This window comes from Thalassoglobus neptunius (assembly GCF_007859735.1).
GTDB lineage: Bacteria > Planctomycetota > Planctomycetia > Planctomycetales > Planctomycetaceae > Thalassoglobus > Thalassoglobus neptunius.
The window spans coordinates 267,861-383,203 of the sequence record NZ_SIHI01000001.1; the positions used below are offsets into that span (position 1 = coordinate 267,861).

At 52.6% G+C, this 115,343-nt stretch carries 88 protein-coding genes, 1 tRNA gene and 1 other RNA gene (1 of these 90 only partly in view); 34 read left to right on the forward strand and 56 right to left on the reverse strand.

All coding sequences use genetic code 11. The features are described 5' to 3' along the window. Positions 1-31: 31 nt before the first annotated feature. From mutL to KOR42_RS01105, 10 genes are all read right to left on the reverse strand, one after another. Complete coding sequence (mutL, locus tag KOR42_RS01060) at positions 32-1,969, reverse strand: DNA mismatch repair endonuclease MutL (RefSeq protein ID WP_146506777.1); 1,938 nt, start codon at positions 1,967-1,969, stop codon at positions 32-34. 518 nt (positions 1,970-2,487) lie between these two features. Then, positions 2,488-3,405: a hydroxypyruvate isomerase family protein gene (locus tag KOR42_RS01065; RefSeq protein WP_146506778.1), complete on the reverse strand. Its 918-nt coding sequence runs from the start codon at positions 3,403-3,405 to the stop codon at positions 2,488-2,490. Positions 3,406-3,551: 146 nt separating this feature from the next. Next, complete coding sequence (gene gcvPB, locus KOR42_RS01070) at positions 3,552-5,024, reverse strand: aminomethyl-transferring glycine dehydrogenase subunit GcvPB (protein ID WP_146506779.1); 1,473 nt, start codon at positions 5,022-5,024, stop codon at positions 3,552-3,554. A 148-nt stretch (positions 5,025-5,172) separates the two neighbouring features. Then, positions 5,173-6,513, reverse strand: coding sequence for an aminomethyl-transferring glycine dehydrogenase subunit GcvPA (gene gcvPA / locus KOR42_RS01075; protein ID WP_146506780.1), 1,341 nt, complete (start codon positions 6,511-6,513; stop codon positions 5,173-5,175). Between the two features lie 645 nt (positions 6,514-7,158). Next, on the reverse strand, positions 7,159-7,539 hold the full coding sequence (gene gcvH / locus KOR42_RS01080; RefSeq protein WP_146506781.1) for a glycine cleavage system protein GcvH: 381 nt from the start codon (positions 7,537-7,539) through the stop codon (positions 7,159-7,161). Positions 7,540-7,649: 110 nt separating this feature from the next. After that, positions 7,650-8,135: a ribose 5-phosphate isomerase B gene (gene rpiB / locus KOR42_RS01085; protein WP_146506782.1), complete on the reverse strand. Its 486-nt coding sequence runs from the start codon at positions 8,133-8,135 to the stop codon at positions 7,650-7,652. 328 nt (positions 8,136-8,463) lie between these two features. Next, positions 8,464-9,552 carry an arsenate reductase/protein-tyrosine-phosphatase family protein gene (locus KOR42_RS01090; protein ID WP_146506783.1) on the reverse strand — a complete coding sequence of 363 codons (1,089 nt, stop codon included), beginning with the start codon at positions 9,550-9,552 and terminating at the stop codon, positions 8,464-8,466. A gap of 238 nt (positions 9,553-9,790) precedes the next feature. Further along, positions 9,791-12,166, reverse strand: coding sequence for a CehA/McbA family metallohydrolase (locus KOR42_RS01095; RefSeq protein WP_197440754.1), 2,376 nt, complete (start codon positions 12,164-12,166; stop codon positions 9,791-9,793). 35 nt (positions 12,167-12,201) lie between these two features. Further along, complete coding sequence (locus KOR42_RS01100) at positions 12,202-13,620, reverse strand: DUF1501 domain-containing protein (RefSeq protein WP_146506784.1); 1,419 nt, start codon at positions 13,618-13,620, stop codon at positions 12,202-12,204. Between the two features lie 8 nt (positions 13,621-13,628). Beyond that, entirely contained in the window at positions 13,629-17,846 is a 4,218-nt protein-coding gene (locus KOR42_RS01105) for a DUF1553 domain-containing protein (RefSeq protein ID WP_146506785.1), read from the reverse strand. A gap of 337 nt (positions 17,847-18,183) precedes the next feature. Here KOR42_RS01105 and KOR42_RS01110 point away from each other — a divergent pair, with 337 nt between their 5' ends. Further along, the gene (locus KOR42_RS01110) at positions 18,184-18,951 is read left to right on the forward strand and encodes a 3-ketoacyl-ACP reductase (protein WP_146506786.1); all 768 of its coding nucleotides are present in this window, start codon (positions 18,184-18,186) and stop codon (positions 18,949-18,951) included. Between the two features lie 82 nt (positions 18,952-19,033). On the opposite strand, the gene KOR42_RS01115 is transcribed toward KOR42_RS01110, so the two are convergent. The 7 genes from KOR42_RS01115 to KOR42_RS01145 form a co-directional block, all read right to left on the reverse strand. Continuing rightward, entirely contained in the window at positions 19,034-19,987 is a 954-nt protein-coding gene (locus KOR42_RS01115; RefSeq protein WP_146506787.1) for a type II secretion system F family protein, read from the reverse strand. A 158-nt stretch (positions 19,988-20,145) separates the two neighbouring features. Next, entirely contained in the window at positions 20,146-21,069 is a 924-nt protein-coding gene (locus KOR42_RS01120; RefSeq protein ID WP_146506788.1) for a type II secretion system F family protein, read from the reverse strand. A gap of 12 nt (positions 21,070-21,081) precedes the next feature. Continuing rightward, positions 21,082-22,458 (reverse strand): CpaF family protein, encoded by a 1,377-nt coding sequence (locus tag KOR42_RS01125; RefSeq protein WP_146506789.1) that lies wholly within the window; start codon positions 22,456-22,458, stop codon positions 21,082-21,084. 92 nt (positions 22,459-22,550) lie between these two features. After that, complete coding sequence (gene cpaB, locus KOR42_RS01130; protein WP_146506790.1) at positions 22,551-23,585, reverse strand: Flp pilus assembly protein CpaB; 1,035 nt, start codon at positions 23,583-23,585, stop codon at positions 22,551-22,553. Between the two features lie 327 nt (positions 23,586-23,912). Next, the gene (locus KOR42_RS01135; RefSeq protein ID WP_146506791.1) at positions 23,913-24,329 is read right to left on the reverse strand and encodes a hypothetical protein; all 417 of its coding nucleotides are present in this window, start codon (positions 24,327-24,329) and stop codon (positions 23,913-23,915) included. Between the two features lie 500 nt (positions 24,330-24,829). Further along, a complete protein-coding gene (locus KOR42_RS01140) occupies positions 24,830-25,210 on the reverse strand; it encodes a hypothetical protein (RefSeq protein WP_231740568.1) in 381 nt (126 codons plus the stop codon). 319 nt (positions 25,211-25,529) lie between these two features. Further along, complete coding sequence (locus KOR42_RS01145; RefSeq protein WP_197440756.1) at positions 25,530-25,901, reverse strand: hypothetical protein; 372 nt, start codon at positions 25,899-25,901, stop codon at positions 25,530-25,532. Positions 25,902-26,663: 762 nt separating this feature from the next. On the opposite strand from KOR42_RS01145, the gene KOR42_RS01150 reads away from it, so the two are divergent. The 4 genes from KOR42_RS01150 to KOR42_RS01165 all read left to right on the forward strand — a co-directional run bounded on the left by KOR42_RS01150 (position 26,664) and on the right by KOR42_RS01165 (position 31,971). After that, complete coding sequence (locus KOR42_RS01150; protein ID WP_197440757.1) at positions 26,664-28,025, forward strand: tripartite tricarboxylate transporter substrate binding protein; 1,362 nt, start codon at positions 26,664-26,666, stop codon at positions 28,023-28,025. Positions 28,026-28,033: 8 nt separating this feature from the next. Further along, complete coding sequence (locus tag KOR42_RS01155; RefSeq protein WP_146506793.1) at positions 28,034-29,524, forward strand: tripartite tricarboxylate transporter permease; 1,491 nt, start codon at positions 28,034-28,036, stop codon at positions 29,522-29,524. Next, positions 29,517-30,917, forward strand: a complete 1,401-nt coding sequence (locus tag KOR42_RS01160) for a sulfatase family protein (RefSeq protein WP_146506794.1) — start codon at positions 29,517-29,519, stop codon at positions 30,915-30,917. The genes KOR42_RS01155 and KOR42_RS01160 overlap by 8 nt, the downstream gene beginning before the upstream one ends. Positions 30,918-31,029: 112 nt before the next feature. Beyond that, on the forward strand, positions 31,030-31,971 hold the full coding sequence (locus KOR42_RS01165) for an alkaline phosphatase family protein (RefSeq protein ID WP_146506795.1): 942 nt from the start codon (positions 31,030-31,032) through the stop codon (positions 31,969-31,971). A gap of 56 nt (positions 31,972-32,027) precedes the next feature. Here KOR42_RS01165 and KOR42_RS01170 read toward each other — a convergent pair whose 3' ends face one another. The 9 genes from KOR42_RS01170 to KOR42_RS01210 form a co-directional block, all read right to left on the reverse strand. Further along, positions 32,028-32,690: a lipoate--protein ligase family protein gene (locus KOR42_RS01170; protein WP_146506796.1), complete on the reverse strand. Its 663-nt coding sequence runs from the start codon at positions 32,688-32,690 to the stop codon at positions 32,028-32,030. Continuing rightward, positions 32,690-33,400 (reverse strand): dTMP kinase, encoded by a 711-nt coding sequence (gene tmk / locus KOR42_RS01175; protein ID WP_146506797.1) that lies wholly within the window; start codon positions 33,398-33,400, stop codon positions 32,690-32,692. The genes KOR42_RS01170 and tmk overlap by 1 nt, the downstream gene beginning before the upstream one ends. A gap of 6 nt (positions 33,401-33,406) precedes the next feature. Beyond that, complete coding sequence (locus KOR42_RS01180; protein WP_146506798.1) at positions 33,407-33,769, reverse strand: STAS domain-containing protein; 363 nt, start codon at positions 33,767-33,769, stop codon at positions 33,407-33,409. Then, on the reverse strand, positions 33,766-35,064 hold the full coding sequence (gene mtaB / locus KOR42_RS01185) for a tRNA (N(6)-L-threonylcarbamoyladenosine(37)-C(2))-methylthiotransferase MtaB (protein WP_231740569.1): 1,299 nt from the start codon (positions 35,062-35,064) through the stop codon (positions 33,766-33,768). Before mtaB ends, KOR42_RS01180 begins: the two co-directional genes overlap by 4 nt. Before the next feature lie 22 nt (positions 35,065-35,086). After that, positions 35,087-36,370: a leucine-rich repeat domain-containing protein gene (locus KOR42_RS01190; protein WP_146506800.1), complete on the reverse strand. Its 1,284-nt coding sequence runs from the start codon at positions 36,368-36,370 to the stop codon at positions 35,087-35,089. A gap of 576 nt (positions 36,371-36,946) precedes the next feature. Further along, a complete protein-coding gene (locus KOR42_RS01195) occupies positions 36,947-37,231 on the reverse strand; it encodes a hypothetical protein (RefSeq protein WP_146506801.1) in 285 nt (94 codons plus the stop codon). Then, positions 37,228-37,668, reverse strand: coding sequence for a hypothetical protein (locus KOR42_RS01200; protein WP_146506802.1), 441 nt, complete (start codon positions 37,666-37,668; stop codon positions 37,228-37,230). Before KOR42_RS01200 ends, KOR42_RS01195 begins: the two co-directional genes overlap by 4 nt. Before the next feature lie 204 nt (positions 37,669-37,872). Then, complete coding sequence (locus tag KOR42_RS01205) at positions 37,873-41,355, reverse strand: hypothetical protein (protein WP_146506803.1); 3,483 nt, start codon at positions 41,353-41,355, stop codon at positions 37,873-37,875. A gap of 209 nt (positions 41,356-41,564) precedes the next feature. Further along, the gene (locus KOR42_RS01210; protein ID WP_146506804.1) at positions 41,565-42,101 is read right to left on the reverse strand and encodes a hypothetical protein; all 537 of its coding nucleotides are present in this window, start codon (positions 42,099-42,101) and stop codon (positions 41,565-41,567) included. Between the two features lie 507 nt (positions 42,102-42,608). Between KOR42_RS01210 and KOR42_RS01215 the strand changes: the two genes are divergently transcribed. Further along, a complete protein-coding gene (locus tag KOR42_RS01215; RefSeq protein WP_146506805.1) occupies positions 42,609-43,034 on the forward strand; it encodes a hypothetical protein in 426 nt (141 codons plus the stop codon). 78 nt (positions 43,035-43,112) lie between these two features. On the opposite strand, the gene KOR42_RS01220 is transcribed toward KOR42_RS01215, so the two are convergent. Beyond that, complete coding sequence (locus KOR42_RS01220) at positions 43,113-46,583, reverse strand: efflux RND transporter permease subunit (RefSeq protein ID WP_146506806.1); 3,471 nt, start codon at positions 46,581-46,583, stop codon at positions 43,113-43,115. After that, positions 46,584-48,677, reverse strand: coding sequence for an efflux RND transporter periplasmic adaptor subunit (locus KOR42_RS01225; RefSeq protein WP_146506807.1), 2,094 nt, complete (start codon positions 48,675-48,677; stop codon positions 46,584-46,586). Between the two features lie 114 nt (positions 48,678-48,791). On the opposite strand from KOR42_RS01225, the gene KOR42_RS27265 reads away from it, so the two are divergent. Next, a complete protein-coding gene (locus tag KOR42_RS27265) occupies positions 48,792-49,139 on the forward strand; it encodes a hypothetical protein (protein WP_231740571.1) in 348 nt (115 codons plus the stop codon). A 167-nt stretch (positions 49,140-49,306) separates the two neighbouring features. Here the strand turns inward: KOR42_RS27265 and KOR42_RS01235 are convergent, their stop codons facing one another. Continuing rightward, positions 49,307-49,783, reverse strand: a complete 477-nt coding sequence (locus KOR42_RS01235) for a hypothetical protein (RefSeq protein WP_146506809.1) — start codon at positions 49,781-49,783, stop codon at positions 49,307-49,309. Positions 49,784-49,996: 213 nt separating this feature from the next. After that, a complete protein-coding gene (locus KOR42_RS01240; RefSeq protein WP_146506810.1) occupies positions 49,997-51,523 on the reverse strand; it encodes a TolC family protein in 1,527 nt (508 codons plus the stop codon). 559 nt (positions 51,524-52,082) lie between these two features. Here KOR42_RS01240 and KOR42_RS01245 point away from each other — a divergent pair. Continuing rightward, positions 52,083-52,520 (forward strand): hypothetical protein, encoded by a 438-nt coding sequence (locus KOR42_RS01245; RefSeq protein ID WP_146506811.1) that lies wholly within the window; start codon positions 52,083-52,085, stop codon positions 52,518-52,520. 435 nt (positions 52,521-52,955) lie between these two features. Here KOR42_RS01245 and KOR42_RS01250 read toward each other — a convergent pair. Continuing rightward, positions 52,956-53,029 (reverse strand) — tRNA-Met (locus KOR42_RS01250). A 414-nt stretch (positions 53,030-53,443) separates the two neighbouring features. Here KOR42_RS01250 and KOR42_RS01255 point away from each other — a divergent pair. Further along, positions 53,444-53,920: a hypothetical protein gene (locus KOR42_RS01255; protein WP_146506812.1), complete on the forward strand. Its 477-nt coding sequence runs from the start codon at positions 53,444-53,446 to the stop codon at positions 53,918-53,920. 819 nt (positions 53,921-54,739) lie between these two features. Beyond that, the gene (locus KOR42_RS01260) at positions 54,740-55,627 is read left to right on the forward strand and encodes a sugar phosphate isomerase/epimerase family protein (RefSeq protein ID WP_146509950.1); all 888 of its coding nucleotides are present in this window, start codon (positions 54,740-54,742) and stop codon (positions 55,625-55,627) included. 45 nt (positions 55,628-55,672) lie between these two features. Here the strand turns inward: KOR42_RS01260 and KOR42_RS01265 are convergent, their stop codons facing one another. The 6 genes from KOR42_RS01265 to KOR42_RS01290 form a co-directional block, all read right to left on the reverse strand. Beyond that, complete coding sequence (locus KOR42_RS01265; RefSeq protein WP_146506813.1) at positions 55,673-56,221, reverse strand: flavoprotein; 549 nt, start codon at positions 56,219-56,221, stop codon at positions 55,673-55,675. A gap of 82 nt (positions 56,222-56,303) precedes the next feature. After that, on the reverse strand, positions 56,304-57,089 hold the full coding sequence (locus KOR42_RS01270; protein WP_146506814.1) for a ferritin-like domain-containing protein: 786 nt from the start codon (positions 57,087-57,089) through the stop codon (positions 56,304-56,306). Positions 57,090-57,183: 94 nt separating this feature from the next. Further along, positions 57,184-58,506 (reverse strand): BBP7 family outer membrane beta-barrel protein, encoded by a 1,323-nt coding sequence (locus KOR42_RS01275; protein ID WP_146506815.1) that lies wholly within the window; start codon positions 58,504-58,506, stop codon positions 57,184-57,186. Between the two features lie 650 nt (positions 58,507-59,156). Then, the gene (locus tag KOR42_RS01280) at positions 59,157-59,891 is read right to left on the reverse strand and encodes a hypothetical protein (protein ID WP_146506816.1); all 735 of its coding nucleotides are present in this window, start codon (positions 59,889-59,891) and stop codon (positions 59,157-59,159) included. Between the two features lie 79 nt (positions 59,892-59,970). Further along, positions 59,971-60,987 carry a flotillin-like protein FloA gene (gene floA / locus KOR42_RS01285; RefSeq protein ID WP_146506817.1) on the reverse strand — a complete coding sequence of 339 codons (1,017 nt, stop codon included), beginning with the start codon at positions 60,985-60,987 and terminating at the stop codon, positions 59,971-59,973. A gap of 85 nt (positions 60,988-61,072) precedes the next feature. Next, on the reverse strand, positions 61,073-62,326 hold the full coding sequence (locus KOR42_RS01290; RefSeq protein WP_197440759.1) for a GspE/PulE family protein: 1,254 nt from the start codon (positions 62,324-62,326) through the stop codon (positions 61,073-61,075). Between the two features lie 95 nt (positions 62,327-62,421). On the opposite strand from KOR42_RS01290, the gene KOR42_RS01295 reads away from it, so the two are divergent. Further along, positions 62,422-63,807 (forward strand): family 16 glycoside hydrolase, encoded by a 1,386-nt coding sequence (locus KOR42_RS01295; protein ID WP_231740572.1) that lies wholly within the window; start codon positions 62,422-62,424, stop codon positions 63,805-63,807. Positions 63,808-64,109: 302 nt separating this feature from the next. Then, complete coding sequence (locus KOR42_RS01300) at positions 64,110-65,528, forward strand: hypothetical protein (RefSeq protein ID WP_231740573.1); 1,419 nt, start codon at positions 64,110-64,112, stop codon at positions 65,526-65,528. 182 nt (positions 65,529-65,710) lie between these two features. On the opposite strand, the gene KOR42_RS01305 is transcribed toward KOR42_RS01300, so the two are convergent. Next, positions 65,711-67,186: a dicarboxylate/amino acid:cation symporter gene (locus KOR42_RS01305; protein WP_146506821.1), complete on the reverse strand. Its 1,476-nt coding sequence runs from the start codon at positions 67,184-67,186 to the stop codon at positions 65,711-65,713. Between the two features lie 228 nt (positions 67,187-67,414). On the opposite strand from KOR42_RS01305, the gene KOR42_RS01310 reads away from it, so the two are divergent. Continuing rightward, positions 67,415-68,722 (forward strand): glucose-1-phosphate adenylyltransferase, encoded by a 1,308-nt coding sequence (locus tag KOR42_RS01310; RefSeq protein WP_146506822.1) that lies wholly within the window; start codon positions 67,415-67,417, stop codon positions 68,720-68,722. A gap of 162 nt (positions 68,723-68,884) precedes the next feature. On the opposite strand, the gene KOR42_RS01315 is transcribed toward KOR42_RS01310, so the two are convergent. The 5 genes from KOR42_RS01315 to KOR42_RS01335 all read right to left on the reverse strand — a co-directional run bounded on the left by KOR42_RS01315 (position 68,885) and on the right by KOR42_RS01335 (position 74,090). Next, positions 68,885-70,354 (reverse strand): tripartite tricarboxylate transporter permease, encoded by a 1,470-nt coding sequence (locus KOR42_RS01315; protein WP_146506823.1) that lies wholly within the window; start codon positions 70,352-70,354, stop codon positions 68,885-68,887. Positions 70,355-70,390: 36 nt separating this feature from the next. After that, the gene (locus tag KOR42_RS01320; RefSeq protein WP_146506824.1) at positions 70,391-70,975 is read right to left on the reverse strand and encodes a tripartite tricarboxylate transporter TctB family protein; all 585 of its coding nucleotides are present in this window, start codon (positions 70,973-70,975) and stop codon (positions 70,391-70,393) included. Next, positions 70,972-71,940, reverse strand: coding sequence for a tripartite tricarboxylate transporter substrate binding protein (locus KOR42_RS01325; RefSeq protein ID WP_231740575.1), 969 nt, complete (start codon positions 71,938-71,940; stop codon positions 70,972-70,974). The genes KOR42_RS01320 and KOR42_RS01325 overlap by 4 nt, the downstream gene beginning before the upstream one ends. A gap of 200 nt (positions 71,941-72,140) precedes the next feature. Next, a complete protein-coding gene (locus KOR42_RS01330; protein WP_197440763.1) occupies positions 72,141-73,460 on the reverse strand; it encodes a glycosyltransferase in 1,320 nt (439 codons plus the stop codon). 147 nt (positions 73,461-73,607) lie between these two features. Beyond that, positions 73,608-74,090, reverse strand: a complete 483-nt coding sequence (locus tag KOR42_RS01335) for a DinB family protein (RefSeq protein ID WP_146506826.1) — start codon at positions 74,088-74,090, stop codon at positions 73,608-73,610. Positions 74,091-74,430: 340 nt separating this feature from the next. On the opposite strand from KOR42_RS01335, the gene KOR42_RS01340 reads away from it, so the two are divergent. The 4 genes from KOR42_RS01340 to KOR42_RS01355 all read left to right on the forward strand — a co-directional run bounded on the left by KOR42_RS01340 (position 74,431) and on the right by KOR42_RS01355 (position 78,446). Further along, positions 74,431-75,621 (forward strand): pyridoxal-phosphate-dependent aminotransferase family protein, encoded by a 1,191-nt coding sequence (locus KOR42_RS01340; RefSeq protein WP_197440764.1) that lies wholly within the window; start codon positions 74,431-74,433, stop codon positions 75,619-75,621. 525 nt (positions 75,622-76,146) lie between these two features. Then, on the forward strand, positions 76,147-76,890 hold the full coding sequence (locus tag KOR42_RS01345) for a CbrC family protein (RefSeq protein WP_146506827.1): 744 nt from the start codon (positions 76,147-76,149) through the stop codon (positions 76,888-76,890). 469 nt (positions 76,891-77,359) lie between these two features. Then, on the forward strand, positions 77,360-77,926 hold the full coding sequence (locus tag KOR42_RS01350; RefSeq protein ID WP_146506828.1) for a DinB family protein: 567 nt from the start codon (positions 77,360-77,362) through the stop codon (positions 77,924-77,926). A gap of 313 nt (positions 77,927-78,239) precedes the next feature. After that, positions 78,240-78,446 (forward strand): hypothetical protein, encoded by a 207-nt coding sequence (locus tag KOR42_RS01355; protein ID WP_146506829.1) that lies wholly within the window; start codon positions 78,240-78,242, stop codon positions 78,444-78,446. Between the two features lie 94 nt (positions 78,447-78,540). Here the strand turns inward: KOR42_RS01355 and KOR42_RS26390 are convergent, their stop codons facing one another. The 4 genes from KOR42_RS26390 to KOR42_RS01370 all read right to left on the reverse strand — a co-directional run bounded on the left by KOR42_RS26390 (position 78,541) and on the right by KOR42_RS01370 (position 80,870). After that, positions 78,541-78,696 carry a hypothetical protein gene (locus KOR42_RS26390; RefSeq protein WP_197440765.1) on the reverse strand — a complete coding sequence of 52 codons (156 nt, stop codon included), beginning with the start codon at positions 78,694-78,696 and terminating at the stop codon, positions 78,541-78,543. A 143-nt stretch (positions 78,697-78,839) separates the two neighbouring features. Further along, positions 78,840-79,199: a transfer-messenger RNA gene (ssrA, locus tag KOR42_RS01360) on the reverse strand. 318 nt (positions 79,200-79,517) lie between these two features. Further along, on the reverse strand, positions 79,518-80,087 hold the full coding sequence (locus KOR42_RS01365) for a Uma2 family endonuclease (protein ID WP_146506830.1): 570 nt from the start codon (positions 80,085-80,087) through the stop codon (positions 79,518-79,520). 174 nt (positions 80,088-80,261) lie between these two features. Further along, positions 80,262-80,870 (reverse strand): superoxide dismutase, encoded by a 609-nt coding sequence (locus tag KOR42_RS01370; protein WP_146506831.1) that lies wholly within the window; start codon positions 80,868-80,870, stop codon positions 80,262-80,264. A gap of 279 nt (positions 80,871-81,149) precedes the next feature. Between KOR42_RS01370 and KOR42_RS01375 the strand changes: the two genes are divergently transcribed. Continuing rightward, positions 81,150-82,610 carry a sulfatase family protein gene (locus tag KOR42_RS01375; protein ID WP_146506832.1) on the forward strand — a complete coding sequence of 487 codons (1,461 nt, stop codon included), beginning with the start codon at positions 81,150-81,152 and terminating at the stop codon, positions 82,608-82,610. 72 nt (positions 82,611-82,682) lie between these two features. On the opposite strand, the gene KOR42_RS01380 is transcribed toward KOR42_RS01375, so the two are convergent. Then, positions 82,683-83,123: a (deoxy)nucleoside triphosphate pyrophosphohydrolase gene (locus KOR42_RS01380; RefSeq protein ID WP_197440766.1), complete on the reverse strand. Its 441-nt coding sequence runs from the start codon at positions 83,121-83,123 to the stop codon at positions 82,683-82,685. Positions 83,124-83,227: 104 nt separating this feature from the next. Here KOR42_RS01380 and KOR42_RS01385 point away from each other — a divergent pair, with 104 nt between their 5' ends. Then, positions 83,228-84,013, forward strand: coding sequence for a phytanoyl-CoA dioxygenase family protein (locus KOR42_RS01385; protein WP_146506834.1), 786 nt, complete (start codon positions 83,228-83,230; stop codon positions 84,011-84,013). 252 nt (positions 84,014-84,265) lie between these two features. Then, a complete protein-coding gene (gene mazG, locus KOR42_RS01390) occupies positions 84,266-85,159 on the forward strand; it encodes a nucleoside triphosphate pyrophosphohydrolase (protein WP_146506835.1) in 894 nt (297 codons plus the stop codon). Between the two features lie 63 nt (positions 85,160-85,222). On the opposite strand, the gene KOR42_RS01395 is transcribed toward mazG, so the two are convergent. After that, complete coding sequence (locus KOR42_RS01395; RefSeq protein ID WP_231740579.1) at positions 85,223-86,863, reverse strand: sulfatase family protein; 1,641 nt, start codon at positions 86,861-86,863, stop codon at positions 85,223-85,225. A gap of 29 nt (positions 86,864-86,892) precedes the next feature. Between KOR42_RS01395 and KOR42_RS01400 the strand changes: the two genes are divergently transcribed. From KOR42_RS01400 to KOR42_RS01410, 3 genes are all read left to right on the forward strand, one after another. Next, a complete protein-coding gene (locus tag KOR42_RS01400) occupies positions 86,893-88,014 on the forward strand; it encodes a GDP-mannose 4,6-dehydratase (RefSeq protein ID WP_146506837.1) in 1,122 nt (373 codons plus the stop codon). A 151-nt stretch (positions 88,015-88,165) separates the two neighbouring features. After that, positions 88,166-89,509 carry a hypothetical protein gene (locus KOR42_RS01405; protein ID WP_197440767.1) on the forward strand — a complete coding sequence of 448 codons (1,344 nt, stop codon included), beginning with the start codon at positions 88,166-88,168 and terminating at the stop codon, positions 89,507-89,509. Between the two features lie 92 nt (positions 89,510-89,601). Next, positions 89,602-89,784, forward strand: a complete 183-nt coding sequence (locus KOR42_RS01410; RefSeq protein WP_146506838.1) for a hypothetical protein — start codon at positions 89,602-89,604, stop codon at positions 89,782-89,784. A 91-nt stretch (positions 89,785-89,875) separates the two neighbouring features. Here KOR42_RS01410 and pdxR read toward each other — a convergent pair whose 3' ends face one another. Further along, complete coding sequence (gene pdxR, locus KOR42_RS01415) at positions 89,876-91,381, reverse strand: MocR-like pyridoxine biosynthesis transcription factor PdxR (RefSeq protein ID WP_146506839.1); 1,506 nt, start codon at positions 91,379-91,381, stop codon at positions 89,876-89,878. 192 nt (positions 91,382-91,573) lie between these two features. On the opposite strand from pdxR, the gene KOR42_RS01420 reads away from it, so the two are divergent. Continuing rightward, positions 91,574-92,764 carry a cupin domain-containing protein gene (locus KOR42_RS01420; RefSeq protein WP_197440768.1) on the forward strand — a complete coding sequence of 397 codons (1,191 nt, stop codon included), beginning with the start codon at positions 91,574-91,576 and terminating at the stop codon, positions 92,762-92,764. A gap of 96 nt (positions 92,765-92,860) precedes the next feature. On the opposite strand, the gene KOR42_RS01425 is transcribed toward KOR42_RS01420, so the two are convergent. The 3 genes from KOR42_RS01425 to KOR42_RS01435 all read right to left on the reverse strand — a co-directional run bounded on the left by KOR42_RS01425 (position 92,861) and on the right by KOR42_RS01435 (position 98,065). Further along, entirely contained in the window at positions 92,861-94,960 is a 2,100-nt protein-coding gene (locus KOR42_RS01425) for an MFS transporter (RefSeq protein WP_231740580.1), read from the reverse strand. Between the two features lie 303 nt (positions 94,961-95,263). Then, positions 95,264-97,129, reverse strand: a complete 1,866-nt coding sequence (locus KOR42_RS01430) for an AI-2E family transporter (RefSeq protein WP_197440769.1) — start codon at positions 97,127-97,129, stop codon at positions 95,264-95,266. 384 nt (positions 97,130-97,513) lie between these two features. Further along, on the reverse strand, positions 97,514-98,065 hold the full coding sequence (locus KOR42_RS01435) for a hypothetical protein (RefSeq protein ID WP_146506842.1): 552 nt from the start codon (positions 98,063-98,065) through the stop codon (positions 97,514-97,516). 505 nt (positions 98,066-98,570) lie between these two features. On the opposite strand from KOR42_RS01435, the gene KOR42_RS01440 reads away from it, so the two are divergent. After that, positions 98,571-99,392: a linear amide C-N hydrolase gene (locus KOR42_RS01440; protein ID WP_146506843.1), complete on the forward strand. Its 822-nt coding sequence runs from the start codon at positions 98,571-98,573 to the stop codon at positions 99,390-99,392. Between the two features lie 40 nt (positions 99,393-99,432). On the opposite strand, the gene KOR42_RS01445 is transcribed toward KOR42_RS01440, so the two are convergent. After that, on the reverse strand, positions 99,433-99,636 hold the full coding sequence (locus KOR42_RS01445) for an integrase core domain-containing protein (protein ID WP_390620829.1): 204 nt from the start codon (positions 99,634-99,636) through the stop codon (positions 99,433-99,435). Here KOR42_RS01445 and KOR42_RS01450 point away from each other — a divergent pair. Together KOR42_RS01450 and KOR42_RS01455 are read left to right on the forward strand one after the other, a co-directional pair. Further along, on the forward strand, positions 99,565-99,756 hold the full coding sequence (locus KOR42_RS01450) for an integrase core domain-containing protein (RefSeq protein ID WP_390620830.1): 192 nt from the start codon (positions 99,565-99,567) through the stop codon (positions 99,754-99,756). The two genes, KOR42_RS01445 and KOR42_RS01450, sit on opposite strands and share 72 nt — an antisense overlap. 126 nt (positions 99,757-99,882) lie before the next feature. After that, positions 99,883-100,260 (forward strand): hypothetical protein, encoded by a 378-nt coding sequence (locus tag KOR42_RS01455; protein ID WP_146506845.1) that lies wholly within the window; start codon positions 99,883-99,885, stop codon positions 100,258-100,260. A gap of 645 nt (positions 100,261-100,905) precedes the next feature. Here the strand turns inward: KOR42_RS01455 and KOR42_RS01460 are convergent. Further along, a complete protein-coding gene (locus KOR42_RS01460) occupies positions 100,906-102,705 on the reverse strand; it encodes a S1 RNA-binding domain-containing protein (protein ID WP_146506846.1) in 1,800 nt (599 codons plus the stop codon). A 481-nt stretch (positions 102,706-103,186) separates the two neighbouring features. Between KOR42_RS01460 and KOR42_RS01465 the strand changes: the two genes are divergently transcribed. Then, the gene (locus tag KOR42_RS01465; protein ID WP_146506847.1) at positions 103,187-104,179 is read left to right on the forward strand and encodes an SDR family oxidoreductase; all 993 of its coding nucleotides are present in this window, start codon (positions 103,187-103,189) and stop codon (positions 104,177-104,179) included. Between the two features lie 43 nt (positions 104,180-104,222). Here the strand turns inward: KOR42_RS01465 and KOR42_RS01470 are convergent, their stop codons facing one another. Beyond that, positions 104,223-104,735 carry a MarR family winged helix-turn-helix transcriptional regulator gene (locus tag KOR42_RS01470; RefSeq protein ID WP_146506848.1) on the reverse strand — a complete coding sequence of 171 codons (513 nt, stop codon included), beginning with the start codon at positions 104,733-104,735 and terminating at the stop codon, positions 104,223-104,225. 390 nt (positions 104,736-105,125) lie between these two features. Between KOR42_RS01470 and KOR42_RS01475 the strand changes: the two genes are divergently transcribed. From KOR42_RS01475 to KOR42_RS01500, 6 genes are all read left to right on the forward strand, one after another. Beyond that, complete coding sequence (locus KOR42_RS01475; RefSeq protein ID WP_146506849.1) at positions 105,126-107,231, forward strand: thioredoxin domain-containing protein; 2,106 nt, start codon at positions 105,126-105,128, stop codon at positions 107,229-107,231. Between the two features lie 289 nt (positions 107,232-107,520). Next, complete coding sequence (locus tag KOR42_RS01480; protein WP_197440770.1) at positions 107,521-107,892, forward strand: STAS domain-containing protein; 372 nt, start codon at positions 107,521-107,523, stop codon at positions 107,890-107,892. A gap of 275 nt (positions 107,893-108,167) precedes the next feature. Next, positions 108,168-108,851 carry a hypothetical protein gene (locus tag KOR42_RS01485; protein WP_146506851.1) on the forward strand — a complete coding sequence of 228 codons (684 nt, stop codon included), beginning with the start codon at positions 108,168-108,170 and terminating at the stop codon, positions 108,849-108,851. Beyond that, positions 108,844-110,745 carry a DEAD/DEAH box helicase gene (locus tag KOR42_RS01490; protein WP_231740581.1) on the forward strand — a complete coding sequence of 634 codons (1,902 nt, stop codon included), beginning with the start codon at positions 108,844-108,846 and terminating at the stop codon, positions 110,743-110,745. Before KOR42_RS01485 ends, KOR42_RS01490 begins: the two co-directional genes overlap by 8 nt. Before the next feature lie 550 nt (positions 110,746-111,295). After that, complete coding sequence (locus KOR42_RS01495; RefSeq protein WP_146506852.1) at positions 111,296-114,772, forward strand: hypothetical protein; 3,477 nt, start codon at positions 111,296-111,298, stop codon at positions 114,770-114,772. A gap of 48 nt (positions 114,773-114,820) precedes the next feature. Beyond that, positions 114,821-115,343: the 5' portion of a hypothetical protein gene (locus KOR42_RS01500; protein ID WP_146506853.1), read on the forward strand. It continues 7,544 nt past the right edge of the window; 523 of the gene's 8,067 nt are visible here — the first part of the coding sequence; the start codon lies at positions 114,821-114,823; the stop codon falls past the right edge of the window.

Here is a 115,343-nt window from a genome sequence, read left to right on the forward strand (position 1 = left end):
CATACGCAGGAAACGAACCCAGCGAATGAACTCAGGAACCGAGCCGGCCGAACTGACGGTCCAGTTCTTCGCGAGTCAGCTTCAAAGCGGTCGGTCGACCATGCGGGCAGTGATGGTGATCGTCACACAAGTGCCGCTGAGCGAGGAGGGACTCGATTTCCTCAAACGAAAGCCTTTGCCCCGCCTTAATCGCAGCTTTACAGGACATCATATGCAGGAGGGCGTCAATCAAATCACGCCGTTCGACTTTCCGCCCTTGTGATTCGATCTGGTCGGCAAGATCTCGCAGCAGTGACTGAGGATCGGCACGCGACATCAACGTCGGATACCCGGTGAGCGCGATCGTACTGCCCCCGAATCCTTCAATAATGAGGCCCAGTTCTGCCAGCACTTCCTGTTGATCAAGAAGCGTTTGTGATTCACGACTCGAAAGCTCCACCATGACCGGCATGAGCATCTTCTGAACTTCGACTTTTCCGGAAAGGACCCGTCGTCGAAGCTGTTCATACATGATACGTTCGTGCAGTGCGTGCTGATCGATCACGGTCAACCCTTCACGAGTTTCGACCACGAGGTAACAATCGTGCACCTGCATTGCCCGCACATCGTCTGCAATCGCCGATGATTCCTCATCCTGATCAGCAGTTGCAGAAGGCTGATCAGTTGAGAATTCCTCGGAATGATCCTGAAGCCCCGCTGAAACGCCCTGCCCCTCGAGAGATGGATTCGCTGCCAGCATCTCATCAGAGGAACGGTTCTCGAGTGCTCCGGCCTTCTGATCTGCGGCGGGATTGAGATTGTCTGCAGAGAAGAGAACTCTCCCCGGCGGCGGTTGCAACTCTTTCTGCACCCAACTGGAAAGTTCGTTCCTGAGTTCTTCGGCCGGAACAGGAGACTGCGAAGCTTGAGCCCCCGCTTTGCCTGACTGATTCGGCAGGTCGAGACGCGAGTCCAGATCCATAGAAAGAAACTGGTTTCGCAGCGTCGACAAGAGGAGCCGGTACAGAATCTGGCTGTTCTGGAATCGAACTTCGGACTTCGTCGGATGTACATTGACATCCACCTGATTCGGATCGACTTCCAGAAACAAGAACGAAATGGGATGACGACCGACCATGACCAACCCTCGATAAGCTTCGCTCAATGCGTGCTGCAAGGATCGATCCTGAATCCAGCGACCGTTCAAAAACAGATACTGCCCTTTCCGGGTTGCTTTGCTTTGCGACGGGTGAGCCACATATCCGCGAATATGTGCCCCCTCATGTTCCGATTCGACCCAGATCAACTGTTCCGTCAGCTTGGAACCGTAGAAAAGCTCCAGTCGCTCGATGAGTCGATGCGTCGCAGGGAGTTCGTAAACGATCTTATCGTTGTGCCGAAGCACGAGATGAAGATTGGGATTGGCGAGCGCGATGCGTGTAAACTGCTCGGAGATATGACCGAATTCCGTCGCTGGAGTTTTCAGAAACTTGCGTCGGACCGGTGTATTGAAGAAGAGTTGTCGAACTTCGATTCGCGTCCCTTCTGGACATCCACAGACATGCGGCTCTTTCAGAATCCCGCCGTGAACGTTGAGTTCCATTCCGATATCCGCCCCACGTCTGCGGCTGCGAAGCTGGAACTGCGAAACTTCTGCAATGGAAGCGAGAGCTTCGCCGCGAAAGCCCATAGTCTGCACGCGGAACAGGTCGTCTGCATCGACGATTTTGCTCGTCGCGTGGCTTGCGACTGACAGTTCGAAGTCATCAGGGTGAATTCCTTCCCCATCGTCCACAATCCGGATGCAGTCCACTCCGCCATTCTCGATCTCAACTTCGATGCGTGATGAGAGCGCATCGACAGAGTTCTCCAGCAATTCTTTAACAACACTGGCGGGACGTTCAATCACTTCTCCCGCCGCAATTTTATTGATTACGCTGGGAGTCAGTTGACGAATCCGTGTATCGACATCCGTGTGAGTGGGGGACATTCCTGAAATCAGATCAGTAGAGTGGATTGATTGAGATCACCGTGAATTCGATTCACTGTGTCTTTGAATGAGTGTGAAATCGAATCAGTGTGCAAGGCTTCGAAAATCACGGGCCGGGTCACTTCGAGCATAAAGAGACCGGACCGACAAATCTTCGGAACTTCTGTGACTTCAGACCGGAAACGATCTGGGCGAATTTGAGAAGGGACACCGAAATCTGCGAATCGAATGGTTTCTCGAACCGCTCATGATGTGAAGAACAGACTTAAGCCCCGTTCTGACGAAGTGATGATACTCAAATGGACCGGAAATTGTCACATCTCAAGGAAGTTTTCCTTCGCTGCGATCGGTCGATTCCGTTGCTGTGAGGAAGTTGAATCCTCGCACGTTTCCGCATCGAAGATCTCTTCAAACCTTCGATCGCGACAACGAATCGAGACGAAACAGCCCCCGTAATTGGCTGTTCTTAGCCAACTTACGTCCGCAGCCTGTCGTTGAAATCGATCAGTTGAAATCAATCAAACATCACAAACAGCGACTGCCTCGGCCAGTCCGTCCCATGGGTCACGCGTCGGAATGAATTCCTGCCCGACATATCCGGTGTAGCCGACCTCAAGAAGCGCCCTCATGATCGGCGGATAATTGATTTCCTGGGTGTCATCCAATTCTCCGCGGCCGGGGTTTCCAGCGGTGTGAATGTGACCGATCCAGTCCTTATGCTCGCGAATTCGACGAATGACGTCGCCGTCCATGATCTGCACGTGATAGATATCAAACAAAAGTTTGACGTGAGAAGAGTTCACCTCTTTGAGGATGTTGATGCAATAGTCGCAATGATCTCCCTGATACCCCGGGTGACCGGTCATGGGCTGTGAATCATCGCGCGTATTGAGCATTTCGAGACAGACGGTGACGTTGTTCTTCTCTACATCCGGAGCAATCTCCTTGAGTCCGGCGACACAGTTCTCGAAACCCTCCTCTTTTGACAGGCCGTTCGCCATCCCGGTGAAAGTGATGACTCGTTCGACTCCGAACTCTCGACACTGCTGGATTCGTTCCCGCAACACGGCGAGGCACTCATCCCACTCGTTCCGATTATTGAACCCGGTACGAAATCCGTGGCTTCCCGCGATCGCGCAGGTCAGTCCGAATTTCTTTAGTGTGGGCCAATGTTGCGGGTCGATCAACTCGATGCTCTGGCACCCGAGTTTTGCGGCAACCTTGCAGTATTCCTCAACGTCAGGCCATGTTTTGTTGTAACACCAGTTGACCAACGACTGCTTGATTCGCTGGTTTGATGCGACTGGCTCATTCGCTTCCGCTGCCTTGAGAGATGATGTCGATGCCCCGAGCACTGACGCTGCGGCCAAACTTCCGGCCGAAATCTGCATCCACTGTCGGCGAGAGAATTCCGATGAGCGCGTAACATCTGACATTTTGTGACCTCGTTCTGCTTGTTCATCCACAGATGAACGATCTATCGATGAATCGTCCAGTCTTCCTGGTTCACGATCAGTGTATCGTATTCGCAGTCGCTGATCGATTCATCGATGCCATCGTCAAACAAGAAATGCCCGCAGCTTTAGTCTTTGACGCACGCTGTCCAGCTGAGCACAGGGTTTCGTGCTGCGGAAACTTCATCCGGTCGGCGAATTGATGTCGACTCGGGAGCTTCGTGCAGACGCTCTGATTCCTCGGAGATGATCTGCTTGAACGTCTCGAAAAAGGCATCGAGAGTTTCTTTGGACTCGGTTTCGGTCGGCTCGATCATCATCGCTTCCGGAACGACGAGCGGGAAGTAAACCGTTGGAGCATGGAAGCCGTAATCGAGGAGTCGCTTCGCGATATCCATCGCGGTGATTCCCTTCTCATCTTTCAACTTCTTCGCCGAAGCCACGAATTCGTGCATGCATCGATCTGCGTTTGGCACGGGCATCAACTCTTCCAGTCGCGTCCGCAGATAATTCGCATTGAGAATTGCGTGCTCGGAGACTTTTCGCAGACCATCTGATCCGAGGGTCCGGAGGTAGAAATACCCTCGCAGAAGAATCCCGACGTTGCCGAAAAACGATCTCATGCGCCCGATGCTTTTCGGGGGCACAGACAATTCGAAATATGGTTGGCCGTCTTTTTCCGTCTTCGTCACGATCGGTCCGGGAAGATAATCGGCCAGAAATGATCGGACGGCAATCGGACCAGCTCCCGGTCCTCCCGCTCCATGAGGTCCGGTGAACGTTTTATGCACGTTGTAGTGCATCATGTCGCCACCGAAATCTCCCGGCCGGGTGATTCCGAGGATCGCATTCATGTTCGCACCATCGATATACACAAGCCCGCCGACATCATGCAGGATCGATGAAATCTTCGCGATGTCCTTTTCGAACAAGCCAAGCGTGTTCGGATTCGTGACCATGAACACCGCTGTTTGTTCATCGACAGCGTTTTTCAACGCTTCGACGTCAACGAGACCGTTCGATGATGGCGGAAGTTGAATGCATTCGAACCCGGCTAAAGCAGCACTGGCGGGATTGGTTCCGTGCGCGCTGCTTGGGAAGACAACCTTCGTTCGCGACTCTTTTCGATCCGCAAAATACGCAGAAGCAACATGAAGCGCGGCCAATTCCCCTTGAGCACCCGCAGCGGGTTGGAGAGAAACCGCTGGCAATCCGGCAATCTCTCCGAGCATTTCCTGAAGCTCATAGAGAATCTGCAGCATCCCCTGAGAGTCTTCGACACGCGAATACGGATGAAGATCCCCGATCCCGTGAAGTCGAGCCAGTCGCTCATGCCGCTTCGGGTTGTACTTCATCGTACAACTTCCGAGCGGATAAAAATGCGTATCGACACACATGTTCAGAGTGGACAGATTCACAAAGTGTCGGACAACATCGCCTTCCGAAAGCTCTGGGAGCGGTGGCGGAGATGTGGCCAGAACGTCTTCCAGGAGCAAATCTGAAAGCTCGACGGTCGGAACGTCACACTTCGGAAGAGTCGCGGCACGGCGTCCCTTTTTGGAGAGTTCGAAAATAGGGGCTGTCGCTAAGTTATTCCGCATAGTACACCGTGGGAATCTTTGAGTTCAATTTGATGCCGATGTCTGGGGCGGCGTGAAACATGCTCGCCTGCCCTGATCGTCGAAAGCCATTCGTCGGATTGATTGCTTTGAAAACAGGATCGTGACGACCGCTGAAGCTTGGGCGGAATCATTCCTTCAAGGCAGACACGAGTGCGTCAATCTGATCTTTCGATCGGGTCTCAGTCACTGCGATCAAAACAGAATCGTGGGACGACTCTGGGGCTCCTGGGAAGTGCTTCAGTGATGGCCCGATATCGAAGCCCGCATCCGCAGCTCGTTTCACAAGCTCGTCAGCATCTCCTGAGTAGCTGAGCGTAAACTCTTTGAAGAATGGACCATCGAACGCCAGCTTGAGTCCGTCGACTTCCTGAAGTCGATCGGCAGCGTAGTGAGCTTTCTGGCAACTCAGCGTCGCAGCTTCGCGAAGTCCTTCAGGCCCCATCAAGGAGAGATAGACAGTTGCCCGTAATGCCAGCAGTCCTTGATTTGTGCAAATGTTGCTTGTCGCTTTGTCTCGTCGAATGTGTTGTTCTCGTGTTTGCAATCCGAGCACGTAACACTGTTTGCCGTCCCGATCCTTCGCGAGTGAAATCAATCGGCCCGGCATCTTCCGGACAAATTCGTCCCGGCAGGCAAGAATCCCCAAGTAAGGACCACCGAATTGCAGCGGAATCCCCAGCGACTGTCCTTCGGCCACTCCGATATCCGCACCGTAATCGGCCGGGCGTTTCAGGACTCCCAAGCTGAGAGGATCAAACGAAACGACCGACAGCGCTCCATGTTTTCGAGCGATTTCGCAGATTTCTTCTCCCGGTTCAATGCAACCAAAGAAGTTGGGTTGCTGAAAGACAACGCACGCCACTTGATCGTCGATAACTTCTTTTAGCCGACTCAGATCCGTGACACCGTTCACAGCCGGAATCGTGATGACTTCGGTATCCAGTTCTCTGGTGTAAGTCTCAACCACCTGACGGAACTCAGGATGCACGCCTTCCGACAGCAGGATCTTGCCGTCTCGACGTGTCACTCGCATCGCCATGAAGGCTGCTTCGCTGACAGCTGTTCCGCCTTCGTAGAGGCTGGCATTCGAGACATCAAAACCCGTCAATGCACAGATGAGAGACTGATACTCGAAGAAGGCCTGAAGCGATCCCTGACTCGCTTCGGGCTGATAGGGTGTGTAGGCGGTGTAGAATTCGCCGCGGCCTGCGATTTCGTCCACAACAGCCGGAACGAAGTGGTCGTAAGCACCTCCTCCCCGGAAGCAAACTCGATCACAATGATTGCGAGCCGCCAGACGGGTGAGGTGGTCTTGCAACTCCAGCTCTGTCATCGGTTCGGGCAAATCGAGCTTGCCCTTTAATTGGAGGTCGGACGGAACCTGGTCGAGCAATTGCTCAATGTTGTCGCAACCGATGACATCCAGCATTTCCCGTTCTTGTTCGGGAGTGTTGTAAAGGTATCCCACTGATTTCTTTCCCAGTCAGCATGTTTCAAATGGGGGCACAACTCAAACGCGCAGCTGTCCCAACTTGTATCCAAAAACACACAGAACGCGTCCGTTCTCAGTCCTGTGCTTCGTTGATTTCCAATTTTCCATCGAAGAGCGTGGCTCTTCGTGCTCACTCACAAACAGACTTCCGAGATGTTTCGTGCGTCTGACTTCAGACGCAACATGAGCACGCGACCAACTGATCTTCAGTCTTAACCGCAGGAGTTGGCCGATGAAAACAGCTCTCTGCAAATAAGTCGATCCATTCCGTGAAAAAGTTCGTTTCACTCAGAGGAATCGTTGAGTTCTCGCTTCGATCTCGTTCCCGATTGTCTCGAATCGACGGACAACTCGCGAACGAGCAACTCGCCCAAAAGCATTCGTATTGTTCGATCACACTCTGTTTGTTCGATCACACACTGTGGGGGCCAATGCTCCGGGCATCCTGCCCCCTGATCTCGTCCGTTTCAATCAATCGCTGAACCGTGCTTGAGTGTGTCCGTCTCGTTCTTGCGAAACGCTGCAATCGAGAGAAGAAGATCTTCCCGAAGTGATCCAAAAAACGCTCAGCGAGGGATTCTTCAGGAGCTTCATCCATCTGAACGCAGAATTGAGTCCACTCTAATGACTTTCACACGAAGCTTGATAAGCCGCGTAGTCCATCAGGGAATCCAATTCATCAGCGTTTTCGACTTTCAGTTTCACAATCCAGCCATCCCCGAACGGATCATCGGAAAGCGGCGCCGGATCGCCTTCGAGAACTGAATTGACTTCAACAATTTCCCCGCCGATCGGAGCGTAAAGATCACTGACAGCTTTGACACTCTCAACTTCGCCAAAGACTTCACCCGCAGAGAATGACTTTCCGGAGTTGGGCAATTCGACATGAACAACGTCACTCAATTCTTTCACTGCAAATTCGCTGATCCCAATCGTCGCGATCTCGCCGTCGACGGAAACCCACTCATGAGTCTTTGCAAATTTCAGGGATGATGGATCCACTCGATTCTCCTGGACAATTACGAAGAGGTATGCTGACGAAGAGGTGTGCTCGTCTGGCAGTTTTTAGTCGTGTTGAGTCAACGCGGCAACAGATGTGAGGTCTGTTTTCTTCAGCAGGACGGTTCGTGCGTCTGATCACCGGTCGTCTGGCAGCCAGTACGAAGTTCGATGGCAGAGATTTTCTCAATCCTTCGCTGATGTCGGCCCCCTTCGAATTCTGTCTTCAACCAGATTTCGACGATTCTGCCCAACAGCCGATCTCCTAACATATCAGCCGAGAGGCACATGATATTGGTGTCGTTGTGACGTCGGCTGTATTCCGCAGTGACATCGTCATGACACGTAGCAGCCCGCACTCCTCGAAATTTGTTCGCAGCAATACACATCCCGACACCAGTTCCACAGATCAAGATCCCTCGATCGACCTGGCCCGTTGCCACTGCTTCAGCCACCTTCGCTGCAAAGTCAGGATAGTCAACGCTCTCATCTTCAAAAGGTCCGAAATCGATGGCTTCGTAACCGATCTCTTCCAATTGAGAAAGAATCTGTCCTTTCACCCGGACGCCGCGATGGTCGCTGGCCAGTGCTACTTTCATTCCAACATCCCTCCGAAAATCGGCCGAAACCGAATCAAATCTGATCACTGTTCTCCAGTTCGATCACTGCTCGTTGAAAGTTGTCAACAACTTAACACCAGCGAGCAATTCACTCAGCACGAGTCTCAAGCAAGTTTGCTCTCTCGACACTCACCAGAGCGGTTGAATTCGACACCGCAGCCTGACGACTCTTGCAAGTCCTGGAAAACCAGTTCGAAAAACATTCTAAACCATTTTCATGGTATTTCCGCACGCGTCTGAACTCGTCTCATTCCATGAATGTTGCGTGTACACATGCGAATCGCAGCAAACCTGAGATGAAGTTCCTCTAACTTTGCTTCGAGAGTAATTCCTGCAAACAACTTTCGATCTCGGATCGACACCGAGAATACTCTTCGGGGCCCCCACCAATCGGATCGGGGACATCCCGCATTTCATGTGACAACAATCGTGCCTTTCCTTCCAATTCTGGAAAAGCACTCACAATGGCTTCGAGGTGATGTCGCGTCATGGCGAGAATATGGTCGCTATGGAACAATAGCTCTTCAGTGACAGGCTGGCTCTCGTGCGAACTCAAATCGACCCCGACTTCTTTCAATAACTCAATCGCTTCCGGGGCCGCCGGAGCTCCAGGATACGCGGATAACCCGGCTGAAACGACGGTATAACCGCGATCCAGGAGTTCATCTTCCTGACACTTCAACTGCTCTGCAAGCATCTTGCGAAACAGCCCCTCTGCCATTGGGCTGCGACAGGTATTTCCAGTACAGATGAAAAGATATACTTCACCGTTCATGCGGTCTAACACTCGCTGACTGACTGCTCCAGAGCGGACGATTTCGAACTGACCGTCTTTGACGGCGGCGACTGTCGGTCCTTCTGGATATCTCGGCTCTGACGACTCGACTGCGACACTGACGCCGTGTACGTCTTCAGGAAGTTTGTCGCTCCCCGGAATTAACAACCCGAGTGCGGGACTCGTCCCATTCTCGAGCAACACCCGGCAGAACGAATTCCCCGGAACGCTTAAGGCCCGACCATGTTTGCTCAAACCCCAGGCAACATACGTTTCGTGCCAGTTTTTCGTCAGGCGTTCGGGTTCTTCGCCTCCCACCTGAAGAATGACCGGACCGGGCCAGCATCTCCGTGAAAGCTTTTCAAATGTTGTGGAGGATGCCTCGACGCAGTCATCTGCGGAACTCGCATCAGCCAACGCAACAAAAGGGATGCCAATGGGAATCTGCGACATCAACTGCCCCATCAATTCCCCAGCTGCGGATTGCTCCGGCTTCCCAAGAACAAGGACTCCGACTTCATCCGGGACTGCAATCAGTCGCCCCGCATCGAGTTCAGCGACCACAGCGCGCACGACATCGTCGTACGAGGTGATTCGGTCGAGATCGATTCGTTGCGGCATCCGGAACACATCAATGTATTGTGATAAGACTGACAGCTTGCCAGCAACCAATCGTATCTCAGCCCGAACGCATGTTCAACTGGCGACGTTTATCGCCTCAATCTCAGAGAGTCCTCGAACAGGGCGCGTCGCCGCCATGAGTACGAAACGTTCTCCCGATCGATCGAGTCGACAGACGATTGGGCTGCCTGACTTGCTTCGGATCCCTACAGATCGGGGTGAATTCTCGACGCCGGTTTCAATCAACAACCGCTTCAGACAGAACCTGAGAGTAGTAATCACGAGCCTGTTGATAGGCTTTCTCAGCTTCTTCCCGCTCAGATTCACGGATCATTGGCGACTTTGATTTCCAGCAGACGTCAACACTGTCGCGACACCATTCGGCACTCCGTCGACTTCCTCGGATCGGCTTTCCATCGATCTCGACGAAAACGGGATTGGTATGACAAGACGGAAGAATCCGGATCGCGATCCAGCTAGAGTGATCGAGTTGAGTCTCAAACTTGAGATCATTGATCTCTCCATCGGCCTCAATTTCGACTCGTTCGGCAACTTGTCCATTCACGATCAGTTCCACAGGAACCTTTCGGGTATCGCCGATGCGACATCGTTCGATGTGCCAATAGGGCTGCTGATCCAATCGACGCTGGCGGATCATTTGCGTTTTCGTTGACGGTTCTGGCTCAAGAAGAGCTGCCACCTCGCATTGAACCGTCACGAGACCCGGCTCTTCCAGATCCAGTTGACTGATCTCGCCAGAGGTTCCCGGCTCCCCGACAGCCACGTCATTGACGCGAAAATCCATCAAGTGGCTCAGACCATCTCCGCAGTAACTTCGCCCGTTCTTGACCCCCTGAATCCACGTGTCAAAGTTGACGGGTCCGTCGCCATCCTGTTTGACATAGACTCTGCCTAAACCAACGCGGTCCCCGTAAATGCAGGGGAAGTCGGTTTCTCCACTGATGCGAGAACGCAATCCGCAATTTAACGTGTGGTACCAGATATTGAGTTCCCAAATCGCAGGCGTATCAACAGCAGAGATGAAGTCGCACACCCCATGCGCAGCAGTGACGACGTATTCATTCGCCCCGATTCCATCAAACGGAGGAATTTCGTAGTCGGGGAGCGTATCGACAGCTTTTCCCTGACCCCTCAAACGTTGTGGGGTCTCCCCCGGTCTCAGGCGTTGACCATTGGGCCCCACGTCCGGCAGTGCAAGTCCCCAACCGGAATGACTATATCCGACGACTCCTCCCTGTTCTTTTCCCCATTTCAGAACCGGAAGCGTCCAGCTGGGCCACTCTTCGATCAGAGTTGTGCCGGGGTAATCATCTTCGATCAAACGGAGAAGGCATAAGTGGCCAGCATGCGAGGATGGAAAGCCACTGACTTCCACATCGTACCGCATCAAATAGTTCTCAGTGGAAAGTTCGTGAGTGGCCCCTTCAAAGTATTCTTTCTGGGTGTACCAGCATGGCCCCCAACTGAGAACGCACCCGACATTCAAATCTTCTCCCAGAATATGCCGCATCATGTCTTCCGGTCCGACTCCCTCTGTCGGGCTGTCATAGTGGGCACACCCGGCAGCATGGACGTGATGGTCACCTGAAATCCATCCTTTCTTCGCGGGATGAATCCAACGCGTCAGCTGAAAGGGAACTCTCTGATTGGGAGATGCGGAGACAGTAAAACTGGTCCGTTCGACTTCGTATTCCGGGCCGCGCGAAATGGTGACTGTGTAGTCACCCGGCGGGAGACGGACAGTTTCCCCATCTTTCCGGTAAACCTGTTCATGAAAGAAGAAGTCCGGAGCGAGCCGTTTCGAAGGGTTGGGATAGACTCGTCCCAACCGGTCCCGGATGACAAGCGCTGCCATCGTGGGAGTGCCATCGTGGTCGAGGATTCCAAGAGTCACATCAACCGCTGGCTGACATTCAAACAGAATCGGAACCGAGTTGCGAAATCCGATATCCTGAGTCCCCTGTCCGACATGAAACGAAATCTGTGCTTCCCGCTTCCCGACGTCTCGGGAGTAAAGCTGCGCAATTCGATATTCGAGTCCCAATCCGGAGAGCCCTCCACGCATCGGTTGCGAATCGTACATCGACACGTCAAGGAATCTTCGTTCGACTTCGGGGCGATCAATCAAGTCGTCATCGGTTTTCGGACGCTGACGCGCTCCGTTCCCGCGTTCGTAGACTGCGTGTGCGTTGGGACTCTCAATCTCCAGTTTCGGATTGATGCCTGCCTCGTTGTGAACTTTGACCAGAAACGACCGCCAGCCTTGCTCCATCAGTTCTTTCGGGCAAGGGCCTTCGGAAACCTTGACGCGGCTTTCTGCATTGATATGTACTCCGGCGAGACAGTGCGGGTCCAGCACATCCTGAATTGCCTCTGTCACTTCTCGATCGGTTTCGAGTTGAAACGCTGCGTCGAGTGCCTGTTTGTCTTCGTCGGAGAAAGGCTGGCCAATGAAGTCCATTGCTTCGACGAGTCGCTTCGTCGCTTCAATCAGCGGTTGGCGTTCAACTCGAACAACTTCCGGGAAGCCCTGACCGAGCGCCACCGAAACCGTTCCCAAAAGACCGCACGCAATGAACAAGACACGGAACATATTTCTTCTCCCGACTGGTTCTGATTCAGAATTCGTCAACTGATCACGCTTTGAATGACGTTTCCATGCACGTCTGTCAGCCGCATATCTCTTCCACTATAACGAAATGTCAGCTGCTCATGGTCGACCCCAAGTTGGTGCAGCACCGTCGCCCACAAATCATAAAATGTTTGCTTGTTCTCGATGACGTGATAGCCGTATTCATCCGTGGCTCCGTGAACCACACCTCCACGAATGCCTCCGCCAGCCATCCAGACACTAAACCCGAACGGGTTGTGATCTCGTCCATTGCTTCCCTGCGAAAACGGCGTTCTTCCGAACTCGCCCGCCCAGATCACAAGTGTGGAATCCAACAACCCTCGAGACTTCAGATCTTTCAACAACCCGCCGATCGGCTGGTCGACCTGCTGTGCCATCCTTCGATGTCCTTCCTCAAGTCCTCCATGCTGATCCCATGGATTCGGCGCTTGACTTCCTCCGGGAACTTGAGGCAGACATGTCAGTTCCACAAAGCGGACGCCGCGCTCAACAAGTCGTCTCGCCAACAGACATTGTCGGGCATAACCTGCAGTTTGCGTGTTCGAAGAACGCGTGCCATACAGATCATGAATAGACTCAGACTCTTGTGACAGATCACAGAGTTCAGGAACTGCCGACTGCATTCGATAAGCCGTTTCATAGTTTCGAATGGCGGCCTCAACTTGTGCGTTGTGCTGAACGCGTCCGGAAAACTTTCCGTCGAACTCAGCGATGAGCGCCATGCGTCGACGTTGAACGTCGTCAAGTTCTCGAGGCTGAATATTGGGAACGGGTTCTTCCGAGTCGAGATCAACGATCGAAGCTTGATGTTCGGCGGGCAAGTACCCGCTGCTCCACTGACCGACGCCACCATGGGGAACGCCGGACTGGCCACTTTTCAAAACAACGTATCCGGGGACGTTTTCGTTTTCGGTTCCGAGTCCGTAATTGATCCACGCCCCCGAGCTCGGATGACCGATGAACGGGAAACCGGTATGAAACGCGAAGTTCCCTTGAGCGTGCTCATTCACAGTCGTTGTCATCGATCGAATGACTGCAAGCTCATCCGCTGACTCTGCGATGTGCGGAAACATTGAACTGATGGGAATTCCACTCTCACCCCACTGCTTGAATGAGAACGGACAGGGAAAGATGTTTCCGTTATTGTTGAACTGGGTCCGTTCAACTTTCATGGGCATCGGCTTGCCCGCTTCCCGTTCGAGTCGGGGTTTGGGGTCGAAGGAGTCGACGTGTGAGACCCCTCCGGACATGTAACAAAGAATGACGTTCTTCGCCCGGGCGGGAAGACGAAACGAAGCGTCATCGGCCTGTGACTCCGCCGAGACTGACTGTGCCAGATGCGACAGCGCCAACCATCCGAAACCGCACGATGCCGTTTGCAGCGCTCGTCGTCTTGAGAAGTATTGATTGATCATTCCACTGACTACCGTATGTAAATAAATTCTTTGAGGTTCAAGAGTCCATGAACGAAGTCCGCCCAGGCATCCTGTTCTGATTTCTCCGCACCGAGTTCTGAGAGACTTTGTTTGAGATTGCTGATCGTCTGCCGAATTTCGTTGGCCTGGAGGCTTTCTTCGGAACTCATCGCAGCGGAAAGTTCTTCCGAGGAAACAAACGTTGAGTCTTCGTTCGCAAGCGCTTGTAATTCCTCAGCAGTCAGCGCTGAGTCGTAAAGTCGCGCTCGCTCGATTCGACCGGTCAGAAATCGATTTTCCACTGGTGGGCTATGTCGCAAACCGAACAGAATCTGGCTGCCGCCCCCTTTGAACGGACGCAAATTCGCCTTGCGATAAGGGGTTCCATACAGACGCCCATTGCGATAACAGCTGATCGTTCCATCGTCATCATACGTCATCACAAGGTGGACAGGAGACTTCACAGCTTCATGTTCTGCCGGTCCTTGCAAGCTGCTGGTTCTCTGAAAGGAATTCGACCCCGCCAGCCAGTGTTGCGGTTCTTGTTCCCCGTAGACAATTGCATCGAAGTCTGCACCCGACAGAGTTTGTACCGACATCACTCCGCCGCCACGCTGTTCAAGATTCGATAACTGAACGATCACTTCCAAAGATTTCGTTCGCAGGTTGTCCTCGAGCGGTCCAGTCGAAACATAACCGCTTCCGCCGAGAACGAGTGCCCCGTCCTCAATTCGGCAGTCCCCGTGAGCCGTTCCCTGAAATCGCCCTGTTGTATCGTTGAGGTCGTGGTCAAAGTTCCATTCAGCAACCAATGACGGGAAATGGAGATCGACGTCATCGCCGTTTCCACGAGCGTTTAAGATTCTGTATCGAACACGACTTTCCAAGACCGCCAGATGATTCTCATGTTCATCCAACTGAGTGACCAAACGTTGACGCACAGCGGATTGCTGCTGATAGAAGGTTCGCAGCTCAGCGACGAAATCACTGGCTGCACTGAGTTCTCGAGAGTCAGCGGGACGCCCGAGAACCGAATTCATCAGGTGTTGGATGCGGTTTTCGTCATTGAGATTCTGTGAGGTTGCCCCCAACTGTTGCGATGCGTGTAACACGAATGGATCATTCAAAAGCGTCAGCGATTGTGCGGGGACGTTCGTGACATCGCGTCGTCCTTGTGTTGCAAAGGGAACCGGCATATTAAAGGTCGCCAGGAACGGATCCATATCGTTGCGGATGACTGCGAGGTAAACACTTCGCCGTTTCGATTTCTCTCCGTTTCGATCCGGAGGGCCAAACAGAGTCCGATCAAGTTGCCCCGAAGCGACGAGGATCGAATCTCGGAGCATTTCACCCGTCATCCTTCGAATTGAAGCGTGCGACAGAAGTCGATTCTCTGGATCGAATTCTTGTGCTTCTTTCGAGGCGACGCTGGACTGCTGCCAGGTTTCAGTCAGCAGGAGTTCGCGAATCAGTTGTTTGATCGACCATCCCTGTTCCGCAAATCGGTACGCGAGATAGTCCAGCAACTCGGGGTGCGAAGGCTCTTCGCCGAGTAATCCGAAATTATCCACAGTTCGAACAAGTCCCGCACCGAACACATAATGCCAGATCCGATTGACAATGACTCGCTTGGTCAACGGGTTGTCGTCTCGAATCAGATCTTCCGCAAGCTGTCGTCGTCCACTTGTCCCAGTGGTGTCTGTGAACTGATAAGGAGTCGCATCGATCGACTCGAGAAACCGCCGCGCGACCACATTTCCCGGATGTCGGTGCTGTCCTCGAATGAAGAGTGCCTGATCCGCCGATTCGGCATCGAGCTGTCCCGGAACCCGATTCGGCAACGGAACCTCTTCCTCAAGCGAACGGTACTGAGCGACCATTTCCTGCAATCTGTCCGAACCGCTCCCCAGCTTCGGAAGATACCCAACCGAAACAAGTTCGTTCAGAAGATCGACTTGCTGGTCAGTGCAAGTCCCTCGCTTCCAGTCTTCGATCGCTTTTCGGATCACCGCTTGAGTTTGTTTCCTCAGTGCCGAGGATTCATGGCTGATATCGGAACCGATCAGTGATACCAGAATCGACGACGCTGACGATTCTTGTGGTGGAGTAAAGCTTCCGACGGGTGCGACGACAACTTCCCGGACTCCGAACCATGATCGGTCCACAGGTTTCGCCAGTACCGGAGAATCGGCAGCTGTTGTCAGTTCAATGTGAATATCATCGCCGTCCCAGTAGCTCGCATCGTATCGAATCCATTGGGGCTTCCCATTCTTCAAGGAAGTGACTGAGTAAACCGTTCCGTGACGTGGATAGTTTTGCACGGAGTACCGCACCATGGCGTCGCCCGAACCTTGCACACGAACCCAGATTTCGTATTTCCCATCGAGGTGCAGGTTCCGCGACATGAATGCCGCTCGATGTTTCGTCGAGAGTCCATGCGAATAGATTCCGGATTTGAGAAGTGGGGCGTCGCTGGCAAGTCCTTCGAGAAGTGAAAAGTCCCCTGCGGGAGTGATCGAATCGACCGTCCCGTTTCCAAAGGAATACCACTCCGAAGCCGACTCGGGATCTCGGAGATTCCAATGAGCATAGATGTTCGCATCGTCGCCGGAATCGGAAGCGTGATCGCCCGTAGCGGAAGCAGCCTGCAAAAGTTTCTGCCGGGCGTCACTCTTTGACTCTACGTCCGACGACGAAAGCTTGAGTGGATAGAAGAGATCCGCTTCACTCATCGATCGTTCAACGAACTCATTGACCGTTTCATCGAAGGACTCGACTCGACTCAACCAGACGTTTGCCTGTTCTGACCGTAAGCTCTCTTTGATTTCGGTCAACTCGTCGCGATTGCGGTATTGCTTCTCTTCGGAATTCGCATCCAGAATGCCCGGCCGTGGAGATCCAATCACCCCGAATAGTGCGTAATAGTCTTCCTGGCTAATGGGATCAAATTTGTGATTGTGGCAGCGAGCACACGAAACCGTCAGCGCCATGAATGCTTTGGAGAAAACATTGATCTGATCATCGACGAATTTCACCTTCTCATCGAGGGCATCCGTCGGAGCGAATCCGTGGAAACACATCCGCCAGTGAGCGGTTGCGATTACCGACTGATTGACTTGCGTCTCTGGGTCAATTCGAGGGTTTTCAAGCAAGTCGCCCGCCACATGTTCGCGGACAAGTTGATCATACGGAACATCGTCATTGAGCGCATGAATGAGATAGTCGCGGTACTTCCAGGCATAGGGAATTGCGGGATCGCCCTCGCTCCCGTGTGACTCCGCATATCTGATGACATCCATCCAGCAACGCGCCCAGTGTTCTCCGAACTCACGTGAATTCAGCCAGCGATCAACGAGTCTCTCGTAGGCATCAGGACGCTCATCCGAAAGAAACGATTCCGTCTCCTCGACCGTCGGCACGATCCCTCGAACAACGAGACTCAACCGGCGCACCAGATCTCGGCGAGACGCACGCGGTACGGGAGTCAATCCAGTTTCATTTAAACGTGCTGCAATAAATCGATCGACGGGATGTTGTGCGTCATTGGAGTCAGCAGCGAGTGGAGGAGTCACGGAGCGCAGTGAACGAAAACTCCACCAGGAGACCCGTTCCTGCAACTGGCTTTCCCAAGTCACGACGTTTGTCAGATCCGATCCGGCCGGAGGATTTTCGCGAGGATCGGGTGCTCCCATGGCAATCCACTTTTCGAAGTCCGCAATCACTGACGGATCGAGAGCATTCTCACCCAGCGGCATTTCGAAACCCTCGATTTCATGCCGCATGACACGCAGCAGAAGACTTTCGCGGGGGGCTTCCAAATTCAATGTCGTCCCCGATTGTCCTCCCTGAAGAAAGCGGGAGCGGTGATCGAGAATCAAATCGCCTTCAGCAGTATCCTGACTGTTATGACACCCGTAGCAATGTTCGACCAGCACAGGGCGGATTCGCGTTTCGAAGAACTCCAGCTGGTCGGACGGAAACTCCTGTTCTGCAGAACTCGCAACCGAACAGGACATCACAACTAACAGGGCAAATCTTCGCAGCAGAAACATCGACAATTCCTGTACCGACATGTTGATCTCAAACAGTCGCCAGTCTTCGGGGAGGGCGTCTTCAAACGGTGTCTGAATCGATGGTGGGTTCTGAAAACAGTTCGATTCACAAGGCTTGGGGTTATTTGAAGTCGCCCTGTGCAAACAGACGAAGACGAATTCGACACTGTTCACTCGCGCGACTCAACCGCTCACCGTTCGAAGAAATTCACTGTGAAGGATACTCATTTCTCAATCCATTGAGAACTGCTGATCCGAAAATCACTCGTCTTTTGAGCATGTTGCCCGCATCAGCCCGGTTGCTTGAACTTGCTTCCATGAACCTCGCATGTTGACTCATGCGAAGTCCGATAGATCGTTTCGATTCTTTGCAACTCATTCCATGGCTGCGAACTCTCCTTCACCCCAAATTGGTGCGTTCCGATTCTGTGTGATGTTGACCGGAATTGTCGAGTCGACAAGACTTGTGGACTTGAACACAACGATTTCCCGGCATGGAAAGCAATCACGAATGTCGAAAGTTGCTCTGATTACAGGTGGTGCGCGTGGGATTGGCCTTGGAATCACCAAATCACTCATCGAGGCTGGCTGGTCATTGATGCTGAATGGTGTTCGCCCGGCCAATCAGGTCCGCGACGTCATCGATCAATTGAATCTCGAACCTGAGCGGATCGACTATTGCCCGGCGAATATTGGCGTGTCTGAAGATCGTTCGCGACTGATCGACACGACCCGAGAACGATTCGGACGGCTCGACGCATTGATTAACAATGCCGGGATCACGTCTCCCGGAAGAAAAGATATTCTCGAAGCTGATGAAGAGGCTTTCGACACGGTCGTTGGAATCAACTTAAAAGGTCCGTTCTTTCTCACGAAACTCGCTGCTCCCCTGATCATTGAATCTCAAGGAGATTCGTCGGTCCGGGGAAGCGTCATTTTTGTGTCATCGATCTCTGCCGAATTCGTTTCGGTCAATCGTGGAGATTACTGCCTGACGAAAGCTGCCCTCGGCATGTGTACGAAGCTCTGGGCAACACGTCTTGCTGAGTTCGGGATCGATGTTTATGAAGTTCGCCCGGGTGTCATTAAGAGCGATATGACTTCCGGTGTGACTGAGAAATACGACAAGCTGATCGAAGAGGGCCTGACACTGGACCGACGCTGGGGAGATCCCTCCGATATCGGTCTCGCGGTCCGATCGCTTGTTGACGGACAGATCCCCTATGCAACGGGGCAAGTTCTCAAGATCGACGGAGGCATGACGATCACAAGTCTGTAACAACATCGCATGCAACGAACGAAGTGTTCATCTTCCGATTTACGTCTCAGTCTCTCAGGCGCCATCGACTCTCAGCCGATATTTACCTTCCGCCAACATCTTCGGTAAGAGAACGACTGTCGAGAAGTCCTCCGGAACGATGCGCATCGCGGAAGAACGTTCTCATCTCAAGCATCGGAGGGCCAAGAAGAAGAATCAGAATCGGTGGAGCGAGGCAAATCACCACCGGAAACAACATTTTGATGGTCGTCTGATTGGCCTTTTCCTCAGAACGCTGTCGAGAATGTCGACGAATTCCATCTGCAAATTCGGTCACCGCAATCACAACATGTGTCCCGGTTTTCTCCGATTGACTGAGTAGCGTCGCCAGCGTTTTCACATCGTCCGCATCGACACGTTTCGCAAACTCTTTCAACGCTTTCGTCATTGTTGACGCATCCGCATGTCGCCGGACGACTTCCAGTTCGACTGCAAGGTCCGGATGAAAAAACTCAATTTCGCGCGAGACCTGAGAAAGCGACTCGCGCAACCCGAGACCTCCACTCAAACACATTCGCACGATGTCCAAAGCATCGGGAAGTCCCTTCTGAATCCGGGCCAATCGCAAACTGGCTTGCCGGCTGACGATCACTCGTGGGACAACATAGGCAACGGCGATCGCAGACAGAGTGATGAAAAGGATTGTCTTCGGAAGCGGAGTCGCTGGGGGTGCGGCGATCGCTAAGACTCCCCCGACTACGAGCAGAAGAACAACGATTGTATTGCGTGCCGACAGATACTCGATCAGTGCAAAGGAACCGTAAAACCCTGCGCGTTTGAGATCGCGTTCCAGGAGATCGAACTCAGTCCCAATCCCCGGAATCGCTCCGGCCATCGACCTTCGAAAGAGATTCGGTCGAGCAACTTCCAACCGCGGTTTGACCTCGGAAATGTTTCGCACACGCGATCGAGCACGAAGGACGGTCATCCCCGCGATCAGGACAAGCAGGGTCGAACTCGCAAACCCGATTAATATTGAAAGGTCTTGTGAAGACATTGTTCAACTCACACTCTTGGCTTTTTGACTCGTCCTGTTTGCTCGTCAACACTTTGCGATGAACAATTTCAATGAATGCTTGATTGAAGGGCGCTTCAACAAATGACACGAACTCAACTTCCGGGTTGAGACTGAAACCGCACTTCACTTTTCGGACGCTAAGCGTCTTCGCGGATCAACATGATGATCCACAGGATCCCAATCACCTCGAGGGCAATCGCTGCTGCAAGAAGAGTTTTTCCGAGAGGATCATCGAAAAAGACTCGAATGTGCGCGGGATTCAGGACCATCACAGCACATAAGGCGATGGGTGCCATCGCAGCGATGATCATTGACGACATGCGACCAGCACTTGTCGTAACGCGAACCTGATTTTGGGCTGCCGTTCGTTCTCGAATCACTGTCGCCAATCGCTCGAGAGTACTGGAGAGATACCCCCCTGACCGACGTTGAACAATGAGCGTCGTCGTGAAGATTCTCGCTTCGATGACTGGAAGCCGAACAGCCATGCGTTTAAGCGTTCGATCGAGTGCGGCTCCTACTTCCAACTGCTGAACGACTCGTTCAATCTCCTTGGACAGGATCCCATCGGCCTCTTCGGCAACGAGGGCAAGTGCCTGTTCAACACTTCTGCCAGAGCGAGTCGACCGGGCGACCATATCAATCACGACCGGGAGTTCCTGCCGGATCTCAATCATTCGCTGGCGCCGCTTGAACACGAAGAAACCGATTGGAATGACCATTCCGATCATCCCCGTCCCACAGCTGAACAAGCCATTGTCGGTGGCGACCCAAGTTCCTCCGCCCAGAATCAACCCGCTGGCAACCACAATTAGAAATCCCGTCCAGGGACTGATTTCCAGTCCACTCTCCAGAACGAGACGATCGAAACCGTGGTCAAGCTTGCCCGACAGGGAAGCATCGACAGCACGTTCGTATCCGGTTCTTCTGCGTCTCAACGAGCGTTTCGACTCCCGCAGAGTCTCGCTGCCAAAGATCAAATCCTTCATCAACAGCCCGACCGCAGTCACGACCATTGACAATGAACCGAATGCTACAAATGTCAGTTCTGCACTTCCCATTCGATTCTCTTCTCATCTTCCAGTATCTGAATGATTGACAGGCTTGGAAGCCATTCGACGTTGTTTAAAGAGATCATCAGACAACTGGACTCCAGCTGCTTCCAGTCTTGCAAGGCACTTCGGGCGGTAACCGGTAAAGTAGTATTCCCCTCGCGCAACTCCGATTTCGTCAACGCCGGTTTGAGTGAATCCAAAGACGTCTTCGAGAACGAATTCCCCATTCTTCAGACCAGTGATTTCAGAGACTTGCATCACTCGCCTCGCACCTCCTTTAAGACGTGCAAGATGAACAACAAGCGTCAGCCCCAACTTGATGTATTGTCGAATCACCGGAATGGAAAGATCGTAGCCACTCATCGCGACCATCATTTCGAGGCGGCTCAGTGAATCTCGAGAATCATTCGCATGGATCGTCGTCAGGGACCCTTCATGACCGGTATTCATCGCCTGCAGCATGTCCAAAGCTTCCGGTCCGCGAACCTCACCGACGATGATTCGATCCGGTCGCATTCTGAGGCTGTTGCGAACAAGCATTCGCTGGCTGATTTCCCCGACACCTTCATTGTTCTCCGGACGAGTTTCCAATCGGACAACGTGTCGATGCTGCAACCGGAGTTCCGCGGAATCTTCAATGGTGACGATTCGCTCATCACTCGGAATGTATTTAGTCAGTGCATTCAGAAAGGTCGTCTTGCCAGCACCTGTCCCTCCGGAAATGAGAAAGCTGATGCGTGCATCAATCGCCGCGGCCAGAAATTCGACGATTTCTGCAACAACAGTTTGATTCTCGACGAGATCGGCCACTTGAAGTGGGTTTCTTCCGAATCGGCGAATTGACAGTGTCGGCCCATTCAGCGACATTGGCGGGATGACAGCATTGATTCGGGAACCATCCGGCAGCCTTGCATCGACCATCGGATTCACTTCATCGATGCGGCGTCCCACTCGGGAAACAATCCGTTGAATGATCCGAATTAAATGCTTCTCATCGGCGAAGACGACATCTGTCAACTCCATCCGCCCTCGACGTTCTACATAAACTTCATGTTGATGATTGACCAAAATGTCATTGACAGCGTCATCGCGCATTAAATGCTCAAGCGGACCGAGGCCAAAGACTTCGTCGAACAGCTCTTGTAACATCCGCTCGTCATCAGCCTCGGAGAGCTGCGCCCCGTCTTCACGCAACAACTCTCGAGAAATCGCACGAACCTGATCCGCAAGATCTTCTTGAGAAACATGAGCGAGCACCGACAGATCTAACTCATCGATGAGACGTTCATGGATGCGGATCTTCAGCTGTTGAAAAGCAAGTTCCGATTCATCGACTGGTCCGAAGCCGTCGTTCTCGCATTGAAATGTCTGTTCCGTTGATGTTGTCAGCAACATTCCACAATCCCTTTGAAGTCTTGACTTCGACGCTTACGTACTCGCAACTGAAGAGTTGTCCGCTGCGAGTCACTCATTCGCCTCGTAACCGGTCAACGAACCAGATTCTGCTCAATTCCGCCTTGCACTTGCGGTGCACGAAGCCCACCCGCGACAGGAGTCGAAACACGCCCCGGCTGTTGTGTGATCACAGGTTTGGGAGACGACGGCTGTTGAAATTCAACAACTTCTCTCGCACCCGCCATGTAAATCTGCATTTGCTTTCGAACAGGTTTCGTCGGGACACCGATTAAGTCGTCCAAAGTGATTCGTTCCCCAGCGTCATGGAGAACGCCATTCACAGAGATCAACATCGACGAATCCGCCGCTGCGAATCCCGAGTTCGTCTGACCAACTCGGGCAATGGTCTGTCCTTGCGAATCGAGCAAGTCACCGGGGTTTCGCAACGTCAGCGTCAACTCTCCCCGGCCTTCGACAACCTTGAGCACTTTCGCCTGTGGAGGAGTCACGGAAAGTGTGACCGTCCCTTGCATGTCGACGTCAACGCGTTGTCCAGCGAGAACATTTTTGTTCAACGCCAGAACTTCGACTCCTTCAAGCAGAGTCATCGTCACCTCGGGACGTTCCCCTTCAGGCTCAGAGCGAAACAGAACATCGACGACCGAACCTGGAGCAGCGAAGCCATGAACTGCCCCGACATTTTCGATCGGAACTGTTACCGCTCGGAAACCGGGCTGTAAACGATCGGCAACACCCGGACCAAACCCCTCTGGATAAAAGTTATCGGGAAGGAACAGGCTCCCTTTTGGAAGATCTGCGTTGAGCGTTCTCCCGAAGAGTTGCCGCGTATCCCGCATGAACTGGCTGCCAGCAAATTTCGACTTGGCATATTGTTCGGGAGTGAGGCTGTGAACCACAATGTCGTGGAGAGTCAGGGCTCTCCCCTTTTTAAGATCAATCCCTGCAACCGGAACAATGATTCGTTCCTCAGGAGGATTGGTTTTCAACTCCGTCAATGGAGGGAGTTCCGGCTGTTTCAGTTGCTGGCGAACCAGGAATGCCCCTCCCAATCCGACGAGGATTGCGAAGACGACAACCGTCATCGTTCCCGAACTTACACGATTCATCCGACACTCCGATTATGTAATGAGACCACAGTTGCACATCTCAAAATGACACACGACATCTCACCATAACTGGCGAGATTCAGGTTCGTCCGTCCTGACTCAAAGGGATATCAACGCGTCTCCGTGATCACGTTTTCCGAAACAAATCCGCAATGATTTGTTTAAATCCACCAACTCGTGCTCCCAGTCAGTCCAAACAACTCCATAATTTAAGGCACTCTTCTCCAAAGCCCTTTTTGAATTCGTTTACACTCACTCGAACGAGCAAACTCCGCCTTTTATCTAGCGAAGCAGCACATGCGAGTGCACAGGAAAGAGCAACTTGCTCTAACGACTGTCCGACTTTGGTTTCGTTTTTAACACCGTCTTCGCCTCTGCAAAATTCGCCAATCGCTCCAACGATTGAAATCGCAATTGATTTCGATCGATCGCATTCTGATTGGCTGGAATGTCGCTCGTATTCACATAAGCAGACACGTTGTAGCCGTGCGGGTTATTTGGATCGAAGGGGACATCAGGATCGTAGCCTTCACCTGGAACGACATACACGAACGACTGATCGAGAAAATCGATCGCCGTTCCGACATCAGCTGCTTCCTGAGAAAGCTGATCACGAAACGCAACAATCCCCACCACTCCGCCAATGGCGACGATACACGTCAGAAAGAGATAGTCGACAGAATGAATCATTCCGCGCTGATCAGTGAGCAACTGGCGAAGCATCAATGAATCCACTCGAGCCATGATTGAACAAAGTTCCTGCGACGCACCGATCGGAATTCCTCCGATCAATCCTGCGAATCGATCACCGAAGAAAAGTCGGTGAGGCCACAATCAACGGATTGCGACGAAACCTCAACGGTTTGCCTAATGCGACCATCGAATGCAACTGCGTCGGTGAGAGCAACAAACTCTCACGACAAGGAACCCCTGCAAGAGATACAAATGCCGTGCCAGAGAAAGGGAATGTCAGAGTTGTAATCTCTGCAACACTGCCTTGAAAACACATAATGGATTCAAGCGGACCCACTTTTATAAAGTGTCTCACAGCTTTAAAAGAAAACCGGGAGTGCCCGCTCCCGGAAACAGGTGAGTCTGTAGACGATCAGCGCCCGAATGCTCGCAAACGGGACAAGTCCGATTGGTTACGAACGATGCAAGTTCGATGCGATCAAATGTGGACTAAGAAAATGCAGACGCCCGAGCCACGACAGAATTTCGCTTCGAAACCAAATTCACGCTCGTTACGGTTTCCCAACAGAGTCGCTGCGAATGACGGGAGAAATCAGTCCTGCCGAATCATCGCCTCGGTCAATCAGAATACATGTCCCGCCGACCGTTTGCCCGACACTCTGTGCGCCGCTGTCGGAGACATCGCAAAAGTCGGCAGTATCGTCAAAATTCGTCCCGGCGGTTTGTGAAGAATGACCGGTGACGCTGCTGGTCCCATAACTCTGATCGAGTGCCGAGACGGAGTCGGCAACATCAGCCAGCTCGGTCACCACCTGATCACGCAACGTGGTTTGTCCGACAATCAGGCCGATGACGAGAATTGTTGCGACAAGGACAAGTTCTGTTGAAACAACAAATCCTGCTTCATCATCAATTAGGGAAATAAACATCATTTTACCTCTGAAGACTTAAGACACTGCTTGTACTCAGCCCGAACCCTGTTTCAAACATAAGTCAGTATCAACCAGCGAAAGTTGCGCCTCGAAATTCGGATTTTCATCGTTACGAGACTAAAACACCAACGGAATCAACTTTCGCGGCCAGCCCTCACACGGAATCATCGCTTTGCTCGCGTTGACTCACTCTCCACGAGAATCTCCACGAAAATGGATTCAGCGATGACGAGTTTTCACTCGTCATCGCTTTCCGTAATTGTGTACGGATCCATTTGCTCTGCGGAGCTTCGTCTTTTCAGGTTCACGTCAACAGTCACTATGGACCTGTTGAATCTCCGCCCCCTGGTGGAATTGTTTGAACTCCAGCAGCATCAATACCGCCGTCGATCAAAACACATGTTCCGCTGTCTGCAAGTCCCTGTTGTCCGTTGTCCGACTGGTCGCAGAAGTCAGCGTTGTCGTCAAAGTTTGTTCCAGCAGTGAAAGAAGCATGGCCAGTGACGTCACTGAACGCATAGCTCTGGTCGAGGGCTGAAACGGCGTCTGCGACGTCAGCAAGTTCGGTCACAACTTGATCGCGAAGAGTCGTCTGTCCGACGATCATTCCGATCACGAGGATTGTCGCAACCAAAACAAGTTCGGTTGAAACGACGAATCCAGCTTCGTCATTCATCAGGGTGCGTAGCATTTTTTTGTCCTTTTACGATTTACAAGAATGAGTTGGGGACGATTCCCCGAGCGTTGCTCATTGACTGCAGCAGAAGAGACTCATCTCGCTGGAGGAGGATCTCATGCACGCCTTATGCCAAACGTCCAAGAGTCCAGCTTCTTGAGGATTTCTTCCGGCAATATGATCTAAGTCTGAAAATCAACACGTGTCGTTGTAATCGCGTGGAAACATGCAAATCCGAGACTGACAACCATTGGAACAGAGTTGTATTCCGCGCGTCGTGAAGATTCCGAATGCTGCATCCAGTTGTCTTAACTACAGCATCCTGCATGTTCTGAACATTCGACGTTAAACTATGACGATTAACACGATGAAGAGGCGAAAGGCTGTCCGTAGATTTCAAGAGTGACTGGCTGAGTTCAAGCTGATGAGTGCAACAATTGCATCGACGGGCGGATGCGAGAGCGGATTGAGAAATGACTGGCCGATAGTGGAGTCACATCACTCGCCAGTTTTCCGCCGCTTCCGAGAATGGATCAAACATGACCGATGTAAGATTGTGACTTCGCCGACAGGTTGTCACAATGCCTTCGACAGAGCGTCATTCGAGAAGGTCTTCCCAAGGCTGTACGAGCAGACTCACATCATAACAGGAGGAACGATTTGGAGGGATTGAATCGATTCTGGCAGGCATCACACTCGACGATGTCACCGACAGTCAATTCCAGCAGATTCCATTCAACAGATCGACGACCGAACCGGAATTCGGGAAGAGATCTGTTGAAAACAACAGTTGTCGTGGGGCTCCCGTTCTTTCTTGTGATCCATGTCCTTCTCTTGTCTGGATGTTCCGAGAACGCGCTCTCGTCTGCGGCTGATGGTCGTGAGTTTCCTCAAAAGGCGATCAAGGTCATTGTTCCCTTCTCTGCAGGGGGAGGCAGCGACACGTTCGCTCGAATCATTCAGCAGGCAATCGACGAGCAAGAGTTGCTTCCGAACCCGATCGTCGTCATCAATGTCCCCGGTGCTGGGGGAACAATTGGTTCGCGTCGAACGAAGAACGCCCGTCCCGATGGTTACACCATCATGCAGCTTCATGACGGAATTCTGACATCGAAGTATTCCGGAATTGTCCATTACGGCCCCGAAGCGTTTACACCGATCGCCGCGACTGGCGAGTCGATCATGATCATCGGAGTCGGTGAGAACTCTCCCTATCAGTCTCTCCAGGAACTCATGAAAGATGTCGCCGACCGACCCGATGAAGTTGTCTTCGCATCGAACATCGGAGCCCCGAGCCAATACGCCGGTCTGATGCTTGAGAAAACGACTCCGGGCGCCCGATTTCGTTACTCACAAACTGGTGACGGAGCGAAACGGTTTGCCGGGTTGCACGGTGGTCATACTGATGTCTCGGCGTTTTCGCTGGCCGAATACATTCAATTTCGTCCCTCCGGGCTGAAGGCACTGGCGCTTCTTGGAAAGTCTCGACACCCGGAAGCAAGAGATGTCCCCACTGCTCTTGAGCAGGGCTTTGATGTCGTCAGCACGAATATGATTTTCTGGTGGGCGCCGATTGGAACTCCCCCTGAACGCATTGCTGTCATTTCTGAAGCTCTCGAGAGAGCAATGCAAAGTGATCAAGTCCGAGAACGACTGGCCCAACTGAAAACCGATCCGGTGTTCCTCTCGGGAAGCGAACTCGAAGAAGAGTTGAAGACGAGAAGTGAACTGATTGCGTCTGTCTCCGTCCGCCCGACTCTTGAACTTCCCGACTTTCCCCGATGGATTGCCGGAGCCGTTGCCGTCTTTGCTGTTCTCGCCCTGACCTTCAACACGGTCGGATTCGGGCGGAGTGGCGATCAGTCACTCCCGGAACCTTCGAACGATTCCACTCGCACCGATTTCGTTTCCTGGAGAAACGCAACGTTGACGCTACTGACCACAGTGGTCTATGTGATTGTGCTCAGCATGAACGCGATCGGTTACATCCCCTGCACTCTCGCATTTATGATTTTCGTCGGCCTGTGTCTGAGTCCGACCACCAGGAGAATGCTGGTGATGAATGGAGTGCTCGCATTGATCCTCAGCGTCAGTCTCCATTTGGTCTTCACTCGAATATTCGTCATCGACTTACCATAGAAGACGACATGCTGGATTCGCTCTCCAACCTCTTTACCCTTGAGGCACTCTTCTTGATGTTCCTGGGAACGTCTTTGGGAGTCGTCGTGGGAGCCATCCCCGGCCTGACAGGGGCAATGTTGATCGCGTTGTCGCTGCCACTCACCTTCGGAATGTCTGGCGAGATGGCTCTCGTCTTGCTGATTTCGATGTATGTGGGAACGGTGTCCGGAGGGCTCGTCACCGCCACACTTCTCCGCATTCCCGGGACTCCCGCATCGATGATGACCACACTCGACGGTTATCCTATGGCGGTCGAGGGAAAATCAGGGCGTGCACTGGGGCTGGGAGTAATGGCGTCTCTTGTTGGCGGACTCGTCAGTTGGGGATTTCTCGTGATTCTCTCCGGTCCCCTGGCAACGCTATCCCTTCAATTTGGCCCCTTCGATTTTTTTGCTTTGGTCATGATGGCATTGATCCTCATCGTCTCGGTCAGTGGAGAGTCTCTGATCAATGGACTTCTTTCCGGCGCACTCGGGCTGCTTGCCGCCATGCCGGGTGCTTCTGCAGCAACGGGGCAACCGAGATGGACGCTCGGTTTTCACGAATTGAACGACGGACTGAAACTCCTGCCGGTCCTGATCGGGCTCTTCGCTGTCAATCAGGTCTTGAACGAAGCATGGAATTTGAATCGCGGACAGGAAGCATCGATTCTTCGATCGAACCGGATCTCACTCAGCATTTCCGACTGGTTCTCCAATCGCGTGAATCTGTTGCGATCATCGCTTCTTGGAACGTTCATCGGAATCCTTCCCGGAATCGGAGCGAACATCGGCTCGGTGGTGGCTTATTCGGTCGCAAAGAGTCAGTCATCGCATCCGGAGAAGTTTGGAACCGGGAGTGAAGAGGGAATCATTGCATCCGAAGCAGCGAACAATGCGACGGTCGGAGGCGCGTTAATTCCTCTCATCGCGATGGGAATTCCGGGAAGTGTGATCGATGCCATATTACTCGGAGCGCTTGTCATTCACGGGCTCCAACCGGGCCCGCTGCTCATGGAGCAGAACCCTGAGGTCGTTCACATTATCATGTGGACAATGCTGTTTTCGAATTTGCTAATGTTCGGGCTGATGGTCTTTTCGATCAGATGGCTCGCCAAGCTGGCCAGTCTTCCCAAACATCTTTTGATTCCAACAATCTTGACATTCTGCGTAATCGGGTCGTACGCACTCGCCAATCGAATGTTCGATGTCTGGGTGATGCTCGGCTTCGGTCTGATCGGATTTTTTATGGAGCGCTGGAGAATCCCGCTTGCCCCGTTCGTCATTGGATTCGTCCTCGCTCCGATTGGGGAAGAACATCTCAGCGAAGGTTTGATGCAAACCAACGGAGACTGGTCTCCGCTTCTGACACGACCAATCGCCGGAACCCTGACGGCGCTCTCCATCGCTCTCCTGTTTTTTACCGTGTTTCAACACTATCGTGGCCGCAGAGTCCAAGCGAAAGGCCAAGATGACTGAACGACCAAACATCCTGTGGTACTGCACCGACCAGCAACGTTTCGACACAATCGGCGCCTTGGGAAACAAGTTCGTCCAGACGCCGACGATTGACGCACTCGTCAATCGGGGGACCGCATTCACGCACGCATATTGTCAAAGCCCCATCTGCACTCCCAGCAGATCAAGCTTGATGACGGGCATGTACCCCTCTCGTTTGCACAACACCCGCAACGGAAACCGTTCGTTTCCGGAGTCCGTTCCGCTCATTTCCAAGCTGATTGCCGAGAATGGCTACAGCTGCGGAATGATTGGAAAGTTTCATTTACAGAGCGCAGGACACCGGACCGAACCGCGACTCGACGACGGCTTCAACTTCTGGAAATTCAGCCACGCCCCTCGCGATGACTGGCCGACGGGTCATGACTATGCCGATTGGGTCCGCGAGCAAGGTGCCGATCTCGACGAACTTCGCAACAGCCCGAGTCGCGTCCCGCCCGAGTTGCATCAAACCAAGTGGGCGAGTGACATGGCCATCGAGTTTCTGGAACAGCAAACCCCGGGAACGCCATGGCTTCTCAACATCAACGTTTACGATCCCCATCCTCCGTTCATCCCTCCCAAAGATTATGCAGATCGATTTGATCCCGAACAAATGCCGGGCCCGTACTTTCAGGACTCTGACCTCGATCAACAGCGAGTTCTGAACACGGTCGACTTTCAAGATGAAACCCGTTCGCCAGAAGAACATAACGCAAAGCAGAAACAGGCCGACTATTATGCCATGATCGCTCAGATCGACGATCAACTGGCGCGAATCCTGAGACAACTTGAGATGACCGGCCAACTCGAAAACACAATGGTCGTTTTCACAAGTGACCATGGGGAGTCGCTCGGCGATCATGGACTGATGTACAAAGGGTGTCGCTTCTATGAGGGTCTCGTTCGGGTTCCCCTCATCTTCTCGTGGCCGGGCCGAATTCAGTCGAGCCAGCAAAGTCACTCCCTCGTCGAACTCCTCGATCTGACAGCGACTCTTCTCGACTACACTCAGACACCTCCACCTTCCACACTTCAAGGAAAGTCATTACGACCAATTCTCGAGGGATCAGCAAAGAGCGATCACCATCGGGATTTTGTCCGTTGCGAATATTTCGACGCTCTTGATCCGCACTTCACACACGGCACGGGGTCAATGGCAACAATGTATCGAACGAAGCGATATAAATTGTGTGTTTACCATGACCACAACCTCGGTGAGCTTTATGATCTTGAAAGAGACCCTTGGGAATTCCGAAACCTCTGGGATTTTCCTGAATATGCAGAGATCCGGAATCAGCTGATCCTTGAAAGTTTCAATGCTCACGTTTGCCTGACAACCGATGTGGGCTCAGAGAGAATCGCCCCCATGTAGGTGAAGTGTCATTCTGGAAGCAAAATGAAATGCCGTTTCGAATCGACTTGATGCAAGCGCTGGCAGCATCAACTTCTGAATTCAAAACCAATTGATTGAAAACTCAAAAATCATGACGAAGCCCCTCCTCCGAAGTCTGACAATTGTTCTTCTAGCTGTCACGTTCGTCTTCTCCCCTTCTCTTTCCGCCGAAGAACAAGTCCCGACTCGACGGGCATTGTTAATCGGAATTGATGGCCTTCGGGCTGATGCTTTGAAAGCAGCCAAGACTCCGCACATCGATGCTCTGATTGAAAAGGGAGCATTCACCGAAAACACGCAAATTCTCGGAGAGAGATATCAGGACAACGACACGATCAGTGGTCCGGGATGGTCGAGCTTTCTGACCGGCGTCTGGGCAGACAAACACGGCGTGAACGACAACTCCTTCACCGGGAAGAATTACACTGAGTACCCTCACTTTTTCCACTACGTGAAAGCTCAGTTTCCTCAAGCGCAAACGTATTCGTTTGTCGACTGGACTCCGATCGACGAGCACATCGTTTCTGACGCGGACGTTCACAAGGTGTATCCTGCACATGGACACGAGGAATACACAAAGCAGGATCGCGAAGTTACTCGTGATACGGTCACGACCCTTAGAGAAGCCGATTGCCACGTCGTCATGGCCTACCTTGGTGCCGTCGACGAAACCGGTCATCGATACGGGTTCCATCCCTCAGTGAGTGCCTATATCACCGCAATCGAACGTGTTGACGCTCAAGTGGGTCAAATGATCCGAGCTGTCCGATCTCGTCCTGACTTCGATGCGGAAAACTGGCTGATCGTGATCTCAACAGACCACGGAGGACAAGGGCTTGGCCATGGTGGAGGCCACAGCATCGACGAAATTCGAACGACATTCCTCGTCGTCAGTGGATCATCTTCTCAACCCGGTGAAATTGAAGAACAGACGTATCTCGTTGATGTCCCCGTGACTGTGTTGACTCATCTCGGAGTCGAGATTGATCCCGACTGGAAACTCGACGGTCAACCGCGAGGACTCAAGGAGTGAGGTGAAGCCGAAACCGCTGCGTTCAACGAACCCCATTGCGGATGCCGGAGAATCCGTCAATGATCCTCCGGACTGAGGCGTAATCTCTCACAGAGAATTCCAAGGAACCGGTCTGCGAAGCGATCGACGGGTAATTCGATTCCCGTCAGTTCTGTCACTCCGGGTAATTCGGGTGCAAAATTTGATCGGGAGAGAAGTAGACTCCCGTGCTGCAAAATTGCTCCTTGCCGACGACGCTGCGCACTCCCGACGATTTTGTTGGTTCCGATCACAATGTCACGCGCATCACCCCGCAAGAAGCACAAGAACGATTCATCTTCGAACGCATCATCGCCACGCATCCGCGCCTCGATTCCCGCATCCGCGAGCAGATGAATAATCACTTCGTGGGCCACTTCATAAAGCTGCGTCGGGTGTTCGCGCAGCGAATGAGATTTCGGAAGAGCAATTGAGTAGGTCAATTCGTGATGATGGAGAATCGCTCCTCCGCCTGACAATCGGCGAACAACTGGCAGGTCTCGAAACTGATTCGGCAGAGACACAGGTTCCCGGGCTTGAAAGTGTCCCAGTGAAACAGTCGGCTCTGACCAGAAATATGTTCGAACCGTTGCGCGATCTTCTTCGACCGCAACTCTCAACATCTCCGCATCGACCGCCATGTTCTGCTTGCCGGACTGCGCAGCATCTCTGATCAGACGGCATGGAGTCATGGGCAGCATTATGTCACCTGTTGAACCGGGCGACCGAGGACGGACTGAGCGATCGAAAAAACGTCGGCGGCGATCGCCCCCAGAGATCTCAACCCGCCGTCGTCAACGACATTTATCAACGACCAACAGTCATTCTGGTCCGCCAGACTCTTATAGGCATCTCGAACTTTTTGCATGTACGCAACGTTCGATTCCTGCAGATCCTTCGCCTGATCGGTGTACGTTCGCTTCTCTTTGCGATCAATCAATTCCTGCGACACATCGACGGGTGTGTCGAGAAGGATCACACGATCGGGCCGCGGAAGACGAAAGATTTCATACTCGATATGCTCAATCCACTCGCGGAGTTCCTGCCGATTTTCCAACGCGACTTTGGCAGTTTGATGAGCGATATTCGAAGGGACGTATCGATCGAAGATGACAAGTTCTGCGGATCGACACTTTTCGAGAATGACCTCGCGCGATTCGTATCGATCGCCCGAATAGAGCAGCGAAACCAGGAAGGGATCGAGTTCTGACAACTCGCCAAACCGGCCATTCAAAAAGTCACCGACGCGTCGTCCGAAGAACGTCTCCCCATATCTCGGGAAACTCATCAGTTCAACGTTGACCCCTCCGGCCGTCATCGCTTCGGCAAGTCGCTTCGCCTGAGTTCCTTTTCCGGACCCGTCAATTCCCTCGACAGCGACGATGACCGCCGTATCTCGTTCGTCTGTCATTGGTCCCTACTTCAACTTTTTAATCGCCTGAGAAGCGTCGTCCGTGACATGAAAATACTTCAGCAAATGACTCGTTGCGAGAATGTCCTTCACTGCAGACTGGAGCCCGCACAAAATTAACTGACCATTCGTACGCATCATCTTGCGATGAAGAGAAATGAACTTCCCGATCGCCGAACTGGACACATACCGCACACTGGACAGGTCACAAACCATATGACATGGCATTGCAGACTCTACGATTGAAGCGAGTTCCTGATCGAACTGCTCGAGATTCTCTTCGTCGGTAAGCATCTCAACTCGCAGAGTCACGACATGGATTTTCCCATCCTGCTTCCAGTCGAAGAAATTGGAGCGGTTCAATGTCATGATTCTCGCACTGCTTGAAGAGAATGAGTGAGTGGCAGCTGTCCGGTGCAATTGACGAACTCTCCGACTTCCTCAGCACTGCCACGCAGAGTCACGGGGATGTAATGTTCGTCAGTGCCCTGAACCCATCCTTCCCGACCATCCACTTGTTTCTCAACAAGGACCTGAAGTGTCTTGCCAACTTGCGTCTGGTAATAGTCCATCGCAAGTTCACGTTCGATTTGACTCAGCTCCTGACATCGTGCTTTGCGCACCTCCGCCGGAACCTGATCAGGATAAGTGGCTGCCGGTGTTCCCTTGCGTTGACTGAAGGGAAAAATATGGATCTTCATGAACTTCGCACGCCGGCAAACATCGATCGTTTCCTGAAACTCGTCGTCAGTTTCTCCAGGAAATCCAATGATCAAGTCGGTGGTAAAGGCCACACCCGGCATCGCTTCCCGAAACTGATCGAGCTTGTCGAGAAATCGGCCGGTGCGGTAGCGTCTTCGCATTCTGGCCAGAACCGAATCCGATCCGCTTTGAAGCGCAGGATGGAACTGTGGACACAGGTGCTCGCAGTCGACGGATGCGCTAATGAAATCGTCGTCGATCTCGTTGGCTTCAATGGATGAGAGACGCATACGCCAGTCACCCGGAATCCCATCGAGTTTTTTGAGCAGATGCCACAGTCGAAACGGCGGCTTGCCCGATTTCTTGCGTGTGGTATCGACTCCAAAATGCCCGACATGAATACCGCTGATGACAATTTCCTTGTGGCCATTGTCAACAAGCCGTCTGACTTCATCAGCGATGGACTCCGGATCTCTGCTTCGCAACCCGGGACGAACACTCGGAATAATGCAGTAGGTACACTTCAGGAGACATCCATCCTGAACTTTTACATACGCTCTTTTTCGTCCGTCAAAGTAGGAGATGCCATCGGGAATATCGTAAATCCCCTGTCGATCGAGAACGTCCGGGAGTTCGCGTTTGTCGGTGACGACTTCGAAGACATTCGGAAGACTCGAAACAGATTCCGGATCCCGAGTGGCATAGCATCCCATCACAATCGTTCGTGTTCCGGGATTCTGACGAGAGAGTTGCCGAATGACTTTTCGAGACTTCGCATCTCCCTCAGAAGTGACCGTGCACGTGTTGACAAAGCACAAGTCGGCAGACTCATCCTCCTGAGCTTCACGATACCCGTTCTGCTCCAAAGCTTCCTTGACGAGTTGCGTCTCGTACTGGTTCACTTTGCAGCCAAGGGTCACCAGGCGACAGGTTTTCGAAGATTGAGTTTGGACAGCGTTCACGATCACATTCTCCCCAGTCTGACTATTGCTTGACCGTACAGTCCGGGAGGGCGGCTTTGAATTTCTCGACCGCACCGCTTGTCACACTACTTCGGCCGACTGAGATCGACTTCAGGTTCGACAGGTCTGTCAACTTCAAGAATCCTTCGTCATCAAAGCTCGTCTCGGCCAGATTCAGAGATTCCAGATTCTTCAACTTCAACAAGTGGTCAGCCGATGCAGAGGTCACACTCTGACAACCTTGCAGATCAAGTGTCGTCAGTTTCTCGAGACCGGTCAGATATCCGATCCCCTCATCATCCATGCTGCCATTCCACAGAATCAGCGTTTCCAGACTTGTGAATGGAGCAATCTTGGAAACTCCATCGTTGTCGATGAGAGTTTCACTGATGTCGAGGTACTTCAATGAATCGTGCGATCCTTCCAGCGATTCAAGTCCGGGTCCGGTAACAGCTGTTTCCCGGACACGGAGATCTTGCAACTTCTGATCGCCCATATGAGACAATCCGTCGTCCCCGACGACAGTTCGCATCACGTTCAACACGCGAAGATCTTTGAGACCTTCCAACGCTTTCATTCCTTCGTCACCGACACCGCAATCTTCCATCGCCAGATAGCGAAGCTTCGAAAGCTTTCCAACCGAATCCATTCCCGCGTCGGTCACGGCATACGATCTCAGCTTCAAATCGACAAGATTGTCCAATGATTCCAAGTGCTTCAGCCCTTCATCGCCGACTTCCATACACCCCCGCAGGTCCAGCACTTTCAACTGTCCGAGTTCTCCAACATGGACGAGTCCATCGTTGTTGGTTCGAGTGTAGAGAAGGTAAAGACGTTCGAGGTTCGGCAGTGCCTTCAAATGTTCGAGCCCGGCCGCATCGACATTGCTGCAGCGTCGAAGACTCAACTCTTTAAGCTGTGGAAGAGCTTCCAGCACGAGCAACCCATCACTCGTGATCTCTCCATTCTCCAGGCTCAGCTTGGCGAGGCTGGGCAATCCCTTGAAGTGGACAAGGTCTGCATCCGTAATCGCAGCGTTCTTACAATCGGCAGCGATGACGTTTCCCTCCGAATTTGTCGTCAGATTCACTTCGAGGGACTTGAGTGCTTCGACAGCCTCGGGATCGTCAGCCGGAACTTCTTCAACTGTCTCTTCCTCTTCCGTCAACGTGACTTCCGTTGGTTCCATATCGGGACGAGGGTCGAGTTTCGTCGGCTTTGCGTCGTCCTTCTTGGAACATCCAGACAAAGTCGTCAACAGGCACACTGCAGAGAGAGTCAAGACAAATGAAAACGTGCGGAGCATGATTGTGATTGGTCTTTTCAATTGGGTGAGGATGCCCAGATTCTGGACATGCAATTGTCGGAGTGTGAATAAATGAGCAAACGAGGACCTGTTTCGAGCAACTCTCGACCGAGTTGCAATCCCCTGTGCACTCTCATGAATCAATCAACGGCGTTGCACAATGCTGCAGACACAACATTGCGTAAACTGTTATGCAGTAAAAACTTGGAATTCTTCCAAACCAGTTCTCCAATCGATCAACGCTTTCGAAAGCGAATCGACTGGCACATTTCCGAAACGGTTCCAGAAAGAATGCCAAAGACTTTGGGGCAACGCCAACCAACATCTTAGAGAACTTTCTCCACCACGGAAAGAAACTCACCATCACAGTCACAGTCGAAACGACTTCCTGCCCGCAGAATCGATTCTCTTCCAAGTCAGCAAATGTTCAGATCGTGCGGATAAGTCGTCGACGCATTGCCAAGTTGGCACGAACTCGGCAGTCGATTCAGATCAGCTTCCGGTGAATGACAATCAACAGCCGCGGTTTTCATCGAAGGAGAAAAGAGTCACTCGCCGAAATGCCATGCAGACGGCTTAGACGAGCGGTTTGCGATCTGTGTTCTTCCGGTGCTGCCAGTTCAGTCGATCTGTCGTCAAAATCCCATGGCGAACAGCACAGCTGAGGCAGTATTTTTCGTCTCCGTGCTGCACAAAGATTTCGCCGCTCATCAAGAGATGGAAATAGTCCTCACCGGGATACTTCGAAAAACAGTATTCTTTATCCCAGCTTTGCTTGATGTGGGCTGCCCACCCTTCAGGAGCCGGAGCATAAAGACGCATATCTCCTGTTGCACCTGATGGTGAGTCATCTCGGTTCATGAATCCTGCTCCGAGGAAGAACGGTTTTGAGCTTGCCGCAATTGCTCAGCGACACTCTCAAGCTCCCGTTGCTGGCGTTTGATCTGGTTCAACTCGATGGAGGTATGTGCGTGAGTCGCTGCGATATCTGCGAAGGCGAGAATGATCGTCCAGAACGCGAGCGCCAGGACGATCAACCAATACACCGCAAATGTCGCAGCAGCGTTTCGCCAGTCAATCAACGAATCACCGATCGGGATCATTAACCCGATGATTCCGATCATCCCCGCAACCTGAGTTCTCCGACGAATGCGATTTCCAAGAAATTGTTTCTCAGCGCGACTCTCTTCCGACTCGCTGAGGACCCGGAAAGCCTTCCTCTGTGCCCGGAGCATGAAGATCGAGAGAACGACTAACGCTCCCCCGAAAATCAGTCCGGGAACTTCGGGATTCTTCATGACGACCTGTCTTGACTGAGGGAGTCGGACGAAAAATTCTTCTCTTCCGAATTCAACGAAACAACGGCATTTCTTCGGCATTGAGGAACGAGTTGCTCAACTTCACATCGCAACAGCAAACGTTCCCGGCAGCTTGAAAACTTCCTCGCTCATAATAGACGAAGTCCGAGAAAAAACCGACTCAGCTGATCAATTTCTCGTCCTTCACTTCTCCGAGTGAATCGGTGTCGCACCAGTCGTTCCAACGAGATCATCCAGATAAGACGGAGCCGCAACTCGCTTCAGTTGTTCTTCAGAATACTTCAGCCGTTCCCGCAGCTCATCCAGGAATGACGTATCCAAATCGGTCTCACTCGCAAGGTAAGTCTTGAGAGAGTTGACGTGCTTTGTCCACAGTGCAATTTCGCGCTGCTGCTGGGTCTTGAGGCGTTCTTTGTACCAGTCGCTTGCAAGAACCGTATCGCGGTCGAACATCTTCCGGATTTCCGGATCGCGTTCGTCTTTTCCTTCGTAGCTTCCTTCCGCCATGATTGTGAGCAACGCTCGCAACGGAGGACAGGCTTCTTCGATCGAGGAATCTTCGAAATAGCCCTTGGCCACTCGCTGATAGGCTTCCATGATGTATTTAACACCATCGATAAACGCTTCTCGATCCTGAGTTTCTGGCTGAAGCATCGATTCGTCAAAAACGGTTTCAGGATTGTCGAAGACACGCCCCAGATACTTTCGCATGAACCTCCGGGTAATTCGGAATCCAAGCCGTCGCGAAGGAACTTCTGTTCCATCTGAATCTTTGAGATCCGGAACCGGTTCGATCAACCGACTTTCCAGAAGCTTCTTCGGATCACGTTCTTCCACGGAGAGACGACACCAGATTTCAGGAACCAGCAAACTGATATCGTGGTCGAACCGGTTATTCGTTCCGATGTGTCCTGCAGCCGTCGAGAAACCCGGAGTCCCGGTGAGGATCATGCTGATCAACGCCGTATTCAGATCCGCAGTCGGTCGAAGCGCGTTGAAAGGTCCTTTCGTCAGGGCCCCTTCCGAACCTGCCCCAGTCGTCGACGGGCTCTTTCCGGTCAGAGAGCAAATGTAGTCCATGAACAGTTCAGGCAACTCCTGATAATGGATTGGTCCATACACAGCGAGTCCGCGAATCCCCTTGTCCGGCTCCGGCGGATTGTTTCGCCGTCCAGAAAGCACCGCTGACACTGGCATCGGAACGAATTGTCCCGCTGGAATTCGTCGAAACAGGCGCGTGCCCATTTCTCCAACGTACCGATGCATCGGATTGACCATGTCTGGCCGATCCTGCAAGTACCGAGGATTCTTCGTTGGCACTCCTCCGACCCGACGCGGATTGTCGGAGCAGACAACAAACTCGCCCTCGCCCTTCTCAACTGAGTTCAGTAGTCGCTTGACGGGAGCTGTATAGGCATCGAAGTCGACGACTTTCATTTTCATCTCGTTGACTTCGCTCCGATTCATCGGTTCAAAGTTGGAGATAAAGTTGACGTCTCGCCGAGAAAGATCGAACTCCGCCTGCTTGTCAAATCCTCGATGAATCGCATCATCAGGCCGCTGGAACAGTCGATACTCACAGTTCTGAGCGAATTTGTGTGCATAGGCATCGAAGTAGTCCGGAATGCCGTCCAGCAAACGACCCGGAACCACAGTTGAAGCTGTGATGTCGTCCTCTGTCTGCACCTTAAACGCAGCAGCGAAGTCTTGTCGAACCTTAAACAACCGCCATAGGTTGCCTTGTGTAAATCCGACACGTAAATAGGTCCCGACCAGTCGCCGATTAAACATCTTCAGCTCATGGCCCATCGATCCATTTACAAAATCAACAGCGAAATACTTACGCCACTCGTTCACTTTCCAGTCTGGATTATGGAATCGTTTAATTGCATAAACGAGCGCATAAACATGGTTTGGAATTTCTTTTAACCATGCGTTGTACTCGTCGGTGTAATCCTCTGAAGGAGTCAAGAGCTTAATCACACTCCCGAGCGATCTCCGCGGGCTGAGAACGGATCGACTCGGATACTCTTCATAGTTTTGCTGAGTCGCGAGTTCCGGCTTCCATCGATCCTGATATTTCTTCGTGAAGATTTCGTTGACCTTCTCCATGTCCTTTTCGAAGTCGGCAACGAAGATCGACCCATACTGCATATAGTCAACAAGAGACTTGCTGATTTCACTCTTGCCGCCTCCGGAAACGGTACACGGTTTGTGGCAGAAGACTCCTTCTCCTCCCGTTCCGATCAGTCTCCAGGAAGGTGCCGAGGGATGTTTCTCCATCCGCAATCGATATCCGGAAGGAGCCATGTAAACTTTTTCAGGCAGAAGCGGAATCGACTGCTTTTCCCCGTCTTTCGTCCAGGAAATCGCCTGTTCACGGAGGTCGGCCCTCGCGTCTTCCGGAATATAAAACAGGTTCGGGAACTTGCGATCGATTCCGTATCCTTCAGGTTGAAGGTCGAAGTACTCGCCGTACTCTTTGACAACGTCATCGAACGTCTGACCGTTATATCGACGACTGTTGAACTGGAATTCCTCCCCGACATTCCAACTTGGGAAGACGAGCGCGCCACCGGCATGCTCTTCTTCTGCATTCCCCATCAGGTTCGCGGAATAGCTGATCTGTGTTTTGACTTCTTTTTTACAGTAACCGAAATAATTATCGGCGATCATCGTAACGATGACACCTTCATCGGTCCTGCAGGTGACCTTAAAGGCCGATCCATCGTTGTAGATTTCATCCTCTTTCTCCCAGCACATGCGATCGCGTTGCTGTCGGGGAGTCGCTTCACTGATATGAGGAAGGCCAAGCTCCTTCTTAGTTAAATGAAGAAGGTGCGGGGCGAGAATGACGCATCCGGTATGCCCGGACCAGTGCTCAACATCGAGTGCGGCGTTGTTGGACGGGATCAAAGGATCTCCCGCGTTGCCGAAAATCGACTCAACAAAATCAAGGTTTGCGACGAACCCGCCGGGAACGAAGAATCGAACTTCATAGTTCTTCTCGGGTGAGAACCCCGGAACGGCTGGGCGGACCAGCGGACGCATGAACAGAGAGACCCAGTTATGGCCCGGTTCTTCGTTATCTGAAGTGAATGGCAACTGAAGGAATGATTCCGGAACCCGTTCGAAGACCGCGCGGAACATTCGTTCGAACGCTACTCGCGGAACGGCCCGTTTATCTCCCGGGATGGGCAAGCCCCCTTCGACAACGTGGAAGGTTCCTGCGGTCGTTCGACGATCGGCTGCCGGGTTGTGCAAGACGCCGTTTCGCACGCGAAACGACTGGATGTATTCGGTCTCGAAGACGTCTCCATTTGCCGGGAGGGACAACTCTCGAGCCAGACCGTGTCGATCGAGGACAAACGTCGCATTGGGGAGCCGCAGCGGCTTCTCAAGATTCAAATCGGAAAAGTGAGTATTGAGGAACGTCTCAATGCGCTGATCAATTGGAGATCGCTGGGTATTTCCCAGCTGACGTGTCTTCTCGTGAAAACTCTGGAGCAACCCCGAACCGAATTCAATCAAATCCGCTCCGCCCGCACCTTCAGCTATCGGAAGTCCGTAAGCTGCAAGCTTCAGATTGACGTACTTCCGCATCTCTCGTCGTCGCTCTGCAAACTCCGAGGGGGAATTGAAACCAAGTGCAAGTTCGTAGTCCATGGTCTGAATCGATCGCTAGAGAAAGTGAGCACATTTGGGATTGGCGCCCATATCATAGCTATCTTCGTTTCGGTTTCGACGTAAACCACCGCCTCCAGTTGGAAGAATTGCAAACAGGCCTTCACATATACGAGACCATTGATTGGTTGTGTGACTCTCATTGCAACAGTGCAGCCCGCTGATTGACTTCTCAAGTCGCTCTGAACTGGTCAATCGAGAGGAGAAGTAATTTCGAGCAAATCGACAGCTGGACGACGATTACAGAAGATCGTCGCCATTCTTCCGTAGGTCTCTGCCCCCTCTTCCATTTTCATGACTTCAGCCAGTCGCGGCCCCGCCTCGATGTGCAGAATGGCTCCTAGATCGATATGTCTCAACACGTTATGTGTAATCAACACACGACCGAGGGGAATTTGCCCAGCTTCAATTTCTTCACGAACCTGTTTGGTCACGTATTGAAAATCGAATCGAACAATTCCGAATTGAACCGGCATCCCGTTATCTGACCGCGTCAATATGATCTGCCGTGCATACACATCGCCGTGCGACACTTCATCCAGAACGGAGACATTAACCGGGCAACCGTGGTAGTTCTCCATGGTCACTGTCATATGATGCTCGTGAACCAGCATTTTTTTGTAAGGCTCAGGAGTCGTCGACGACGGAATGTGATCGCATTTCTGGAACAATCTCTCATTGTTCGGAATGAGGGAAACCATGCGTTTCAGTTCATCAATCGGATTCACTTGGCATCTCTGTCTGGAGAAGTTGCATCGGGGGCGACGGATTCGTTGAGCAGATCATCAATCAGGAATCGCTCGTTGATCACTCTCTGATTTGAGCATTTTCTGATGGACTTGCTCGAACTCATCGAGCAGGCACTCAAACGACTCGTGTCGGCACTTCAGGGACGAGTACATCGCGCTCTCGTTTCTGCCAAAGATTGAAGAAAGAAGCGTCTGCGTGCAACCCTCGCGTTGAGTCATCGTTGATGTTCATCTCAACTCTGAATTCCGTGGCCTGAAAGAGAAACGGTCGACGGGATTATTCCGATCAGGCAGAACAGGGAATTTCAGACCTTCCAATGATCGTTCGGGAATATCGATTAGGGCGGTTGAAAGAGGCAAATCCACGGAAGTCTCGCTCATCATGGGATCCGGGATCGGAAATTCGAGAACAGATGCCGATGCCTTAACTGGATCATGCACACCACGCGAAACCGGAATGCTGTGCGGACCGAGATGAAGACCTCTATGAATAACCACCTGTCCCGCTACTTTCTCTTGCTTCCCTCACTTCTTGTGGCAATTGCGATTGCCGGACGAGCGGAGGCTGGACTGCCAATTCACAGTCCACAATTCCAGCCAATTCACCTGGGACGATTCCTTCTTCCAGTCGAAGAAGTCGAAATTTCCCCTCCGGATGCCTACATGGTCAGTGTGGCGGAACGTCCGCAATCTTCGCCGGGCAAATTGAAAACTCTCGTCAACTCGATCAAATCCATGCCCTGGATTTCCATCAGCCCGAGCGAAGAAGAGACTCCACAAGTCAGAGCCATTGCCGTTGAAGCTGGCGAAAATCGCGTAACGTTGACGAAATCAACATCGCGGAATGATCAGAAGTCGTCGACATCGAGACTCGAATCTCTGCTACGAAGAATGGGCTATCAATCGGAGTGAGCCCGTTAACGTCGGAACTGAAGCGGTGCGCTTGAACTGATCTCCGCAGCTTCGAACACCGACCGTCTTCGGTTTCCGCTATCCGGTTGATTCATCGACGCCTGCCCAATGGCGGTCGACCATCCCAAGGTTCATCTTGAATTCCTTGAACCCTGCATAGAGCACCGGCACGACGAAGAGAGTCAAGAGTTCGACTGCCATCCCACCGATCACGGGCCACGCCATTGCTTTCGCAACATCCGAACCCCGCCCGGTCGAATAGATGACAGGCGTCAAGGCAATGATCGTTGTGAATGTGGTCATCAGGCAGGGGCGGATTCGTTTCATGCCTGCTTCGACGGTCGCGTTGCGAATGTCATCGATTGTCGCCAGTCGTTTGCGTGTGAAGACTTGATCGAGATACGTCGCCATGACCACTCCATCATCGACGGCGATACCGAACAAAGCGATGAATCCAACCCAGACCGCCGTGTTGATTTCGATGTTGTTAATCGCCAGAAAGATCATGCCTCCCGCAAAGGCGACCGGAATTCCTGCGAACACGGTGATTGTGATTGGCAAGTGGCGGAATTGCAGATAGATGATGAACAGATTGATAAAGATTACCAGAGGGATGACCCACATCAATCGCTGATTGGCTTCAATCTGGTTCTGGAATGATCCAACTGGCTTAAGGGCGTATCCGGTTGGCAATTCGAGAGTCCCGTTCTCTTGCGCCTCCCGAAGTGAACCCTCGACCGCTTCGACCGTCTCGAGGTCCCCAACCATTCCGGATGGCGAAAACGAGACGTGCGAGACGAGCCGGGCATCTTCACTGTTGATGACTCCCGGTCCCCATGTCGTCGTCATGTTTGCCAGAATGGAGAGAGGCACAACTTCGCCCGAGTGTGTCACGACGGGCAAGCGATCCAGTTCGTCGAGACGCTCCCGCAAGTTGCGTTCGTATCGAATTCGAATCGGGTACCGTTCCCGACCTTCGACGGTCTTGGTGACATTCGAGCCCCCCAATGCGGTTTCGATGATTTGGTTGACCATCGCTGTCGACATCCCGTATCGCGCCGCTGTTTCCCGATTGACCTGAAACTCGACATACGGTTTCCCCAGCACGATGTCCGGATTGACGGTGCCCGAGTTGATCTGTGGCAACCCTTTGAGATGATCTGCAACATTCAGAGATGCTTCAGCCAGCCCGTCGAGGCTGTCACCGTAAATCCGTATCGCCATCGACGCTTTAATTCCGCTTTGCAGCATCACAACTCGGCCTTCAATGGGCTGTAAAGGCGAAGCAGGTGTGACTCCCGGAAGAGTGGCGACTGCATTGATCTGATCCCAAATGTCTTTCGCGGTCACGCCTTCCCGCCACTCTTCTCGTGGTTTGAGCATGACGTAAGTTTCGACCATGGCAGCGGGGGCCGGATCGAGTGCGGACTCGACTCTTCCAATTTTCCCGAGGACATCTTTGACTTCCGGAATCTCCTTAATGAGAGCATCCTGCGTTTGCAGCACCTCCATCGCTTGTGAAAAACTCGCGGCCGGATAGAGAGTTGGCATGTAGAACCAACTTCCTTCGTCGAGGGCAATCCAGTCGTCCGACTCCAATCCGGTCAACGTATGCTTGGCATCAACATAGCCGGGGATTTCGTTCAGATCGGCGCCGAGAGACTTCGTGACTGTTTCTGCAGGTTTAAGAACGGTCGGCAAACCAATCCATGCACCGGCGCCCAGAACAATCAGGCTGATCGGCAGGCAGAGAAACAAGCCTTTGCGAGCAAGAAAAAATCGCAGCGTCGGAGCGTACACCCACAGGATGAATCGACTCACCGGGTTCTCATCCATTGGACGAAGCCGCTCTCCAAGAATCCAGAATCCACCGAGCCCACCGATGACAACGCCCCCACCGACCAAAAGCTCGATGGGAATTTCATAAATGGACATCACTGACGCTCTTGCCAGGAATGCCAAAACTCCCCCCGCAACAGCAAAGACAATTGCCCACACACAGCGCGGGAGCAGACGCATTCGACTTGATGAGAGAAACAATCGGCTGAGAAGCGGAACGAGAGTGATGGCCACAATCAAGGCGGCGACCAGCGAGAACGTTTTCGTCCACGCGAGCGGTGCGAAGAGTTTGTAGTCTCGACCGGTCAACATGAACACTGGGAGAAAGCTGACGACCGTTGTCAGAACCGCAGTCACGACAGCCGGTGCAACTTCGCCCGCCGCTTCGTTGATGACTTCAATCCGTCGCTGTGGACCACCCGGTCGACCTTTTTTCTCCCACTCAGCCAAGCTGTCGTAAATCGTCTCCGAGACAATGATTCCCATATCCACCATTGTCCCAATGGCGATCGCGATTCCCGCGAGAGACATAATATTGGCACCGATACCAAAAACGTGCATGGCGATGAATGCCATCAGCACAGCAATTGGGAGCGTGACAGCCACAACCAGACTTGCACGCAGATGAAGCAGGAACAACAGAATCACCACTGCAGTGATGAGAACCTCCTGCGATAAGGCTTCTCTCAGCGTGCCGATGGTCTCGTTGATGAGTCCGGTTCGATCATACACCGTTCGAATCTTGACACCGTTGAGGCTTGGCTCAATCTGCCGGATTTTAGCTTTGACTCGATCAATGACTTCCCTCGGATTCTCACCGAATCGCATCACGACCACTCCACCGACAGCCTCTGCTCCGTTCAAGTCGATCGCGCCCCGTCGAAACTCCGGCCCCAGTTGGACATGTCCGATATCCCGAATGCGAAGCGGAATGCCGTCGCGCGTTCGTACGACGGTCTGTTCGATGTCCTCGATGGCTTTGTCGATATCCTGTTCCGCACCGATGAACCCACGCCCCCGAATAATGAATTCCATTCCTCCGGACTCGACCGTCTTCGCACCGACATCAATGTTCGACTTGCGAACAGCTTCGACCAGTTGATCGAGCGGAACGTTATGAAACCGAAGTCGGTCCGGATCGATTTCGACCTGATACTGACGCACATATCCGCCGACGCTGGCGACTTCGCTGACGCCCGGAACAGCTTGTAACTCATATTTAACAACGAAGTCCTGCATGCTCCGCAATTCGGAGAGGTTCATCCCGTCTGGCGACTCAAGCGTGTAATACAACACCTGCCCCAAGCCTGTTGCATCCGGCCCCAACGTGGGAATGACGCCATTGGGAAGCGTTGCTCCTGCCGTCCCCAATTGTTCTGCCACTCGTGAGCGTGCCCAATAAAAGTCGGTGCTGTCCTTGAATGTCACCTGGACGAAACTGTATCCAAACAGACTTTTGCCACGGACCGATTCCGCATTCGGGACTGCCAGCAACGCGACCGACAGTGGATAGGTAATCTGATCTTCGACATCTTTCGGAGATCGCCCTGGCCAGGCTGTGAAGACGATGACTTGGTTCTCACCGATGTTTGGAATCGCATCGATGGGAACTTTGTGAGTGGCATACCATCCGTAGCCGATGCCAACGACCGTCAGCACCGCCATGATCAACGGTTCACGGATACAGAACGAAATCATCGCACGGAGCATCTACTCGACTCCTCCGTGTTGATCGACTGCGTCGTCCGTTTCCGGTGGCTTGTCGCTTTCTTGTGGCTCGTCGCTTTCATCTGAACTATCGTTATTCGCGTCAGGCGGAATCGTTCTGACCAACTCGCCGCAACTCAGCATTTCCCGGCCAAAATACGGATTGCGCAGCAACTCTTCCGCCTGCAACCAGTCGCCTTCGCCCTGTTTGACCATCGGGCAGAAGAAATGATTGAAGGGCGTTGTCGCCTCGACTCCACGGACTTCCGTCGCGAGCGTCACGATCGCATTGCTAATCAGTTTGAAATTAATGCGAGCTTCTTCGAGCGTCAGATGATGCAGATGCGGAATATTCTGCTCGATCACTTTCAGTTGCTCACGAACTCCTTCCGGAAGTTCCCCGGCAGCCAGCAGTTTTTCGGCCAATTGTTCGACAGTCGAGACCGGTTCCTCTTCTGGCACTCTATCGGTCGAGAGGGCACGCTGGATGTCAAAGTACGCGCGATAGAGTTTTTCAATGTGTTGGCCGGTTTCCCCTTCCAATTGAGCGATCTGAATCTCATCAAAGTCGAGCGGCGTGTTGCGGAGCTCCGGTTTCGGTTTCACTTTCGTCGGATCGATGAGGCTGGGCTTACCAGCCAGTTGCATTTGCGAATCGATGAGAAAGTTTCCGGACGTCGCAACCTTTTCTCCGACCAACAGGCCATCGAGAATCACAGCCTCGTTCATGAGAATCGGTCCGAGTGTGACGATGCGAATTTCAAAACGCCCGGGATCAGTCTCGACATACACCACGCTCCGATCACCAGCCATCAAGAGAGCCGACCGAGGCACAGTGATGGATTCCTCCCGCACAACAGGTTGATCCGTGTACCCGTAGCGTGAAGTCGGGACGAGTTTCATTCCGCAGATCGGACAGTCACCCGGTTCACTTCGGATGACCTGAGGGTGCATCGGGCTGATCCATTTGCCAGCCAGTTCCGCGTCAAAAACATCGCCCTGTGGACCAACAGGAATTTCGATCGTCGCCTGAGCATAGTCGCCCGGACGAAGCTCACCGTCCTCATTGAGGAATTCAACTCGAACCCCGACCGTGCGATTCGACTTATCCACCCGGGGATCAACAAAAGCAACACGCCCGGTCAACATTTTCCCCGGGAGCGAAGTCAGTTCCGCTTTGACAACTTGACCGAATCGAATGCGTGACGCATCCTCCGGGTAAAGTTTTAACATTAGCCAGACAGTCGAGAGGTTGGCAATGCGATAGATGGGCTCCCCGGCCGAGATATATTTCCCCTCCTCAGCAAGCTTCTCGATGACCGTTCCGCCAATGGGAGCGTAAATCGTCAGGCGAGACTTGGCCTCCCCCGACGAATCGAGTTCGGTCAGCTGCTCTTCACTCATCCCGAGTTCAACGAGTCGTTGGCGTGAGTTGGCAACGAGCTTCGTTTGCGCTTCTCGGACCGATGCCAAAGTGGAATCCCGGGTCTTGGCAAGAGTCTGTTTGGCTTCGACATACTCCACTTGAGCGGAGTAAAGCTGCGGGCTGTAAACCACGGCAAGGTGGTCCCCTGATTCAACCACCACACCGGTGTAGTCGGCGAAAAGTCGCTCGACACGACCGTCGATGTACGAAGCAATCGTCGCCTGACGACTTTCATCGATTTCAATGGAACCGATGGTCCGCAATATGGTCGTGACAGGTTGCTTCGTCACTTCGGCGGTTTTGATATTGGCAAGCCGTCGCTGCGCCGGTTCAATCGTCACGGCCAGCTCATCAAGATCGGCCCCGGTGGACGTTGCGGGAACAAGTGCCATCCCGCAAATCGGACAACGCCCCGGACCGGGTTGTCGGATTTGAGGGTGCATCGGGCAAGTGTGGACCTCCTCCGATCCTTCATCGGAAGACGCCCCTGCCGACAGGCTCCCTTTCTGGATCCAGCCAGTTCTCTGGGCAACTACCAAGAGAACGATGAGAAGCACTCCCGTTCCGAAGAAGAGACCGATATTGCCAAAGCGTGAGACCCACCACCCCAACGATCGACGAATCGGTTGAGGAGTAACACTATCCTTTGTGGGCAGAGGGTTTTGATCCATCGAGAGTCCCTTTCAGATCGAAGAAGTCGACTGGCTGAAGCGACGAAACCAGCATTGGACCGTGCCGGAAAATGCTCCAACCAGCCGCCCAAATCATCGAACGTCAATCAAGCGATGAGTGAATCACGAGTGATCGTGATCGTCGCTTTGATGACCTTCGTGGTCGGAGCCACTTTCGGAACCGGCTTCAGCGGCAGCGAGTTTCTCGGACTTCTCTTCGTCGGAGAGGGCCATGAATTTTTCATCACAACCATCGCAGCAGAAGCCAATCGTCTTTCCGTCCCACTCGACGGTTTTAGCTTCCACGGACACCTTGCCACCCATGATCGGGCAATGTTCATTGGCGATCGTGACCGAAGAGGCCGCTTGTTCACCAGCGTCACCGGAATCGGTCGAGGGAGACTGATTACAGCCCACGAAGGCGGCGGCAAGCAGAAGGGAGAGACTCAGAACAGAAAATGAGCGTACGAGTTGCATGTCTGACCTTTCGAATGTGAAATCAACATCAGTTTCGAGATGCTGATCAAAATAGATTGCGTAAACGGAATCTCAGCCCGGGCAATCAGGCGGAGAATCAAGCTTGGAAATGAGGCGACAAGACATCGCCAAAAGAGAGACGCGATCGTCGGCTAGGTCAGCCAGACGCAAAGCACAACCTGCTTGTAGTTGTGCGTCAGTTCAACATGCGAAGGAACTTGCGAGTTCCCCAAAGTGGGAGCGAAAATCAACCGAGTTCTGATGCACTCATCACCACTGACAATCGCAGCCAGCAAGTGTTTGAAGACCGATTCTGAAGCATCCGGAATGCCCTGCTCTTCAGAGCTGCGAGGAGTAAACTCTCCACAGTGACAAACGGAAACACGTTGAAACCCGTCTGCGTTCCCATCTGAGCGATGCGAATCGTCGAATTCAGAGACCGGGCTGCAGTGCGAACACGTTCCCGCATCGAAAGCTTCCTCTCCCGAGCAGCAGCAATCTTCTTCCCCAGCTTTGCATGGAGAAGGCAAAGATCCACAACCGCACCCGAAGTCCATTCCAGCGCACACCGTCTGCATGAGCAGCAATGCGAATGTCATCCAAGCGGCAATGGGTCGATACTTCGGCAACACGGTGAGATCGTTTTCGCGAAAAGACTGACGGACACGGTGCAGTGTATCGAGGAACGCAGAACAGGTCCAACAGTTTTTTATTACATTCCGTGCTCATTGCCGTGCATCATTGGAGCCTTCTGGCCAGTCGCATGGCTCTCCGGCTGACTTCGCAAAGACCGATCCAGGATATGCGAAGAGGACCGGCTTCGTCATCGCGAGCCAATCTTTTCAATCAAGTTGTTCGAGTGAGGGAAGCTTGTTAACAACGGGTGCGATCGTCAGGTCGCGGCCTGCAGCTTGTTGAAGACGGGCGTTGGCGATGGCGAGTTCACCGACCGCCTGATGGTACCCCAGCTCCAAAGTCAGCAAGTTGCGGTAGTCTCGAATGATTCTGTCAAAGTCGACATTGCCGTTGGAGTAGGATTCCTGATCAGCAGAGAGAGTCTGTCTCGCCTGCGGCAGAATCGTATCCGCGTACAGCTCTGCAGTTTCCATGGCTCTGTGAGCTTCGGTCATCAAATCGAGAATCAGGGCGTCGTAACGGTCCGCAAGATCAGTGACCGACGCATGTGCTGCCTGATGCTTCCATCCAGCTTCATTCTTTATGGCATCGTATTTCTCTCGCCAGATCGGAAGGCTGACCTGAACTCCAACAGCCCACGGGTCTTCTCCCACATTGACAACCGATGAATCAGGACGATTATCGTCTGTGAAGAAATGGCTCGCCGTCAGCATTAACTCCGGACGACGACTCAGTCGTGCGACCTCAATTCCCCACCGTGTCGCCTGCGTCCGCAATCGAGCTGCCTGAATCTCGGGTTGCGTTCCCAATGCAATTTGGTGAATTGCTTTCTCATCGAGATCGATCGTCGCGAGTTGAAGTTCCCGGTCTGAACGAATCGGGAATTCAGCAGATCGCCCAACCAACCGATTGACTTCTGCTTCCACTGCCCGTCGCTGCTTGCGATAGGTCAGCAGCCGCTCTTCAAGTTTGGAAAGCTCGAGCGTGCCCAAGAGAACATCACCCTGAGACGCCTGGCCTGTCGCGATTCGGGCATTTGCGACATCAATCAGCGATTCGAGTAACTCTTGATTCGCTTCGGTCGTCTCAATCTGTTTGTCAATAACATACAGACGATACCAGCCGACCCTCACCCCCGCGATGACTCTCAATCGTTCGGCGGCGTACTCAGCACGTACAGCGAATGCTTCAAAACATGCCTGCTGTTGTTGTGCATTCAGTTTCCCCAACCATGGAATCGTCTGACTCAAACTCATCGTGGCCCTCTGAGAGCCCGCCGCAGTCTCAATGGGATCACCGAAAATGTTGGCTCCCAACTTCGGATCGGGGAGCTTATCAATATACTGCGATCTCGCCGCCGCAACCTGATACTCATGAAACAAACGAATCAGACGCGGATTCTGATCGACCGCCGTGCTGACGAGAAAACCGAGTTCTGATTCCTCAGGCGATGGCAACGGAGAGATTGTGTCGACCGCAGGTAGCTGTTCACCGCCAGCTTCCATCAAATGCGGAGCCTCTTCGACAACTTCGTCATCGTCCTCGTGCGCAACTTGCTGTACCGCAGGACTGGCTTCTACGGAGGGTGAACCGGCTTGCGCTTCCTCGACTCCGTTGGAGTGGGAGACGAACAACGGAGTTCTCTGAGATTGACTCCGAGTCGTTGCGCATCCGCCAATTAAGCTGACGACGACCAATAGCATGAGAGAATAAGTCGGGAAATGTGCCCGCATCGTTCAACCTCGCAGACGCAAACAGACGGACCTTCCAAACAGGCGGAGTCTGGCTACGCAGGGATATCAACAGGCGGCACGGTCCTCTGCTTTCTTCGGTGAATCGGTCGTCCGAGATCGTCCGAAAGTGCGAAATCTACCGATTGTCGGCATACCCCGAGTGGAGTTGTACCGGTTCTAACGGTTCATCCGCCCTCGCCCCCAAGCCCACGTTCCTCCCCCATGCAGTACGACCCAAACGACAACCAAGTGCTCGTCCTCCAACAAACCACTCACGAACAAACACGTCGCCCAACTCAATACATCACCCAACTCCCCATATTGCCGAACAGGCTTCGATACGGGCAGCTTTTCCCCTAGCTTTCGAAAGGAGTCGCGATGCCCCCAGCACAACAACTCGAAAACAAATTCAGATCCAATTGAGTTTTTTCAACTTTGGCTTTTCGAACCGATCGAACTGCTCTTCACTTCTTGGCAGTTTCACTACTGTCGAAACGAAGAATTCCTCAACGCGGAATCATGGTACCAGTCACACGAACCACGCGAAGACGTTGACGACATGCTTGCGTTTCAAGAGGCTAAAGAAGAATACATTCGCAGCGGGGAGGCAACGCGACAGATTGAACAGAAATCTGAACATCTGTTTCACTTTGTGGTCGCAGCAATCGCGTCCATCGCCACAATTTCGCAACTCACAGAAATCCCCTTCTCCAGTTTCATTCCAGCTTTGATTGCGTTTACATTCGCGCTCATTTTCACGTTGCGTTTCCGCTCCACACAAGATGAGCCCGGAGGAATCGAACCCAAGTACATGATCGCCGAAGTTGAATATGGTGGTTCTCAGCGCCTCGCCGGAACATTGGCAAAAGCGTTTCACTGTTCCTGTATCGCTCTCGTCGAAATACGGGAATTCAAATCACGCGCATACAATTTCAGTGCACGTATGATCGTTCTAGCGATTCTCTTCACAGGGTTTGTATTCATCCGCCACGCTTAGACGGCGGTGATGGGGGAGGCGGTGGAGGCGAAGCACTCTGCTTGCGTGGTGGAGAAGCTGGAGGCGGAGGAGGCGGACTCGAAGGCCGCTGAGATTGAGAACCACTGGAATTCGTCATTCCTCACACCCCGCCAAATCGATCCACCGGCCCAAAGGAATTATCCGGCCAACATTCTCAAGAACATAGCCCTTTCACTCACCCCTTCGACAGACAGAAACTTCACGCTTTGTTTCGCTGATCGAACCACCACACAGATCGCAATTGGCCCACGAGATCAACAACGTCCCGGCCCTTTACGGACATCCAACAACTATTCCCAGAACAGCGACTCCGTCGGATCAACGAAACCCTGATCGCGGATATTCAATCCGCGATCCGCTCGATAGTGAACACGCCGACAGCAAGCACTTATGCTTGCGATAGTGAACACAGAATAGCGGTGGAGGGACTCGAACCCCCGACACGCGGATTATGATTCCGCTGCTCTAACCAACTGAGCTACACCGCCGGAAATTGGATTTTCGTTGGGGTGTCTTTGTTGGGACATCCCTGATTCTGTTGGCTAACTGTCGATGAGTGTTCGATTTGTGAACATGCGATCATCGATGGTTCAGGGTTCTGAAGGCAGCGAAGTGGGGTCACTCATGCTTCCTTAACCAACAGGGAGGCGGATTATTGCGAAGGAAGTTTGAATCTGCAAGCGCTTTCACTGTGAACACTTCGACAGTTTTTGAACCTTGTTCGAATTGGTGGCTCGGTCGACCTTTTTCATCACGGTCTTCGCACTCTTTGGGAGCATTTTGGCCGATGACTTCCGGGGCGATGGTGTGAATCACTGCAAACGAGCGAAGAAATGCTCTCGAAGTCCGGGTACAGAATTTGTTTCGAAAAATGGGGATTGTGGCTGCGGACGGAGCGACTTATGATTGTGGTCGATTCACTCATTAAAAGAACAATGAAACTCTACCTGTTGATGATCGTCAGTGTTGCTCTTGTCCTGCAGCCGCTTCTCGGCGTCGGGTTTGGAGACGTGCGTGATCATGGAGAGGTTGCTGGATCAACCTGCTGTGGTGACGATCCTTGCTGTCCGGGGCCTCAGAACATTCTGGGAACCTTAGCACCGACATGCTGCTCGACTGAGGCTTTCGATTCGTCGACGCAAGTTTGCTGTGTCCCGGACGCTTCAGAAGGTCGGCAACACGCGAGCCAGGACGGATCGGACGACTGTCCGTACCAAGAGAACAGCTGCCCATGCTGTGTTCCGTCAATCACACTCTCGGCGATTCTCACGAGTGAATTGAATTCTCCCTCTTTGATGACCGGAAAAGTCCACTCACGACTGAAGTCTTTGTCGGTCGAACGGAGCAGCCGGATTCTCCGCCTCCAAAATCGGTTGTGATCGTTTAGTTCTTTTTTGACCACGAATGTTTCTCACGCTCAGTGAAGCTGAGTGTTGGGGAACATCAAGCTTCGACTGCGTTTGCAGTCTCTTACAACCGTATCTTTGGAGTAGAAAATATGTTTCAAATTCTTAGTCTTGGGGCGACTTCGGTCGCACTCTTGTTGATGGCCAACGCCCCTGTTTCACAAGCGCGGGTTCAAACTTCCTCAAGCTTGGAATGCTGTTGCGTTGATGCGTCCAGTTGTTGTGTCGCTGGATGTGACGACTGCGACATCTGTGAAGGCCAATGTCTCACCTCAGACTGTTGCCTGAATTGCGACTGCTGTGTGAGTTGCTGCGACGACGCTGCCTGCCTGTCGGACTGCTGTGTCGATGGCGTTTGCATCACCGGTGAGTGTTGTTCTTCGGGGAATTGTTGCGCTGCGAATTCTGCGGCAAGCTGATGAATGGGATGACGTTTCTGTCGGTCTGATCTCACCGCTCACGATGCGAAATTCGTGATGGTGTGATGGCTTAGCCGCAGGAATGTCTTTCTAAAAAGAACGTTGAACGTCGCCCGCTTTCTCTGTTGAGGAAGCGGGCATTTTTGATGGATGCGGATTTGTCTGAGCACTCGCTCAAGCTGTCTGGATGAAGGGCCGTCTCGGTTCGTCGTAAGAGTTCGTGAATTCCATTTCGAAAGTTGCTCTCTTCTCTCGGCGTTGTTTTCGATGAGCTGGTTTTCCAATCTCCGGGAACGATTGATGTTCGATCTGCGATCCGTGATGATGAGTGAAGCTCGCTTGTCCTGAGTTTTGAGATTGATAGGAATTTATAATGGATCAGACTCGCCGCGACTTTGTGAAGACTGCAGCGATCGGTGTGGGTGCAACCGTGTTCGGAGGAAGCCCACTGACTCAAGCAGCTGAAGAAAAGCGTCCTCGTCGGAATCAGGGGAAAATCTTCAAAGCAGACAAAGGGGGCGGAATCGGGTCAGATGAAAAGGGGATGATTGAGAAGCTCGAACAATATCAGAGTCTCGGATTCGATGGGCTGGAAGGAGCGAGCCCGGGGATTCCCGACTTGAACGCATTGAATCGAGCGATGAAGCAGACAGGTATGCCGGTTCATGGCGTTGTCGACATGGTCCATTGGAAGCAGCGACTTTCTGACCCGGACCCAGCTGTCAGGGAAATTGGGCGAGCAGCGTTAGAGCAGGCAGTTCTTGATTCGAAAGCGATCGGCGGAACGACAGTTCTGCTTGTTCCAGGAAGAGTGGCCGGAGAGAACGAAACTCACGACGACGTTTGGAAACGATCGATTGTGGAAATCCGAAAGGTTGTACCCGTCGCCAAGCGAGAGAAGATCAAGATTCTCGTGGAGAATGTCTGGAACGGATTCTGTGAGACACCGGATGAGTTTCGAGATTACATCGACGAGATTGACAGCGAATGGGTTGGGGTGTACTTCGACATCGGGAATGTGCGGAAGTTCGGGAAGCCGGAAGACTGGATTCGGATCCTCGGCCCGCGGATTGGAAAACTCGATGTGAAAGACTGGGGCGTCGAAAACGGATTCTGTCGTCTTGGAGAAGGTGACGTTGACTGGCCTGCGGTTCGGGAAGCACTCGCCGAGATCAACTACACGGGCTGGGCAACTCGTGAAGGACGTGACAATTCGCTTGAAGATACAGCGAATCAAATGGACATTCTTCTCGATCTTTAAGAACGTCACTCCCGCATCTTCGGGGGCCTGACGCGATTTCAAACCCTATGAGAAGGCGGCTTCCAATTCCTCCCGAATTGCGGAGGGAGCCGCCATTCTTCCGGGACCGACGGACTGACAACTCAGCCAGCCGGCATCTGGTCCGATGATTCGGATGCCGTCGTCTTGCAGCTGCTGAATGTTTCTCTGAACAGCTGGCTTCGACCACATTTCGTTGTTCATCGCAGGAGCAACGTAAACTGGACAAGTGACCGCCAGAGACAAGGTGGTGAGTTGGTCGTCAGCGAATCCATGAGCGATTCGCGCAATAGCATTAGCAGTCGCGGGTGCGATCAAAAACAGTTCAGCCCGGCGAGCCAGCCCAATGTGTTCACCGATAAAGTGTTCCTGCGGGGAAAACAGTTCGGTGTAGACCGGTCGACCGGTTAGCGCTTCGAATGTTGTCTTTCCGATAAATTTCAGCGACGATTCGGTCATCACAACTGTCACTCGTGCCCCGGCTTGAACGGATTGGCTCACGAGGTCTGCGACCTTGTATGCAGCGATGCCGCCACTGACGCCGACGAGAATTTCTCGATCCTGAAGTGATGACATGTTCATTCGCTGCTGTGTTGGAAAGTCCGATGAGTGTGTCGTCTGTTTGACGGTGGAAGTGTAGGCATCGGGTCAGAGAGACTCAATCGGTGGATTGCTCAAGGCGGTCAATGAATTCTTCGGTCATCCCGGAATCAAGTCGAGCCTGCCTTTGAAACTCTTCCCCTTTGGCTTTCGAAGGACGTAGTGGCCAGTGGAGGTGTTGTTCGAATGCTTCCCAGTCGGAGAGATGATCGGGCTTGAGCTTCCGAAGCCAGTTGAGACCAAAGGCAACGTGTTCGATTTCGTCGTCATGAATCTTTCTCATGATCGTGGCGCTGCGTTGGTCGTCGACCGCAAGGAATGCTTGCTCGAGTTCGAGAGTATGATCGAGATTTCGTCCTTCGAAAACGAGAGGAAGCCCCGCGAGATAGTCGACGATCGATTCGAACTGCATCGCTTTCTTCCAGATGTAGCAGTTCACCGGAAGCTCTCCGAAGTTTATTCCCAACTTCGCTGCGCGTTCGGAGTGCATGCGAGTATGTCGCTGCTCATCTTTCATGATCTCAACGATTCCCATTCGGAAATCTGCCGGAGCTTCAGGAAAGGCAAGCAGCGTCCACGCCATGACTTCGAGAGCTTGAAGTTCATGGTTCGCCAGAATGTGATGAGTAACAGCCCGTTTCTTCGGATCGGAGAGAGCGCCCGGTGCTGGCATTTTGGGAGCGGCTCTGCGCGGAGCAAACTGAAGATTTTCCGGCCGAGTTGGCTCGGGCACTCGCAAGGAGTGGCCGGGAGCCAGATCGGTCATCGGTTCTGTGACAGGTTGCAGCTTGTTCTGAAGATCGGAACTCAGCAAAACCTCTTCAGCAAAGCGTCGAATTTCCATCGTGCCTCAGGTCGTCGTAATTGCTCTGGAAACGAATCTGTTGTTTTCGCTTCGTATCATTGACGCCTGAGGCTGGAATTGCGAGTGCATCATCTTACTGAAAGGCAAGTTCCACTCCGAGGACGAGTCCGTGGGCGTAGAAGTTGTCGACGGAATCATCAATAGTGATCGCAGGAGGATCACTCGTTCCGGCTGCTGAGTTGTAGTAGAGGCTGTCATAGGCTCGTGCATAGCCTCCCCCAACGAGGAGTTCGTATGCGATGAACATCGACAGATGCTTGGTCGCCTGGCACTTGGCCGAGACTGAGAAGTCAAAGGTGGGAGCGAATCGAGTTCGGGCGTCATCGAGATTCCGAGGAGTTTCGTCAGCGGCGAACAGTTGTCGCGTTGCGAGTTCATTCTCGATGCGATTCACCCCAAAAAGAAATTTGGCATCCGTCGCCAGAGTGAGTCGTTTGATCTGCGAGACGAAACGAACCCCGACTTGTGGTCCGAACACATGGTTCTGTGTCTGCGAATCAATTCGGTGATTGAGCACGGTCCCAGGTTCCGGAACGTCCTGCCCGGCGATCAGAAGATCTTCACTGAGGTTGATGTACTGGATACCGAGGATTGGTTGGATTTCAATCCCAACGTTCGGAGTGATGGGATTGCAGACCATGTTGAATTCAGTTCCCCAAACTCGTGTGGCCAGCGAGGCTCGATAGCTTTCGCTGAAGAGAATCATCGTGGAGTTGCTCAACTGTCCTGCTTCGAGCAAAGTCACAGCCCCGATCTGGAAATCGTTGAGGCCGGGAACAATCATGTCGTTGAAAGGCACAACTCGTTCGACTTCCTCAGCTTCTTCCAGAATCCAGATGTTGGCTTCCAGTTCCCCAATCGACATCGGAACTCCCATCGTGAGGCGGGAGCCATTGAGTCCGCTGTGTTCGGAGTCTCCGATCTTGGGGACGATGACAGTCGTAAATGGTCGCAAACCAGTGACCCGATCTTGAGCATTCAGGCGATGACTCCGATCATTTCCTGACAAGTCGAAAGGTCCGTTAATCGGATCCGGAAGAACTGGGGCTCCGAGGCGAGTATTGTCTCCGCCGATTCCCCAGTTGAGGTAGTCATAGCGAATCCAGGTATTCCGAAGAGTCGATTCGATGAGCAATCGAGAATTGGAATCTCCCCGATAGAAGTCGCATCGCTCTTTCGGGAAGAGGTCGGCATAAAGTGGTGAAGTGGGCGGACAGGCTTCTCCCCCTTCCCAGTATTCCGGTGGGGGTGACCCCATCGGATATTGCCCTGGAGGCATAGCCTCTCCGTGGCTGACTCCGTAGGCCTGCGGAGGCATCCATTGGTCTTGAGCGTAGCCCAACATCGGAATCAGTCCCGAAATGAGCAGAACTTGGGCAGTCAACCAACGAGTCATAGTGTCGATCCTGATCGCATCTCGAGCGGGTGAAGCTCTTCGAGGACTGTCAATGTCGAAAACCCGTTGGGAATCCAAATCAGACAGCCAATCGGCCTTACGGCTTTCCGTTTAGTGCTCTCTCTTCAAAGAGTGAGAATGGCAACCGACCGGTCGCGCATCAGCACTCCGTATCCTTGATATCGGTCAGCATGGGGTGAGAAGTTAGGAGAACTTTACGGAATTTACCGATCGCAACAGTCCTGACGGATTTGCATCGCTGAGATGACCATCAATTCGCTCGCCTTCAATCGCGTCTCTTTCGCATTCGTCTTCACGAACACACAACGGAAATGCTGCAATCGGTGAGAGAAACACGCTCAGGTGGGTGCCGAGAGTCCAAGGAATTGGCCTTCAGGTCACCGAGTCTTTACTGAATCAACGACTTCGCGAAGCGACGAAGTCGGAAGGCGATACCAAGAGAGACGCGGTAAACCCGCGACATTGGGCAGATCAGGTCAACGACACTGGCCGAAGAAGATTGCAGTTCGGTCTCCACGCACCTGTTCGAGGTCATATCGAAGGGGCGACGGGTCCGATTCCTGCGGCGGAATGCGTTCGGACACAAATTCGTTGACGCGGAGAAAGGCTGAATGCGCTTTCTGCCGACGTCAGATGCTGTCCCGATTTCGCAAAGCTGCTGGCGGAGAAAGAATCTCGTTCAGAAGAATGGCGTTCTTAATGCCATCCTTGGATCGGAGAAGATTGCCGATCAAATTTCCCTGCGAGCGAGCATTTCGGGTCGTCGCAGCCAGTCCGATTTGACCAGTCGAGTCACTTCGACCAGCGGAGAAAACGCTAAGATGTTCAGCGACCGATTGATCAACCGCGTGGGGCAGATTTTCCTGCTTGCGGGAGGGTTTCTTGGTTTCACTTTGTGCACGTCGTTCAGAGATGTCAGATTGAGAAGTCCGCCGTCGTGACGGAGTGTTCTGTCGAGACTGCGGTTGCTGAGCGAGCGGTTTGGTTGGCGGAGGTGTTGCCTTCTGCTGCTGTTGCTTTGTTTGTTCTTCCCAGATTTCGCGTCGGGACCGACGTCGTTTGGGGGGACGTCGCTTCGTTTGTCCAGGCTCCGCAACGACTTCGACATCGTCGGTTTGCCCCTGCTTGCGGTCGTTTCGCTGGTTTCTCGCTTGATTGAGAAACTGGTCGATCTGATTCTGGGTTTTCCGTTTGACTTGTGCCTTGGGCCGCTGACCGCGTCGGTTCGGGGGATTGGCTCCCCCTTTTCCCTGAGACTGGTTGATGAGATTGACGACCCATCCAACGAACGCGATGAGGAAAAAGACCACACCGAAGAAACTTTCGATGTCGGCCAGAATGGCAATATTTGCGGAATAGTGCATGTGTTCCCCTCAACAATGGCTCAACCGTCACCGGAGTCTTCAAGGACCAGCGACCGAAGTATGATAGCCGATCGCGTTATTATTGATCTGCAGGAGGGGCGACTTCATCTCCCATCCCGGCAATCGACGCTCTCATGGATGTATCGGCTTGAACATTCTTGAGTTCATAGTAGTCGAGGAGCCCCAGTTTTCCTTGACGGAATGCAGCTGCAATCGCTTCCGGCACGTCAGCTTCCGAAAGCACCACTTCCGCCCGATTCTCCTGAGTCTTCGCGACCATCTCCTGCTCTTGTGCAGCGGCCGCCGCTCGTCGTTGTTCGGCACGAGCTTGTGCGACTCGCATGTCTGCTTCTGCCTGATCGGCTTGAAGTCGAGCCCCGATGTTGTCACCAACGTCGATATCTGCGATGTCAATCGAAACGATTTCGAATGCTGTTTGCGCTTCCAAACCCTGATTCAACACGGTTTGAGAAATTCGATCGGGGTTTTCGAGGACCTGTGCGTACGACTCCGTTGAACCGATGGCTTGAACAATCCCCTGTCCGACACGAGCAATCACAGTCTCTTCGGTCGCTCCACCGATCAGCTGTTGGATGTTTGTGCGGACGGTCACGCGGGCACGTGCCTTCAGCTGAATTCCATCAGCAGCAACGGCATCCAGCGTTCCAGCATTCTTCCGAGGATCTGGGCAGTTAATGACTTTTGGATAAACGCTTGTCCGAACGGCGTCGAGGACATCTCGTCCAGCGAGGTCAATCGCTTGAGCCACTTGCCAGTCCATGTCGATATTTGCTCGGTGAGCCGCAATCAAGGCCCGAATCACGTTCGGAACGTTTCCGCCAGCGAGGTAGTGAGCTTCGAGCGCCCGCGTGGAAATGTCGTATTGATCCGTCAGTCCCGCCTGAACAGCCATAATCTTGCTGCGGACGATGACGCTGGGGTTCACCTTCCGAATCGACATCATGACCAGGTTCGCCAGAGAAATCTTAGCCCCGGTCATTTTGCACTGAATCCACAGGCCGAAATATCGCGCCAGGATAGCCATTATGATCAGAACGACTATCGCCCCGAAAATCAGGCCAATGATCCAACCCATCTGAAGATCCTCGTCTCTGCGTTACAGTTTCTTGCTGTGGAATCGTAACTTGTGAATTTATATGTACTTCTGCGTACATGTTTCGTCAAGGGTCGGGAGAGATTGGGGAGACATTGTCGATTAAAAAGACACGCGGACCCAAGACGCGTGCACACTCCGATAACGTCGTCTCGCCCTGTTCAACGGCAGAGCGGGCCCTTTGGACCAATGAAATCATCCCGGATTTGTCAGCGGCGGAATGAATTTCCCGAGAATCGCTGCGTTCGAGGATTTCACGGCTGATCGAAGCTGTCTGCGGCCGCAGAAATTCAGCGATCGCAAATCGTCCGGAAAATCCCAAACCATTGCACTGGGGACAAACGTCTTGCCCGTTTTGTCGACAGTCGCACACGCGACGCAACAATCGTTGGGCGAGAACTCCCATGAGGGCGCTACGAAGGACGTATGGCTCGACATCCATGTCCGTTAGTCGGCTGATGGCTTCGGACACAGATGTCGCATGAAACGTCGACAGGACGAGATGCCCGGTGAGCGCCGCCTGAAACACGATTTCGGCGGTCTCACGGTCGCGGATCTCGCCGACGAAAATGACATCGGGGTCTTGGCGCATGAGTGACCGGAGCCCGAGTTGATACGTTAACCCGGAATCGGCTTTGACCTGTGACTGAGAAATTCCCGAGATTTCTGCTTCGACCGGATCCTCCAGCGTGCAAATGTTTCGAATCCCGAACGTCGAATCCTGTAACTCTCGAAGGAGAGCGTAAGCCGTAGTGGTCTTTCCTGAGCCAGCCGGGCCACAAATCAGAAACAACCCGGAGGTCTCCCCGAGTGCCTGTTGAATTCCATTGGTGACGTCCTCGGGAAAGCCAAGGTCGCGGACGTATCGAAACTCATCGGACCCGATAAAAAATCGGACAACTGCCTTTTCACCATGCAGAGTCGGAAAAGTGCTGACTCGAATTTCGCTGAAATCACTTTGCAGTTGCGCGTTCTTCGCCTTGACACGTCCTTCTTGCGGGACATCGGTTCGATAAGTCAAAAGACCAGAAATGACCTTCAACCGTGAGATGACGTTGACTGCGAGTGGCACCTTGGGGCCGGGCTGCAAGACTCCGTTGATTCGAAACCGGCTGACGAGAACTCCGTCCTGAGACTCCGGGACGAGATGCAGATCACTTGCTCCGAGTTTTTCCGCAGAATCAATGAGCAGATTCACAGCTTCGACGGCAAATGTCTCGCGAGAATTCAGAAGTTTCTCAAGTGTTTCCTCGAGTTCTGCAAGCACAGGAGATGCTGGAGCGAGCGGCTTTTCGCCTTCAATTTCGGTTCGTTCGGACATCACAGTGCCAAAACCCATTCAAGTTTGAACATGCAAGACAAACGGACTTCGGCAAACTTCGCCGACACTGGTTTCGTCTCCGTACGCAGCACCAAATGCTCGTGCGGGAATTTTCGTTCGCTGATACAGTTCTCCTCTATCCTAATGCGGTGACTGATTCAATTCCCACTCAGAAAGCTTGTGGGTTCATCGAATCCGGCTCCGCGACTCAATTCCGACCTCTTCGCAACCAGGAACTGACCGCCGTGGTGATTAAGAAATCTGTGATCTGTTTAGGTTTCGCATTGTCAGTTGCTACGGGAAAACCAGTCCTGAGTGATGAGCCGAATTCCGCTCAGCCGACATATTCTGGAGAAAACACGAAATCCGCCGAGTTGCGTCCGGTTTCTCCTCCATCTCTCGCGCCAATCGATCAACTCGGAGAAAAATCGGAGCCCGGTCCGTCGCTGTTACGTGTTCCAGATGGGGCATTAAAACCGCCGTTGTCGCCGCCGAATACCAAACCCGGTGTGGCATCAACTGTTTCTCTCGACAGCGCCAACACAGCCCGCGAACCCGGATTCGAATCGTTGCTGCCGGGAGAGGACCTTGAAGGCTGGACCGTACAGGATGGCCGATCGGAAGTCTGGTCTCGTTCGGGGAACATGGTTTCTTGCCGTGGACTCGGAGGAGGATGGCTCAGAACAGATTCTCAGTACAGCGATTTTCATGTGAAGTTCGAATATCGCCTGTCAGCAGGAGGCAATTCGGGATTTGCATTGCGAACTCCGGAAAGCGAGAACCCATCTTTTGCCGGAATCGAGATCCAGTTGCTCGACGACTCCGCCGAAAAATACGCGGACCTTCGTCCCACACAATATACAGGGAGCGTCTACTATCAGGCTGCTCCGCAAAAACGTGCGCAGCTGAACCCCGTCGGAGAATGGAACGCCTGTGAAATCATCTGCATGGGTGATGCGTTGACCGTCATCGTCAATGGCGAGACCATCAATGACGTCAATCTCGCGACCGGACCACTCGACGAAAACGGCAAAGCCCCCGAGATCTGGCGGCTGTCTCAACGCCCTCCCCTCGGTCACTTGGCGCTGCAGAGTCATTCAACGCCGGTAGACTTTCGAAATCTCCGAATCAAGGATCTGACCGTTCCAACGGACTCTGGAGTTCGGTTTGTGGAACTTGAAGATGGCTCTGGCGATGCTGTCGATCCTGCGGAAGATTCCGTCGTTTCGGTCCATTATGCGGGCCAACTTGGCGACGGACGACGGTTTTCGGACACACGGAAGCTGGGCGAAGAAGTCACAGTCGCTTTGGATGAAGTGATTCCGGGCTGGAAACATGGCCTTTCCGGGATGAAAGTCGGAGGTCGGCGGCGTCTGATCGTGCCGCCTGAGATGGGTTATGGGAATCAGGGGGTCACGAACTTGATCCCACCTGGGGCAACTCTGGTTTTTGAGGTCGAATTGCGTGGCATCCAGCGTTAAATTAAAAACAACGACAAGTTCCGATTTGTCAATCGGAACTGAGTTGATGCATTAGTCTTTGCATTCAGGGATTTCTGTTCCTCTCATCAGAGAGGGGCTGTGTTGAGGTCAATTGTTCATCTTATCCCCTTTCGTCCTCACAATTCTTGCAATGCGGCTGATTGATTGACTCGATTGCAATTCGAATGCGACTGTCGTCGTAGAACTCAAATCATTCCGGATCGGAATCTTTCGTTGCGCCGTGAAGCGGTTCCTTCTCCGACAGGAACTCCGTGAATCCGAGCAATTCAAGGGAAGCCAGTATGACTCAGGTGAAAGAGACCCCGTGCCCCGATTGCGGGGAAATGGTCCGCGTGAATTCGTTACGCTGCTGGAACTGCGGCGCCTTCATGAACAAGGGAATCGAAGAGAAATACATCGCTCTTCAAGCGAAGCCTCAAGAGATCATCTACAGTCAGATGCCCGACAATGAAGTCGCTGCCATCGACGATGAAGATGATGACTTCGAACTCTCCGTTCCCACCGACAAAAGCGAAACAAACTCAATCGCTGATTTGGAAGACGCTTCCGCTCCTCAAGAGAACGAAGCGAAAGAGAACGCGGACGCAACGCGCCCCTCGTCTCACGATGATGAGCATGCCGGAAGTGACGATCTGCTCGACATCGCTTTGAAGGACGAACGCGAACTCCAGAAACGTCGCAAAGAACGAAGTCAGCGCGGCGGAATGAGGACTCCCGGCGGCGGAATTCTGATTTTCTGCCCGTACGGATGCCGAATCGAAGTCAAGGAAGATCATCGCGGGATGCAAGGCAAGTGCCCCAAATGCAGCGCCCCGTTCATCGTTCCCGTCGATCCTCCGAAGTACAAAACGAAAAAGTCTGCGGAATCGCAAGGTGAAGCTGTCGTGGACAGTGCCGGTGGCTTTGACGTCTGGCTGACAGACTTGCATCTGCACAAGGTGAATCCTGAAAAGCTGAAGTTGAAGGCAGACAGTCTTGCGAAAGACTTTGTCCCGGCTGACTTCGCATTCTCTTCGGAGAAGATTCTTGCGGCCGTTTTCGGAAAGAAGGCCGGAAAACTCTTCGGCGGTGGCGGCAAAGACGACCCCCGATCGATCTTGAAAATGCAATTGCAGGAAGGCAAAGCAATTGCCGATCTCGATCTCGCCGAGAAATTCGAATTCGATTCTGAATCGCTGAAGCAGCTGAAAGTCGTTCAGCCGACTGCTTCGCGGGCCGATTCAATTTTCCACGGAATTCCTGTCTTCGGTGAAGGTCGCATCGCGATCCAACTTCCCCATGTGGGCGACAGCAAAGAGATTCAATACGTCTCTTTGGGAATCACGCAGTTCTGGGAGTTTCGCAAGGCACTCGAAGAGAAATTCGGAATCGCAGACTTTGGCGGGGACGCCGGAATTCCGATGGAACGCAAGTATCTTCCTTACCGATGCCAGTTCATGGAGACCCAAATCAAGGCATTGGACAACCTCGAATTCTACAAAGCTGACGATTCCATCGAACTCGAAGTTGTCGGCTTCCAATGTGGAAAATGTCAGACAACTGTCAGCACACAAGGTCGCGATCAACATCAACTTGGTGGAAAGACTGCCAAGGGAATCGCGAAAGCGAAGTGTCCGAAATGTCAGAACAAGATGGGTGAAAACCTGCTTTATGATATCAAGGAACCAACCGCCGAAACTGCTGAGACCGCTCGTTCCTAGAGCAAGTTGCTCTTTCCTGTGCAGTCCAATGCGAACAGGGTTGCTCCTCACGGGGCAACCCTGTTTTCGTTGATGGACTTCTTTCGAACCTCTTTGGAGAATCACGCACGCGAAGATGCTCGGTCGCGAAGATGATTCATCTCAAACGCAGTCGTACCAATCAAAGCGTTATGCTCACCGCTTTATTGTGAAGCCTGCTCGGGCTCAATGGCTGGTTCCACGCTGTTTGGTTCCACAAATGCTGTCTCCACAATAGCGGCTCCGCATGCGTCTCCGAACACATTGACGGCGGTTCGAAAGCGGTCGAGGAACCAGTCGACTGAGAGAATCAACGTCATGTACTGCACTGGAAGCCCCACAGCGGTCAAAACGATGACCATCGTGACAAGTCCCGCTTCCGGAATCCCGGCGGCGCCGATCGCCGCCAGAGTTGCTGTGACCGCGACAATAATCTGCTGAGTCAACGACAGGTCAGCCCCCACGACTTGTGCAATAAAGATGGCAGCGACCGCCTCGTATAATGCTGTTCCGTCCATGTTGATTGTCGCTCCGAGCGGAAGCACAAAGTCGACGGATCGGCGAGACACACCAGCTTCATCAACTGCAGATTCCATCGTCACCGGGAGAGTGGCTGAACTGCTGGCAGTCGAAAACGCGGTGAGAATCGCTTGAGACATTTGCAGCATGAATTTGTAAGGATTCCGTCTCGTGAAGACCCACAACAGCACCGGGAGTGTCAGAAATGCGTGCACACCGAGTCCAAGGAGAACTGTGATCGTGTAGCCCCAGGTTCGTTTGAGTTCCAGAAAGAATGTTCCAGAGACATTGGCTTCCCCGAATCGGGCAGCAACAAGACAGAAAATCCCGAGCGGTGCGAACTTCATGATCAGCAAGATAAAGGCCATCAATGCCGAATTGATTTGATGAATCAGGTCCGTCACCAGTGAGACTCGGCTTCCCATCGTGGTGAGAAGCCCGGCGAAGACAAGCGAAAAGACAATCAACGGAAGTAAGTTCGTGTTGACCGCTGAATCGAAGAGGTTGTCGGTGAACATCATCAGAACGAGATTTTCGAGGATCTCGCCGATGCCCCGTTCTTCGTCCTGAAGGTATTCATTGTCGTTCAAGGCTTCCGCAACGTCGTGATCCTTGACTCCAATATCTTCCGCCAGTGTCGCGTAAAGTCGAGCTTTGACCGATTCTCCCTTGGAGTCCACCTGTGCGAGTGAGGACTGGTCCATAGAGTCGACACCCGGACTCATCACATTGACGAGAATCAAACCTGCGATCACGGCGAGAACGGTGGTCGACAAATAATAGACGACAGCAGCAAGTCCCGGACGGCCGAGCTTTCGAACATCACCAAGACCGAGAATTCCGCTCATCACGCTCGACATGACAAGCGGCACAACGAGCATTTTCAAGACGCGAAGAAAAACCTCTCCCCCCATCTCCAACGGGATGAGCCAATAGCTCGCGCGGCCCTGAATGAGGGTGAGGTACTCCGCTGAGCCGGGTTCTGCGTCTCCAGAATTGAGACCAATCGCCATCAAGCTCGGCAGCAACAACGCGAAAACAATCGCTGCGACAATCGCTAAAGCGATCCAGAGCGTCAAACGGTGGTCACCTCGTTTCAACGAATTTTCGTTGTCAGACATAGGGCACATTGCTCGCAATTGACGAAGAAGGAACTAATTGAAAATGAGAAAACTCTCTTTTCACTCATCCATGATCAGTTCGGCATCCTAAGCCGTTTTCGCGAAAGTGACAATTAGGATTACGATTTCAAAACACCAATGAATTGGACTCGCGTTTCTTTCGGGAGTTCGACAGAATGGCCATCGGAATCATCGATCAATCATCTCCTAAATGACTTGAGGTCTTACATGAACAACGTGGTCTGCTTCGTCCTCGGTGGAGGAAAGGGGACTCGGCTCCAGCCACTGACATCCGAGCGTTCGAAACCGGCCGTCCCAATTGGAGGAAAGTACCGGTTGATCGATATTCCTATCTCCAATTGCATCAACAGTGGAATTCGCCGGACGTACCTTCTCACACAGTTCAATTCTGTCAGCCTTCATCGGCATGTGCGGCAGACCTATAACTTCGATCCGTTCAACGGCGGGTTTGTCGAAATACTGGCTGCCCAGCAGACCAACGATGGGGCGGACTGGTATCAGGGAACGGCAGATGCCGTTCGCAAGCAGGTTCGGTATCTGCAACAGTCAGATATTGAGTATGTGCTGATCCTCTCCGGAGATCAGTTGTACCGGATGAATTTCCGCGAGATGCTCGATGTCCACAAGTCGAACAACGCTGACGTGACGATTGCGACCCTCCCAATCGATCAAGAGAAGGCGGCATCTTTCGGGATCACACGACTCGACGAGAACGGAAGAGTTTGCGGTTTTCTGGAGAAACCACAGTCGCAGCAAGAACTGGATCACGTCAAAACGTCCCCCGATTGGATTGACCAGCAAGGGATTGAAAGCAACGGGCGTGAGTATCTCGCGAGTATGGGGATCTACCTGTTCAATCGAGACACACTCGTTGATGCACTTCTGAAAACCGACTACGAAGACTTCGGGCGTGAAGTCTTCCCAGCTTCGATTCGTGCCAAGCACGTTCAGGCCTACCTCTTCGATGGATACTGGGAAGACATCGGAACGATCAAAGCCTTCTACGAATCCCAGTTGGAAATGGCATCTTCGACTCCGCCATTCGAGATGCACAAGGCAGAATCGCCGATCTATACGCGGCCCCGCTTCCTGCCTTCTACACGAATTGACAACGCAGAGATCAAAGAGAGTTTGATTTCCGACGGCTGCGTCATCGAGGGAACCTCAAAGATCACACACAGCCTGATTGGCTTGCGAAGCTACATCGGCAAGAACGCCACGATCACCGGTGTCGTGCTCATGGGAGCCGATTTCTATCCGAGAGATCCGAGAGGAGCGACCAAGAACGCTGCCGATCCTCCTATCGGAATCGGTGAGGGAACCATCATCGAAGGCGCAATCGTCGACAAGAACTGCCGGATTGGAAAACAGGTCGTGATCCGCAAACCAAGCGGATGCCCTGAAGATGGTCGCTGTGGGCCCGTCATCGTTCGCGACGGCGTGATCGTCGTGCCTCGCGGAACAATCCTGCCGGATGGCTGGAAGCTGGACAACGTCGAGCCCTGCAAATTCTAAAATGTTCGTTTTGAGTCCACCTGAACGGGTGGACTCTTCCTCTTTTTGGTAGAGCGTTTCGCAGGCTTCATTTGCGCAACTCGAGTCGGATTGCACGAGAACAACTCCGAGTCTGCGAACGCATCCGTCACTCTATCGAAACTTGCATTCGAGTCCGGGCTGTTAAGACTCACTCTTGCGTCGCTGAAGAAGTCGCAGTGCGGGTTTTCCAGCAAAGGCCAGCACGAGGAGTGCGATCAAGCAAACGCAGATCGGACGAGTCAAGAATGGTGTGAAGTCTCCCGAGCTGGCAATCAAACCAGCGCGGAGTTTTTCTTCAACCAACGGTCCAAGGATCAGTCCCAGAATCAGAGGGACGACCGGAACGAGACATGCTTCCAGAAAGAAGCCGACGATACCGAAGGCGACCATGACACCAACATCGAACATGCTGTTGTTGATCGCATAAGCTCCCACCGTCGAAAAGACCAGGACCGCTGCCAGGACCACTCTGCGTGGCAGCATCTGAATGAGACCGAATGCCCGGATCCCCAGCCACCCACAGGGAATCAAAAGCACTTGCGTGATCAGCGCGACAGAAAAGATGGACTGAATTTGGGCGCCTCCTTCTTCGAAGAGCATTGGACCGGGGCGAATCCCGTGAACCATCAGCACTCCCAGAACGATCGCGGTAACAGCATCGCCCGGAACTCCGAAGACGAGTGCCGGAATCCACGCCCCAGCGACTGCAGCGTTGTTGGCACTCGTCGGAGCAACAACACCGTCGACAGCTCCTGTTCCGAATTTCTCTGAATCTTTGGAGGTCGTTTTCGCCAGACCGTAAGCTCCCCAGGCAGCGACGTCAGCTCCCGCCCCCGGAAGTGCACCGATGATGGTCCCTAACAACGCGGATTTGACCACCAGCCACTTTCTCTTCCAGATCTCAGGAATCGTCGACAGGAAGGATGTTCGTTCCCCGGTTCCGGAACTTGAGCCGAGGGTTTGTTCGCCCTGCACATTTCGAAGCACTTCTGCGACGCCGAACAAACCAATCATCACAGGAATAAAATGCAACCCGGCCAGAGCATCGATGTTGTCAAAGGTATAGCGATGCGCATTGCTCACCACGTCCTGTCCGACTGTTGAGATCAACACTCCAATGACAGCTGCCATCAGTCCCTTGGACGTTTGCCCCATCGTCACCATCGCACTCATCGAAAGCCCGAAGACACCGAGCCAGAAGTACTCATAGTCACCGAATTTCAATGCGAATTTAGCGAGTTGCGGCGCAATCACAATCAGTGTCGCGACGCCAATGATCCCGCCGATCGAACTGCAGAGCAAGTCGATCATGAGCGCGAAGTTGCCCCGCCTCTTCCGTGCTAGCTGAAACCCATCCAGCGTTGCTGCGGCTGAGGCAGGAGTCCCGGGAATTCGAAGCCATGTCGCGGGGATATCCCCGGCAAAGATCGCAGTGAAGCTGACTCCGATGATCATCGCCAGCCCGGCCGTCGCACTCATGTGATAACTGATCGGAACAATCAGCGCGACAGCCATCGTCGCGGTCAATCCAGGAGTTGCGCCGACAAAAATGCCGAGCAACATCGCCAGAATCCAGGGTAACAGAACCGATAGCTGTAGCAATTCGCTCATGTTGAGAGCAACTCTTCGGAGGGCAGAAGGAGGAACTTAAAAGAACTGCAACTGTTGAATTGCTTGGGGAAGCATGACTTGAAATAGATTCACAAACAGGACATAGACCACAGCGCTGATGGATGCGGTCGCGATGACTGCTTCGCTCCACGGGCTGCCAAAGTTCTTCAGGACAAGAATCCCAAACACGATCGTTGCAACGATAAATCCAAACGTCGGCAGAAGGATCACGTACCCGATCAACAGTCCGAGAGTGACAAGCGCCCGCAGGTTTCCCCGGCGACGTTGTTTCGTTTCATCGACCGACAATTCTGAAGGGACTGGAAGTTGATCGCGGTCGGTTTGACTTTGTTGTCGTTTGCGCCATGCAACAGCAAATTGCCACAGACCACCAATGATCATGATGACTCCACAGGCGACCGGAATCGCTCGCGGGCCGGGATCGGATTGGCTCAGGGCAATTGCTCGAAAGTCTTTGGCGAAGTAAATCGCCGAGGCCCCCAGAATACAGAGAAACACGCCGTAGCTGAGCGTTCCAGTGAATTCCGAAAAGCCGACCGATTCAGGGGTGGGATCGTCAGGTGGCGGGGGGGAGTGGGCGGGGGTGTTCGTTTCAGTCACTTATGATATCCAGCCATCTCAATGACAGGTGTCCAGAGTGCTTCCTGTTCGGTCAGAAACTCTTTGAATTCTTCCGGTCCACGAACTTTCACAGCGAAACCGTTGAGCTTCATGAATTCGAGGAACTCTTCAGAGGCTGCAATTTCTTCCGCTTGAGCCAGAAGTTTTGCCGAGATCTCCGGAGGCGTTTCTTTTGGGAGTGCGAGACCGCGCCAGCCGACGGCCGACCAGTCGATGCCGAGTTCCTTCAGTGTGGGGACCTCAGGAAAGTCAACATGGCGTTCGTCATCCATCACTGCGAGCAATCGCAATTCGCCAGCATCGATTTGTGGCTTCGCTTCGGGAACGCTGACGACGACCGCATCGATATGACCGCCGAGAAGTTGCGTCCGAGCGGGAGCAGATCCCTTGGAAGGAACCCATGTCACCCGGTCCGGGTCAATTCCTGCTGCATGAAGCATTCCCACGCGAGCCAGATCCCAGATGCCTCCGCTTGCGGTCCCAGACATCTTCAACGGAGTGTCACCAGTGCGGACTTCTTCCAGGAATTCTTCGGCTGTCTTCCAGGGCGCATCAGAACGGACCACTAAAGCTGCGGAGTCAGCGTTGTATTGAAGTAAGGGATCATAGTCACGAAACGTGAGGTCACTGATCCCCATCTGCTTCATCATGCTCAGCTCAACGGTAATCGCGCCCAGCGTATAGCCATCCGGTCGAGCACGCGCGACAGCAGAGTGGCCAATCGCTCCGCTTCCTCCTTCACGGTTCATCACCACAACAGGAGTCTCCAACCGCTGGTGAAGCTGGTCGGCCCAGAACCGCGAGCACTGATCCGTCCCGCCTCCGGCCGACCAGGGGCAAACAATCGTGATTGTCTTATTGGGGTAGTTGTCGATGGCAGCTTGTGGATCGGTTGAACACCCGAGAATAGCAAGACCAGCGAGGGTACAGCAGACTGTCAACACGCGAGAAATCTGCAAACGGGGACGACAATTCCTTAAATCGGACACACGTAACTTGAGCACTGGCAGGCTTTCAGTTCATGATGAGCACAAAAAACAGACCTTGCGTCGCATCATCCCAAGCTGATGCAAATATGCAACCGTTCTGCTTCGTCGCTCATGAGAATCAAAGCATCTCGAAGCCGTTTTAGTGACGACACCGATCAGGAGTGAGAATCAGTTGCGTCCGGGGATGAATCCGGCTGCGACGTTCCCGCCATTGCTTCTCGTGCGAGAGTCGCGACCGCCCGAGACCGATTTCGCCAGCGCTTCCAGGTGGAATCCCACTTCTCTTGCATGTGCCCCCACGGAGACCCGGAGGATCTGTCGGTATGCTGATCAGAATTGACGAGAGACTCGTAAAGAGACAGCATCTTCTCAACGCATTGCTGTTGGGAAAATTCGCGCGCAGTTTCGATCGCTGCTTGTTCCAGCTTCTCGCGTTCGTCCGAATTCAGCTTGGCGAAGTGCTGAAGTTGGGCACAAAAGAGATCGAGATCTTCACTCGGGACCAGGAATCCATTCTGCTGATCACTCACGATGTCGTTCACTCCCGTCGCTGCGATCGCAACGACAGGAGTGCCGGCAGCCATCGCTTCCCCGAGGACCATTCCCTGCGTTTCTGAATGAGACGCAAACGGAAAAACATCCATCGCAGCGTAAGCATCGACCAGTTCTTGCCCCGTGAGAAATCCAGTCATCACGACACGTTCGCTCAATCCGCGGTTGGCGAAGGCTTTCTCCATTGGTTCTCGCTCAGGGCCATCTCCGACAATCAACACATCTGCGGAATCAGTCGTCTTCAGAAAATCGCAGAGGACTTCGGTCAGAAAACGACAGTTCTTCTCCACAGACAAACGTCCCACGTGGCCGACGATCAGCTTCTCAGGATCGATCTGAAACTCTTCTCGAAAACGGGCACCATCGGCAGTGTCAAACTTCCGAATGTCCACTCCTGTTGGAACGACTTCCATGTTCGTCCGAATTCCTCTCTTGCCGAGGAGTTCCTGGATTCCCGAACTCGGCACGATGATCTGATCGACAAGCTCACAGAATCCGGTGATCAGCTCGCCGATCGCTTCTTCCACCGAATGCGGCCAGTCGGTTTTCTCTTCGATGTAAACGGAGTAGCGAGTGTGATGGGTATAGACCAACGGAGTGCGGAATTCGATTGCTAACGACTGAGCCGTGCTCCCCAAAAGAAACGGATGGTGAGCGTGAATGATGTCCGGCTGAAATGGACGCAATTGCGGGATCAACAACGGCATCACTGGAATGGGGAGGGAATAGCGTCCTTCGTAGAAGTTGGGAATCGCGGGGACGCGAACGACTCCGGGATCTGGATCGGGATTTTCCTCGTAATCCGGTGCGACGATGAGAACGTCGTGTCCCTGCTGTCGATATCCCTCAGCAAATTGCTCAATGCTTCGCGTCACTCCTCCAATCTGAGGGGTGTAAACATTCGTCAGCATCAAAATATTCATTGCCGCGCTCCCAGTGTTTGCAGACGAATTCGAAGTTCGGACTCTCTGAAGGAGCCAACGTGACGCGAAACGAGCCTCTGCTTTCTCCATACTTCAACGACTGATGCAGATTGTCAAACATTTCGCTGGCAGCAGGACGCGAAGCAGCTAGATCAATGGAATGCGACCGAGTTGTCTCCTCACGACTGCCCATTGACCAGCATGCATCAACTGGTGACTTCCCAACATCGAAAACAGGGCGCCGAAATTCGGGGCATAATCGATACCAGTTTTTTGATCGAGTTCATCGTCCGTCATCCTGTCGAGAATCTGCTTCGAGGCTGTTCGCTGCGCGCGGTACACCTCCAGCAACTCAGCTTTCTTGAGGAACCTCTCAGGATCGTCGATCGAGATCGTTTCCCGGGCATACATCATTTCAAATCCGTCAGGAAGATCGGGAACGGATTCGGCGTCGATCTGCATCATGAACTTGTGTTCTGAGAGAATCAAATGTCCGAACTGCCAGTTGATGTGATTCGCTCCCGTCGCTGGCCGCAACATCATCTCGTCATCAGTCAGACCCTCGAGGTAAGTCAGAGCAACCAGTTCCCCCGTCTCCATAGAGATTCTTAACGCTTCGCGACTGTTCATGGATTTCCTCCTTTGATGTCGAAGTTACCGGGGACCACTTTGGTTGCGAAGCATTCTATTGTCTGTGCGTGAATCACTCATTTCACTTGAGTGCAATTCTGATTCCTGAACGAACTGTACCTGCGATTCATTCCTCAGATTTCAGAGAGTGAATCGCTGACAAGTTTCTTCCGATTCAATACACTGTCACGTCCGTAGTATTCAGCCAACATATTGATATTCCACGGAATCGTCTGTTCATTCAATGCGCCGGAATCGCCTTCAGATTTCGGTTCCGAGATCAGCAGTGTTGTTCAACGTTCATCGGGCGACGCTTCGCAATTTTAGTCAGGACATCATCATGGTAGAGCGACCCAATAGCCCTGTTTGCCCTCCTCGTCGTGTTCTTATGGGGCCTGGGCCAAGTGATGTCTCCCCGAGCGTTCTGGCCGCTCTCGGTGCACCGACAGTCGGGCATCTCGATCCATACTTCTTGAATCTGATGGACGAAGTTCAGCAAATGCTTCGCGAACTCTTCCAGACAGAAAACAGCCTGACGCTTGCGGTGAGCGGAACAGGCAGTGCCGGAATGGAAACCTGCATCGTGAATCTTGTCGAACCGGGAGACCGCGTGCTGATCGGGGTCAACGGCGTATTCGGCGGACGAATGGCGGACGTCGCCACACGCTACGGTGCGGAAGTTCGCACGATCGAACGTTCGTTCGGAGAAGTCTTCAGCACCGAAAAAGTGGCCGAAGCTGTCCGAGAGTTTCAACCGAAACTCGTCGGACTTGTTCACGCCGAAACATCCACCGGAGCCTGTCAGCCCATTCCGGAAATCTCGAAAGCTGTGCATGATCAAGGTGCCATGCTGTTGATCGATTGCGTCACTTCTCTCGGCGGAATCCCCGTCGAAATCGACGAGTGGAATGTCGACGCAGCCTATTCCGGAACTCAGAAGTGCCTCAGCTGCCCGCCCGGACTTGCACCTGTGACGTTCAGCAAGCGTGCGGTCGAAGCAATGGATGCGCGAAGCTCAAAAGTGGCAAGCTGGTACCTGGACATGTCGATGGTCCGCAATTACTGGAGCGGTCAATCACGTGCCTACCATCACACTGCTCCCATCAACATGAACTACGCGCTCCACACCGCTCTTCGCGAAGCACTCGACGAAAGTCTCGAGGCGCGTTTCGAAAGGCATCACCAAAACCATCTGGGACTCAGAGCCGGCCTCGAAGCACTCGGCCTGAAATACGCTGTCGACGAATCAATTCGTCTCCCAATGCTCAATGCCGTCCTCATTCCCGAAGGAGTCGACGACAAGACCGTCCGAGGTCGCTTGCTGAATGAGTTCGGAATTGAAATCGGTGGAGGTCTGGGACCGATGGCCGGCAAGACATGGCGAATCGGTCTAATGGGAGCTGCTTCGACAACAAGCAACGTCCTCCTGTTCCTGGCCGCTCTCGAAAACTGCCTTCAATCTTCCGGCTATCAATTCACCGCAGGCGCCGGAATCGCCGCTGCGAATAACTACTTTTCGAACGTCAATTAAAAGACTTCATGCGATTCACAGAAGCCAAACCTATTCGCCCCCAACTTTCAAACTCCGCCTACCAGGAGCCGGGACCCGAAATTCCAAACCAACAATTCCGCGCCCCGGCCTCCACCTTTCTGAACACTCATCTCTACCCTGAACAACCAATCAAAAAGGACACGCGGAACACCACGCTCATCGGCAACGGTTTGACGACGTTCAAGAAGCACATCCAGCTCTTCCCGTTTCGCCCCCACAAAATGGCTCATCCACCGTTGGCCAACACTCCTCTCCGCCACTCGAACAACTCCCGCCGAACCGTACCTTGCCAAGCCAGTTCATGACTTCAAAGTATTGAATGCACCTTGCCGTGCAGAAAACATCAGGTTGTTCGTACAAATGCCAGATCACTTGACCGAAGCGGCCAAGTCGGGCAACTTCTATTTGGCGCGATTGAGTAGGTGGCTAATCTACGAGAAAACAGCGACGAAATCGAAGTATAATCCAGTCCGCCCCTTTTTCGCAGTGTAACAGGAAGAAGCCATGGAAACCTTCGCTCAACTTGGCATTCCGTTTCCCCTTTATGAAGCCCCTATCAAGGAAGCCAGTGATTACGCTGGAAAAACCACCTGCGGAGTCTGCGGAAATCACGATCAGCCTTACTTCATCCTGAACATTGGATGTGCCTTGATGGTCTCTTGCCCGAAGTGCGATGTATTGAACGGACTGGACGCGAACGACCGGCAAGACACGCCCTGTCGTTCGTGCGGCAACGAGATCAAGTTCTCCACCCCTTCAAATGATGACGGCGTTCACATCTGCTATTCATGTCTGCGTGAAGGGAAGGGAGCAATCACCAAAGATACCGAGTTTGGGATGGTTTCATGGGAGCAAGCCATCGAGGGCAGGACTCATGGAGTCCCCGGTCTACAAACATCCGAGTTTGAAACCGTCACGACCGATCCAGACGGTGAATGGATCGGAGTGCTTCTTCCCCAAGAACATCTATTTGAACTTCTACGAACGCCGACTTTCGTTACGTGGCAGGGGGAGGTTTGGTTGTTTTGTTGTAAGAAGCCAATGACCTACATCGGTGAATGGAAGTCAGTTGCCGCTTCGCTGGGGAAAGCGGAGGCTAAGAACAAGTTTGACCAGATGATGACCGACGACGCAAGGTCTTATCCTTGGGTCTGGGAAGGGGTATCGAGTGAAAGCGACAGCGTTTGCCTCTATGTTTTCCAATGCAAAGATTGCGGAAACCATCGGGCGAATTTTGATATGGATTAAGATAACTGCCTTCTCGCTTTCGCCATCACAATCTTGGCTGGCTGGGCAGGCTTGTAAGGGACGAAGCGGGGCGGCTTAGCTGGTTGATACGGCTTCAAAATCAGCGTATGGAGACGCTTCCAACCCACTGGATCCCCATGAATGAACGAGAATTTGTCGGTGGGAAGACGGTAGGAGAGTTGAAACCCTTCGAGCAAAATGGAGAGTTGACGAAAACCGTTCAGCGTAGAAAGAAGTCATCGCATTGCCGCAATAAGCCACAGTGTTCGCAACATTCGCTAAGCATGCTGGCCGGTCTTCGATGAAAACGCATCGTCCACGCTGCTCTATCCTGTGCAATCGTCCCGAATTCATCGATCTGAACCGCCATGATCGAAAATTTCAGCATCTGACTGAACCGCTCCTCGCTTTGTCGTGTCGACTGGGACATTCAATAAATTTCGACAGCTTAGATTCAGGTCGGCTTGCCATGTCATCCGGTGAATTCCTTGTCCGCTTACACCGACACCGCATGTGGTCCAATCACAGAATTCTCAAATCAACGGGTTCTCTGACCAAAGACCAGCTGCACACCCCATTCCCGATCGGGCAAGGGACGGTTTGGAAAACTCTGACTCACTTGCAGGCAGGAGAGTACGTTTGGCTTGAAGCCTTGTTGGGAAACGACTCACCTGTTTTTCCTGGTGACATCTCCAACCAGCTCCCGGGAAATCAAAACGGTGTGAACCCCATCTCAACACACACAGAATTGATGAGTCGCTGGAAAGAACTCGATCAGCGGTGGAATGACTACCTCGACACAGTCACCGATGATTCGCTTAATGATCTCGTCTACAAAATCAGCACCAGTTCCGGGCAAGGGAAGAGGTTCGCAACTCGCCGCTCAGATGTGCTGCTGCACATTTGCACTCACGCCCAATACACCACAGCCCAGCTCATCAACATGCTCCGACACCTCAACTGCAGCAAACTTCCAGATGTCATGTTGATCACCATGGCACGAGAATCAACACCCCCTCAACCCGATGCACCCTGAAGCAACTCTCCCCCCACTGGTGAAGTCTTATCGAAAACGCTTTGAGAAATTGCTCCGCCGTCCAATCGAATGGATCGCATGCCTTCCAATCTACGATCGTAGCGATGAAGAAACCGGCAGCCACTCGTTCTTCGTAATCCTTGCAGATCACTTGACCGAAGCTGCGATGTCGGGCAACGTCTATTTGGCATACTGTGTGACAGATGAACTCTCTTGGAAACACATTGTTCGATGCAGCTCAGCACTCTGCGTCGCGCTTGTTATCTGATATGTCAAATGCCGGTTAAGCAAGAAATGAGGTTGGGAGAAGCCAATGAACGCTGAAATGTGGGGGCTGGTCATGGTGGTTATTGGTCTCTTCTTCGTGGTGAGTGCTTGGTTGAAGAGCGACTTCTTCATCTACCGGATGTTTGTGGCACGTTCAAAAATCCTTTGGAGGGACAAGGTGCATACGTTCCTTCTGCTTTCTGGAGTCGTCATCATCCTGGTTGGAGTGTTGATGGCGAGCGGGCTTCTCTGAATACATTCCTTGACCACCCCTTGCTGTTTCCGTTCAACACAATGGTGATTGAGAACCAGCTTGCCCTGATGTCTCCTACAATGCGCCAACCAGCTTAATCGCATTGATGACTGTCGGAAATGACTTCGACACTTGTCGCTTCCTGGAAAGAGCTTCCGCCGCTGCTGATCCCCCATCGAAGCCATTTCCAGCCGCCCCCTGCCCATCGAAGCTTGCCAGTCTCTCGCAACTGCCCATTCCATTGGCCCATTGCTATGCCTCGAATCGAACTCCGGATTCGGACGATCCCAAGTTTCGTACATTCGCCCAATCCGAATGTCTTCTACTAAGACAGCAGAATCTCCATCCAACCAAAAAAACAGCCGCTTGCGATAGAATCACAAGCGGCTATCAAAGTGGAGGCGGCGGGAATTGAACCCGCGTCCTGTGAGCCGTAAGGTGCAGCTTCTACGTGTGTAGTCGCTTGATTATATCTCACCGCCTTTGGCTCGAACGACAAAGCCTCTGGCTGGCCAGGTTGCAACGAATCTTACTTCAAGCGTAGCGACCGATGACTTGAAGCCAGCCTGATTTTTTGACCGGTTTTTGACCTCCTCAGGCAAGGATGTCGCAACCGGGGAAGCCTAATTAGGCAACCATTGCAAATCGATTAGGAGTTGCAGTTATTGTTTGATCAGCTTTTTACGTGGCCTGCTGATCAACCACGACACGCGACCGACACCATCAGAGAACCAGTCGAATCCGATCGCCCCCTGCTTTGGTCGAGCTTCAACCATTTTCATGGTTTGAAAGAACTCGCTTCAACTCGCTTCGGTAAATGAATGCTACTTCTGCTCGCGCAATCTGCAGCAAACTAGAAACGAAGTTCCTTTGATCATGGTAGCTGGCGAAGGGAGATCGTCAAGGGATTCCGCTGCTTCCGAATGCGAAACCAGAGTGCTTGAAACGACTTGGGTGCGAAGAAGTCTTCAGCCGCTTCAGAATTTCTTGGCTCTCTCTCCTCAACTCGTTGATGCCGATGGATCAGGCTTGCAAGAGTTCGAATTTTCGGGAAACAGAGACGTAAGCGTTTCAAGCCCAGTCGGGTTCACGAAAGAGGTCCCCGACGTTCATTTGGAATTTCTTCAGATCGGGGGCGCCGTGAAGCGTTTCGAATTCGGTGAGTCTTGTTGCACCTGAGCCAGCTCTACGAAGGATGTGAACCGTCTTGTTGTCTGGATCGACGACCCACACAGTCGAGACTCCGCAACGATGATAGAGTGCGATTCGCTCGTTGATATTCGATCGTCGATCGTTGCTGGTGGCCAATTCAACGACGAGTGTTGGAACAGAGTCTGTGTAGTCTTTGTCAGATTCACTAAACCGTTCCCCGGATGTGAAGTAGCTGACCGCTGGATGGAGAACGGTGTCGGGTGCGGATTCGACATGCAAACCGAGGTCGAAACAGGGGTATCCGTTCATTTCGGCGTGGACGTAGGCTGAGAAGACCTTCGAGAGATTCAGGACAATTGTGCCGTGTTCCGGATCTGGGGGTTGAAGAGAGATGGGAACACCGCGAACCAGTTCCGCCCATTGGCCCGCGTCGGGAAGTTCCCAGCGATGAAGAGAGAAGTCTTCAGCAGTCATTGATCGTTGAATCATCTTATTCACCGATATCGCTCAGTTGAAAATGAGCACGTTACTGATTCTGGGCTGCGAATTGTGATTCGACAATTGCGCAGTTTGATCTCAATCGAGAGTTGAAGAGAACGTTGGGAAGAAAACAGCCCGGCTTCAGTGAAACCGGGCTGAACACTCGATGAGTGCGGGGTGTGACTACTTTGCAGCTGCAAAGCGCTTGGCCACTTCTTCCCAGTTGACAACATTCCAGAATGCTGAAATGTAGTCGGGACGACGGTTTTGGTAGTGCAGGTAGTAGGCGTGTTCCCAGACGTCCAGACCGAGGATCGGTGTTCGGCCTTCTGAAAGGGGAGTGTCCTGATTCGGTGTGCTCTCAACGACGAGATTTCCCCCGTCCACTGACAGCCAGGCCCAACCGCTTCCGAAGCGTGTCGCTGCTGCGTTGGCGAATTCGGTTTTGAAGTTGTCAAAGCTTCCGAATTTTGCGTTGATCGCATCTGCCAGTTCGCCGCTTGGAGCTCCTCCGCCATTTGGGCTGAGAACGGTCCAGAACAGTGAGTGGTTGGCGTGTCCACCGCCATTGTTTCGGATAGCTCCACGGATCGATTCGGGAACGCTCGCGAGGTCGCTCATCAAATCTTCGATGGACTTCGATGCGAGATCGTCATGACCTTCGAGAGCAGCGTTGGCTTTCGAAATGTATGCAGCGTGGTGCTTGGTGTGATGGATTTCCATCGTCCGCGCATCGAAATTTGGTTCGAGGGCATCGTATGCGTAGGGGAGATCAGGTAGAGAGTATGCCATTTTAGACTCCATTTTCTTTTTTTCGTGACAAGCGTTATCAAGCTAGCAGCTGTATTCTAGGCTGATGTGTGCGGGTCACAACCGTCTCGTTTCAGAATTCAACGAGTTCGTGGAATGACTCGAATCACGCCTGTGAGGGGAACGTTAAGGACGAAGTCCCTGCGTGTGGGCTCACTCCGACGGAATCTTGAGTTTTTCGTTCAGGTAGCTGAAGAAACGACGGGAAGCCCCGTTCGAAAAAATGGTTTCAACACTGAATTCATGCAGGAATGTCTGACGATGCCGAAACTTCCGATGAGTGCCTGTCGCGGAATGGTCTCGCTTGCCGTCGCGGTTTGTGTCTGGGGCTGCGGATTGATGGTTGAGGCCTCTGACACGCATACGAATGTTGTTGTCATTTTGGCGGACGACTGTACCTGGTCAGACCTTGGAGTCTATGGCGGGCATGCACAGACTCCGAATCTCGACAAGTTGGCCGCCGAGGGAATGACATTTCGGAGATGTTTTCAGGCTGCTCCGATGTGCTCGCCGACCCGCCATTGTTTGTATACGGGGTTGTATCCCGTGAAGTCTGGTGCCTATCCCAATCACACTTTCGTCAAACCTGACGTCAAAAGTATCGCGCACTATCTGACGAATGGGGGATACCGAGTTGCGTTGAGCGGGAAGCGTCATATCCATCCGTTGGAGAATTTTCCTTTCGAATTCTCTGAAGATCCCGAAGGAACTCGAAGGGAACGAAATCCTGACTTTGAGGCGGTTGAAGAGTTTCTGAGTGAATGCAGCGAATCGGGAGCACCATTCGGACTGTTCATCTGCTCGACTGAACCTCACACGCCGTACACGCTTGGCGATCCCTCCGCTTATCCGATCGGTCAAATTGTGCTGCCTCCGCACTACGTCGATACTCCGGAAACACGTCGGCAGTTTCAAAAATATCTGGCCGAGATCACTTATTTTGACTCACAGGTTGGTCGCACTTTGGATTTGCTGGAAAAGTCCGGGGCGGCTGAATCGACTCTTGTGATGGTTCTCAGCGAACAAGGGAATTCGTTTCCCTTTGCAAAATGGACCTGCTACGACGCGGGGGTTCAAAGTGGATTGATTGTTCGTTGGCCACAGCACGTGAGTGCCGGTTCGGTGACGGACGCGATGGTGGAGTACGTTGATGTCGTTCCGACCTTGCTTGAAGCGACAGGGCTCGAAGCGACGGGAACGGAGAAAGAGTTGGACGGACGATCCTTTCTTCCCGTGCTGCGAGGGGAAACGGAACGTCACAAAGACTTCACCTTCTCGCTTCAGACAACTCGAGGTATCTATCACGGCTCTGAGTATTACGGAATTCGTTCAGTTCGCGGAAAGGGGATGCGGTACATCCTTAACTTGACGCCGGAGGCAATGTTTCAGAATTCTGTTCTGCGAACGAAATGGTGGAAGTCCTGGAAAGCGGAAGCTCGAAGCGGAAACGAAGACGCAGAAACACTCATGATGCGGTATCAAGTTCGGCCGCGAGAAGAACTCTACGATTGCGAGAATGATCCGTGGAACCTGACGAATCTGGCAGGAGAGAAAGAGCACGAAGCGATTCAGGAAGAACTCTCTGAGGCGCTACATCGCTGGATGGTCTCTCAAGGTGACCTCGGGCAGGAGACGGAGCTTGACGCGAAGAATCGTCAGTGGGACTTCGAAGCCAACCGACCGGCGAGTTCTGAATCGTCAGAAGGCCAATCGGGCCATTGAGTTGTCGCCGTCTTTGAGTGGGCGGATCGTTAGAATCTGCAACGACCGCTTCGAACAGTTTTCTGACAGCGTTCATGCCATGCGATCGACTTCGCGAGGACGCATTCGATCCTGAAGGATTTGCAGGACCTGTTGATTTCCTTCAGGAAACGTCAACTCGTTGAGGTCGACGAGGGAGACCCATTCGAAAGGAGCAACGGGAGAAGGCATACCGTCAGGATCATGCAGTCGGCAAAGAAAGAACGACAGATCGACGCTTCGATCGGCATACTGATGCGTGTGGCGATGAAGAAGGGAGTCGACGTCGATTCGAAGCCCCGTTTCTTCGAAGCATTCACGAATCGCACAAGCAGCGAGTGATTCCTCCGGCGCTGCTTTTCCGCCCGGAAACTCACTCAGTCCGGCCAAGTGAGAGGCTGCAGAGCGTTTCCCGACAAGAATTCTGTTCTCGTGGTGCACAATTGCAATGCCGATGGGAATCGAAGATTTTGGTGAAGGTTGTGTGTTGTTCATCGGGAAAATCATTTCTGTGCGGACGTTCTTCTTGCCCGCCTCATGGAAAGTCGACACCATTGTTCAACATGACTGTGAATCTGACAACATTGGGACAACGAGAGATGACTGTATTTGAAAGCGAAAAGCAGAAGTTCTTGAGCGATGGTTTTGTTGTCGTTCCTCAGCTATTCACGCCTGAGGAAGTTTCCCTGCTCTCTGAAGTCGCTCGGATGGACCAAAAGCTTTCTGAGTCTGCATACGGACGCGAAGATGGAACCGGTGCAGTTGTGACACTTGCCGTGCGAAATGAGTTGACGGACGACTATTACTCGGCAATCGCACGATCCAATCGAATCGTGTCGCGGATGAACGAGTTTCTGGGCGATGAAGTTTACCACTATCACCATAAGCTCATTTTGAAAGAGCCTCGTGTTGGAGGAGCATGGGAATGGCATCAGGATTACGGGTACTGGTACAACAACGGTTGCCTGCTTCCGGACATGGGAAGTTGCCTGATCGCCATTGATGATGCCACTGTGGAAAACGGATGTCTTCAGGTGTTGCGTGGCTCCCATCGCATCGGACGAATTGACCATGGACCGATTGGAGATCAGACCGGTGCTGACCTTGAGCGAGTGGCGGTTGCGAAAGAACGCTTCGAGACTGTGCCTGTCGAACTGAAGGCCGGCTCAGCGGTTTTCTTTCATGCGAATCTCTTGCACCGATCTGACCGCAACACGAGCGAGAATCCTCGTTGGGCCCTCATCTGTTGCTTTAACACAAAATCAAACGATCCCTACAAGACGTCTCGCCATCCGAATTATTCGCCGATCGATGTTCTCGCCGATGACGAAGTCCGAAGCCGGGGCGAAGCTCATCGAACTCGTTTACAACCAACTGCAGGTTGATCGAGATCAAAGCCATCGAACTCTTCAGAGGCGATGCGCCGGGGCAAATATGGCACTCAGGAAGAGAAACGAGTTCCGGAAATTGCTGAGACAACATGACGATGCCGCAATACAAGTGGGCGAGAGAGCAAACACGACGGATGAAGCCGATGCTCACGTGAAAGCAGCATGCGCTCAACGACATTGACACTCCGGTCGCGATGCGGCCCAAGGTTCGAATCCAAAACTTTTCCTTGAAACGATTGAGAATTTATGCCGTCCAATCCCCCACCCGGAACGCCTCCGTCTGAGAAAGAAGCGGGAGAAGCGTTCGTTGAATTGTGTCGCGTGATCGCGAAGCTGCGTTCGCCGGAGGGGTGTCCCTGGGATCGAGTCCAGACTCTGAGTTCCATCAAGCCCTACACGCTCGAAGAGACATACGAACTTCTGGAAGCGATTGATTCCGACGACAACGAAGCCATTCAGGAAGAATTGGGTGATGTTCTCCTTCAGGTCGTGCTCGATGCTCAGATTGCCGCCGACGAAGGACGATTCGGGATTATTGAAGTCGTCGAATCCATCACGAAGAAGATGATTCACCGGCATCCTCACGTATTTGCAGATGCTCAGGCGGAGTCAGCGGAAGATGTCCGTGTTCACTGGGAGCGTCAGAAATCCCAAGAGAAGAATGAGCGAACGTCGGCGCTCGACGGCATTCCGGTCGACTTGCCTGCCCTTGCGAAAGCTGCGCGCATTCAAAAGAAAGCTGCACGCGTCGGCTACGACTTTCCGCATCGAGCGATGCTGTTGGACAAGCTGCGAGAAGAAGTGGACGAACTGATCGCCGAACTGTATCCAGACGGCGATGTTCCCGACATTCCAGCTGCGGTCGACATGGAACCTGTTCCGGATGAGCCCGTCGAAGACTCCGAACGACGGGACCGGATCGAAGGTGAAATCGGCGACGTTCTCTTCGTGATCGCGAATCTTGCTCGACGATGGGACATCAATCCCGAAGAAGCATTACGCCGATCGAATCGAAAGTTCGCGGGCCGTTTTCAACATATTGAAAAAGGTTTGGCGGAACAAAAGAAAACGATTCGTGATGCCACTCTGACAGAAATGGAAGCTCTTTATCAGGATGCAAAACAGCTTGAACGATCCTGAGTCACGCCTGAGTCACGGGTGTCGATCTTGACGTTCGATCGACACCCACTCCACTCAGAAGGATCAGTTTTTGTTCTGCTGACGATTTCGTTGGCGTTGGTTCGGAGACCGTTGCTGCTGGTTGGTTCTGGGTTGCAAAGACGGAGGATTGGCTTCGACAGATCCGGTGTCGTCGGGAACTTCAAGTTCTGACTGCAAACGTGTGACTTCCATTTTCAGCTCGGCAATCTTCTCTGCGTACTGAGGTTCGGAATAGATGTTCGTCATTTCCGACGGATCTTTCTCCAGATCGTAAAATTCCCATTCATCAATGTTGTAGAAGTGGATGAGTTTGTAGCGACCTGTTCGGACTCCGCAATGGCGACGAACCATATGTGCGGTCCGGCGATCGTTCTGGAATTCGTAATAATGATAGTAGTGCGACTTTCTCCAATCCTCTGGTGACTCACCTTCGAGCAACGGAACAAGGCTTCTGCCCTGCATATCGTCCGGAACTTCGACACCAGCGATGTCAAGAAATGTTTCGGCGAAGTCGACATTGGAAACAAGATGCTTGTCTCGAGATCCCGGCTTGACCTTGCCTGGCCAGCGGACCATCAGCGGCTGACGGTAGGACTCTTCGTACATGAAACGCTTATCGAACCAGCCATGATCTCCAAGATAAAATCCCTGATCTGAGCTGTAGATGACCACAGTGTTATCGGCCAGTCCCGACTCGTCCAGCCAGTCGAGAACGCGGCCAATGTTGTCGTCGACGGATGCAATACAGCGAAGATAGTCTTTGATGTATCGCTGATACTTCCAACGAACAAGATCTTCGCCCTGGAGGTTCGCCTTTCGGAACGCTTCGTTCTTGGGGTCGTAAGCGGCATTCCACACTTCCAGTTGTTCTTCGTTCAGATACGGTGGTGGGACGAGTTTCAGGTCACGGGCGGTCATCGTTTTTTCGATGGTCATGTCCTGTTCATGCGCTGCCCTGCCTCGTGTGGAATAGTCGTCAAAGAGGTTTGATGGCTCAGGAATTTCGACATCGTCGTACATGTGCAAATAGTCTGGACCAGGAGCCCATTCACGATGCGGCGCCTTATGTTGATACATCAGCATGAACGGCTTCGACTCGTCTCTCTGATTCTGGAGCCATTCCAAAGCAAGATCGGTGATGATATCCGTTGTGTATCCAGTGTATTTGACACGCTCCGGATCTCCGCTTCCGTCTTCGTCTCGCAGCATTGGGGGATTATAATAGGGGCCTTGACCAATGAGGACTTCCGAGTAGCTGTAACCCTGAGGAGGCATGTGTTCGCCAAGGTGCCACTTTCCAATAACCGCTGTTTCATATCCTGATTTTTTGAGTAACTTGGGAAACGTCTGCTGTGTTCCGTCGAACTTATTTCCATTTGTCAGGAACCCGTTAATGTGGCTGTACTTTCCAGTTTGAATGACAGCCCGACTCGGACCGCAGATCCCGTTCGTACAAAAGCAGTTTTCGAACAGCATTCCTTCATTGGAAATGCGATCCAAATGGGGAGTCTTGTTGATGACGGACCCATACGCGCTGATCGAATGAGATGCGTGGTCATCAGTGAAGATGAAAAGAATGTTCGGCCGGTCCGCTGCCCCGGCTTCGTCGTTCGAGAGCGGAACAAACAAACAGAGAGAGAGAATTGTGAGACAAATCAACTGTCTCATAGAGTGGTGAAACATGGCGGGATACATCTCCAGTGATGAAGTGATTGGACTTTGTTGATCCGAATCCCGATCATCCGAACTCACTTCCGAATGGTCAAGAGACCTGCGGAGCATTCGAATATGATCCATTGAACTTGGGAGAAGATTCACGAGTGGCCAAAGTCGCACTGATCACCGGAATATCCGGACAGGATGGACTGATTCTCGCTGAACGGTTGATTCGAAACGGTTACGTTGTTCACGGAACAAGTCGTCACTGTTCGACTTCGCTCGTTCAAAAAGTTCGCAACTTTCTCATCCAACAGCACTCAACAGAAGAAATCGATCAGCAACTCAGGCTGATCGAAAGTTCTCTTCTCAACGCAGAAGCCGCTAAGAAACTGATCGATGAAGTTGCGCCCGACGAGATTTATCATCTCGCTGGACAAAGTCGAGTGGGACGTTCCTTCGAAATTCCCGTCGAAACGTTTGAAGCCAACACACAATCAACATTGAATTTGCTCGAAGCTGTTCGGAAGTCAACGTCGGATCACAAGCCTCGTTTTCTTCTTGCGGGAAGTGCAGAAATTTTCGGCGGCAGCGACGAAGCACTTCTTTCAGAAACATCCCGCTATGCTCCGCGCTCGCCCTATGCTGCTTCAAAGTTGAGTGCACAGATGCTCGTCGAAACGTATCGGGAGAGCTATAAATTATTTGCCTGCACGGCAATTCTCTTCAACCACGAATCCCTGCTTCGTACTCCCGAATTTGTCACAGGAAAGATTGCACAAGGTGTGGCGAGAATTGCACTGGGTCTGGATCAAAAACTGGTTCTCGGCAACTTGAATATCGGCCGCGACTGGGGTGACGCTTCGGATACTGTCGAGGCGATGAGGCTGATTCTCAGTGCTTCGCATCCCGAAGATTTTGTGGTCGCTACCGGAACATGGCGATCACTGACGGACTTCCTGGATGCGGCATTTCGGGTCGTTGGCTTGAACTGGCACGACTATGTGGAAACCAGTTCCGAATTCCTTCGTCCGGTCGATACTCCGCGACTCGTCGGAGATGCTTCAAAGCTCCGATCGAAACTCGGTTGGAAGCCCCGCAGCGAATTCACAGAAATGGTGGAACAAATGGTCCGACACTATCTTCAAGTCGAACGAGGTACTGCTTCCATCGAGTAGACGGCGTAGCAACATGATCGCCAGAAGAGGTTCTTGGGAGGGCCAGGCCCTTCATTCTCAATCTTTGGGAAATCAACAAAGAGGATCGCGAACTGGCGACTGCGCCCTAAAATGGATAACGAGGTCTTATTTTATTTGCAGGGATTTTCTCGTGAAGATTCATTCGAGGTTCGGTCGCCTTCAACTGTTGATGTTTCTGATCATCTGGCTGGGCCTTTCAGTCGAAGCCTTTGCTCAGATGGACTTTGACGAGCCCCCGATTTCCTATTCAAGTGCCCCGACAGACAACCCCATTACGAGGCTTCAAAAGCGACTCGCTGACCACGACGTCACTTTGCACGGCGAGAATCCACGCGATTATCTGGCATCGTTGCTGGATGCTCTCGACATTCCGAAATCGTCTCAAACCCTCGTCTTTTCGAAAACGAGTCTGCAACTGAGAAAGATTTCTCCGCAGCGACCTCGCGCAATTTACTTCAACGATTCGACGTATGTCGGATGGGTGCAGGGAGGCGATGTGATCGAAATTTCGACAGTCGATCCGGCACTCGGAGCGGTTTTCTACACTCTGTCGAATTCGATGCCCAAACGACCGGAATTCGTCCGCGACCAAGGACAATGCCTCGCATGTCATGAGTCATCTCGAACACATCGAGTCCCCGGACATCTGATGCGCTCTGTCTTCGTGGATAAAACCGGGCAACCCCACTTCGGGTCCGGAACTTATACGACGACTCAGTCGAGTCCGGTCGAGAAACGCTGGGGAGGATGGTACGTCACCGGCCAACATGGGGCATTGCGTCACATGGGCAATGTCATTTCCAATCGGAACGACCGGCTTGAGACACTCGACCGAGAGTCAGGAGCAAACGCGAATGACCTCTCGGACTTCCTCGATGTCGATCCGTATCTTGAATCGACGAGCGATATTGTCGCGCTGCTTGTGCTCACTCATCAGTTAGAAATGCACAACCTGATCACGCGAGCGGTTTACGAAACTCGAAGCGCAGAACATTACGACACGATCATGAATGCCGCACTCGACCGGCCTGCCGACCATCGAAGCGAAAGCACAGAACGAAGAATCGCTTCTGCCGGGGAAAAACTTCTTCAGTGTTTGTTGTTTGCGGACGAAGCCCCGCTGGAAGATGCCATTCAAAGCAACGGACGTTTTCCGGAGGAGTTTGAATCGCGCGGCCCGTTCGACAATCAGGGACGGTCACTCCGTCAGTTCAAATTGAACGGGCGACTCTTTCTCTATCCCTGCAGCTATCTGATCTATTCAGAATCATTCGATGCACTTCCGCTCACAGCCCACTCGTATGTCTGCAGGCGTTTGCGGGAAATTCTCAGTGGCGAGGACACTTCCGGCAATTTTGGCCACTTGACCGAAGAGGATCGATTAGCAATTTGGGAGATCCTTTCAGAGACAAAGCCTGAACTTCTCAGAGCTTCGGACGATCAGTACAAGAAAGTGCCCGCGGACGCTGAGTGAATGCGTGTGCTCTCATGTTGTCCGATGAGCTGCGCATCAGTAGTCTCCCGGCTCGAATCAGGAATCGCCGCCGACCGTTCAAGGATGAACCAATGCTGATCTTCTTTCAAACTCTCGTGCTGATGGTCTCAACCACCACAGTTCCATATTCGGCAACTCACTGTCAGCCAGCGATGTATCAGCTCGACAATGTCGAAACTTTCAATGGAGAAAATATCGAGCTGATCGATTTCCAGAACACTGAAGACAACTTCACAGAACTCTCAGGCAACTGACTGACGCAGGTTTCGAAAACTCTCTCGAGGGAAATTTACGCTCATCTCGAACAGCGAGCCCCTGCGAGCGGAGTGAAACGTTCCGAATCGCCTAGCTGCCGTGAAATTCTGTTGCCCAGTTTTTGAGAGCCTGTTGTGAGCATTTCTTTTCGTAAGCGGCAAATCCGAGAATGATTCCCCGAGCGGAATCCGATTCCGGGTGAAGAGCGTACGAATTGACCAGATGAAACTGGACTTCGGCCCGCTCCGCTGCGGCGATCAGTCTCTGCTCGATCTTCTTTGTTCTTCCGAAAACGACCAGATGCAACCCTGATTCCGGCAATTCAACGACAACATTTTCTCCCAGGTATTCCTGTAAGCCCTCGAAGAGAAAGCGTTGACGTTCCGCGTAAAGTGTTCGCATCCGACGCAGGTGCTTGACGAAGTTTCCACTTTCGATGAATCGATGCAACACCATTTGCGGCAGCGGGGAAGTTCCCCTGTCCTGCAGCCACTTCGCCATCGCAAATGTCTCTGCCAATCCACGCGGGACAACGAGAAACGCGAGTCGAATCGATGGAAAAAGAACCTTGCTGAAGGTGCCCATGTAAATCGTTCTTCCGGTCGGATCGAGACTGGTGAGTGACCGGTGTGGACGTCCGTTGTATCGGAACTCCCCATTGTAATCGTCCTCCACAACCCAGCTTTTCGACTCCTGTGCACGAGCGAGCAATTCGAGCCGCCGATTCAAACTCATGGTCATTGTCAGCGGCCACTGACCTCCGGGTGTGACGCAGATCATACGTGGCGAACGTCTTGACTTTGAGGTTGACTGTGCGACGGACAAATCAAGTCCTTCTCCGTCCAACGGGATCCCTTCGATCTCCGCCCCAGACAATTGCAACAAGCTGTTCGCTGGAAGATTCCCCGGTTCTTCGACCCAAACGACATCTCCCGGATCAATCAGCAATTGACCGAGAAGCATCATGCTCTGCTGTGAACTCGAAGTGATCACGACCTGATCGGGAGAACATTCGACACCTCGCGAAAGCCCCATATATTCGGCGATCGATTCTCGAAGCGGACGATATCCAAGTGGCTCGCACAAGACGAGATGCTGGCGTGTCCATCGGGACTGTTCATTCGTCAGTCGATTCCAGACATCGACCGGGAATTCATCCACAGCAGGCACGTGCGGAAGAAACGGACGTACCTTCTGAGAGCTGAGGATGACAGGGTCTGCCTGTTGAGCGAGTGCCTTTCCAACGCTGGAAAGTTCCTCAATCCCGATGTCAGAAAACTTCTCCGGAGCAGGCTTGGCGATCTTGTGTTCGAACGTTTCGGGAAGCACTGTCGCGACACGCGTTCCGGAGCCTCCACTCGACTTCAAATACCCTTCTGAAATCAACTGGTCATAAGCGGTCAACACGGTATTGCGAGAGACGTTGAGAAGCTTCGCGAGATTTCGACTCGATGGAATCTTCGCACCGGCAGGCAAGAGCCGATCGACGATCGCACTCCGAATCTGCTGTTCGAGCTGAACGTACCGATGAACCTGGGACTCATCATCGAGATGAATCGCTTCGAATTCGAAGCTTTCCTGCTTGCGATTGACCATGATCTCAACTGCAAAAGTGGCCCCACCCGTTTCCAAAAATGTGGACCTTCCGGAGGTCCACTTAGTTTTTAGAATCGTACGCAATGAATCGCATAAAAGCGAACGTCAATCAACGCGAGTCGCCAAAGAAATTAACCCGTCGAACTCGCAGATCTCAACCATCACCTAAATTTTCTGAATGGAGAATGAACGATGACACAGCCCGTTGCACCCATGAGAAACTCACTCTCAAGAGTCCTTCTTTCCTGTTTCGTTGCCACAGCCCTATCAGTCGCTTCAGCCCACGCTGAGGAAGAGACAACAAGTCAACCATCTCAGAGCACACACGCAAAAGTGCTGGGTGCGGACAACCTGAAGGGTTTGCAAGATGGAAAGATGATGACAGCATCTCTGCTTGAAGTAACGGTCCCGCCGTTGGGGTTTAGCCCGCCGCATCGGCATCCCGGATCTGTCACTGGCTATGTCCTCGAGGGCACTCTTGAATTCGCTGTTGAGGATGAGCCGATTCAGACACTTAAGGCGGGAGACACATTCTTCGAACCGAAGATGATCCTTCATCGCGTCTCTCGTAACCCGGATAAAACACGTCCGTGCCGCTTTCTGGTCACGATGGTCCATCCCGCTGATGCTAAACAACTCGTGATCCCGGAAAACGATTCAAGCCCAGTTAGCCATCTCCCACAAGAACGAGAAGATGTAGCCAACGAAACTTGCACGATCAGCGTTTCCGACAGCGTCAATCGTCAGGAGTTTGACGAAACACTTCCAACAATTGGAATTCTTCTCTTCGACAACGTATTGATGACCGAGGTCACTGCTCCAATCGATGTCTTCACGAAACCCGACAAGGATGGCAATCGACTCTTCAATGTGATCACCGTCTCCGAGTCCATTCAACCAGTCCCCATGGAGAGCGGGCTCCGAGTGCTTCCTGATTTCACCTTCGACGACTGCCCAAAACTGAACGTTTTAGTCGTATCCAGTTCGTATGACATGGAGCGAATCGTCGCTTCCGAGAGGATTGGCGAATTCGTGAGATCGAAAGGAAAGAGCACTGACTACACAATGAGCAACTGCGCAGGTGCCCACTTAATCGGCGAGTCAGGAATTGCCGACGGACGCAGGATCGTGACATACATCGGTGGCGGAGATCTACTCCAAAAGACGTGCCCAAGCCTGGCGGTCCAGGACGACAACACAGTCAGCTTTGTCAAAGACGGAAGATTGTTATCTTCCAACGGAAACCTTGCCAGCTACATCTCCGCTTTAAAACTTCTGGAAGAGTTAACCGACAAACAACATCGCGACTATGTTGAAGAACACTTGTATCTTCAGCGCCTGCAAGATTACGAACCTGCATCGAGAGAACAGGAAATCCAGTGAGATTTGATGCACGCACTGAAGACACGAAGCGGACTCAAGATTGTAATTGAATGTCCGATGAATGCCTTAAACTCTCGATGCCGTTCGGATCGAACGTTAAAACAACTTCTTGTGCAGAACGGTGAACAGATTGCTGAAGTCGTCCGTCCAGAGAACTCGTTCTTCGGGCGACGGCTTCACAAGTTCCATCAGATTCGGGTCAGTAAGAACTTCCGAGTCGTCGCTGGCAATGAGCCACAAATTGGGGACTTCCGCAGTTTCATCCTGAAATCCTCCTCGAGCGATCCGGAAGTCGAGCCCCACTTCTTCGGCGATGGCTGCTGCAACAGGCTTGAGATCAAAATGAAGATTGGAAATGTGAATTGCAAGCACTCCGTTCGGGGCAAGATGCCGCCGATAAACCGCAGCAGCTTCTTTTGTAAGCAGATGCGTAGGAACGGAGTCTCCCGAAAAAGCATCGAGAACGAGCAAATCGTATTCTTGATCAGGCTCCTGCTCGAGCATCAACCGGGCATCGCCGACGATCATCTCTGAATCGGACGGGCTTTGACTGAGAAAAGAAAACTTGTCCTGTGCGATCCTGACAACGGCGTCATTAATTTCATAATAGCGAAACAAATCTCCGGCACGCCCATAAGTCGACAGAGTTCCCACACCGAGACCGACAACGCCGACCTTTAACTGATCACGATGCTGATGGAGCGCAGAGAGCGTTCGTCCGACTCCCGAGTTCTCCCCGTAATAGGTCGTGGGAATCATTTGCTTCTGAGGGTCCTTAAACTGGACCCCGTGTAAAATTCGTCCATGTCTTAAATTCAGTGTCTCGGCGGAAGCATCCTCATCGTAGGCATCTTCAATTCTAAGAACACCGTAAAAGTTTCGTTCAATCTCAACAGCATCGCGGATGACTGCGCTTGCCTGTGATTGCAGAATAATCGCGACACCAATAATGACCACAAAACCACCGAGGTGTCCCCAGACTGGCATCTGATCCCGTTCTTCGCGACGGCTGTTTTCGTGGAAGTAGACAGCCATTGTAAGCACACAACAAATCACCAGACCGAAGTGCATTTCCAGGTACAGAGGAAAAATCATGGGAGCGAGAACACCGACGAACAACCCTCCACACGCACCGCCCGCAGCCATCGTCAAGTAGAAGGCTGTCAGCCGTTTCGGCTCGGGCTTCAGGCGGGCAAGTTCTCCATGGCAGACCATGCACACGGCAAACAAGCCGGCAAAGTAGACAAAGATCTGACTGGCAAAACTAAGCGCTGCTGGAAACGTCATCAGGTAGGTGACCATCGCGACACAGAATGCCCCTCCGAGCCCGTTCCACAATCGTGAATACCAGTTCTCGCTTTCGAAACAGAGAATGAAGGTGAGAAGGTACAGCGACAGTGGAACCACCCAGAGAAACGGAATCACAGCCACGTCCTGACAGACTTGATTCGTGGTCGCCAGGAGCATCACCGAAGCAATCATCGAGAGTCCGAACCATTTCCACCAACGAGACGAATCAACTTCATTCGCTGAATTCGATTCGCTTTCGCGAGCCGGAAGTTCCTGAGGATTCTCTTCGTTCCCTTCAGCGGGAAACTGAGTTGTCGCAGAAGTGATCGCACAGAGTCCGCAGAGGACGGCGAGAACCATAAATGCACTCGTCCACAGTGCTGCCTGTTGTCCCATTCCGATCACCGGTTCGAAAACGAACGGATAACTCAACAACGCCAGCAAGGAACCAAAATTGGAAAGAGCGTATAGCCGATAGGGAGAACGCCCGGGGAACGTTCGGCCAAACCAGGCTTGCAGGAGCGGCCCCGTCGTTGACAGCACAAAGTACGGAAGCCCGACCGTTACAAGCAGGACGCCGAGAATTCGAATCACGGGAGAGTCTCCCCCGACCGGTTTCCAGGAATCATTGGGAACGATCTGAATCAGGGCCGCAGCGGAAGCCAGCAAGACGACGTGAACAATCGCTTGCCACTTGGGCTGAAGTCGATCAGTCAGAAGATGTGCGTAAACATACCCTCCGAAGAGAACCGTCTGAAAAAACAGAAGGCAAGTCGTCCACACATTGGGTGTTCCGCCAAACCAGGGCAGAATCGCCTTGCTGATTAACGGCTGCACTTGAAACAACAGAAACGCGCTCACGAACACGGAGACTGCGAATAAAACTGAAGTCAGGCGTTGTTTCATCTCGTTGACAATACGATAAGCGGTCGAAGAAAATCACGGTCACTCTGACCGATCTCGCTCAAAGCTAGCTTTCGAACACAGCACAATGTTGCGAAATGTCACCACTCCAGAAGAATTCGCAGTTCCGAATCAATCAATTATCCGGATTGCAGCAGCGGATGTTGACACAGTCTTAGCCCGCGCGGCTAACTGAGTAGCTGCGGGTGTTTCGCGAGGACCGCCGATGGAAGCAAAGAATCATCCTTCGCTGCTCCCAACAAGAGATCTTTTGCCGACTTCGCGAGGAGGGGAAACTCGACCAACTCAAGTCGACGGGCTCGCCTCTCCAGCTCGTATTTTTGGATCGTAGATTCCCGGGATCGGTTCGTTGAGAATCACGACTCGCATCAGGTAGACAGCGACCGGGACTCCAAGCAAGAGCCCCCAAAGTCCGAAGAAGTGTTCCCCGATTGCAAGTATGACGAGGACCGCAACAGGATGCAGGTGCAAGACCTTGCCGACGATTTTCGGGCTTAAGAAACTGGCCTCGATGAGGTGGATCACCAGAATTCCGATGACGACCTGAACGGCAAGTTCGAGGCTTCCATCAGGTTGTAGGATTGCCTGTAGAACGATCGGAATCCCGGAGAGCAAAACGCCGAGCACCGGAATGAAACTCCCGAGAAAAACGAACGTGCAAAGCAGCAATTCGTTCCCGATTCCCAGCATCCACAGGAGAAGAAAAGAGAGAAGCGTATTGAACACCGCGATCAAAGCCTGTGCACTGAATGAACGACCGATCAGCCGTGAAAAGACGATGAGACCGGGAACGATTTCGTTGTAGAAGTGTTTCACGCGCGTCTGTTTGAGGCTGGCAAGCGACTCTTTTAGGTGCAACATGTCAAAACAGATAAACATGCTCAAAAGCAAAGCTGTAACAAGTTGCGCGGGCACTTCCAGGAGTTTGTGCAACAAGCTCTTGAGAGTTTCCCCGAAGGACTCGATGAGTTTCGGAAGGTCTTCTTTGGCGTGCTGGCGTATCGAGGCGGCCATCGGGGCCTGACTCCACCACTCTTGTGCGAGATCTCTTTGCATCGCGAGTTCGAAGTCCTCACGGGTCTCGACGGCAGTCTCGTGAGAATCTGTTTCCGGTTGCTCAGGCAAAGCTTGGGCAAATGCGTCCTTCCCTTTCGGATAGGCAGCTTTCAGCTTCATGTATGTTTCGTAAGAGAAAGGAATCGCGTCAGGATTTTCTTCTCGCTGTTGTTTGTAATATGCCTCAAACGCTTCCTGATATTCAGAGGTGTGCAGAAATGCTCTCCAACGCGAATCAGCGATTGCCTGTTCCCACTCTTTTCGTAGATCCGCAAGGACAATGGGATCGGATTCAACGTCGTCGAGAATCCGGTGACGAATCGTCTGATCGAGGCTGCCACTCTCTTTTTCATCTGCCGTTGTGAGATCCGAATCGCTTTCGTCGACTGTCTGATCATCATCAGGCAATTCCGAATGAGAATCGATTCCCCAGTCATCGAGGTACTTCTGTCGATGTTGTTCAAACAACTCGGGGGCTTTGACCTGTAGAAACCACTTGTCGAATTCCTCGCTTTCGGACTTCTCCGTGCGAACGAGTTGCTCGATCCGCCGCCGTTCACTCTCTTCGTACTCTGCCTGAAACCCGGATTTCAGATGGGCATGCAGCGCTGAAAACTGCGAGTAGTACCCTTCTCCTTGCCGTCCATCATCTCGATATTTTTTGAGGGCTGCCTGGTAGCGTTCGTCTTGCGGTCCGCCATACTCCTGCCACATGAGAACGGAACCGACCGTTCGATTGAGAATTCCCTCGAGTGCATTTTGAGGGCTGGAGAACTGCTGCCGAACCAACAATGCACGGCTTTGCTGAATAATTTGAGGGCCGATCCATAAAACGGCGCCTGCAATAAAACAAGCGATGACTGCGAACGTCCCCAACGTCAGCAATCGATCCAGCCAGACTTTTTCATGGTTCGGAGACAATCGCTTCGTCAGGGCGGTCACAATCGTCCGGACGATGTAGCAGAGGAGAAATGTTACGAAAGCGACAAAGAAGAAGTCTCGCAATTCGTAGACGAGAAATATGAAAAGGCCCCAAATGACCCAGCGCTGCCAATGAGTTCGCGAGAGAAAGATTGCAACGGAATCATCGGACATTTCTGCTCCCCGTCGAATTTGCATTAAGCGTAATACCGAACGCTATTCTGGATCACGATTCCATGGTTGGGCTGAAGGAAACGCTGAACAAATTCAATCCAGTTGTTCTTTCGGACGGATTGTCTGGCCGAGTCCCGTCGGCGTCGCTTGTTCTAGTCGCTTGCTCTGGACATTGACAACAGTTTGTCAAAAACTGGCACACTCACTCAGATGACTTCATTCGTGCGACGACTGTTTCAAGCTGGGAGACGACTTCCCGAATGAACCGTTTGAGGTCGCCGATAATACGATTTCTGCCCAAGTCAATTCCGTCAGAATCTGATCGTTTCCCAATGTAAAAATCTTCGCAAAGACGAAACGAAAAAGGCGGAGTCGACGAATCGCTCAGTCCTTGTCAGTTGAGGTCCGCTTTCGCATTTGAAAGAACACCCAAGCAGCAGCAATGATCACGGGGACCATCACGAGCCAGACGACGTATTGCTCCAGATAGCCGATCGAGATCACCATCAGCGCCAGAACAATTCCCAGCAACGCGAACATCCAATCGAAGTGGACTCCAGCCAGAAAACACGCCAGCGACAGGACAAGCAATCCAACATTCGAAGCTGATTCCCGGTTGATGATTTCTGTTCTCTCAAACAGCACGAGAATCCCGAGTACGACAAGTACACTCAGCCAGTGCAAGACTTGAGCGCGGATCATTCGCCAGACGGGAAGATCCTTTCGCCGGGCACGCTTCCATGCCCAATAAATGCTCACGCTTCCGTAGACAGCTAACAGAAAAACCCAGAACTCCCAGCTTCCTTTCTCAGACGACATGGTCAATCCCATGCCGATGAGAGCGAGCGCGAGCATTCCCGCAAAGAGAATTGCCTGAGCTTTAAAGCCCGACGAACTGGATTTGGAAGTTGTAGTGACGTCTTGATCGGTGTTCAAAGAGAGCCTCCCCACAAGCAATTGACGATTGACATCAACATCAATTGCAGCCAAATCTCGCAAACACAATTGTGTCCGTGATTCACAAACCCACCGCGACACGTCCACCAGACTATCGGTCAGAACTTGGCAGTACGAGTCTCACACAACAGAATTTTGACATAATGTCGATGCCCCAACCATGAGGTTGAAAAGAAAGTACGCTTTGACGGAATTGGCCATCATTCAAATTCGATTCAGACATCGAAATCGCGGATGAGCGAAGCGGAGAGCATCGTGGCCATGTATGCAATTTCCACTAATTACTTGCCTGCGAATGGAATCCCCGCAAAGAAGTAATCGTGAATACCAAATGCAACGACGTTGCAGAAAACGATTCGACTGATTTCCCTGCTCGTCAGGAGTTCATACAGTAGGCTTGTTCTGATACGTTCCCTTATCATGGGATGGGCACCTATTTTCCGAAAATCACTGAATCCTCGCTTCCAGTGAAAGGTAAAACTTCATGAATCGTTTGAGTGCTGCAGTTCTCGGTCTCGCATCCATTTGTTTTCTCACGTCATCGGCCGAATCGTGTTCGCGTGTCCTCTGGAATGACAACGGCTGGTCTGTTGTCGTCGGACGCAACATGGATTGGTTTGAAGATATTCGCAGTAATATCTGGATGCTTCCCAGAGGAATGGAGCGGAACGGACTTTCCGAAGAGAACCCTCTTCGATGGAAGAGCAAATACGGAAGCATTGTTGTCACCACTTACGATGTGGGAACAGCTGACGGAATCAATGAAAAAGGATTGGCCGGGCACCTTCTCTATCTCCCGGAGACCACTGTCGGTCCGCGTGATGAATCAATTCCGGGGCTGTCGATGTCGATGTGGGTGCAGTACTACCTCGACCAGTTCGCAACTGTTCAGGAAGCGGTCGATTCGTTCAAGACGAACCCTTATCAATTGCGGATGGCCGTCGAGCCAACCAGTGGAAAGCCTGCGACAGTCCATATTGCACTGAACGATCCGTCTGGTGACTCAGCGATTATGGAATGCCTCAACGGCAAGTTTCGAGTTTATCACAGTCGTGAATACGTGGTGATGACGAATCAACCCACCTTCGACAAACAACTCGCCAATCTCAAGCAGTATCGAGCGTTCGGTGGAGACAAGCCGCTTCCAGGATCGACAGAACCGGCGGACCGTTTTATTCGCGGTGCATATTACGTCGAGAATCTTCCCAAACCGAAATCGGACCGGGAAGCCATCGCTGCGATGATGAGTGTGATGCGCAACGTGTCAGCTCCGTTCGGAATCTCCAATCCCGAGCGTCCGAACTGAAATGCCCCCGAAGTTTGAACCAGGCTTATGAGAGTTGGGGTTAGGTAAGTAAGTCAGTGTGCTGGAGTGGAGGAGAAGGTGGAGCCGTAGGCGGAACCTTCTCTGGAACGGAAGCACACTGAGTCGAAAATTCGGCAGGCGTCAACCCTCCAAGAGAGCTGTGCGGACGGCGGTGGTTGTAAGTCATCCGCCAGTCCTGAATATTCAGGACTGGCGGATGACTTACAACCACCGCCGTCCGCACAGCTCTCTTGGAGGGTTGACGCCTGCCGAATTTTCGACTCAGTGTGCTTCCGTTCCAGAGAAGGTTCCGCCTACGGCTCCACCTTCTCCTCCACTCCAGCACACTGACTTACTTACCTAACCCCAACTCTCATAAGCCTGGTTCAAACTTCGGGGGCATTTCACTCTGCCGCTGCGCGGGCGGTTCAAAGTGATGTAGGCAGTTCACCTGTTCCAGATTGTAGATTCATCCGTTTGAAGGAATGACATGTATCGGTTCTCGCTCTTGTTCATCTGTATCTTCAGCCTGTGTTTTATTTTGCCTGAAGCTTCGGCTGAAGACGAATTTATTGGTGCCGTATGGCACTTGAAAGTTAAACCGTCGGGCAAGAAGAAATACGAGGATCGGGGTTTGATTCGCTGTACAACAGACGGCAAAGTCTTCATCGATGGTGTCGCAGTTGGAACTCATCGAAATACAACCAACACGACTGTTGAGTTCAAAATCGACAAAGGCGGCCCCAACTGGAACGGCGTGGGCAAAGCATCAATGATCGCAAAAGACAATTCAGTCTGGGAAGGGAAGCATGTACGAGCAAGCACGGGGGAAAAGTTTCCTTTTCGGCTCTTTCTAAAGAAAGATTGAGACGTTACCCGTTCCAAACGAGTCCGTCGACCGCATGGATGAACCGGAGCCTCGGGCTCACACTAGCATAAGATCAAGTTCTCCGGAGGCAAGTAAGTAACGGTGGGGTGCAACAAAGTGGCCGTGGTGGGATCGTCGTATTCACCCGGCACTCAATGATGAACGCCGGAATGCAGAAAGTGAACCACTTCACCCGATTCCGGAATCAAGGGGCTTCATGGTGACACGTTCTGTTGTCTTGTTGCTTATCGGCTCGATTGCCTCACTGATCTGGATGGGGATCGGTCGGGTTGGTGAGTTATGTGCCGGGAGCGATCACGTCAAACAAGATGCAAAACATTTACCTCTCACGCATCTTTGGGTACGGATCGCTTTCGAGTCTCCTGCAATCTGCTGCGATTGCATTAATCGTATCGGGGCGAAATCGATCAACGGGCACGCGGGATGTGGTTGAATGATGACATCCATGAACCCCGCTCTGCACGGGCAGCCGTCCTGTTTGTTCGACGGCAAACAGGGCACCAACGAAATTAAGGACGGTTCTTGGCATTCGCGAAAAGATCATCGCGAATGCGCATGAACAGCCGTTCCTCTCGCTAGACGAGAAGGGAATCGCACGCGTGTAGAGGTGACCCTGTGGGCGATTTATCCGCCGAAGTCGTTGGGATTGCCGAACAGTCCTCCGCCGCCGGTTGAACCGGTTCCGCCTTTGAGCGGTCCTTTGCGTTTTCGTTCGTACTTTTCGACGGGGGTGTCGTCGGCCTTTGGACGATCAACAGGCTCAGGTTTGGCTGTCAGTGCTTTTACAGACAGGCTGATTCGCTTCTTGCCGGGGTCAACTTCGAGGACCTGGACTTCCGCCATGTCATCGACGTTCAGAATCTCGGTCACTCGTTTCACCCGGCGATGGTCCAACTCACTGATGTGAACAAGTCCTTCGATACCGGGTTCGAGTTCGACGAACGCCCCAAACGTTTCGACACGAGTCACGCGACCTGTGACTGTGGAGCCTTTTTCGTATTTGGATTCCGCAACACGCCAAGGGTTTTGGGTCAGCTGTCGCATTCCGAGGCTGATCTTTTCCTTTTCGCGGTCGATGCTGAGGACTTTGACTTCGATCTCCTGCCCTTGCGAAATGATTTCGCTCGGGTGTTCGATTCGAACCCAACTCATCTGCGAAATGGGAAGAAATCCGTCGAGGCCACCGAGGTCGATGAACGCTCCGTAATCTTTGATCGTTTTGACGGTCCCGGTCCGAATCTGATCTGTTTTCAGTTCGGCGAGGACTTCTTTCTTCTGTTCGTCGCGCCGCTGTCTCAGGACTTTTCTGCGGCTGAGAACGAGATTCTTCTTCTCGGGCTTCAGTTCGGTCACTGCGACAGTCAGTTTTCGACCGACAAATACTTCCATGTCTTCCACGAATCCGAGGTCGACCTGGCTGGCTGGGATGAAGCCGCGGAGGCTTCCGACGGTGACTTCGAGTCCGCCTTTGTTGGTCTTCTTGACGACGCACTCCACCATCTGGCCCTTGCTGAGCAAGTCCCAGTCGCCGCTGACAACAGCTGTCGTGCGGCCAGGAAGCCGGGCCATGATCAGCCCTTCTGCCTCGTCCACTTTATCGAAGATGACTTCAATCTTTTCGCCTTCGTTCGGGAGCGGTGTGCTTCCGAACTGTCGAACCGGAATCGCTCCACTGAGCCTCAATCCGAAATCGACGAAGACGTAATCTGCTGCGTTGGATTGAACAATTCCATTGAGTTTCTGGCCAGGCTCAAGATCTTCGACGTTGATGACGCCTGATGTCGACTCATCAGAATCAGACGAAGCCGAGGAGCCTTCCGTGCCGGACATTGCCTCTTCAATGGCTGCTTCGATCGAAACATCAATTGCAGACTTTGCAGGCAATTCAACGGCACCTTTTGCTTCTTCTTGATCGGGTGTGGATGACGGATTGGAGTCGTAGCCGGTAATTGCTTTGGCAACTTCTGCTTCGATCTCTTCGTCCGTTGCGTTTGGCAACTCCACAGGCCCTGACGGAACAGCCTGCACGGTTCCTGTTTCGGCTCCGATCGACGGGACAGGTCGCGCGTCTTCCGGAGTCGATTTCGGATTCAGCGAAACCTTTCGCTTGTTCGCATCTTCTGAAGTCTCGCCCGATGGAGAAGGAACGGCATCCTGTCCTGCCGGGGGCTGCGACGCTTCAGCTGGTTGAACAGTTCCTGGGTCTGAGGCCACAGGCGGTGCGTCCGAAGGACTTGCTGTCGCACCTTCTGGTGGAACTGGGGCCTCAGTTGATTCGCTTTCGGCTCCCGCAGCCTTGAATTCCTGGTCTGCAGCCTGTCGCTGTTCAGCGTTCTCGGAAGCTGAGGATTGACTCGCTTCAAGCTGCTGAGAAGAATCGTTCGCGGTGTTCTTTTCCTGCGGGGCACTTTGTTCGGTGCTCATTCCGTCAACCTAAAATCAATTCCAGTAACCAAGCGGTAATCAGGAGTCATGTCAAAATTGAAACGTCGAGGTGGTTCGATAGCCACCTACGAGGACTAGTGCACATCGAGAATACCACACTGTCAAGAGATGAAATCGATGCGCGACGTGATTGTCAGTAAAAAACCTACTTGAACGCAAGGGTTTGAGAAGAGTTTGCAGCGGGAAATTCAAGGAACGTTCCGGGAACCCCTCATTCCGAGAGTGATCAGATGGTAGAAACCCAATTTTCGCACGGTTTCTGGTTCAGTTGCTGAATTTTCCCGATGTCGAAAGAGCATACAGGAATCGAACTCTCTGGCAGACTTTCAGTTCGGAATGATGCGTCGACGTCTCTTTCCCCGAGTGTTGCTCGGGGTGTTCGGCGAGAAAGAGTTTGCCTTCGTTACTGCGATTGAGTTCAAACGCGTGTAGACGATTTGCTCCACATGAAAGACAGAACATGACGGAAAACATTGCCACGCCCATTTGTCTGGTGACTGGAGGAGCGGGTTTCATCGGGTCGCATTTGGTCGCGAGACTGGTCGAGAATGGCTGTCAGGTTCGTGTTCTTGACAACCTCAGCACTGGGAAGCTGGGAAACATTCAGCCAGTTTCCGAAGACATTGAACTGTTCGAAGGGAGCCTTCTCGATCGGCAACTCCTCGACAAATCGCTTCAAGATGTTCGCTACGTCTTTCACGAAGCGGCACTTCCTTCTGTTCCCGTCAGTCTGAAAGATCCTCTCGCGACGCATGAAGTGTGTGCCACGGGGACATTGAACTTATTGGACGCCAGTCGTCAGGCGGGTGTGCAACGACTCATTTACGCCGGGTCGAGCAGTGCGTACGGAGAATCGGAGGCACTCCCGCATCGAGAGGATGCGCCCACGGCAGCATTGTCTCCTTATGCTGCGGCTAAACTCGCGGGGGAACTTTACTGTCAGGCGTTCACAGCTTCTTATGGCTTTGAGACTGTTCGGCTACGTTACTTCAACGTCTTCGGCCCTCGTCAGGATCCGGGAAGCCCTTATTCGGCAGTCATCCCGCTGTTTATCACAGCAATCCTGAACGGCAAACGCCCAACGATTTTTGGAGACGGATCGCAGACCCGGGACTTTGTCTATGTCGAAGATGTCGTGAACGCGAACATCGCTGCGATGAATGCTCCGTCGCACGTTGCGGGAGGGGTTTATAACGTCGCTTCCGGGGAATCCATTTCCGTTCGCGAACTGGCGACGAAAATCAGCCATTTGATGGACGCAGTGGACGATCCTCAGTTCGAAGCTGCCCGGTCAGGTGAGATACAACATTCCTGGGCTGAAACTGCTTCAGCAAGAGAGGCTCTTGGTTTCGTGGCGGAACATTCCTTTGATGATGCTCTCCGGAAAACGGTAGAAGCCTTTATTCAACACTTTGTTCAACAGGGGAGTTCCACGGAAACGCCAAGCTCCTGACGGTGTTGCTGCCGACCGGAGCAAAGGAGCTTCGAAAATCCCGTCAGTCGTTCAGCGAGTCGCTTTCCGTCTGTTCGATGCACGGAATTGGGATCGCGAATCCCGATTCATCTTCCAACGAGACGGTTTCGTCCAGGTTCTGAATCATCTTTTCGCAGATGTCCTTGAACATATGCAACTGGTTCTCCGTCAGACCCGAAATGGCCTGATGTCGAATTTCGTGAGCGATTTCAGAGGCCCGGTTCCAGACTTCCGAGGCTTTCTCGGTGGGATGAAGCGTGTTCTTTCTTCGGTCTTGATCGCAGGGGCGGCGGACCAACAGCCCCGCTTTTTCCATTCGATTCAAGATCCCTGCCAACGTGTGCGGTTCGATTCCGAGCTGCTCCGCGAGGACCGATTGCGATCCGCAGCCACGTGAGGAAAGCCAAGCGAGGACTTCCCACTGACGGATCGTAATTCCCTCGGGTGCGAGGCGGGCATCAAGCGTCTTTCGAAAGACATGAGAGGCTGCGCATACCCAGTATGCGACGCTGTTTTCCCAGTCATAGTTGAGCATCAGAGAGGAGCTCCGTAACGTCCGCGATGTGAGGGAGATCTCCCCCGGAGATCAGAAATGATTCAGAATGAAGAGAAGGATGCAGTTTAATTTATCATTTGAATACCCTGCAAGCAGTGATTCCGTAAACCAGACATTTCCTTCAGATTGACTAAATCGTCTGAACTTCGTGACAGCACTCTCTTTTTATGGCTCTCCGTCGTGAAATCAAGCCCGTTTTCTTGAGGATCGCATCAATCGGGAGTTGATGTTGTCGCTCAGATCGTGACACTGAAGAGAGACGACGAGGTTCGACGTGAAGATTCGTCGAGCCTGTGGGCCTTGTTCGAAGACCGTGGGCACTGCAACCAAATACGACAACGACCAATCTGAAAGTCTGCGCAGACCATCATGAGTGACCGCAACACGACAGCACGGACTCCCGGAGGCCCAAATCGTCTCATCGATGAAACGAGCCCATATCTTCTGCAGCATGCGCACAATCCGGTCGACTGGTATCCTTGGTCAGAAGAAGCATTCCGGCTCGCTGAGGAGACCGATCGACCGATTTTTCTCTCCGTGGGCTATAGCGCCTGCCACTGGTGCCATGTGATGGAGCATGAAAGCTTCGAAAACGAAGAGATCGCTGCGATTCTCAACGAGTCCTTCGTTTCGATCAAAGTCGATCGGGAAGAACGGCCGGATGTTGATCAGATTTACATGACAGCCGTCCAACTGATCACTCGACGCGGCGGATGGCCGATGTCGGTCTTTATGACTCCTGATGGACGCCCGTTTTATGGAGGCACTTACTGGCCGCCTGTCTCTCGAATGGGCATGCCCGGATTTCGAGATATTCTGGTGAAGCTGCGGGACTATTGGCAGAATAAGAAAGACGAAGTCGAGACAAGTGCCAATCAGCTTTCCGAAGCTATTCAGGATATGGCCGCACCTGTCTTTCAGTCTGCGAAGCTTGGAGAGGAAACACTCAAAGCTGCCGTTGAGGGATTGTTGCGGATTGCTGACCGCAAGCATGGTGGATTCGGAGGAGCCCCGAAGTTTCCGCATCCAATGGATCTTCGATTCCTTCTGCGTGGCTGGGAACGGTTTCACAATGGAGATGTGTTGGATGAAGACGTGCTGGATGTCATTCAATTGACTCTCAAGAAGATGTTAAACGGTGGGATCTATGATCAACTCGGAGGCGGTTTTCATCGCTATTCGACGGACGCATACTGGCTCGCACCGCATTTCGAAAAGATGCTTTATGACAATGCGTTACTCGTTCCTGTTTACCTGGAAGCCTGGCAAGTTACCGGGGATCAGGAATACGAGAGATGTGTCCGAGAGACTCTCGACTATGTCTTGCGGGAAATGACCAGTGAGCTGGGAGGGTTTTACAGCACTCAGGATGCAGATACGGAAGGGGAAGAGGGGCGGTTCTTCGTTTGGAGCTTGGACGAAGTGCGGCAACTCCTCGGAGAACGCGAGTCAGAAATCTTCAGTGCCGTTTACGATGTCTCTCAAAACGGCAACTGGGAGGGACATTCCATCTTAAATCGACCGAAGCCTCTCGATCAGGTTGCGGAAGAGCTTAAGGTCGATGTCAAAGAACTCGCGGAAAGCCTCGACCGTTCGCGGTCGATTTTGTTCGAAGCTCGGTCCAGGCGAACTGCTCCGGCACGCGATGAAAAAGTTCTGACAGCCTGGAACGGAATGATGATCTCCGCATTTGCGCAAGCGGGTGTGGCTTTGAATGAACCGAAATACCTCAGCGCTGCTCAGGCAGCGGCCGACTTCTTTCAGCTTCACATGAAAGGGAGTGGGAAAGAACTGCTTCTTAGCTACAAAGACGGGCGATCTCGGTTTCGTGGATATCTCGATGATTATGCCTGCCTCATTGATGGGCTGGTGGAATTGTTTCGAGCGACTGGATCGGATCAGTATCTTGAAGAAAGCCTCGAGCTTGCAGATGTTATGATCGCGGAGTTCTGGGATCCGGAGCAGGGTGGCTTCTTCTTTACCGACAACGATCATGAAAAACTGATTGCAAGAACAAAAGAGGTTCAGGACAACGCCGTTCCCAGCGGAAACGGAATGGCAGCGACGGCGCTCGTCAAGCTTGGCCAGCTGACAGGTCGTTCCGATTTGATGGAGCGAGCGATTAATACGCTGGAATCATTCGGAGAATTATTGGCAGATCGTCCGCAGGCGGTGGGACAAGCACTCATCGCCCTCGATCTCGTGGTGGGGCCGAGTCGGCAGCTTGTTCTCGTTGAGTCTGAAGACGAGAAAGGAGCTTCGAAATTGGGAGACTGGACTCGCAGCCAGTTTCTCCCCAGAACCACGATTCTCCGGAAAGACCAGTTCACGGAATCGAAAATTATTTCCTCTGTCATCGGTGATAAGGAAACTCGCAACGGTGCAACGACTGCGTACTTATGCGAGGGGCAGACGTGTCAGGAACCTGTGACGAGCATTGAAGAGCTTGAACGTCAAATTCGGAATAATCCCTAAAAACTGATTGGCAAACCGTGGAATCCGAATTTCGACGACGCCCTCAAAGAGGAGGATCTCGATACGTCGATGACACGCTATGATTGGGGCAACTTCAACTCCAGTTTGATCGGGGCTTCTTCTTTGCGGCGCGCATAAAGTCAGCCTAAATTGAAGAAGTCATTGATCTTGAGGAAGAGAATCCAATAAGAAATCGCCAATCTGTGGAATGGCGGCGTTTCAAGATTCAAGAACGTCAAAAGGATAGGTAGAATCAGATCGGTTCTACTTTTCAGTCGATATGGCAACGATGCAACATCTAAATATTTTCCGAGTCGAAAAGAATGGCGATGCGCTCGTTGTCACACCGAGTGGGGAAGTCAGCTCTTTCCGCTATCAGGATATTCATCAGGAAGCGAATACGATTCGTGGTGAAATCTCGCGAAAGAATGCCAAATATCTAGTGCTGAATCTCTCGGAGCTTGAGTATTTCGGGTCAGAATTCATTGGATCGCTCGTTTCAATGCTGCGAGAAACTCGGATGCGCGGAGGGAAGGGCTGTTTCTGCGCAGCGAACGATCAAATGTTGAAAGTTCTGCAAAATATGAGCCTTTTCAAGCTCTGGCCTTACTTCGATACTGTTCCTGAGGCCCTGTCGACACTCAACAAGTCCGAAGAGTAGTCCGTCAACTTAATACGCCCGCTTTAATGCACTCACTTTAATGCACACACTGTGCTTCCTTAATGCGCGTGTGTTGCCGAGCGAATCCATAGCTTTCTGCCGCTCGCATTGACGTTTCGTGCTTATCCTCTCCCGGTTTTCTTGTCCGGGATCGTGAAGTCCGTTTCGAAAAATTCTCGCAATGGCTTCCAGTTTCCCTCAAGTTGACGAATCACCCGGGAGTGAGGCGAAGCGGCCAACAGCTGTCTGATTGATTGATAAGTCTTGATTGATCAATGCGTTACGATGAAACGTCAGTGGCGGGTTGCGACTTCTGGAGGGACGGGAGAGTTCGTTGCTGTCAGGCTCAAGTTCTCCGCAATTCTGGACGATTTGTCCAAGAGCAGAGGGCGAAGGACGAACCCCTCTCAAAGACCGAGAAAGTCGACGGAGTGGCGATGGCGGCGAAGACGGATCAAGACCGATTCCATTTGGGATTTCTGTGGGTAGCAGAGACGAATCTCGGATTCGTTGGGGGTCTGCTTGTGACCAACCATCGCGGCAGGCCGCTGGAATTTCAGTGTACGACCCCGGTCAAAGCCAACCGCACCCAGGAAATTCTTTACGGGAACTCGCTCAAGCCGTTTCTGTTTGGGGAACTGATCGGGAAAACGCTTTGTGAACGAATCTCTGTTCACCCCGATCTGATTGTTGTTCAACAGGACGAACTGATGGAGCTGCGAAGCCATCAGAAAGCACCGGTTGTCTATCTGCTTCCTGAAGACTGTCGGGATCTCCCGGACGAAGATCGGGTTCAAATCGGAAATCAGTCCGTCCGCTTCAATCCGGATTTTCCGGAAGACGTCGATCAGATTCGCGAGCGAGCTCGTCTGATCAGTGGAGATGCGGATCTGGAAGAGCCGCTCGAACGTGTCCGCGAAGCATTGAACGAAACAGTCAAGGTCCAAACTGTTGCCTGATTCTCAGAACGCACCCGAATTTCATCCGGAAACATCTCGTGACAGAGAGTCTCACATCGACTCTCCCACGTTGAGTCACGCGCTTCCGCTTTCGATCGACGTCCCGCAAACGTCAATGTCCGAAGTGGGAATGCGCTCGCCCAACGTGGTGATCACCGGGATGAATGGAGCGCTCAAACGCGCTCCTCAAGTCGGAGTGGGAACACAGTCTCTGACGACGCCTGTCGGGTTCGTTCCGCGATGGAAGCCGTTCTGGCCGAAGGTCAACGTCTTTGGTTTGCAGTTCCCCGATGCGATCGAGTTTTTGAAGCCGGTCGAAAAAGAGTCGGAAGAACTGGTCAGTATCGAAGCTCCTCGCAAGCCGGAAAAGAAGCCGTCCGGAGCACCGCGTAAATCAACGCGGATCAAACCGCCCAGCGATGCGCTGTCGATTCAGGATCGCTTGTTCTACGTGCTTCAACCTCCGCTGGAGTCCTGGTTGCGAGGGCAGGAACTCATTATGCCCTTCGAGCCATTTCCCTATCAGTATGAAGGGATCGCGTGGCTCTTTTCGCAGGAGTCCGCTCTTCTCGCCGATGAAATGGGCCTCGGGAAGACGATGCAGATGATCACAGCAGTCCGTCTGCTCTTGCGGTCTGGACAAGTTCGACGAGTGCTGATGGTCTGCCCGAAACCACTCATCCCGAACTGGCAGCGGGAGTTCAAATTGTGGGCCGAAGAAATTCCAGTGACTGCCATCGAAGGGGATGCCAACCGTAGAAAGATGATCTGGCAAATGCCCGGATCAACTGTCCTTCTCGCGAACTACGAACTCGTCGTGCGTGACTTTCAGGCAATGCACCCGGATGACCATCCGATGTTTGATCTTGTCGTGCTCGATGAAGCGCAGCGAATCAAGAATCGAGAGTCGGTGACTGCCCAGACGATTCATTCCATTCCGCGAAAGAGAAGCGTCTGTTTGACCGGAACACCGATTGAGAACCGGGCTGAAGAGATGATCTCTCTGTTCCAGTTCATGAACGTCGTTCCCGCTCATGCGTCTCCCGATATCCGACAACTGTCTCAACTGAGTGAGGAGTACATCCTCCGGAGAACGAAGGATCTCGTCGCGAAAGACTTACCGCCGCGCATTGATCGCGATGAAGTCATTGAACTGGCGCCGGAACAGGAATATGCCTACAAAGTCGCGGAGAACGAAGGCGTCATTCAGCTCGATGGACTCGGCGAATCGATCACGATTCAGCATGTCTTCGAACTGGTCTTGCGACTGAAACAAATCTGCAACGTCGACCCGTTCACGGGGGAGTCCTGTAAAGCGGATCGACTTGTTGCCGACATGGAAGAGATCGCTGCTTCCGGCGGAAAAGCGATTCTCTTCAGCCAGTGGACGAAAACACTCGACTGGCTCGAAGGCAAAACCAAACAGTTCGGTTGCCTGAAGTATCATGGAGGAATTCCAACCAAAGATCGGGAACCGATTCTCGATCAGTTCAAGCACGATCCGAACTCTCATCTGATTCTCATGAGTTACGGAACCGGCGCGGTTGGGTTGAATCTGCAGTTTGCCGGGTACGTGTTCCTGTACGATCGCTGGTGGAATCCTGCTGTTGAAGATCAGGCGATTAACCGAGCCCATCGAATTGGGGCAACAGCGTCGCAGATCATCGTGAGCAAGTTCATCTGCAAAGACACAATCGAGGAGCGAATCGATAAAGTCCTGCAACAGAAGCGAGAGCTGTTTCATCGCGTTCTGGGTGACGGGGACAACGAAAATCACTCACTCAGTATGAATGCGGGTGAGATCTTCGGGCTGTTCGATCTTAAAGCTCGCAAAGGGGGAGAGACGAAGTCCATCGGACCGAAACGCCCCGCTCAAGATTCGCACGCCGCATAGAGCAAGTTGCTCTTTCCTGTGTGCTCGCTTGAGCTTTTTCATCAGGGAAAAAGCTGAGTTTGCTCGTGCGAGTGAGTGCAAGTCAAAACAGAAATTGCTTTCGAACTCGCTCGAGAGCTGCTGACGACCCGACGATCACTTGTGAGATCGAATCGTTTCACAAGATTCGGAATGATCTGTTCGAGCGTTCTGAGCGTGTATTCTGAGAGACGGTCTTTGCGGATCGTCCGTATTCTGCGGGGCAAATTCACCGGTCAGATTTTCGAATCCCGGGGGTCCCGTCTTTGTTTCTTGCTGATGTTTGATTGTTCGCTTCGAGCGAATCTTCGCCTCTGCTCAGGTGTTGCTGTCTGTCTGTTGTGCTCTTCCCGTGCAGAGGAGTTTGTCAAAATTCAGTAAAAGATACTGAAAAGATGAAGACGGACGGCTGCTATTGGCGTCAAAATCTCTAACCTTCCTCTGTGGAACCTGCTTTGCGCAGTTTCTGCAGTTTGCGAAATTGGATTCCGCAAACTCACGTCGCAGTGACCCAGTCGACTAGGCATTTCTCATGAAAAAAACTGCACGCTCGCGTTTTTTCATCGCTTTTCTTTGTTCGTTTGTCGCACTCGCATCGCCGGGGTTTTCACAGGAAGAAAGCCCGGATGAAGTCGCTGGTGACTCGCCAGAAGTTCTGGCGGATGAGACAGCTGCGGACGAGATCGCTCCCGTAGAGGTTTTGAGCGAGAGCGGTGAGCGGATCATCTACATTCCGTTCAAAGACTTCGAAAGCGCGTTCGGGAATCCCGATTCGAACGTCATCCTGCCGTTCTCGGAATACGAGAAAATGATGGCAGCCTGGAAGGCATCCCAACAGAAAACAGAATCACCGGACGCTGTTCTTTCTCAGATTGGCTATACGGTGACGATCGACGGGGAAATCGCTCGCGTCCGCGCAGACTTGCGGGTGAATGTGTTGAAAGATGGTTGGGTCGAGCTGCCGGTTCAGTTCGGAGCTGCGGCCGTCGGGCGAGTCGCTGGGGATGATGTGTTGCTCCGCGGCGTCGGCAACGGACAGTATGCGTTGCTCTTTCAAACACCGGGTGAGAAGAATGTGTCGATCGACCTCGCCGTCCGCGTGAAACAGTCTCCCGACGGACAGGAGATTTCCTTTCAGACTCCTCCAGTGGCTGTGACGACCCTCGATGTCACCGTTCCGCGAGAAGGTCAGGCGATTGAAGTCACTCCGCAGATCGTCGAAGTGGCAGGCGGAGGAGACGAAGCTGCCGACGGCACAACGAGAATGCAAGTGAATGTTGGAGCGACGAACTCGATCCGCATTCAGTGGCACCCGGAAGCGAGCTTGCAGCCGGAGATGAATCTGCTGGCGAGTGTTGAGAATCAAACGCTGGTGACGATCGAAGACGGTCTGATTCATACCGATGCTTATCTGAAGTATGAAATCCTCCGCGGAACGATGGAGGGAGGCCGAGTTGTGGTGCCCGCTTCGCATCGAATTCTGGACGTGACAGCTTCGAGTCGAATCAAAAACTGGCAGGTGGTCGAACAGGACGGAGAGCAGATCGTCGACGTTGAGTTTCTTTCGGCGATTGGGAAGGGGCTGAATCTCGAACTCCACACAGAACGCAAACTCGATGCTGCCGACTTCAATATCGCCGGGTGGAAGGAAGGGCAACCTGCGGAGGGGATCCATGCGATGGATGTCGTTCGAGAAAGCGGACAAATCGCGGTTCGTCATGCTTCGGACATCAGCTTAACGGTATTGGAGCAGCAGGGTGTCGTGCGCATCGAGCCATCTGCTGTCGATGAAAAACTCGCAGGCTCGAATGCCCTGACTTACAAATTCTACTCTCCGGACTTTTCATTGACTGTGAACGCCAAGCCTGTTGAACCGCGACTGATTGTCGGGCACCGGATGGTTCTGACGTTTCAGGACGATGAACTTGAGGTTTCCAACTCGCTGAACTATTCCGTCGAACGAATGGGAGTCTTCGAGTTAAAATTGCGTCTTCCGGAAAAACTACAGATTGACGATGTCATCTCTCCGCGGCTGAAAGAGTTCAACGTCACTGAAGAAGGGCGACTGTTGACCGTCACACTACTGGAACGAACGCTCGGAGAATTCCCGGTCGAGATTCGAAGCCACCGTGACCTGACCGATTCGGGAGACGGCGAGACACTTCCGCTCATTGAACCGCTCGGAGTCGAAAGAGAAACGGGGACGATTCAGGTTTTCGCCCGTCCGGCGATCGAAGTCATTACCGAGACCGACCAGTTGGAAGGAGTTCAGCCGGTTCCGACATCGACCGAAGTTAAGAACGGTGTTCGATTGAATTCGGCATGGAGTTTTACTCGTCGGCCAGCTGTGATTCCCGTCAGAACCGAACGAAAACCAACACGATTGTCCGCATTCGTCGGGACGACAATTTCTGTTCAGGACGAATTGACTCAGGTTCGAACCCAATTGGATTACCTGGTTGAATACTCAGGCCTGAATACGTTTCGTTTCGAAGTTCCGGAAGCGATTTCGGATTCCATTCAAATCGAAACAGCCGGGGGCGATCAACAGTCCTCTCCGATTCAGCAGAGAACATCGGGCGACCCAGTCGATGGATGGGTTCCCTGGACAATCATTACTCAGCGCGACGTCATCGGACTTCAACGATTCATCATTTCTTACGATATCGATCAGCCAGAAGCTGAGGAGGAAGAGGCTGATTCGGAATCAGATTCCGAGAGCTCCGCAGAGTTGACGACGACAATTCAGCTGACTCGGCCACTCGGGCTGATTGACAGCGACGGAGAACCGACAACGACGCTGACGCAATCGCAGGGAGAGGTTGTCATCGACAAAGAGCGGTCTCTTTCGATTGCAGCCAGTGGAACCGGTGGGGGACTCGAGCAAATCGATCTCCGCGAACTCACGCGACTCCCGCAGTCGGGCACGTTGGCTTTCCGCTATTTTCGCTCCGATGCTGACGATCGACCGAGCGTTGAAGTTTCTCAATCACGCCATGAAATTCAGGAAGTGGTCTCAACAATTGTGCCGCGCGGATTGGTCGAGATCGTGACCGGTGAAGACTTCGAAGGAACGTATCGTTGCCGGTATCTCGTCAAGACAACGGAACGTCAGCGTCTCCTTGTTTATCTTCCCGTCGACCTTGAGGTTCTCGGGACGTTCTTGAATGAACGTGAAGTGTCTCTTGAAATCGCAGATGTTCCCGCTTCGGATTCCGTCGGTGAAAACCTGACTCCGTTCTGGGTCAATGTTGCGAGAACGGATTCGTCGGATGAAGACTTCCTTCTGACGTTCCAGTTCTTGTGGAAGCTGCATCCCGCGCTCGGGGAAAGTGCTTTTGGGCGAGGCGAAATGCTCCTTCCGTTACCGGTGATCGGACGCGGAGACTCGGCGGTTGTGCAGGAGCTGAAGGTTGCGATCTGGGTTCCCGAGAAATATGCACTTGTCGGCGATCCTGAAGATTTTCATCTGCAAACACGTCATCGGGCAGGCGATGTGCTGATCGGGGAGACAGCCGATCGACAAGTGGGCGGACTCGAGAATTGGGTCAGCGATGGACATACCTGCCCGGTGAGCGTTGCACAATTTCCGACGGATGGTCGCGTGCCATACGTTTACAGCAATCTCGGGGGTGCGAAGAGTGTCACCGTCCGGTGGTGGAATCAGGTCGTCATGACGCTGATCGTCAGTCTCGCAGTGGGTGTGATCGGTTGGTTGCTGTTGAAAACGAGTTGGGAAAACAAACTCGGAATGCTGCTGATCGCGCTCTTCGCGGCGGCGCTTTACGGAATCTCTGATAGCCACGCCCTCAGTCAAGGACTTTACGCTGCCCGATTTGGGATGATGCTCCTCATCGGATTGTGGATCATTAATTGGATCTTCCAACTCATTCGCGGGGTCCAATCGACCTTCGCAACGGCTGGAGCATCTGCGACGACAGCGTCTCCAATCAACACCGATTCTTCTGGCTCATCGCCGCCGACAGCGGAGCGGCAAGACACTAACTAGCACGACTTGCGGTGGACGTTTTTCTGCTGTCTGAACTGAGGTGTTGTTATGAGTTTCCAGTTTTTCCACGATGCAAGTCGTTCGATGATTCGGCCCCTGAAATTGAGATTCAACAATCTCGCAATGATGATGTTGGGCGTGCTTGTTGCGTCGTCTCTCTCGCAGAGTCTCTTCGCGCAGCCTGATTCGAAATCAAATTTCACCGGGCAGCAACTCGATGAAATCAAGAGGATCTATGTTCCTCAGGAAGAGCTTTCTTCGATTCTCCGTCACGACAAACAAGGTGTCGTGATGAGTGAAGATGAGTTTGAAGAACTTGTGAAGTCCGCGAAGGAAGACAATCAATTCGACGAATCCGCTCCGCGGGGACACGTCGTTTCCAACGCCGATTATTCGGTTCAGATCGACGAACATCGCTTGGTGGGCGAAGTCGTTATCACTCTCCGAACGTTCGATCGCAAGTGGATGGAATCTCGTCTGAATATCACTGGCTGGAATATCGAAAAGGCCACGATCGATGACGGGCCCGCAACGATTGCCCGCGATGGCGATCAACAGAACACGCTGCGAG

Coding starts and splice junctions, on each gene's coding strand:
- mutL (WP_146506777.1), bottom strand. CDS start 1,969: ATGTCCCCCACTCACACGGATGTCGATACACGGATTCGTCAACTGACT.
- KOR42_RS01065 (WP_146506778.1), bottom strand. CDS start 3,405: ATGTCAGATGTTACGCGCTCATCGGAATTCTCTCGCCGACAGTGGATG.
- gcvPB (WP_146506779.1), bottom strand. CDS start 5,024: ATGCGGAATAACTTAGCGACAGCCCCTATTTTCGAACTCTCCAAAAAG.
- rpiB (WP_146506782.1), bottom strand. CDS start 8,135: ATGAAAGTAGCACTGGCCAGCGACCATCGCGGCGTCCGGGTGAAAGGA.
- KOR42_RS01090 (WP_146506783.1), bottom strand. CDS start 9,552: ATGCCGCAACGAATCGATCTCGACCGAATCACCTCGTACGACGATGTC.
- KOR42_RS01095 (WP_197440754.1), bottom strand. CDS start 12,166: ATGTTCCGTGTCTTGTTCATTGCGTGCGGTCTTTTGGGAACGGTTTCG.
- KOR42_RS01100 (WP_146506784.1), bottom strand. CDS start 13,620: ATGATCAATCAATACTTCTCAAGACGACGAGCGCTGCAAACGGCATCG.
- KOR42_RS01110 (WP_146506786.1), top strand. CDS start 18,184: ATGTCGAAAGTTGCTCTGATTACAGGTGGTGCGCGTGGGATTGGCCTT.
- KOR42_RS01115 (WP_146506787.1), bottom strand. CDS start 19,987: ATGTCTTCACAAGACCTTTCAATATTAATCGGGTTTGCGAGTTCGACC.
- KOR42_RS01120 (WP_146506788.1), bottom strand. CDS start 21,069: ATGGGAAGTGCAGAACTGACATTTGTAGCATTCGGTTCATTGTCAATG.
- KOR42_RS01125 (WP_146506789.1), bottom strand. CDS start 22,458: ATGTTGCTGACAACATCAACGGAACAGACATTTCAATGCGAGAACGAC.
- cpaB (WP_146506790.1), bottom strand. CDS start 23,585: ATGAATCGTGTAAGTTCGGGAACGATGACGGTTGTCGTCTTCGCAATC.
- KOR42_RS01135 (WP_146506791.1), bottom strand. CDS start 24,329: ATGGCTCGAGTGGATTCATTGATGCTTCGCCAGTTGCTCACTGATCAG.
- KOR42_RS01140 (WP_231740568.1), bottom strand. CDS start 25,210: ATGATGTTTATTTCCCTAATTGATGATGAAGCAGGATTTGTTGTTTCA.
- KOR42_RS01145 (WP_197440756.1), bottom strand. CDS start 25,901: ATGCTACGCACCCTGATGAATGACGAAGCTGGATTCGTCGTTTCAACC.
- KOR42_RS01155 (WP_146506793.1), top strand. CDS start 28,034: ATGCTGGATTCGCTCTCCAACCTCTTTACCCTTGAGGCACTCTTCTTG.
- KOR42_RS01160 (WP_146506794.1), top strand. CDS start 29,517: ATGACTGAACGACCAAACATCCTGTGGTACTGCACCGACCAGCAACGT.
- KOR42_RS01165 (WP_146506795.1), top strand. CDS start 31,030: ATGACGAAGCCCCTCCTCCGAAGTCTGACAATTGTTCTTCTAGCTGTC.
- KOR42_RS01170 (WP_146506796.1), bottom strand. CDS start 32,690: ATGCTGCCCATGACTCCATGCCGTCTGATCAGAGATGCTGCGCAGTCC.
- tmk (WP_146506797.1), bottom strand. CDS start 33,400: ATGACAGACGAACGAGATACGGCGGTCATCGTCGCTGTCGAGGGAATT.
- KOR42_RS01180 (WP_146506798.1), bottom strand. CDS start 33,769: ATGACATTGAACCGCTCCAATTTCTTCGACTGGAAGCAGGATGGGAAA.
- KOR42_RS01190 (WP_146506800.1), bottom strand. CDS start 36,370: ATGCTCCGCACGTTTTCATTTGTCTTGACTCTCTCTGCAGTGTGCCTG.
- KOR42_RS01195 (WP_146506801.1), bottom strand. CDS start 37,231: ATGAACCGAGATGACTCACCATCAGGTGCAACAGGAGATATGCGTCTT.
- KOR42_RS01200 (WP_146506802.1), bottom strand. CDS start 37,668: ATGAAGAATCCCGAAGTTCCCGGACTGATTTTCGGGGGAGCGTTAGTC.
- KOR42_RS01205 (WP_146506803.1), bottom strand. CDS start 41,355: ATGGACTACGAACTTGCACTTGGTTTCAATTCCCCCTCGGAGTTTGCA.
- KOR42_RS01215 (WP_146506805.1), top strand. CDS start 42,609: ATGAATAACCACCTGTCCCGCTACTTTCTCTTGCTTCCCTCACTTCTT.
- KOR42_RS01220 (WP_146506806.1), bottom strand. CDS start 46,583: ATGCTCCGTGCGATGATTTCGTTCTGTATCCGTGAACCGTTGATCATG.
- KOR42_RS01225 (WP_146506807.1), bottom strand. CDS start 48,677: ATGGATCAAAACCCTCTGCCCACAAAGGATAGTGTTACTCCTCAACCG.
- KOR42_RS27265 (WP_231740571.1), top strand. CDS start 48,792: ATGAGTGAATCACGAGTGATCGTGATCGTCGCTTTGATGACCTTCGTG.
- KOR42_RS01240 (WP_146506810.1), bottom strand. CDS start 51,523: ATGCGGGCACATTTCCCGACTTATTCTCTCATGCTATTGGTCGTCGTC.
- KOR42_RS01245 (WP_146506811.1), top strand. CDS start 52,083: ATGCTTGCGTTTCAAGAGGCTAAAGAAGAATACATTCGCAGCGGGGAG.
- KOR42_RS01255 (WP_146506812.1), top strand. CDS start 53,444: ATGATTGTGGTCGATTCACTCATTAAAAGAACAATGAAACTCTACCTG.
- KOR42_RS01260 (WP_146509950.1), top strand. CDS start 54,740: ATGGATCAGACTCGCCGCGACTTTGTGAAGACTGCAGCGATCGGTGTG.
- KOR42_RS01265 (WP_146506813.1), bottom strand. CDS start 56,221: ATGTCATCACTTCAGGATCGAGAAATTCTCGTCGGCGTCAGTGGCGGC.
- KOR42_RS01270 (WP_146506814.1), bottom strand. CDS start 57,089: ATGGAAATTCGACGCTTTGCTGAAGAGGTTTTGCTGAGTTCCGATCTT.
- KOR42_RS01275 (WP_146506815.1), bottom strand. CDS start 58,506: ATGACTCGTTGGTTGACTGCCCAAGTTCTGCTCATTTCGGGACTGATT.
- KOR42_RS01280 (WP_146506816.1), bottom strand. CDS start 59,891: ATGCACTATTCCGCAAATATTGCCATTCTGGCCGACATCGAAAGTTTC.
- floA (WP_146506817.1), bottom strand. CDS start 60,987: ATGGGTTGGATCATTGGCCTGATTTTCGGGGCGATAGTCGTTCTGATC.
- KOR42_RS01290 (WP_197440759.1), bottom strand. CDS start 62,326: ATGTCCGAACGAACCGAAATTGAAGGCGAAAAGCCGCTCGCTCCAGCA.
- KOR42_RS01295 (WP_231740572.1), top strand. CDS start 62,422: ATGCTCGTGCGGGAATTTTCGTTCGCTGATACAGTTCTCCTCTATCCT.
- KOR42_RS01300 (WP_231740573.1), top strand. CDS start 64,110: ATGACTCAGGTGAAAGAGACCCCGTGCCCCGATTGCGGGGAAATGGTC.
- KOR42_RS01305 (WP_146506821.1), bottom strand. CDS start 67,186: ATGTCTGACAACGAAAATTCGTTGAAACGAGGTGACCACCGTTTGACG.
- KOR42_RS01310 (WP_146506822.1), top strand. CDS start 67,415: ATGAACAACGTGGTCTGCTTCGTCCTCGGTGGAGGAAAGGGGACTCGG.
- KOR42_RS01315 (WP_146506823.1), bottom strand. CDS start 70,354: ATGAGCGAATTGCTACAGCTATCGGTTCTGTTACCCTGGATTCTGGCG.
- KOR42_RS01330 (WP_197440763.1), bottom strand. CDS start 73,460: ATGAATATTTTGATGCTGACGAATGTTTACACCCCTCAGATTGGAGGA.
- KOR42_RS01335 (WP_146506826.1), bottom strand. CDS start 74,090: ATGAACAGTCGCGAAGCGTTAAGAATCTCTATGGAGACGGGGGAACTG.
- KOR42_RS01340 (WP_197440764.1), top strand. CDS start 74,431: ATGGTAGAGCGACCCAATAGCCCTGTTTGCCCTCCTCGTCGTGTTCTT.
- KOR42_RS01345 (WP_146506827.1), top strand. CDS start 76,147: ATGGAAACCTTCGCTCAACTTGGCATTCCGTTTCCCCTTTATGAAGCC.
- KOR42_RS01350 (WP_146506828.1), top strand. CDS start 77,360: ATGTCATCCGGTGAATTCCTTGTCCGCTTACACCGACACCGCATGTGG.
- KOR42_RS01355 (WP_146506829.1), top strand. CDS start 78,240: ATGAACGCTGAAATGTGGGGGCTGGTCATGGTGGTTATTGGTCTCTTC.
- KOR42_RS26390 (WP_197440765.1), bottom strand. CDS start 78,696: ATGGGCCAATGGAATGGGCAGTTGCGAGAGACTGGCAAGCTTCGATGG.
- KOR42_RS01365 (WP_146506830.1), bottom strand. CDS start 80,087: ATGATTCAACGATCAATGACTGCTGAAGACTTCTCTCTTCATCGCTGG.
- KOR42_RS01370 (WP_146506831.1), bottom strand. CDS start 80,870: ATGGCATACTCTCTACCTGATCTCCCCTACGCATACGATGCCCTCGAA.
- KOR42_RS01375 (WP_146506832.1), top strand. CDS start 81,150: ATGCCGAAACTTCCGATGAGTGCCTGTCGCGGAATGGTCTCGCTTGCC.
- KOR42_RS01380 (WP_197440766.1), bottom strand. CDS start 83,123: ATGAACAACACACAACCTTCACCAAAATCTTCGATTCCCATCGGCATT.
- KOR42_RS01385 (WP_146506834.1), top strand. CDS start 83,228: ATGACTGTATTTGAAAGCGAAAAGCAGAAGTTCTTGAGCGATGGTTTT.
- mazG (WP_146506835.1), top strand. CDS start 84,266: ATGCCGTCCAATCCCCCACCCGGAACGCCTCCGTCTGAGAAAGAAGCG.
- KOR42_RS01395 (WP_231740579.1), bottom strand. CDS start 86,863: ATGTTTCACCACTCTATGAGACAGTTGATTTGTCTCACAATTCTCTCT.
- KOR42_RS01410 (WP_146506838.1), top strand. CDS start 89,602: ATGCTGATCTTCTTTCAAACTCTCGTGCTGATGGTCTCAACCACCACA.
- pdxR (WP_146506839.1), bottom strand. CDS start 91,381: ATGGTCAATCGCAAGCAGGAAAGCTTCGAATTCGAAGCGATTCATCTC.
- KOR42_RS01420 (WP_197440768.1), top strand. CDS start 91,574: ATGACACAGCCCGTTGCACCCATGAGAAACTCACTCTCAAGAGTCCTT.
- KOR42_RS01425 (WP_231740580.1), bottom strand. CDS start 94,960: ATGAAACAACGCCTGACTTCAGTTTTATTCGCAGTCTCCGTGTTCGTG.
- KOR42_RS01430 (WP_197440769.1), bottom strand. CDS start 97,129: ATGTCCGATGATTCCGTTGCAATCTTTCTCTCGCGAACTCATTGGCAG.
- KOR42_RS01440 (WP_146506843.1), top strand. CDS start 98,571: ATGAATCGTTTGAGTGCTGCAGTTCTCGGTCTCGCATCCATTTGTTTT.
- KOR42_RS01455 (WP_146506845.1), top strand. CDS start 99,883: ATGTATCGGTTCTCGCTCTTGTTCATCTGTATCTTCAGCCTGTGTTTT.
- KOR42_RS01460 (WP_146506846.1), bottom strand. CDS start 102,705: ATGAGCACCGAACAAAGTGCCCCGCAGGAAAAGAACACCGCGAACGAT.
- KOR42_RS01465 (WP_146506847.1), top strand. CDS start 103,187: ATGACGGAAAACATTGCCACGCCCATTTGTCTGGTGACTGGAGGAGCG.
- KOR42_RS01470 (WP_146506848.1), bottom strand. CDS start 104,735: ATGCTCAACTATGACTGGGAAAACAGCGTCGCATACTGGGTATGCGCA.
- KOR42_RS01475 (WP_146506849.1), top strand. CDS start 105,126: ATGAGTGACCGCAACACGACAGCACGGACTCCCGGAGGCCCAAATCGT.
- KOR42_RS01480 (WP_197440770.1), top strand. CDS start 107,521: ATGCAACATCTAAATATTTTCCGAGTCGAAAAGAATGGCGATGCGCTC.
- KOR42_RS01485 (WP_146506851.1), top strand. CDS start 108,168: ATGCGTTACGATGAAACGTCAGTGGCGGGTTGCGACTTCTGGAGGGAC.
- KOR42_RS01495 (WP_146506852.1), top strand. CDS start 111,296: ATGAAAAAAACTGCACGCTCGCGTTTTTTCATCGCTTTTCTTTGTTCG.